Genomic DNA, 113,583 nt, shown 5'->3' with positions numbered 1-113,583 from the left:
CAATAGCAGTTTATAGCGGCTATGAAAGGCCATCAGCTTGTGACGCGACAGGCCGCTGCGCCACATCTCGTTGAATTCGTGCAGCGCGTAAACGCGGCCGATAAAGTTTTCGCGAATGGCATCATCGTGCAGGCGTCCATCCTCTTCCAGCGGTAACCACGGCATCTCTTTCTGCAGAAATGCGGTGAACATGCCGGTGCCCGCTTTACGATTGTTGTTGGTTTCGGGTTCATAAACGCGCACGCGCTCCAACCCACAGCTTGGCGATTTAGCACACAGAATGTAGCCGCACAGATGATGCAGCGATTTCACACGCTCTGCGGACCAGCGCTGCATCTTATCGGTAACTTCTTCGCCGCCATCCTTGCTGAAACAGAGATGAATATTGTCATCACTCTCTTTAACCAGACGCAAAGCCGGACGCGGTGTCGGTAAGCCAATTGCCATTTCAGGACAAATAGGTTCGAAGCGCACAAATGGCACGAGTTCATCAGTAGCGAACGTAAAACGTTTATGACCGCCATCGAATCGGACTTTATCCCCGAGCAAACAAGCGCTGATACCGACAGGAATTTTCTCGCTCATACTTGTACAACCTCTGAAATCTTGTAGAGGTTTTAAGTGTAGCTGAATTAGCGTGGGATAACAGTGGCAAGGTAAGCAAGGAGTGAAAATTATCAATAAAAAAACCCGGCGCTTCACGGGAAGTCGCCGGGTTAATGATGCGTAGAAATCGCTTACCAGTGAATTCCGGCAGCCGCTTCCGACTGCGCCAGCCATACCGGTTTAGTACTGGTTTTGCACCACATGCGATGCAGGTAACTGTACAAACGTGCACGATCTGAGCGGAATAACATGACTGGCAGCGCCAGCAAACCGATTGCTACCACCAGCACGCGGCGCAATACGATTTTATACAGTGGATATGCTCTATCCATTTTTTGGCCCCCTTGTGGTAAACGTTGCGTTGAAATGTGATCTGGTTCAGATATTACCCGTTATTGTGTAATTTTACTACTCATCCGACCACCTTATTTGTGCTTTTTTCAATCACTTTGCGCCGGGATGAAATTTAGTTACATAATTGTGAATTAAAGGTTCTTTGCGAGTTAATATCTTCGTGACGGACGGCGGGCCGCTTTATTGCTAAAGTGATACGTTAACTTTTTTGCCGCTGGAGGCAGCGTGACGACCATCTTGATAGTGGAAGATGAAAAAGAGATTCGCCGTTTCGTGCGCCTGGCGCTGGAGAGCGAGGGCCTGAAGATTGTGGAAGCTGAACAGCTGCAGCGCGGCCTGATTGAGGCGGCCACGCGTAAGCCCGATCTGGTCATCCTGGATCTTGGCTTGCCCGATGGCGATGGCAATGACTTTATCCGTGAAGTACGCCAGTGGAGCAGCATGCCGGTGATTGTGTTGTCGGCTCGCAGCGATGAGCAGGATAAAATTGATGCGCTGGACGCCGGTGCGGATGATTATCTGACCAAGCCATTCGGTATTGGTGAACTGCTGGCGCGCGTGCGCGTGGCGCTGCGTCGTCATCAAAGCAGCCAGCCTGAACCGATTGTGAAATTTGGTGAAGTGAGCGTCGATTTGGCAGCGCGCCGCGTGCTGCGCAATGAACAGGAAGTGCATCTGACGCCGACTGAATTCCGTCTGCTGAGCTTACTCCTGAATAATGCCGGCAAAGTGCTGACGCAACGTCAGTTGCTTAATCAGGTTTGGGGGCCAAATGCGGTGGAGCACAGCCACTACTTGCGCATCTATATGGGCCATTTGCGGCAGAAGCTGGAAGCCAATCCGACACAGCCAAGCCATTTGCTGACAGAAACCGGTATCGGCTACCGTTTTATGCCATAAAAAAAGGCCGCTAAGCGGCCTTTTCTCTTCACTGATCTAATCAGGCGTTTTTCAGCACTTCACTAACAATCTCAACCGCTTCTTTCTCAATTTGCTGACGATGTTCAGCACCAAGGAAGCTCTCGCAGTAAATTTTGTAAGCGTCTTCAGTACCCGACGGACGTGCGGCAAACCAGCCGTTCTCCGTCATCACTTTCAGACCACCGATTGACGCACCGTTACCCGGCGCGGCAGTCAGGCGTGCGGTGATCGGATCACCTGCCAGTGTATCAGCGCTCACCATTTCTGGTGACAGCTTAGACAGCGCCGCTTTCTGTGCCGAAGTCGCCGGTGCCTGCAGACGGTTATAACTTGGCGCACCAAAGCGCTCAGCCAGCTCGTCATAATGCTGCTGCGGGTTCTTGCCGGTTACCGCCGTAATTTCTGCGGCCAGCAGGCACAGAATGATGCCGTCTTTATCGGTTGACCAGGCTGAGCCATCGAAACGCAGGAAGGATGCGCCCGCGCTCTCTTCACCGCCGAAGCCAAAGCTGCCATCGAACAGACCATCAACGAACCATTTGAAACCAACCGGTACTTCCACCAGCTTACGGCCAATGTCGTTGACAACGCGGTCAATCATTGCGCTGGAAACCAGGGTTTTACCCACAGCAACGTCTTTGCCCCACTGTGGGCGATGCTGGAAGAGGTAGTTGATCGCTACCGCCAGATAGTGGTTCGGATTCATCAGACCCGCAGGCGTGACGATACCGTGACGGTCGTAATCGGGATCGTTACCAAAGGCCAGGTCGAATTTGTCTTTATACGCCAGCAAACCGGCCATCGCGCACTCTGATGAGCAGTCCATACGCACCACGCCATCTTTATCCAGATGCATGAAACGGAAAGTTTGATCGATCGCATCGTTAACGATGGTCAGATCAAGCTGGTAATGCTCAGCGATGCGCTGCCAGTAAGCAATGCCAGAACCGCCTAACGGATCCACGCCAATTTTCAGACCCGCTTTCTGGATGGAGGCGAAGTCAATCACCTGCGCCAGACCTTCAACGTACGGCTGGATCAGATCCTGCTCAACGATGTGACCGCTCGCCCATGCCTGATCCAGCGGCAGACGTTTCACGTCTTTCAGCTCGCCTTTGATCAGCTGGTTAGCGCGATCTTCTACCACTTTGGTAACGTTGGTATCAGCCGGGCCACCGTTTGGCGGATTGTATTTGATACCACCATCTTCCGGTGGGTTGTGTGAAGGCGTGATAACGATGCCGTCCGCCTGCGCGCCGCCGCGTTTGTTGTGCTCAAGAATGGCGTTAGAGATGGCAGGCGTCGGCGTATAACCGTTGTCCTGCTGCACAATCACGTCCACGCCGTTAGCGGCCAACACTTCCAGCACTGACAGAATTGCTGGCTCAGACAGCGCATGCGTGTCTTTACCGACGTAGCATGGACCGGTGATGCCGTTCTTTTTGCGCTCTTCAGCAATTGCCTGGGCGATCGCTAAAATGTGCTGTTCATTGAAGCTTTGGCGTCCCGCGCTGCCGCGGTGGCCTGAAGTGCCAAATTTCACCGCATGATCCGGATTCGCCACATCGGGCTTCAGGACGTAATACTGCGAGGTTAATTGTGCAACGTTAATCAAATCGCTCTGCTGGGCAGGCTGCCCAGCACGGGGGTGATTGGCCATTGGCGCTTCTCCCTGACGCTTCAGTTAAATGGTGCCGCGAACTTTCTCTGTCAGTTCCTGTGGGAACTGCATAGCCAGCATGATGTGTTCCACCATGCTGCATTTGCGACCTGTATTGGTATTCGTGATCACCCAGTACGGTGTGCCGGGAACGTGCTTAGGCTTGGTATGGGTGCCATTTTGCAGCAGCGTGTGCTCGTCGCCCGCAAAGTAGACGCGGGTACGGCCCTGCAGCGAGGCAGTAGCTTCAGCAAACGCAGCCGGATCAAGACGATAGAGCGTTGACAGTACCAACATAAAGCGGTTAACCGCCTTATTCTGCTCGGCATATTCATCGGAAAGCAGCAGTTCACGCACCGCACGAACGCGATCCTGAGGACGCGCTTCGCGGCTGGCAGATTGAGCTTCTTTCATTGATGCTCCAGCGGCAGGCGCAGCAGGTGCGCTCTGTCCGGCGGTAAACTTCAACATGCGGCGCAAAATATCTGAGGCGCTTTCACCAATGTGCTGCGTGTGGCTGGCAATATAACGGTAGAGTTCTTCGTCAACTTCAATCGTTTTCATCTTTTTCCGTACGATTCTGGCAAATGACAGAACCACGCATTATTGCAACGGCTTTAGCAAAATCCAGTCGTGCAAAATGTGAGCGGGTTCTAACATAAGGATTATAAAGTTAAATCCGTGGCAGCCGATAGCGTTGGCAACGTTTCCGGGCAAAAGTCGGAATATGCCCTAATGCCCACCGGCCTGACTGCTGGACAGGTGAATCCATGATAACCTAAGCCAAGGTCACAACCGTAAGAACTTTAGCCATGATTTTAAACGCCCGTCTGCAAACTGAACAATCTACCCCTGATGCCACGCCGATTCTGTTAATCCATGGTCTTTTTGGTAGCCTTGATAATCTTGGCGTGCTGGCGCGAGGTGTGCGCGATGCTCGTCCCACACTGCAGGTTGATGTGCGTAACCACGGCTTGTCCCCGCGAAGCGATGTGATGAACTATCACGCCATGGCACAGGACATTGTCGCAACGCTGGATGCGCACAACATCGATCGCGCTGGCGTGATCGGCCACTCAATGGGTGGCAAAATCGCCATGGCGCTCAGCGCGATTGCGCCAGAACGCATTGAAAAAATGGTGATGATCGATATCGCGCCCGTTGATTATCAGACACGCCGCCATGACGAAATTTTTGCCGCTATTCGTGCCGTCACCGCTGCGGGCGTCACGCGTCGCAGTGAAGCCGCTGAAGTGATGCGTCAGCATATTGCTGAGGATGGCGTGATCCAGTTTATCCTTAAGTCTTTCGCTGAAGGCGAATGGCGCTTTAACGTGCCCGTGCTGTGGGATAACTACAGCACCCTATCCGGCTGGGAGGAAATTCCTGCGTGGTCGCATCCGGCACTGTTTATCCGCGGCGGCGATTCGCCTTATCTGGATAATCAGCATCGCGAAGCCCTGCTGCGTCAGTTCCCGCAGGCGCATGCGCACGTGATCAACGGCGCCGGACATTGGGTGCATGCTGAGAAACCCGATGCGGTGTTACGCGCCGTTCGGCGTTTCTTTAACCTGTAAAAGCAAAAGCTTGCCGCTTGCGCTTTAGGATTGGCGTCAGGGAAGGCGCTGGAGTATGATGTCGCGCTAAAAATTTGCCACAGCGTGTTTTTCGCCGTGGTCGGGCCGATAATGTTTTAATCGCGCAGCGCCTTTCCGCCGTTCGCGCCCACTCAGTTTTACAAACCATGGCAAAAGAACAGACAGACCGCACTACGCTTGATCTCTTCGCAGACGAGCGGCGTCCTGGTCGCCCGAAAACTAGCCCGCTGACGCGTGATGAACAGTTACGCATCAACAAACGTAATCAGCTCAAGCGCGATAAAGTGCGTGGGCTGCGTCGTGTTGAGCTGAAGATGTCGAGCGAAGCGGTTGACGCGCTCAGCACGCTGGCCGATCAGCAAAATATCAGTCGCAGCGAATTGATTGAACAAATGCTGCTGGCACAGCTCAAACTGTCGTAACGCGCGAAGACCGCACGCTGGAACACAAAGTCACGGCTTTACACGTTCCGCACTTTTTACCGGTCTGCTATTATTCGCATAACTGTGCAGTCAACTGACTTACATTCACAATCAGGATTTAAGAGGTTACCTAACCCATGGCAATCGTAGGCATTTTCTTCGGCAGCGATACCGGCAACACTGAAAATATTGCAAAGATGATCCAGAAACAACTGGGTAAAGATGTCGCCGAAGTGCATGACATTGCTAAGAGCACCAAAGAAGATCTCGAGGCGTTCGACATCCTGCTGCTGGGCATTCCAACCTGGTATTACGGCGAAGCGCAGTGTGACTGGGATGATTTCTTCCCGACGCTGGAAGAGATTGACTTCAATGGCAAGCTGGTAGCGTTGTTTGGTTGTGGCGATCAGGAAGATTACGCTGAGTACTTCTGTGATGCGATGGGCACCATCCGTGACATCATCGAGCCGAACGGTGCGGTGATCGTCGGTCACTGGCCAACTGAAGGCTATCATTTTGAAGCATCAAAAGGCCTGGCCGATGATAAAAACTTCCTTGGTCTGGCTATCGACGAAGATCGTCAGCCGGAATTGACCAACGAACGTGTTGAGAAGTGGGTTAAGCAGATCTTTGACGAGCTGCAGCTGAAAGAGATTATTGAAGCCTGATTCCCTGCTCTGCCCGATGTGGGCGTAATCTCACATCGGGTAACGGAATTTCCTATAAAAATAATAGCTACGGTTTTTTAACTTTTCCCCGCAAATCTGTAGAATACCCGCAATGGTCATCCGCTTATTCCTCTGGCAGTAGAATGAGGCTGAGTGAAATGGAATCCAAAACCCAAGCGTCATGAAGACGTTAGTGACATTATCCTTACAGCCTTTGGTGATTAAGGACGTTGCTTTGGTTTTCATTTCACTGCTTGAGTTCTATAATGAGACGCAAATGAGAATGCGCGTTGACCTAAACATTCAAGGCCCCTGCGCCGCAAGTGACTAGCAAAGTAACAGGACAATATCCGCATGACTGACAACAACTCCGCATTGAAGAAGGCTGGCCTGAAAGTCACGCTACCCAGACTGAAAATTCTGGAAGTGCTTCAGGGACCTGGCCCCGAGTCCCATCACGTCAGTGCGGAAGATTTGTACAAGCGCCTGATTGATATGGGCGAAGAGATTGGCCTGGCGACGGTGTATCGCGTTCTTAACCAGTTTGACGACGCGGGCATCGTAACCCGTCATAACTTTGAAGGCGGTAAATCTGTCTTCGAACTGACTCAGCAGCATCACCATGATCACTTGATTTGCCTGGATTGTGGCAAAGTTATCGAATTCAGCGATGAATCAATTGAAACGCGTCAGCGTGAAATTGCCACTCGCCATGGCATCAAACTCAGCAACCACAGCCTGTACCTCTACGGTCACTGTGCGCTGGGAGACTGCCGCGAAGACGACTCGCTCCACGATAAGTAATTGAGTGTGCTATGCAGTATAAAAAAACCGGCGCTTGAGCCGGTTTTTTTATACCTGAAATCAGGCAACGAAAGTTTCTTGCAGGTAACGCCAGCGAGGAATGGTGGTGCTGCAATCCAGTACCGCCAGTGAAATGCGGCTCTGATTGGTACCGTTCATCATCTGTAATTCACGATACTGAATCGTCACTTCCTCGCTTTGCTGCGAAATGATGGCGTGCTCACTGGTCGCAATGCGCATACCTTCACGCTGTCCCTGCAGCTGGCGAAAAAGCACTTCCATTTCGTTGAGATCCAATCTTTTGCCTTGCGGCGTCACCATTTTAAATTCGGGATGAAAGTACGACAAAAACAGGTCAATACTGTCGTCGCTACCTTCTGCCTGATTGAAAATACGTTCGATAAGCTGATGTAAAACGACCACGCTATGCTTAGCTTCCTGAGCGAGACTTGTCATTTTTTTTCCTTAGATAACCCGCGGAGCAACGTCTGAGAGCGCATAGCCTACCTGAAAAAAAGTTTTTCACACTGGCAAATGGGTTAATTATTCTAAAGTCAGAATAGTCGCAAATGAGGAATTATAGGCTTGATGAGGCGGGCAGCATAAAAGGTTGTAGCTTGCCAAATAGAGATAATAAAAAAGGGCGATTGCTCGCCCTTACATGATCATATCGCGTGATGTCAAAAACGCTTAATCGCCGATCTTTGCCCAGGTATCACGCAAGCCAACGGTGCGGTTAAACACCAGTTTGGATGGCTGTGAATACACACTATCAGCACAGAAATAACCTTCGCGTTCAAACTGGTACGCTGCCATTGGCTCGGCTACACGTAGACCTGGCTCAACGAAGCCTTGTTTAGTCTCCAGTGAGTTCGGGTTAATGGTGGTGAGGAAATCCTCAGCCGCGCCCGGATTTGGCACACTGAACAGACGATCATACAGGCGGAATTCCGCTGGCAACGCGTGAATAGCAGAAACCCAATGGATGACGCCTTTCACTTTACGGCCATCAGCTGGATCTTTGCTCAGAGTATCAACGTCGCAGGTACAGTAGATGCAGGTGATATTACCTTCATCGTCCTTCGCCACACGTTCGGCACGGATCACGTAGGCATTACGCAGACGCACTTCTTTACCCAGCACCAGACGTTTATATTGCTTGTTGGCTTCTTCACGGAAGTCAGCGCGATCGATCCACACTTCACGGCTGAATGGCACTTCACGCGTGCCCATCTCCGGTTTGTTCGGATGATTCGGCATGCTGATGATCTCTTCATGACCTGCAGGCAGGTTCTCGATTACGACCTTCAGCGGATCCATTACAGCCATGGCACGTGGCGCGTTTTCATTGAGATCGTCACGAATGCACGATTCTAATGACGCCATCTCCACGATATTGTCCTGCTTGGTTACGCCGATGCGGCGGCAGAACTCACGGATAGAAGCGGCGCTGTAACCACGACGACGCAGACCGGAAACGGTCAGCATGCGCGGATCGTCCCAGCCTTCTACAACCTTCTCGCTTACCAACTGAGTCAGTTTACGCTTCGACATCACGGCGTATTCCAGATTCAGGCGCGAGAACTCATACTGACGCGGATGCACTGGGATAGTGATGTTATCCAGCACCCAATCGTACAAGCGACGGTTATCCTGGAACTCCAGCGTGCAGAGAGAATGCGTAATGCCTTCAATCGCATCCGAAATGCAATGCGTGAAGTCGTACATCGGATAGATGCACCACTTGCTGCCGGTCTGATGGTGATCGGCAAACTTAATGCGGTACAGCACCGGATCGCGCATCACGATAAAGCTGGACGCCATATCGATTTTGGCACGCAGACAAGCTTTGCCCTCTTCGAAACCGCCATCGCGCATCTTCTGGAACAGCGCTAAGTTTTCTTCCACGCTGCGATCGCGATACGGGCTGTTTTTGCCCGGCGCCGTCAGGGAACCGCGATACTCACGAATTTCATCCGCCGACAGTTCATCAACGTATGCCAGACCTTTGTTAATCAGCTCAACCGCATAGTTGAACAATTGGTCGAAGTAGTCTGAGGAGTAACGAATGTTGCCGCTCCACTCAAAGCCCAGCCATTGCACGTCACGCTTAATGGATTCGACAAACTCCAGATCTTCTTTTACCGGATTAGTGTCATCGAAACGCAGATTGCACTCACCTTGGTAGTCTTGTGCGATACCAAAGTTCAGGCAGATAGACTTCGCATGGCCAATATGCAGATAACCATTGGGCTCAGGCGGGAAACGGGTATGCACACTGCTGTGCTTACCGCTCGCCAAATCTTCGTCGATGATCTGACGAATAAAGTTCGTTGGGCGGGCTTCAGCCTCACTCATCTCAAAATCCTCAAAAACTATAACGGGTGATTTGTACCACGAAGTAACGGAGTATGATCCACAAAGCGCAGGAGGGAAACAACCGTTTGTTGGTCGTTTTAAAACAAAAAAGGCAGGAATCGCTTCCTGCCTTCTGGCTCAATCACAAGGACTTAGCCTTTAACCTCGTACAGCGGGGTTTGGCCTGCAACCACTGAACCGGTTGCCAGTAAATTCAGACCGGCAAAATCATCGCTATTGCTGACGACAACCGGACTGATCATCGAGCGTGCGTTGGCGTTGAGGAAATCCAGATCCATTTCCAGGATTGGCTGACCTGCCGTTACCGTTGCGCCCTCTTCGACCAGACGCGTGAAGCCTTTGCCTTCCAGCGCAACCGTATCCAGTCCCATGTGCACGACAATCTCGACACCGTTTTCCGCTTCAAGGCAGAACGCATGGTTAGTATTGAAGATCTTCACCACGGTTCCGGCCGTTGGCGCGACCACGGTTTTGCCGGTTGGCTTGATAGCCAGACCATCGCCGACGGCCTTGCTGGCGAACGCTTCGTCAGGCACATTTTCCAGCGCAACAATTTCACCGGTTACTGGCGCGAGCAGCGTAGCAATTACCGCTTTTTCGCTGTTCATTACGGCCTGCGGTTTAACTGCTGGAGCGGGTGCAGCCGTTGACGCAGCGGCAGATGCCGCAACCGGACCTTTGCTCAGGACGGTTTTCATTGCCGTTGCAATGCTTTCCGCTTGGGTACCCACGATAACCTGCACGCTCTGCTTGTTCAGACGAATCACGCCTGAAGCACCCAGACGTTTAGCCACACCTTCATTGACCTGCGCGGAATCTTTGACGTTCAGACGCAGACGAGTAATACAGGCATCAATGTTGGTCAGGTTTTCCGAACCACCAACTGCCGCAATATAACGACGCGCCAGAGATTCAGTTTGGCTTTCGCCGTTGCCGCTATGATCAACATTTACGTCATAACCATCGGTTTCGTCACCGGCAGAGAGTTCACGGCCCGGCGTCATCAGGTTAAATTTCTGAATGGTGAAGCGGAACACTGCATAGTAGATAACGAAGAATACCAAGCCTTGTGGGATCAGCATCCACCAGTGCACCGCCAACGGGTTACGTGTTGACAGCACCATATCTACCAGACCCGCACTGAAGCCGAAACCGGCAATCCACTGCATGCTCGCCGCGATGAACACGGATAGACCCGTCAATGCCGCATGAATGACATACAGCACCGGTGCCACGAACATAAAGGAGAATTCCAGCGGCTCGGTGATACCCGTAAAGAAGGCTGCAAATGCCGCGGCCAGCATGATACCGCCAACTTTGGCGCGGTTTTCAGGACGCGCGCAGTGGTAAATTGCCAGTGCTGCCCCCGGAAGACCAAACATCATGATTGGGAAGAAGCCCGCCTGATAACGACCCGTAATGCCCGGGATTCCTGTACCTTCTGCGATAGACTGCGCGCCACCCAGGAATTTAGGAATATCGTTGATACCCGCAACGTCGAACCAGAATACTGAGTTCAACGCGTGATGCAGGCCAACCGGGATTAGCAGACGGTTAAAGAAGGCGTAGACGCCAGCACCGATTGACCCCATTTTCTGGATGTGCTCACCAAAGCTCACCAGTCCGCCAAAAATGAGCGGCCAGACATACATCAGCACGAAGGCCACGACGATCATCAGGAAGGAGACAAGGATAGGCACCAGACGGCGGCCGCTGAAGAACGACAGCGCTTTTGGTAGCTCAACATGGCTGAAGCGGTTATAAACCTCAGCCGAGAGAATACCAACAAGGATACCGACGAACTGGTTATTGATTTTACCGAAGGCGGCAGGAACTTGCTCCACCGGTATTTTCTGAATCATCGCTACCGCTGCCGGTGAACAGAGCGTGGTCACCACCAGGAAGCCGACAAAACCGGTTAACGCTGCTGCACCGTCTTTATCTTTAGACATACCGTATGCCACACCAATGGCAAACAGCACAGACATGTTGTCGATGATCGCCGAACCGGATTTGATCAGCAGTGCTGCCAGCGCATTGCCTGCGCCCCAGCTATCTGGATCAATCCAATATCCGACACCCATCAAGATTGCCGCTGCCGGCAGAGTCGCTACCGGCACCATAAGCGCGCGGCCGACCTTTTGCAGATATCCTAGAATACTCACCTTATTCTCCCCCTATGAGACTGGCGTTTTGCCGTGGCGCAGGTTGATTTTATTATCCCGTCGCCCGGTACCTTGATGACACTTTTCACCACGAGGCGCAGTGTAAAGATAAATTAATTCGCCTCGCAAATTAAAACCACTACAACTGTGACTTTAATCACCAAAATGGTGGTTTGATAACGCGAAATGCTAGCCAGCACCACAAACTTATTTTATGATGAAAAATATCGAGGCGCACTTTTCCCGGATGGTTACGCTTAAACGCATTACGCTTAAAGGCAGAAAACTGTCAGAGAAACGGCAACTCCACATTTCCAATCTTAATTGAGGTGAAGACATGAGACTGATCCCTTTGGCCACACCGACCCAAGTGGGTAAATGGGCTGCACGCCACATTGTTAACCGCATTAATGCGTTTAAGCCTAGCGCAGAACGTCCCTTCGTGCTCGGCCTGCCAACCGGTGGAACACCGTTGGAAGCCTACAAGCACCTAATCGATATGCACAAAGCGGGCCAGGTTAGTTTCAAGCACGTTGTTACCTTCAACATGGATGAATATGTTGGCCTGCCTAAAGAGCATCCTGAAAGCTATCACAGCTTCATGTACCGTAACTTTTTCGATCACGTTGATATTCAACAGCAAAATATCAATCTGCTGAATGGCAATGCCGAAGACATTGACGCAGAATGTCGCCAATACGAAGAGAAGATCCGTGCTTACGGCAAAATTAACCTGTTTATGGGCGGCGTGGGTAACGATGGTCACATCGCCTTCAACGAACCGGCCTCCTCGCTCTCCTCACGTACCCGCATCAAAACCCTGACGCATGATACGCGCATGGCCAATTCCCGTTTCTTTAACGGTGATGTGGACCAGGTGCCAAAATATGCGCTGACTGTTGGTGTCGGTACACTACTGGATGCAGAAGAAGTGATGATTCTGGTTACCGGCCATCTGAAAGCGCAAGCGCTGCAAGCTGCTGTTGAAGGTAACGTCAACCACATGTGGACGATTAGCTGCCTGCAGTTGCATGCCAAATCTGTCGTGGTCTGTGACGAGCCAGCCACCATGGAATTGAAAGTGAAAACCGTAAAATATTTCCGCGAAATGGAAGCGGAAAATATGAAAGGTGTGTGAAAACACGATGTAATAAAACCTGCTGCTGTTATGCGGCAGGCTTAGCCGGGAGAGAGAAACGATGTACGCATTAGTGAACGGCCGGATTTTTACCGGTCATGAAATTCTGGATAATCATGCGATCGTGATTGCGGATGGCCTGATTGAACGCGTGTGCCCGCGTGATGCCCTGGACGCGGCAATTCCACAGCAGGACGTGGCTGGTGCGTATATCGCTCCTGGTTTTATTGATTTGCAGCTTAATGGCTGCGGTGGCGTGCAATTTAACGATGACATTAACGCGTTAAGCGTCGAGACGCTTGAGATCATGCAGCGTGCCAACGAAAAGTCAGGCTGCACCAGCTATTTGCCGACACTCATCACTAGCACAGATGCGCTGATGAAACGCGCCGTTGAAACGATGCGCGCCTTTCTGGCGAAGCATCAACATCAGGCGCTTGGCCTGCATCTTGAAGGCCCCTGGCTGAACAAAGCCAAGAAAGGCACGCACAACCCTGAACTGATTCGCCTGCCGGATGCCGAGCTGGTGGATTTCCTCTGCGCCAATGCCGACGTGATCACCAAAGTTACGCTGGCGCCTGAGAATGCGGGTAGCGAAGTCATTCGTAAGCTGCGTGATGCCGGAATTATCGTGTCAGCAGGCCACTCCAACGCGACCTATGAAGAAGCAAAAATGGGCTTCAGCGCGGGCGTGAGCTTTGCCACCCACCTCTATAATGCCATGCCGACCTTCGCCGGACGTGAGCCGGGTCTGATCGGTGCGCTGTTTGATTCGCCTGATGTATACTGCGGCATTATTGCGGATGGTTTACATGTCCATTACGCTAATGTGCGCAATGCAAAACGCATTAAAGGCGACAAACTGGTGTTAGTGACGGATGCCACAGCACCGGCGGGCGCGTCGATTGATCAATTCATTTTTGCAGGCAAAACAATATACTATCGCGATGGCCTGTGCGTTGACGAGAACGGTACGCTCAGCGGTTCTGCCTTAACCATGATTGAAGCGGTGCAGAATAGCGTTGAACACTGCGGTATCGCTCTCGATGAAGCGCTGCGTATGGCGACGCTCTATCCGGCGCAGGCGATGGGTGTGGAGAAACAGTTAGGAACGGTCGAAGCAGGAAAAGTCGCCAACCTGACTGTCTTTACCCGCGATTATCAAATCACTAAGACGTTTGTCAACGGAGACAACGTCCTCAGCGAGTAAGTATTGAATGACCACTGGCGGCCAGTCTCAAATAGGAAATGTCGATCTTGTTAAACAACTCAACAGTGCAGCCGTCTATCGGTTAATAGATCAACAAGGACCGATTTCGCGCATTCAGATTGCTGAACATAGCCAGCTTGCGCCCGCCAGTGTCACCAAAATTACCCGCCAGCTTATTGAGCGCGGCCTCATCAAAGAGGTGGAGCAACAAGCCTCCACCGGTGGGCGCCGCGCTATCTCGATTATTACTGAAACGCGTCATTTTCATACTATCGGCGTACGCCTGGGGCGTAATGACGCCACATTAACCTTATTTGATCTAAGCGGAAAATCGCTGGCGCAGGAAGATTATCCGCTGCCGGAGCGCACCCAGGAAACGCTGGAGAACGCGCTGTTCAATGCCATCAGCGCCTTTATGGCGGCGCATCAGCGTAAGATCCATGAACTGATTGCCATTGCGGTGATTCTGCCTGGTTTAGTCGATCCGATTAATGGCATCATCCGCTACATGCCCCATATCGCGGTGAGTCACTGGCCGCTGGTTTCCAGCTTAAAAAAACGCTTTAACGTGACCAGCTTTGTTGGACATGATATTCGCAGCCTGGCACTAGCCGAGCACTACTTCGGTGCAAGTCGCGATTGCGCAGACTCCATTCTGGTGCGTTTGCATCGTGGTACCGGCGCCGGAATCATCGCCAATGGCCATATCTTTCTCGGCAGCAACGGCAACGTTGGTGAGATCGGTCACATCCAGGTCGATCCGTTAGGTGAACGCTGCCACTGCGGTAACTTTGGCTGTCTGGAAACCATTGCGGCTAATAGTGCGATTGAAAATCGCGTACGTCATCTGCTTAATCAAGGCTATCCAAGCACCTTAACGCTGAATGATTGTCTGATGCCGCAGATTTGCCGCGCAGCTAATCACGGCGACGCGCTGGCGTGCGAAGTGATTGAACATGTCGGCCGCTATTTAGGTAAGGCTATCGCCATCGCCATCAACTTATTCAATCCACAAAAAGTGGTGTTGGCCGGTGAGATCACCGAAGCCGATAAAGTGCTGTTCCCTGCCATTGAAGGTTGCATCAATACGCAGGCGCTCGCTGCCTTCCGTAAAAACTTGCCGGTTGTGCGTTCCGAGCTCGATCATCGCTCGGCAATTGGCGCTTTTGCATTGGCAAAACGCGCTATGCTGAACGGTATTTTGCTGCAACATCTGCTGGAAGAGTAATCACCAGCCTGCTGTTTAGCAGGCCCGACCGGATGCAATCTATGACGATTAAAAGCGTAATCTGTGACATCGACGGCGTGTTGATGCACGACAATACCGCCGTTCCCGGCGCGAACGAATTTCTGCAGCGCATTCTGGCGAAGGATATGCCGTTGGTGGTGCTGACCAACTATCCTTCACAAACCGCTCTTGATCTGGCGAACCGCTTTGCCAACGCAGGCATTGAGGTTCCGGATTCGGTGTTTTACACCTCGGCGATGGCCACCGCCGATTTCCTGCGTCGTCAGGAAGGGAAAAAAGCCTATGTAATTGGCGAAGGTGCACTGATCCATGAGCTGTATAAAGCCGGCTTTACCATCACCGACGTTAACCCAGACTTTGTCATCGTCGGTGAAACACGCTCTTTCAATTGGGACATGATGCACAAAGCCGCCTTCTTTGTGGCCAATGGCGCACGTTTCATCGCCACCAACCCCGATACGCACGCGCGCGGTTTTGTCCCTGCCTGCGGTGCGCTATGCGCTGGCATTGAAACCATCTCCGGCCGTAAACCGTTTTACGTCGGCAAGCCAAGTCCGTACATCATGCGCGCTGCGCTAAACAAAATGCATGCGCATTCGGAAGAGACAGTGATCGTCGGTGATAACCTGCGTACTGACATTCTGGCGGGCTTCCAGGCGGGGCTGGAAACGATTCTGGTGCTGTCGGGGGTTTCAACGCTCAGTGATATCGATGCGATGCCTTTCCGCCCGGATTGGATTTATCCATCGGTCGCCGATATCGACCTGTTCTGACGCCAGCCATCACCTCTTCTTATAGCCCTGCACATGCAGGGCTTTTGTTTTTACTGTCGTTACCCATTTCTACGCCGCACTAATTATGCGCATAAAACGAACGACAACACCGATTCATTAGATGCCATCTAAAATACTCATCAATTAATTAGATAATATTCAATATTATTCGCTCCTCAACATTCTTTTTATCAAAGAATCGCAATTTTGCTTGCACCAACACCACCATTTAGCGCATTTTCTTATACATCACGCAGTCGAGGCTGCCGGACAAACGTAAAAATTACTTCGCCACAAGGTGAGATCAGGAGTCAGTTATGTGTTCAATTTTTGGTGTGCTGGATCTGAAAAGCGATCCTATTGAGCTGCGCAAGAAAGCGCTGGAATCTTCTCGTCTGATGCGTCACCGCGGCCCAGATTGGTCAGGTGTTTATGCGGATGATAAAGCCATTCTGGTGCATGAGCGTCTATCGATTGTTGACGTTAACAACGGCGCACAGCCGCTGTATAACGCTGACCACACCCACGTACTGGCTGTTAACGGCGAAATTTACAACCATCAGTCGCTGCGTGCTGAGCTGAGCGATCGTTATGCATTCCAGACCGGCTCTGACTGTGAAGTGATCCTCGCACTTTATCAGGAGAAAGGCGTCGATTTCCTCGATGAACTGCAAGGCATGTTCGCCTTCATCCTGTGGGACAGCGTGAAGCAACAATATCTGATTGGCCGCGACCATATCGGGATTATCCCGCTGTATATGGGTAACGACGAGCACGGCAACCTGTATGTCGCTTCCGAGATGAAAGCGCTGGTGCCGGTGTGCCGCAGCATCAAAGAGTTCCCACCGGGAAGTTACATGTCGAGCGCCGATGGTGAAATCCGTCGTTACTGGCAGCGTGACTGGATGGAGTTTTCTGCCGTTGAGCACAACACCACCGATGCCGCAGAGCTGAAACATGCGCTGGAAGAGTCAGTGAAAAGCCATCTGATGTCCGACGTACCTTACGGTGTGCTGCTGTCAGGCGGTCTCGATTCTTCAATCATCTCTGCCGTGACCAAACGCTTCGCTGCGAAACGCGTTGAAGATGCCGATAAGAGCGATGCATGGTGGCCGCAGCTGCACTCTTTCGCCGTTGGCCTGGAAGGTTCTCCAGACCTGAAAGCAGCGAAATCGGTAGCAGAACACCTTGGCACCGTGCACCACGAAATCCATTTTACCGTGCAGGAAGGTTTGGATGCGATTCGTGACGTGATTTATCACATTGAGACCTACGACGTGACCACCATTCGCGCTTCTACGCCGATGTATTTGATGTCGCGTAAGATTAAAGCGATGGGCATCAAAATGGTGTTATCCGGTGAAGGTGCGGATGAAGTCTTTGGCGGCTACCTCTATTTCCACAAAGCGCCAAATGCTAAAGAATTCCACGAAGAAAACGTGCGTAAATTGTTGGCCCTGCACATGTTTGACTGTGCTCGCGCCAACAAAGCGATGTCCGCCTGGGGCGTGGAAGCGCGTGTGCCGTTCCTCGATAAGAAATTCCTCGACGTGGCAATGCGCATCAACCCTGAAGACAAGCTGTGCGGCAGCAACGGCAAGATGGAAAAACACATCCTGCGCGAATGTTTCTCTTCTTATCTGCCAGAGAGCGTAGCGTGGCGCCAGAAAGAGCAGTTCTCTGACGGTGTAGGCTATAGCTGGATTGATACGTTGAAAGAAGTGGCGGCGAAACAAATTAGCGATCAACAGTTGTCTACTGCGCACTTCCGCTTCCCGTACAACACGCCAAACTCGAAAGAAGCGTATCTGTATCGTGAAATTTTTGAAGAATTGTTCCCGATTGCCAGCGCCGCAGAGTGTGTTCCTGGCGGTCCGTCGGTAGCCTGTTCTTCTGCAAAAGCGATTGAGTGGGATGAAGCATTCAAATCAATGGATGACCCTTCAGGCCGCGCCGTTGGCGTGCATCAGTCGGCGTATAAATAAGGTTTTTACTCAACAAGATAAGGGGCTCAATCGAGCCTCTTTTTGATGCAATAAGTCGTGTAACGTTTAAAATCTGCCGAATAAATCACCAGCCTGGTTACAAGCCAGACAAACAGGCGTTTTTAAGGCGAAATTCGACAAAAAAATTGTTGACGCTACAAGACTCAATACGCATAATGCGCCCCGCAACGCCGATGAAGGTTACGCGAAAAAGATGGCTACGTAGCTCAGCTGGTTAGAGCACATCACTCATAATGATGGGGTCACAGGTTCAAATCCCGTCGTAGCCACCATCTTTTGCGGGAGTGGCGAAATTGGTAGACGCACTAGATTTAGGTTCTAGCGCCGCAAGGTGTGCGAGTTCAAGTCTCGCCTCCCGCACCATTTCAGTCTTCGGCAGCCGGATGGGGTATCGCCAAGCGGTAAGGCACTGGTTTTTGATACCAGCATTCCCAGGTTCGAATCCTGGTACCCCAGCCAATCCGGAACATGTTGTGGATACAAAATCGACGAATGGGATATCGCCAAGCGGTAAGGCACCGGTTTTTGATACCGGCATTCCCTGGTTCGAATCCAGGTATCCCAGCCATCGTTAAAGGCAGTAAGCAGTACAAAGGCTACGTAGCTCAGCTGGTTAGAGCACATCACTCATAATGATGGGGTCACAGGTTCAAATCCCGTCGTAGCCACCAAATTATTGGGGTGTCGCCAAGCGGTAAGGCTCTGGTTTCTGATACCAGCATTCCGGGGTTCGAATCCCTGCACCCCAGCCATAAAAAGACAATTTGATAAACACCTATTGGGGTGTCGCCAAGCGGTAAGGCACTGGTTTCTGATACCAGCATTCCGGGGTTCGAATCCCTGCACCCCAGCCAAATTGCACAATAAAGCCCGCTTATGCGGGCTTTATTGTTTTCTGCTTATCGGCAAGTCAGGAGCGCATGAATGCGCCCCCGGCGTATCACAAACCTAATGCATAACGCAGCACCTTGCGCTTCAACGATCCGGCATTCTGCGCCGCAATCAGCGCCAGGTTACGTACCACGCGTAATGGCGGTAGTTTATTGCTAAACGCGAAGTAGAACAGATCCATCCCACCTTGCATGAGTAAGTTGTCTTTATAACGCTGGCGATGATAACGCTGCAGCACGGCATCCGACGACCAAAGCTCAGCCTGGCTTCGCGCCTCCACCAGCGTCGTGATCAAGGCGTCTACATCCCGATATCCCAGATTAACGCCCTGCCCGGCCAGCGGATTGATGGTGTGTGCCGCATCACCTACCAGCGCTAATCCCGGCATCACGTAACGCGTGGCATGACGTCGCACCAGCGGGAAAGAGGCGGCGGTTTTCACCTGAATACGCCCAACGCGTGACGGGAAATGCGCATAAATCTCTTTCTCCAGCTGCTGGAGCGGCAAACTTTGCAACTGACGGATGCGCGCTGGCGCGTCATACCACACCAGCGAAGCACGACGATCAAATAGCGGCAGAAACGCGCGCGGCCCTTTTGGTGTAAACTGCTGCCAGGTTGAATCGCCGGCATCCTGCTCACACTCCACGCTGATGAGCATGCAGGATTGCGCATAGTTCCAGCCATGCACGCCGATGCCCGCTAATTGACGCACACGCGAGTTGGCGCCATCTGCGCCCACCACTAAACGCGCATCCAGCGTTTGACCGTTATCGAGTTGCACATGCCAGCCGGCGTTATGCGGCTGCAACCCCTGCAAACTCGCCGGGCAAATCAGCTCGATGCCCTCTTCCTGCATTTTTTCCCACAGCGCACGTTGCAGCACGCTGTTTTCCACCATAAAGCCCAACTCAGGCAATCCCAGCGACGCCGCATCAAACGTCACATGCGCGTTTTGCCACTCCCAGGTTTCCAGCTGACGATAAGGCGCACAACGCATCGCCTGCACGCGCGGCCAGACCTCCAGTTGCTGTAGCAATGCCACCGACGAAGCGCCAATCGCGGAAATTCGCACATCCGGATCGCTACTGGCATCAAAGGCCGCGGGTTCCGCTCGTTCAATCACCGCTACGCGAAACTGTTGCTGTGCCAGCCCACACGCCAGCGCCGCGCCGACCATGCCACCGCCCACGATCACCACATCAAAATGTGAATCCTGCATCGACTCTAATCCTTCTTTTTGTCGTGAGACCTGACAGCATCACGTTGATAGCTAAAGTGTACCGGAAATTCGTCGTCTGATCAGATGTGCACTTCACCCTGCATACGTCGCGTGGCAGGAAGCCGATAAGTGCGCTTATTCCAGGCGCTTACAAAAGTAAGTTACTGGGATAAGCGGATGCAACGCACCTGCAGCGTGAAGTATGCAGGGTTAGCTGGTCACAGCAGCAGCGAGGCATTACAATACGCGCCCTGCACTTCGCTTTAATCAATGGCTAGTTCGATGACCAAAAAACTGCATATCAAAACCTGGGGCTGTCAGATGAACGAATACGATTCATCAAAAATGGCCGACCTGCTGAACAGTACGCACGGCTACACCCTCACCGAGGAAGCTGAAGAGGCGGACGTTCTGCTGCTCAACACTTGCTCTATTCGTGAAAAGGCGCAGGAGAAGGTTTTTGCTCTGTTAGGCCGTTGGAAAAAGCTGAAAGCAAACAACCCCGAACTCATCATCGGCGTCGGCGGCTGTGTCGCCTCGCAGGAAGGCGAGCGCCTGCGTCAACGCGCCAGTTACGTAGATATCGTCTTTGGCCCGCAGACCTTACATCGCCTGCCGGAGATGATTAACACCGTGCGCGTTAGTAAAAGCCCGGTTGTTGATATCAGCTTCCCGGAAATTGAGAAGTTTGACCGCCTGCCAGAACCGCGCGCCGATGGTCCAACGGCCTTTGTTTCCATCATGGAAGGCTGCAACAAATATTGTACTTTCTGCGTGGTGCCTTACACCCGCGGCGAGGAAGTCAGCCGCCCAAGCGATGATATTCTGCTGGAAATCGCCCAGCTTGCCGCTCAGGGCGTGCGGGAAGTCAATCTGCTGGGCCAGAATGTCAACGCCTATCGCGGTGCCACTTTTGATGGCGACGTCTGCACCTTTGCTGAATTGCTGCGCTTAGTTGCGGCAATTGACGGCATTGATCGTATTCGCTTCACCACCAGCCATCCGATCGAATTTACCGATGACATCATCGAGGTTTATCGCGATACGCCAGAGCTGGCGAGTTTCCTGCACCTGCCGGTACAGAGCGGCTCGGATCGCATTCTGACGCTGATGAAACGCGCTCACACCGCGCTGGAGTACAAAGCGATTATCCGCAAACTGAAAGCCGCGCGTCCGGATATTCAGCTGAGCTCCGATTTCATCATCGGTTTCCCCGGCGAAACGCAGCAGGATTTTGAGCAGACCATGAAGCTGGTTGGCGACGTGAATTTCGATGTCAGCTTCAGCTTTATCTACTCCATGCGACCAGGAACGCCCGCGGCCGATCTGCCAGACGATGTGTCAGAAGACGAGAAAAAACAGCGTCTTTTCATCCTGCAGGACCGCATCAATCAGCAGGTGATGGCATGGAGTCGCCGCATGCTGGGCACCACACAGCGTGTGCTGGTAGAAGGCATTTCGCGTAAGAATGTGATGGAGCTGACTGGCCGCACGGATAATAACCGCGTGGTCAATTTTGAAGCGCCAGTAGAAATGATCGGTAAGTTTGTTGATGTCGAAATTGTTGATGTGTATGCCAGTTCCCTGCGTGGCGTGCTGGTTCGCACCGAAGCGCAAATGGCGCTGCGTGTGGCCGAAAGCCCGGCGTCAGTGATTGCCCGTACCCGCAAAGAGAACGACATTGGCGTCGCTATGTTCCAGCCGTGAAACCTCGAACGTTGAGCGGCAGCGCACAAAGCGCTGTCGCCTGTTGCATCTTAAAGCCCTTGCTTTACACAAGTGCTGCCCAAATATCGTTTCTGAAGCTTGCGCCTCTGCGCAGCGCCATAAATAATTCCCTAAAGATGCTGAAACTTTTCCTTCAGCCTTCGGCACACCTTTTCAACTGGCCCTGAGTGACCTTAAGGATTCATTTGAATATCGAAACGCGTGAAATCGCCCTTGAACCGGCAGATAACCAACGACTGATGAGCTTGTGCGGTCCGATGGATGACAATGTGAAACAGTTGGAGCGCCGTTTGGGCATTGAAATCAAACGCCGCGATAACCAATTCACCCTGACTGGGCGCGCGCTGTGCGTAGACGCTGCCGTCAATATCCTACGCACGCTGTACGTTGATACCGCCCCCATGCGTGGTCAGATTAAAGATATCGAACCGGACCAGATCCACCTGGCGATCAAAGAGAGCCGCGTGCTGGAACAGAGCGCGGAGAGCGTGCCGGAATTCGGTAAAGCGGTGAACATCAAGACCAAGCGCGGCGTGATCAAACCGCGTACGCCTAATCAGGCGCAATACATCGCCAATATCTTCGCCCACGACATCACCTTTGGTATCGGCCCTGCCGGTACCGGTAAAACCTATCTGGCAGTGGCGGCCGCGGTTGATGCGCTGGAGCGTCAGGAGATTCGTCGTATCCTGCTGACACGTCCTGCGGTTGAAGCCGGTGAAAAACTCGGCTTCCTGCCCGGCGATCTCAGCCAGAAAGTCGATCCGTATCTGCGCCCACTGTACGACGCGCTGTTCGAAATGCTCGGTTTTGAGCGTGTAGAGAAGCTGATTGAGCGTAACGTGATAGAAGTGGCTCCGCTGGCCTACATGCGCGGACGTACGCTGAACGATGCTTTCGTGATCCTGGATGAGAGCCAGAACACCACCATCGAACAGATGAAGATGTTCCTGACGCGTATCGGCTTCAATTCGAAAGCGGTCATTACCGGTGATGTGACGCAGATTGACTTGCCGCGCAGCACCAAATCCGGCCTGCGCCACGCCATTGAAGTGCTGGCAGAAGTCGATGAAATCAGCTTTAACTTTTTCCACAGCGAAGACGTGGTACGTCATCCGGTTGTCGCACGCATCGTGAATGCCTATGAGGCCTGGGAGACCGCCGACCAGAAACGCCGCGATCAACAGGCAGAAGAGCGCAAACGCGAAGCTATCGCGGCTCAGCTTGCCAGCCAAACCAGTACGCAGGAGCGTTCATGAGCCCGGTGATTCTTGATCTACAGCTGGCCTGCGCCGATGAAAACCATCTGCCCGCGGAACATGAGTTTCAACGCTGGCTTGAAGCGGCAGTCACGCCATTTCAACCCGAAAGCGAAGTGACGATCCGCCTGGTGGATGAAGCGGAGAGTAATGAGCTTAATCTGACTTATCGCGGTAAAGATAAGCCGACTAACGTGCTGTCATTCCCGTTTGAAGCACCGCCGGGAATTGAACTGCCGTTGCTTGGCGATCTGATTATTTGCCGTCAGGTTGTCGAGCAAGAGGCTGCTGAACAAGGCAAAACTGTCGAAGCCCACTGGGCGCATATGGTGGTGCACGGAACGCTGCATCTGCTGGGTTACGATCATATCGAAGATGAAGAAGCCGAAGAGATGGAGGCGCTGGAGACCGAGATAATGCTTGCTCTTGGTTATCCTGATCCGTACATTTCGGAGAAAGAAGACGCCTGAGCCGCTGGTTCAGGTTATTGCGCTGCTGGCGTGGATGCTGGCAGCCCCAATCCCTCATTAGAGAGAACTAAATAAAAACGCCATGAGCGACGACCATTCTCAAAACAGCGACGCACCCAGTAGTAAAAAGGGATTTTTCTCCCTGTTAATCAACCAACTGTTTCACGGTGAACCAAAAAACCGTGATGAACTGCTGGGGTTAATCCGCGATTCTGAGCAGAAAGAGCTGATCGACCAGGATACCCGCGACATGCTCGAAGGGGTGCTGGATATTGCCGACCAGCGCGTGCGCGACATTATGATCCCACGCTCGCAAATGATCACCCTGAAACGCAACCAAACTCTGGAAGAGTGCCTTGCGGTGATTATTGAATCTGCGCATTCACGCTTCCCGGTGATCAGCGAAGACAAAGACCATGTTGAAGGTATTTTGATGGCCAAGGACCTGCTGCCGTTTATGACCAGCGCGTCTGAGCCGTTTAGCATGGAAAAAGTGCTGCGTACCGCCGTGGTGGTGCCTGAAAGCAAGCGCGTAGACCGTATGCTGAAGGAGTTCCGCTCGCAGCGTTATCACATGGCGATTGTCATTGATGAATTTGGCGGCGTCTCCGGACTGGTGACCATTGAAGATATCCTTGAGCTGATTGTCGGCGAAATTGAAGATGAGTATGACGATGAAGAAGATCGTGATATCCGCCAGCTCAATCGTTACACCTATACCATGCGCGCCCTGACGCAAATTGAAGATTTCAATGAGGTCTTTGGCACCGATTTCAGTGATGATGAAGTCGATACCATTGGCGGATTGGTCATGCAGGGCTTCGGCCACCTTCCCGCTCGCGGCGAAAGTATTGTCATTGATGGCTATCAATTCAAAGTCGCCATGGCTGACAGCCGCCGTATCATCCAGGTGCATGTAAAAATTCCGGAAGACTCACCACAACCGCAACTGGAAGACGAATAACTTTATGGCTTTAGCCTCTCTTTACTCGCAGCAGCGGGTTCGCCTGCTGCTGGCGTTAATTTCGGGTGCCGTTGGCACCCTTTCCTTTTCTCCCTACGATTTCTGGCCCGCGGCGTTAGTTTCGCTGTTTGGTCTGCAACTGTTGCTGCTGGAACGCCGTCCTGCCCAGGCAGCAGCCATCGGCTTCGTCTGGGGCTTGGGCCTATTTGGTAGCGGCATTAACTGGGTTTACGTCAGCATCGCCACCTTTGGCGGTATGCCCGGCCCGGTTAATATCTTCCTGGTGATTCTGCTGGCGGCTTATCTGTCACTCTATCCGCTGCTGTTCGCCAGCCTGCTTAACCGCTTCTGGCCACGCGCTTCGCTGTGGCGTTTAGCGCTGGCGGCACCTGCCTTGTGGCAAATAAGCGAATTCCTGCGCGGTTGGGTTCTGACCGGATTTCCGTGGCTGCAGTTTGGCTACAGCCAGATTGACGGTCCGCTAAAAGGTTTAGCGCCGTTAGCCGGTGTGGAAACCATCACCTTCCTGCTAATGGTGATCGCCGGATTGCTGGCGCATGCGTTGCATTATCGTAGCGTGAAAAGTTTAATCGCCGCCGCGTTACTGCTATTGCTGCCGTGGCCGCTGCGCATGCTGCAGTGGTATCAGCCGCTGCCGCAACGCAGCGTCGATATTGCGATGGTGCAAGGCAACATCCCACAGTCGATGAAGTGGGATCCGCAGCAGTTGCTGAATACGCTGCGCGTTTACACCTCTTACAGCCAGCCTTTTATCGGCAAGGCACCGATTATTATCTGGCCCGAATCGGCCATTACCGATTTAGAGAGTAACCAGCAGCCGTTCCTGCGAGCGCTGGATGCTGAACTGCGCGCGCGCGGCAGTTCGCTGATTACCGGCATCGTGGATTCTCGCGTGGAAGGTGATAATCGCTATCACGACTACAACTCCGTGATTGTGCTGGGCGGCGAACAGCCTTACAGCTATCAAAGCCAGAACCGCTATCAGAAAAATCATCTGGTGCCATTTGGTGAATTTGTACCGCTGGAAGAGCTGCTGCGTCCGCTGGCGCCGTTCTTTGATTTGCCGATGTCCTCCTTCAGCCGTGGCGCCTATATACAGCCGCAGCTGAAAGTGTCGGGATATAACCTGACCAGCGCTATCTGCTATGAGATCGTGCTGGGTGAACAAGTACGCGCTAATTTCAGGCCCGATACCAACTTCCTGCTGACCGTCTCCAACGATGCCTGGTTCGGTCATTCTATTGGGCCATGGCAGCATTTCCAGATGGCACGCATGCGCGCGCTGGAGCTGGGACGTCCGTTGCTGCGCTCCACCAATAACGGTGTTACCGCGGTAGTGAATGCCAACGGCGAGGTGGAGAAAGCGTTGCCACAGTTCACCCGTGATGTGCTGGAAGCCAAAGTGACGCCGACTCAAGGTGAAACACCGTACGCCAAAGCGGGCATCTGGCCGGTTTGGCTTCTGACACTGATGGGCATTGTTGTGGCCATTCTGCGTCGCCGCCACTGATTCAGGATGCAACTCTGACAGGCGAAGTGCACACTTCGCCTTTTTAATGCGCTGTTTTCTCCCCCTTCTACTCTGCATTCCCCGATTCTCTGCTGGCTTTTCACACTTATTCATCGTACTGGCACGATCATTGCTATTTATTTCAGTGATTTTCGTAAACATCGGCTTTTGTCAGCGTAATGCAACCTTTACGCACTAATTTAAGGCAATGCTGCGCACTGCATTAGCGCATAGGTCGATTTTTGCCTTTTATTGGTGCGGAGCGGCTCGCAAAAAAGAAACTTTTTTGTTTCATTGCGTTAACAATTCGCTATGTTAATCACTATCCTGCGCGCAGTTGCGCTATGGGATAACTAAAAAAGCAGCACGAAATACACACAACATCACAATCTGCGCAGTTTATGTTCTGCGCGACATCCATACGAAGGAGTTGGAACATGCAGATACGCAAAGTGGCATTATCTCTTTTGCTGCTGGGAGCAGCAGCGGGAGCGGCCCAGGCGGAAGATTTCACCGGTACCCTGAAAAAAATCAATGATAGCGGCGTAATCGTCGTTGGGCATCGTGAATCATCAGTTCCCTTTTCTTACTATGACAACCAACAAAAAGTGGTTGGCTATTCACAGGATTATTCAAACGCCATCATTGCCGCCATTAAGGCCAAACTGAATAAGCCCGATTTGCAGATCAAAATGCTGCCAATCACCTCGCAGAACCGTATTCCACTGTTGCAGAACGGGACGTACGATTTTGAGTGCGGTTCGACCACCAACAACCTGGAGCGTCAGAAACAAGCGGCATTCTCTGACACCGTGTTCATCATTGGTACGCGTCTGCTGGTGAAAAAAGGCGGTGACATCAAAGATTTCGCTGATCTCAAGGGTAAAACCGTTGTTGTCACTTCCGGGACCACCTCTGAAGTTCTGCTGCACAAGCTGAATGATGACAAGAAAATGGATATGCGCATCATCAGCGCGAAAGACCATGGCGATTCTTTCCGCACGCTGGAAACCGGTCGTGCTGTGGCCTTCATGATGGATGACGCGCTGCTGGCGGGTGAACGTGCGAAAGCCAAGAAACCTGACAACTGGGACATCGTGGGTACGCCACAATCGAAAGAAGCTTACGGCTGCATGTTGCGCAATCAGGATCCACAGTTCAAACAGCTGATGGATGAAACCATTGCCAAGGCGCAGACCTCTGGCGAAGCGTCAAAATGGTTTGAAACCTGGTTCAAACAACCGATTCCACCAAAGAATCTGAACCTGAACTTCGAACTCTCTAGTGATATGCAGGCCCTGTTCAAAGCACCGAACGATAAAGCACTCTGAATTAACAACGACAACAAGGGCAGTCCTGCTGCCCTCTCGATTGCTGAACATGCGGTGCGGACAGACAGACTGTAACAGGCCGTTCCCCTGAAGCAGGACGTAAGACACCGCTCAACAATCTTATGGGTAGCCTCGCTACCCTTTTTTTACCGGAGCTCGTTATGGGTATCGATTGGAACTGGGGCATTTTTCTTGAACAGGCCCCGTTCGGCAATACGACTTACCTCGGCTGGCTGTGGTCCGGTTTTCAGGTCACCATTGCGGTGTCCTGCTGCGCCTGGATTATCGCCTTCCTGGTAGGTTCCTTCTTTGGCATTCTGCGTACCGTGCCCAACCGACTGCTGTCGACGATTGGCACCTGTTACGTGGAGCTGTTTCGTAACATCCCGCTGATTGTGCAGTTCTTCTTCTGGTATCTGGTAGCGCCTGAACTGGTCGGAGAAAACCTCGGCATGTGGTTTAAAGCGGAACTGGATCCCAACATCCAATTCTTCGTTTCATCTACGATTTGCCTTGGCTTGTTCACCGCAGCACGCGTGTGTGAGCAAGTGCGCGCGGCGATTCAGTCGCTGCCAAGCGGTCAAAAAAATGCCGGCTTAGCGATGGGCCTGACGCTGCCGCAAACGTATCGCTATGTGCTGCTGCCGAATGCCTATCGCGTGATTGTGCCGCCGATGACCTCGGAAATGCTTAACCTGGTGAAGAACTCGGCGATCGCCTCAACCATCGGCCTGGTGGATATGGCAGCGCAGGCCGGCAAGCTGCTGGATTACTCCGCGCACGCCTATGAATCCTTTACCGCCATCACTCTGGCGTACGTCGGCATTAACCTGGTGATCATGCTGATTATGAGTCTGGTAGAACGCAAAATTCGCCTGCCTGGCAATATGGGAGGCAAATAATGTACGAGTTTGACTGGAGTTCGATCGTTCCCAGCCTGCCTTACTTGTGGAATGGTTTGATCATTACCTTCAAGATCACCGCGATTGCCGTGGTGTTTGGCATTATCTGGGGCACGATTTTGGCGGTGATGCGCTTGTCGCCAATTGCACCGGTGCGCTGGTTTGCCAAGCTGTACGTCAACCTGTTCCGCTCCGTACCGCTGGTGATGGTGCTGCTGTGGTTCTATTTGGTGGTGCCCGCATTCCTGCAACAGGTGCTGGGCTTATCGCCTAAATCGGATATCCGCCTGATTTCCGCCATGGTGGCATTTGCGCTATTTGAGGCTGCGTACTATTCGGAAATCATCCGTGCAGGTATTCAGAGCATCTCACGCGGGCAATCCAATGCCGCGCTGGCGCTCGGCATGACGCACTGGCAATCGATGAAACTGATCGTGCTGCCGCAGGCGTTCCGCGCCATGGTGCCGCTGCTGCTGACGCAGGGCATCGTGCTGTTCCAGGATACCTCGCTGGTGTATGTACTGAGCCTGGCCGATTTCTTCCGTACCGCTTCAACCATTGGTGAGCGCGACGGAACCCAGGTTGAAATGATTTTGTTTGCTGGTCTGGTCTACTTCGTGATCAGCCTGAGCGCTTCGCTGTTGGTTACCTATCTGAAAAGAAAGAGGACGGTTTAAATGATTAGCCTGAAAAATGTTTCAAAGTGGTATGGGCACTTTCAGGTGCTGACCGACTGCTCCACAGAAGTGAAAAAAGGTGAAGTAGTAGTGGTCTGCGGTCCGTCTGGCTCAGGTAAATCAACGCTGATTAAAACCGTGAACGGTCTGGAGCCGATTCAAAAGGGCAGCATTCAGGTGACCGGCACCGAAGTGAACAACAAAAAAACCAACCTCGCCCAACTGCGTAGCAAAGTAGGCATGGTGTTCCAGCACTTCGAGTTATTCCCGCATCTCAGCATCATCGAGAACCTGACGCTGGCGCAGGTCAAAGTACTGAAACGTGATAAAGCGGCCTCGCGTGAGAAAGCGCAGAGCCTGCTGAAACGCGTTGGGCTGACTGCGCACGCGGATAAATTCCCGGGTCAGCTTTCCGGTGGTCAGCAGCAGCGCGTGGCGATCGCGCGTGCGTTGTGCATGGATCCGGTTGCGATGCTGTTTGATGAGCCGACATCGGCGCTCGATCCTGAAATGATCAACGAAGTGTTGGACGTGATGGTGGAGCTGGCGAATGAAGGCATGACCATGATGGTGGTGACGCATGAAATGGGCTTTGCGCGCAAAGTCGCCAACCGCGTGATCTTTATGGATGAAGGGAAAATTATCGAAGACACCAATAAGGATGACTTCTTCAACAATCCGCAATCCGATCGTGCGAAAGACTTCCTGGCGAAAATTTTGCACTGATAAGCGCAACAAATTGCGCCGCTACGGCATATACGCGTGTCCGTAGCGGCGCGATTCATCGCGCGGGTTGATTCATTCATCAATCAGGGTTCAAACGGCTGGCGCTGAAACTGATCGTGCCCACACTCCGGGCAGCGCGTTAAGCTCTCCGGCGTATAAATTGCCCGCGTGAAGCCGCACTTCTCACACACCAAATTGCCCAATCCCACCACTTCACCGCTCTGGTAAACGCCGTGATGGCGTAAATCCTGAAACACTTCGCGCCACTCCAACTGACTTTTATCAGTAATATCCGCCAGTTCCTTCCACAGGCTTTCGCGAATCACGCGTAAAAACACGGAATCGCCGACCACATCGGACGACTCCTGATAGCTCAGCGCAAATTCGTGCAAATCACGTCGCACGGCGCGCATCACCTCATTCACCTCGGCGGGCGAAAGCGTTTTTTTCGCCAGCAAACTTTGCCGGGCCTCGGCGACCAGCGCATCGACATCGCGCTCACCGTGATCCAATCGCTGGGATAATGCTTCAATCGTTGCACGGTATTCCTGCGCCACGTTATTCATTTTATTCTCCTTTCCGCTGCGGATACTGCTGTTAAGTTTAGCGGTTTTGTCACAATTGCATGGGCAGCCACCGCAGAAATCACAAAAGGGTGAAAGCGGTGGCGCATTCGGCAGAAATCCGGTCAGCGAGGGCGTGAAAAGTTGTTGAGGCGCAGCCTTATGGGTATGCTATGCGGATCTAAAAGTATGCTTAGCGATTTTCACAAAGGACCACAGGCAGCCATGCAAGAGCAATACCGCCCGGAAGAGATAGAATCCCGCGTCCAACAGCACTGGGACGAAAACGAAACCTTTAAAGTGACCGAGCAGGAAGGCAAAGAGAAATATTACTGCCTTTCGATGCTGCCCTATCCTTCTGGCCGCCTGCACATGGGTCACGTGCGTAACTACACCATCGGCGATGTGATTGCACGCTATCAGCGTATGCTTGGCAAAAACGTACTGCAGCCGATCGGCTGGGATGCGTTTGGTCTGCCAGCAGAAGGCGCAGCGGTGAAAAACAACACGGCACCTGCGCCGTGGACGTACGACAACATTGCCTACATGAAGAACCAGCTGAAATTGCTGGGCTTTGGCTACGACTGGAGCCGCGAACTGGCGACCTGCCAGCCAGAATACTATCGCTGGGAACAGTGGTTCTTTACCAAGCTGTATGAAAAAGACATGGTCTATAAAAAGACCTCTGCGGTGAACTGGTGCCCGAACGATCAGACCGTGCTGGCCAACGAACAGGTTATCGATGGCTGCTGCTGGCGCTGCGACACCAAAGTTGAGCGCAAAGAGATTCCACAGTGGTTTGTCAAAATCACCGCCTATGCGGAAGAGCTGCTCAACGATCTTGATAAGCTGGAAGATTGGCCTGAGCAGGTCAAAACCATGCAGCGCAACTGGATTGGCCGTTCTGAAGGCGTGGAAATCACTTTTGACGTGTCCAACAGCGCCGAAAAGCTGACCGTTTACACTACCCGTCCGGACACCTTTATGGGTGCGACCTATGTGGCGGTAGCCGCAGGTCATCCGCTGGCACAGCAAGCTGCTGCCACCAATCCCGCGCTGGCTGCGTTTATTGACGAATGTCGCACCACCAAAGTTGCCGAAGCTGACATGGCGACGATGGAGAAGAAAGGCGTGGCTACCGGCCTGTTCGCTATCCATCCGCTGACGGGTGAAGAGATTCCGGTGTGGGTGGCTAACTTCGTCCTGATGGAATACGGCACCGGCGCGGTGATGGCCGTTCCAGGCCACGATCAGCGTGACTGGGAGTTTGCCACCAAGTACAACCTGAACATCAAGCCAGTGATCCTGAATCTCGACGGTTCAGAACCGGATCTGAGTGCCGCTGCGATGACCGAAAAGGGCGCGCTGTTCAACTCGGGCGAATACAACGGTCTGGATCATCAAGCAGGCTTCAACGCCATCGCCGACGCGCTCGCTGCGAAAGGCGTGGGCGTGCGTAAAGTGAATTATCGTCTGCGCGATTGGGGCGTTTCCCGTCAACGCTACTGGGGAGCACCAATCCCGATGGTGACGCTGGAAGATGGCACCGTAATGCCAACGCCAGAAGATCAATTGCCGGTGATCCTGCCAGAAGACGTGGTGATGGATGGTATCACCAGCCCAATTAAAGCCGATCCTGAGTGGGCCAAAACCACAGTTAACGGCCAGCCTGCGCTGCGTGAAACCGATACATTTGACACCTTTATGGAATCATCCTGGTATTACGCGCGTTACACCTGTGCGAATTACCACGAAGGTATGTTGGATCCGGCGGCAGCGAACTACTGGCTGCCAGTCGATCAGTATGTTGGCGGCATCGAACACGCCATCATGCACCTGATGTACTTCCGCTTCTATCACAAACTGCTGCGTGATGCCGGTCTGGTAAATTCAGATGAACCTGCCAAACGCCTGCTGTGTCAGGGTATGGTACTGGCTGATGCGTTCTACTACCTTGGCGTGAACGGCGAGCGCAACTGGGTTTCTCCGGTTGACGTGACCGTTGAGCGCGATGAGAAAGGCCGCATTGTTAAAGCCACCGACACCGAAGGTCGTGAGGTGGTTTACGCTGGCATGAGCAAAATGTCGAAGTCGAAAAATAACGGCATCGATCCACAGCTGATGGTTGAGCGTTACGGCGCAGATACCGTGCGTTTGTTCATGATGTTTGCCTCTCCAGCAGAGATGACGCTGGAGTGGCAGGAATCTGGCGTTGAAGGTGCCAACCGCTTCCTGAAGCGCGTATGGAAACTGGCTTACGAACATATTGCGAAAGGCGCCACCGTGGAGCTGGACGTCAATAGCCTGAATGACGATCAGAAAGCGCTGCGTCGCGATCTGCACAAGACCATCGCCAAAGTGGCCGATGATGTTGGCCGTCGTCAGACATTCAACACCGCCATCGCCGCCATCATGGAACTGATGAACAAACTGATCCGTGCCCCGCAGGAGAGCGATCAAGATCGCGCGCTGCTGCAGGAAGCGCTGGTCGCAGTAACGCGTCTACTCTATCCGTTCACCCCGCACGCCAGCTATGTGCTGTGGCAAGCGCTGGGCGGCGAAGGCAGCATTGACGAAGCCAGCTGGCCGGTAGCCGATGAAGCGGCCATGGTGGAAGATTCGCTGCTGGTCGTGGTGCAGGTGAATGGCAAAGTGCGCGGCAAGATTACCGTTGCGCCGGATGCGACACAGGAGCAGGTGCAGGCGCGTGCTGCGCAGGAGCATTTGGTGGCGAAATATCTGGATGGCGTCACCATTCGTAAAGTGATTTATGTCCCTGGCAAACTGCTTAACCTGGTCGTAGGTTAAGTTCAGGAGGAACTGTGCGACAACTGATTATCAGGCTGTTTGTCCTGCTTGCGGTAATGATTACCGCCGGCTGTGGTTTTCACCCGCGCGGCACCACATCGGTGCCGAGCGAAATGAAAACACTTATCGTCCAGAGCGGCGATCCTTATGGCCCGCTGTCGCGCGTAGTGCGCCAGCAGCTGCGCATCAACAATGTGAACGTCATTGAAGACAGCAAAGCGGCCAGCGCCAAATATCCAACGCTGCGCTTGGGTGCTGAAGCCCAGGGACGTGATACCGCTTCGGTGTTTATTAGCGGAACCACCGCAGAGTACTCGCTGGTGATGACGGTAACCGCACAGGTGCTGCTGCCGGGGAAAGGTATCTACCCGATCAGCACCACCGTGTATCGCTCCTTCTTCGACAACCCGAATGCCGCACTGGCAAAGGATGCCGAGCAGGATATGATCGTGCAAGAGATGCGTCAGCGCGCGGCTGAGCAGTTAGTCCGTAAACTGCTGACCGTGCACGCCGCGCAGGAAAGCAACAAAGATACCTTGCCGCAGCCTGAGACGATTGCACCGGGAGAGAACTCACCGGAAGTGTCTTCTTCGTCAGCCACCAGTCTGCAATGATCAGGATTTATCCTGAACAACTGAGCGCGCAGCTTCGAGAGGGGCTGCGCGCCTGTTATTTTCTCACCGGTAACGAACCTCTGCTGATTCAGGAAAGCGCGGATGCTATCCGTGCAACCGCCACAGCACAGGGATTTGAAGAGCATTTCAGCATCACCATCGATGCGCAAACGGATTGGGATGCGATTTTCGTCAGCTGCCAATCGCTCAGCCTGTTTACTCAACGCCAAACCCTGACGCTACAGCTCCCAGAAAGCGGCCCAAACGCCGCTATCGCCGAGCAGTTAGTAAAACTGGCTACGCTGTTGCACAGCGACATTCTGCTGGTGCTGCGCATGGCGAAACTGACCAAAGCGCAGGAGAACAGCGCCTGGTTTAAAGCATTGAGCGCGCAGGCGGTGCTGGTACCGTGTCAGACGCCCGAGCAGGCGCAACTGCCGCGCTGGGTGATCAGCCGCGCCAAAGCAATGAAGCTGAGTGTGGATGATGCGGCGATACAGCTGCTTTGCTACTGCTACGAAGGTAATCTGCTGGCACTGTCGCAGGCGCTGGAACGCTTATCGCTGTTGTGGCCAGATGGAAAATTGACGCTGCCGCGCGTCGAAGCCGCCGTCAATGATGCCGCGCACTTTACCCCGTTCCACTGGGTCGATGCGCTGCTGGCGGGAAAAAGTAAACGCGCCCTGCACATCCTGCATCAGCTGGAGAAAGAGGACAGCGAAGCGGTGATTCTGCTGCGCACGCTGCAACGCGATTTGCTCACGCTGCTGCATTTGCAACGTAATCAGGCGAAACAAGCGCTGCGCACGCTGATGGATCAACAACGTATCTGGCAAAATCGTCGTGCCCTGTTTACCGAAGCGCTGCAGCGCCTTGATGCACAGCGCTTACAGCGTGCGGTGCATTTGTTGGCAGAGCTGGAGCTCAGCATGAAGCAGGATTACGGACAAAATCTGTGGCCGCAGTTGGAAACGCTGTCGCTACTCCTGTGTCACCGCGATTTCCCACTGAGCTTTACCGATGTCTAAACTTTACGCCCTGTTTGGCGGCACCTTCGATCCGATTCACTACGGCCACTTGCGCCCGGTAGAAGCGCTGGCACAGCAGGTGGGTTTGAAAAAGGTCACGCTGCTGCCAAACAATGTGCCGCCGCACCGTCCGCAGCCGGAAGCGAGCGCGCAGCAGCGCGTTGAGATGCTGCGCTGTGCCATCGCCGATCGCCCGCTATTTGATATTGATACGCGCGAACTGGAGCGTGAAACGCCTTCCTGGACCGTCGCCACGCTGGAAGCGTTGCGTGTGGAACGGGGAGCAGAACAGCCCCTCGCGTTTATCATTGGTCAGGATTCTCTGCTAACGTTAGCCAAATGGCATCGCTGGCAGGATCTGCTGTCGCTATGCCATTTACTGGTATGTAAGCGTCCAGGTTATGCAACGCAGATGGAAACCCCAGAGATGCAGCAGTGGCTTGAGGCTCATCTTGCCGATCATGTCCAGCAGTTACATCACTCGCCTGCGGGATACATCTGGCTGGCGGATACGCCGCTACTCGACATCTCCGCCACGGAAATTCGTCAGCGTCGCCATAACGGCGCCTCTTGCGCGGACTTACTGCCTGAAACGGTTATCGGCTATATCGATAGCGTTGGCTTATATCGCAGCTAAAGGCAGCATGCTATACTGCGCCGCTTCATTTTCGGCTACCTTTCTCGAATCGCTAGCCCGTCCATAATCACCTGTTTTTAAGGGGAACCTTTTGCAAGGTAAAGCACTCCAAGAGTTCGTTGTTGATAAGATTGATGATCTCAAAGGCCAGGACATCATTGCGATTGATGTTCAGGGCAAATCCAGCATCACCGATTGCATGATTATTTGCACCGGCACGTCTACACGTCACGTCGCCTCTATCGCCGATCACGTGGTACAGGAATCGCGCGCTGCGGGCCTGAAGCCGCTCGGCGTTGACAGTAAAACGGCCTCCGATTGGGTGGTTGTTGACCTGGGTGACGTGATTGTGCACGTAATGGAAGCAGAGAGCCGCCAGCTGTACGAGCTGGAAAAACTCTGGAGTTAAACCGTGAAACTGCAGCTTGTAGCCGTCGGCACCAAAATGCCCGACTGGGTTCAGACCGGTTTCATGGAGTATCTGCGCCGCTTCCCGAAGGATATGCCTTTTGAACTGATCGAAGTGACTGCCGGTAAACGTGGCAAAAACGCCGACATCAAACGCATTCTGGAAAAAGAAGGTGAAGCGATGCTGGCCGCCGTGGGCAAAGGCAATCGCATTGTTACGCTGGATATTCCCGGACAGCCGTGGGAAACCCCACAGCTGGCGCAGCAACTTGAACGCTGGAAACTGGATGGCCGCGATGTCAGCCTGTTAATTGGTGGTCCGGAAGGACTGGCACCTGCGTGCAAAGCGGCTGCTGAACAAAGCTGGTCACTTTCAGCACTCACGTTGCCACATCCGCTGGTGCGAGTGCTGGTAGCGGAAAGTCTGTATCGTGCGTGGAGCATCACCACGAATCATCCTTATCATCGTGAATAAACGCCTGACAACCCCCAGACAATAGATGTAGCGGATGAAATTACAGAGCAACGCCTTTCGCGATTACACAGCCGAACAGAAACTCTTTGTCCGCCGAGCGTTGGTGGCCTTTGTCGTCATTCTGCTGCTCTCCAGCGTACTGGTGGTCAATATGTACCACCTGCAAATCCTGCGCTTTGACGACTACAGCACCCGTTCCAATGAAAACCGCATTAAGCTGGTCCCCGTCGCGCCCAGCCGCGGCATTATTTTTGATCGCAATGGCGTGCCGCTGGCGCTCAACCGCACCATCTATCAAGCTGAACTGATGCCGGAGAAGGTCGAGAACCTGAAGCAGACATTACAGGCGCTGCGCCCGGTTCTGGATCTGACTGACGACGATATCGATGCGTTTGAAAAAGAACGCAAACGCTCGCGCCGCTTTACCTCTATTCCAGTAAAAATCGGTTTGAACGAGGTACAGGTAGCGCGTTTCGCCGTTAATCAATACCGTTTTCCGGGCGTAGAAGTGAAAGGTTATCAGCGCCGTTACTATCCATACGGTCAGACGCTAACGCATGTTGTGGGTTATGTTTCCAAAATTAACGATCGCGACGTCACGCGCCTCGATCAGGAAGGGAAATGGCCGAACTATGCCGCCACGCACGACATCGGTAAGCTGGGCATCGAAAATTTCTATGAAGATGTCCTGCACGGCAAAACCGGCTATGAAGAAGTTGAAGTCAACAACCGTGGCCGCGTGATCCGTCAACTGCATGAACAATCGCCGCAGGCCGGACGTGACATCTATCTGACGGTTGACCTCAAGCTACAGCAATATATCGAAACCCTGCTGACCGGCAGCCGCGCGGCAGTGGTGGTCAGTGACCCGCGAACGGGCGAAATTCTCGCGCTGGTATCAACACCCAGCTACGATCCAAACCTGTTTGTCGACGGTATCACCAGCAAAGATTACAAAGCGCTGTTAAGCGACGAAAACCGCCCGCTGTATAACCGTGCGCTGCAAGCCTCCTATCCACCGGCTTCCACCGTTAAACCTTACGTGGCCGTGTCGGCACTGAGCGCAGGCGTGATCAACCGCAATACCAGCCTGTTCGATCCCGGCTGGTGGCAGCTACCCGGCTCAGAAAAGCGCTATCGTGACTGGAAAAAATGGGGCCACGGTCGTCTGAACGTGACGAAATCACTGGAAGAGTCGGCGGATACCTTTTTCTATCAGGTCGCCTATGACATGGGCATTGATCGCCTCTCTGAGTGGATGACCAAGTTTGGTTACGGTCATCGCACCGGCATCGACCTGCCGCAGGAGAGCGCCGGTAACATGCCAACGCGTGAATGGAAGCAGAAGCGCTTTAAGAAGCCGTGGTATCAGGGTGACACCATTCCCGTGGGCATCGGTCAGGGCTACTGGACCGCGACGCCAATACAGATGAACAAAGCGATGATGATTCTGATTAACGACGGCGTGATCAAAGTGCCACACCTGCTGCGCGCCACGCGTGAAGGCCAAACAATGGTGCCGTATCGCCAGGTGCCGGATGCGCCGATTGGCGACATTCACTCAGGCTATTGGGAAATTGCCAAAGATGGTATGTATGGCGTCGCCAACCGCGCCAATGGTACCGCGCATAAAAGCTTTGCCGATGCGCCGTATAAAATCGCGGCAAAATCGGGTACGGCGCAGGTCTTTGGCCTTAAAGAGAATGAGACCTATAACGCGCACAAAATTGCTGAACGTCTGCGTGACCATAAATTAATGACCGCCTACGCACCGTATGATAAGCCGCGCGTGGCCGTCACCATGATTCTGGAAAACGGCGGCGCGGGGCCAGCTGTGGGTACCGTGATGCGCCAGATTCTCGACCACATAATGTTAGGCGACAATAATACCGTGTTGCCCGAAGCGACACCGACGCCGCCCGGCTACGAAGGTGAATAAAGATGTCCATGAACGATAGTCCGCAGAAAAGAACCATCTGGACACGCATCCATATCGACCCACTGTTTATGCTGCTCATTCTCAGCCTGCTGGCATATAGCGCCATCGTGATTTGGAGCGCCAGCGGACAGGATCCCGGCATGACCGAGCGTAAGTTTGGTCAAATCGCCATGGGCATCGTCATCATGCTGGTGCTGGCGCAGGTCCCGCCGCGCGTCTATGAAAGCTGGGCACCTTATCTCTATATTGTCTGCGTGATATTGCTGATTGCGGTGGACGCGTTTGGGCATATCAGTAAAGGCGCACAGCGCTGGCTCGATCTTGGTTTTGTGCGTTTCCAGCCTTCAGAAATTGCAAAAATAGCCGTACCGCTGATGGTGGCACGCTTTATTAACCGCGATGTTTGTCCGCCAACACTGAAAAACACCGGTATCGCGTTGATTCTGATTTTCATGCCGACGCTGCTGGTGGCGGCACAGCCTGATCTCGGCACCTCGATTCTGATCGCAGCATCCGGTCTGTTTGTGCTGTTCTTATCCGGTATGAGCTGGAAGCTAATTGGTATTGCAGTATTGCTGGTCGCGGCATTTATTCCGATTTTGTGGTTCTTCCTGATGCACGATTATCAGCGCGACCGCGTCATGATGTTGCTGGACCCGGAAAGCGATCCGCTGGGTGCCGGCTATCACATCATTCAGTCGAAGATTGCCATCGGCTCCGGCGGCCTGCGCGGCAAAGGGTGGTTACATGGCACGCAATCACAGTTGGAGTTTCTGCCGGAGCGCCACACCGACTTTATTTTTGCCGTGTTAGCGGAAGAACTCGGTCTGGTTGGCGTGTTGTTATTGCTGGTACTCTATTTGCTGCTGATTATGCGTGGCCTGATTATCGCCGCGCGAGCGCAAACCACCTTTGGTCGCGTGATGGCGGGCGGTTTGATGCTGATTTTATTCGTTTATGTTTTCGTTAACATTGGCATGGTAAGTGGTATCTTACCGGTGGTTGGCGTACCGCTGCCGCTGGTGAGCTACGGCGGATCGGCACTGATTGTGTTAATGGCTGGATTTGGCATCGTGATGTCGATCCATACTCATCGAAAAATGTTATCTAAAAGCGTTTAAGAGGCTGCACATGCGTAAGGACTGGCTTGGGGTTGCACTGGCATCATTGGTACTGGCTGCCTGTTCCACACCGGAACCGCAGAATAATACTGCGCCGCCGCAACCGGCCTATAACGGCCCGGTAGTGGAAATTCCTGGCGTGGAACCCCGCTATGAACCGATCAACCCTGCCACCAGCCAGGATTACAGCGTCAACGGTAAAAGCTACCGCGTGATAAAAGATCCTTCAAACTACAGCGAAGTGGGACTGGCAACTTGGTACGGTGACGAAGCGCAGGGTAATCGCACTGCTATCGGTGAATCTTACGATCCGGAAGGTATGACCGCCGCGCATCCTACGCTGCCGCTGCCAAGTTACGTGCGCGTCACTAACCTCGCTAACGGTCGCCAAATTGTGGTGCGCGTCAACGATCGTGGTCCTTACACGCCGGGCCGCATTATTGACCTGTCGCGTGCGGCAGGCGATCGCCTGAATATCTCCAACAATACCCGCGTGCGCGTTGACTACATCAAAGTGGCGCCAGATGGCTCACTTTCTGGTCCCGGCACCATTGGTACAACCGTCGCCAAGCAGAGCTATGCCCTGCCCGCCCGTCCAGACCTTGGCGGCGGTATGGTTATGATGGGCGGCAGTGCCAATGCCACACCCGCACCGCCTCCACAGGATGTCCGCGCCGTCGATAACAGCACCTTGCAAAGCAATGGCAGCATGGGTGCGCCAGTACAGAGCAGTGGTTTTCTTGGCGCGCCGCAGCCATTAGCCAATGGCGTGCTGGAAGGCAACGAACCGGTTGCCGCGTCAGCACCAACTACCTCTTCAGCGCCAGCGCCAGCAGCAACTGCTACGCCAACCACCAGCCAGAATGCCCATCCCGGCAGCGGTTATGTGGTGCAGGTGGGTGCCATTAACGATCCAGTGCGCGCACGTCAGCTGGCGGAAAATCTCGGTAAACGCTTTGGCGTACCGGGTGCCGTTGAAGCCAATGGCAACGTCTATCGCATCCAGTTAGGTGGCTATAAAAGCCGCGCCGAGGCCGCCGCATTACAGCAGCGCCTAAACACGGAAGCGCAAATGAGCTCATTTATTACCACTGCCCGTCCATCGATGTAACGGACAGTGACATTTCCTGCTGAAACTGATTTGCAAAGCAAGATGTCGCCCGATCGGGCGTTTGCTATAGTTAGGCACTTTTTTCACTCTAAACCCACGGATGTTGTAGTCCTGAACATGAATACGCTGAAACCTTCTCGTTTTCTGAAACGCCTGACAGTGGGATCACTGGTCGCCCTTTCTCTCAGCCATGTCGCTTTTGCGGACGATATTAATCTTAAGACTATGATTCCGGGCGTACCGGACATTGATGCTGAAGCTTATGTGCTGATCGACTATAACTCCGGCAAAGTGCTGGCCGAAAAGAATGCTGACGCACGTCGCGATCCGGCAAGTCTGACCAAAATGATGACCAGCTACGTAATTGGTCAAGCGGTCAAAGCAGGCAAAATCCATAACGATGATATCGTGACCGTGGGTAAAGATGCCTGGGCAACCGGTAATCCGGTATTCAAAGGTTCATCACTGATGTTCCTGAAGCCAGGCGATCGTGTACCGGTTTCTCAGCTGACGCGCGGAATCGTGCTGCAATCAGGTAACGACGCCTGCGTGGCGATGGCGGATTATGTGGCGGGCAGTCAGGACGCGTTCGTTAACCTGATGAATAACTATGTTGGCGCACTGGGTCTGAAAAATACCCACTTCCAGACCGTACACGGCCTGGATGCGGAAGGCCAATATAGCTCGCCGCGCGATATGGCCTTGATCGGCCAAGCGTTGATCCGTGATGTACCGGATGAGTACGCGGTGTATCGCGAAAAAGATTTCACCTTTAACAATATCCGTCAGACCAACCGTAACGGTTTGCTGTGGGATACCAGCCTAAACGTTGATGGCATCAAAACGGGTCACACGGATGCAGCGGGCTACAACCTGGTCGCCTCCGCAACTGAAGGCCAGATGCGTTTGATCTCAGCCGTAATGGGCGGTCGTACCTATAAGGGCCGTGAAACTGAGAGCAAGAAACTGCTGACGTGGGGCTTCCGTTTCTTTGAAACCGTGGCACCGCTGAAAGCCGGCAAAGAGTTTGCTTCTGAGCCAGTGTGGTTCGGCGATAGCGATCGCGTGCAGTTGGGTGTAGAAAAAGATGCCTATCTGACCATTCCTCGTGGCCGTATGAAAGACCTGAAAGCCAGCTATGTGTTAAACAACACGGAACTGCACGCACCGCTGCAGAAAAATCAGGTGGTTGGCAGCATCAACTTCCAGCTTGATGGCAAAACTGTTGAACAGCGTCCGCTGGTGGTGCTGAACGAAGTGAAAGAAGGTGGTTTCTTTGGCCGCATTATCGATTACATCAAACTGATGTTCCACCACTGGTTCGGCTAAGGCGCGCTTGAAAAAACGCCAATTTGCCCCCAAATAAGCTACTATCTTTGCTCCCGCCACGGCGGGAGCCTGTTTTTTTAAGCACCGGAGCCAAAATATGAAAACCAAGTTGAATGAACTGCTCGAATTCCCGACCCCCTTCACCTACAAAGTGATGGGTTTGGCGCAACCGGAGCTGGTTGATCAAGTGGTTGAAGTGGTGCAGCGCCACGCGCCAGGCGATTACAAACCGGATGTGAAGCCAAGCAGCAAAGGCAATTATCACTCTGTTTCTATTACCATCATCGCCACCCACATTGAGCAGGTTGAAACCCTGTATGAAGAGTTGGGCAACATCGAAATCGTGCGTATGGTGCTGTAATGCTGGCGCTGGCAAAGTCCGCTTTGCCAGCGTTATACTCTGCCTTCCACTCTCTACCGGAACGTCGCTTTGTCAGCTAATACGCTTCTTGTTCGTCAACTCGGCCAGCGCGATTGGCAACCCATCTCCGATGCTATGCATCAATTTACCGATCAGCGCGACAGCAACACGGCCGATGAAATCTGGCTGGTTGAACATCATCCTGTTTTTACCCAAGGTCAGGCGGGCAAAGCCGAACATTTGCTGATGCCGGGCGATATCCCGGTAGTACAAAGCGATCGCGGCGGCCAGGTAACCTATCACGGCCCGGGCCAGCAGGTGATGTATGTGCTGATTGACGTCAAACGCCGCAAGATGGGTGTGCGCGAGTTGGTCACCGCACTGGAAGAAACGGTCATCGCGACGCTGGCAGACTATGATATCAACGCGCGCGCGCGACCGGATGCGCCAGGCGTGTATGTGGGCGATGACAAGATTTGTTCGCTGGGGCTGCGCATCCGTAAAGGCTGTTCGTTTCACGGCCTGGCGCTGAATGTAGCGATGGATTTAGCGCCTTTCCTGCGTATCAATCCCTGCGGTTATGCCGGCATGCAGATGACACAGCTGAGCCAGTTCCAGCCGGGCGTCACGCTTGCCGACGTGCAGCCGCGTCTGGTGCAGCATTTCGCCCGTTTAAGCGGATTTACCCAACTGGAATGGCAACGTGATGCCGCGGCCCGACCTTGACTGTACGTGCGTATTTACAAAATTGTAACTTTTGCGCCGGCTAATCGGCTGCTTATGGGCAGACGAGATGATATAATTTTTGCCATATTTTCAAAAAAAGTTGAAAGCCTGGTTCTCAGTTTGAGTGAGGAAGCTTTCAAATCGCAATCCCGACCGGAACCTGCAGATTTATGAGTAAACCAATTCAGATGGAACGTGGCGTCAAGTATCGCGATGCCGACAAGATGGCGCTAATCCCGGTGAAAACCGTAGTGGTAGAGCGTGAACAAATTCTGCGTAAGCCGGAATGGATGAAGATCAAACTGCCTGCGGACTCCAGTCGTATTCAGGGCATCAAAGCCGCGATGCGTAAAAACGGTCTGCACTCGGTGTGCGAAGAGGCCTCCTGTCCTAACCTCGCAGAATGTTTTAACCACGGTACCGCGACCTTTATGATCCTCGGCGCAATCTGTACGCGTCGCTGCCCATTCTGCGACGTGGCGCATGGTCGTCCGAATATGCCTGACGCAAACGAACCGCTGAAACTGGCACAAACCATCGCCGATATGGCGCTGCGTTATGTGGTCATCACCTCTGTGGATCGTGATGATTTGCGTGATGGTGGTGCTCAGCACTTTGCTGACTGCATCAGCGCGATTCGCGAGAAAAGCCCCACGATCAAAATTGAAACTCTGGTGCCTGATTTCCGTGGTCGTATGGATCGCGCGCTGGAGATTCTCACCGCAACGCCGCCGGATGTGTTTAACCACAATCTGGAAAACGTGCCGCGTGTGTATCGTCAGGTTCGTCCGGGCGCCAACTATGATTGGTCACTGAAGCTGCTGGAGCGGTTCAAAGAAGCGCATCCGGATATTCCGACCAAATCAGGCTTGATGGTAGGTCTGGGCGAAACCAATGCTGAGATCATCGAAGTAATGCGCGATCTGCGTCGTCACGGCGTCACCATGTTGACGCTGGGGCAATATTTGCAGCCGAGCCGCCACCACTTGCCGGTGCAGCGCTATGTGAGCCCAGCAGAGTTTGACGAGATGAAAGAAGAAGCCATGGCGATGGGCTTTACTCATGCTGCCTGCGGCCCGTTTGTGCGCTCGTCTTATCATGCTGATATGCAAGCTAAAGGCCTGGAAGTTAAGTAATGACCTCCCACGATTGCGCTCCTGATAGGGCGCAATCGTAAAAAACCCCCTTAAAAGTCTTAATCCCTGTCTGAAATCTGTCGCTTTAACCGCTGAGGCCATAAGAGCCTATTTCTCTTTTCTCAGTGTCATTTTTTGAAGGTCAGATAATGCAGACATCCTTTCATGAACAAGGGCTCGAATTTTCCCGAGTACCGGATGTATCACTTTCATCCTCAGATGTGCGACGTTATAGCGCATCAGGAGAGAGTCTGGATGCGCTTAAAGCACGCACCACGCCCATGGACATCACCAATCCCTATACGTCATCTCATGCCTCTTGTGCGAATGCATTTATTGCCACCGCTATCAGTATTGAGCATCGCTTCGATGAAATACATCTGCAACTGCCGGTTGCCGTAAAGCCGTCCATTGCGACTATTCCCATGGTTACGGTTCAGAGCGAAAAAATTGAGGTACAAACGTCTGCGCAGGGCATTCTGGATACCGTGCAACCCGCAATACAGCAATTACCCGAACCTGAATGGAACTTCGGTCTGCTGCAGGCCACTTTCAGTTCGCCATCACCACAGTTTTCGCTGCCCTATACCAGCCAGCAATCGGCAGACGTGGACGTAATCACTTTGCCTCAGCAAAGCAGCAGCGAAACTCATTTACAGACGCAGTTCAAACCAGAGAGCGTCGCGGCAAATGAAGTCATCATTCGCGGTCAGTATCAGCAAGAAAATGATGCCGTGACATTCAGCGGTGAGGCACCTGCTGGCACCCTTTTGCATTTCTATCTTGATGATGTGCTGATTGGCAGCACTGAGATCGATGACGCAGGCTATTGGCAATTTGATCTGCCCGCACAGCTTCCGGAAATTCAGCATACCTTCAGTGCAGTACCGATTAGCCCACAAGGTGTAATGGGCAGTAAAACCGATTTCCCTTTTATCATCGAAGCTAAAATTGGCGAGATTATTTTGCCCGCTGATGACAGCGAAAGTGACAAGATGGATTTGGCTTTTATCGAACGAGTCACTCAGGAGGAAGAACCGCTTGTCACGTTATTGCCACAAGTGTTGATTGACCAGATGCCCGATATCAGAGCGTTTCTGCATGGATTGGGCGTGATGGAGCCAATGCATAAGGTTGCGATTTTTGATATGGATGAGTTGGAAATGGCCAGCGCTATGTGGCATTAAGCTACAAAAACAAAAACCAGACTGGCAACAGCCTGGTTTTTTATTAACGTAATAAATATTTACACTTATTGACGTTCGGCGCAGAGCTTACTCTTTGTGGTTGACACGTTCAGCAGGCACTTCTTCAGCGCTGCTTTTAGATGCGCCGGATTCATCATCTTTCATGGCTTTTTTGAAGCCTTTGATTGCGGAACCCAGATCGCCACCCAGTGAACGTAACTTATTGGTGCCAAAAAGCAGTACGATGAGCGCACCGATGATCAGCAGTTTGGCAATACTGATACCTTCCATAATTTACCTTTCAACCAATGTGAAAAACGGACCTGACTATTAACGCGCAGTTTATAGACGGTCTCAACTGCAATCTGTAACAGAGTGAGACCGCCCACTTAAATAAAGCGGCTGAGAAACGCCTGCGTACGCGGATGCTGCGGGTTACCAATCACCTGCTCCGGACTGCCCTGCTCCACCACTACGCCACCATCCATAAACACCACGCGATCGGCAGCCTCACGCGCAAAACCAATTTCATGGGTCACCACAATCATGGTCAGACCTTGATCGGCTAGCGTACGCATGGTAGACAGCACTTCACCGACTAACTCAGGATCGAGCGCTGAAGTCGGCTCATCGAAGAGCATCAACGCCGGTTTGATCGCTAGCGCACGCGCAATTGCCACACGCTGCTGCTGACCACCCGAAAGATGACGCGGCCAGGCATCGGCTTTGTCACTCAATCCAACGGTCGCCAGTAGTTCATTTGCATGCTTTAGCGCGTCCTGCCGCGAAAACTTGTGCACGCCAATCGGTGCTTCGATGATGTTTTGCAATACCGTCATATGCGGATAAAGGTTGAACTGCTGAAACACCATGCCAATTTTCTGGCGCTGATGAGCAATTTTACGCGCCGATAAACGATGTAAAATACCGCGTTTCAGTTCGTATCCGATCTGATCGTCGCCCACCATAATCGAACCGGCATTCATATCTTCCAGATGGTTAATGCAACGTAAAAAGGTGGATTTACCCGAACCCGATGGTCCCAGGATCACCACCACTTCACCGGGAAACACATCGAGATCGATGCCTTTCAGCACTTCATTATCGCCATAACTCTTCTGCACATTACGTGCACGCACCAACGGCTGAACGTCACTCATATATCCTCCTTCAGACGGTGCGCGGCGACTGGCGCGGCTTCGGTCGCGGCAACACGACGTTTATTCACCACCGTGCGGGTGGTACCACGCGCGTAGTAACGCTCGATTGCCGACTGGCCGACGTTGAGAATCGAGGTGATAAACAGATACCAAATCACTGCGACCATCAGCATTGGAATAATTTCGAAGGTGCGGTTATAAACCGCCTGCACCGAGTACAACAGATCGCCCATAGCAATCACACTCACCAGCGACGTCGCTTTGATCATGCTGATCAGCTGGTTGCCCGTTGGCGGGATAATCGAACGCATCGCCTGCGGAATGATTACGCGGCGCAGCGCACGACTGCGGCTCATGCCAAATGCCTGGGTGGTTTCGACCTGGCCGTTATCCACAGACAGCAGCCCGGCGCGGATGATCTCAGCCATGTAGGCTGCTTCATTGAGCGCCAATCCGGCAATCGCAGCGGTAAGCGGCGTGATCAGATCGTTGGTGTTCCAGCTGGCAAAAGTGATTTCCGTCCATGGCAGAGCGATCGAAATGGTTGGGAACAGCGTCGACATGTTGTACCAAAAGATCAGCTGCACCAGCAGCGGCGTACCACGGAAAAACCAGATGTAGAGCGATGACAAGCCACTCAGCAATTTGTTTTCCGAAAGACGCCAGACGCCCAGCAGCAGCCCGAGCAACGTGCCGAGAATCATCGACACCACCGTCAAGCCGAGCGTGACCTGCAGGCCTTTCATCACCGAAGCTTCGGTAAACCACTGCAGCACCACGTTCCATTCGAAATTGGGGTTGGTCGCCACCAACCAGAGAAAGTTCGCGGCGATAACCAGCACCACAATCCATGAGATCCAGCGCCCATAAGTGGGCGCACTGCGGGCAAAAGCTACATCGCGCTGCTGCACGTCGGCCTTATCCCTGGCTCGCGAATTGTTGGTGACCGGACTCATTTTGCTGCCCCTTGCGCCAGGTTACGTCCCGGCTGCTGCAATACGTTACCGTCTAATTTCCACTTCTTCATAATTGCCGCATAGGTGCCGTTGCTAAACAACTCTTTGTAAGCATCCAGTACCACATTGCCCAGTTCGGATCCTTTCGGTACTACGGTGCCCTGGAAAATGTCGCCAAAGCCGTTTTTCTTGCCTTTGCCTGACAGTTCCAGCTGACCATTGGCCTGTTCGATAAAGTAAGTCAGCGGTGCCTGTGAGGAGAAGAAGGCATCGGACCGTTTGGAACGCACGGCAAGAATCGATGACGGCTGATCGGTAAACGATTGCACCACCACCGCCGGTTTGCCCGCAGCGACACAAGCATCAGACTGCTTGCGAATCACCTGTTCTGCCGAACCGGCCGCCATCACCGCAATGCGCTTACCGCAGGTATCTTCCAGTCCATTAATCTTCGATGGATTGCCTTTCTGCACGCCAAACACCACGAACTCCTGCACGAAGTCGATAAAATCAACCTTCTGCTGACGGTCCGGATAATCGCCTATTGGCCCAATCGCCATCTGGTAGCGACCAGAGTTAATGCCAGTGAGCACGCCCGACAAACCGCTGACGGTGGCATGCTCAATCTTCACGCCCAGCAGCTGCGCCAGCGCTTCAGTCAGATCGGCAGAAGCGCCGTCCATGGAGTGCGGACCATTGACGATCTCATACGGAGGAAAGGATCCGTTATTTACCGAGATCATTTTCCCGCTGCTTTTGATTTCTGCAGGCAGACGATCGTGCAGTGCCTGATCCACTTTTTGCGTTGGAATAGCGTCAGCTGCCTGAGCGAAACAGGCCGTCAGGCCCAATGAAAGCGCGATAGCGGTAGCAATAGTTTTCATCAGTCAGATTCCCCAGCGATCAACGTGGTTTGAGTTCAGGACGAGCAAAACAGCGATTTTCCAGCACCGGCAATACGCTGCGTGCGTAGGCGATGCGCTGCGGATCGAGATCGGCAAACACCAGCGCGGCCGACTCCGGCGCTTTGGCAATCGCTACGCCCAACGGATCGATCACCAGACTGTTGCCAATATTGCGCGGACCACACTCACCCACCGCCACCATGTAACAGGTGTTTTCCAGCGCGCGCGCGGTAGTCAGCAATTCCCAGTGCATCTCTTTTAGCGGACCTTTCACCCATGCAGCCGGCAGCACCAGCACATCGGCGCCATCCAGTACTAAGCGGCGCGCCAGTTCCGGGAAGCGTACGTCGTAGCACGTCATCAACCCCACTTTCATGCCCGCAACGTCCACCAGCGGTGGAATCTCGCGGCCTGGATTAACGCGCTGCGACTCTTGCATAGCGAAAGCGTCATACAGGTGCAGTTTCACGTACTCTGCGATGATTGCGCCGTTACGAATAGCAATCAGCACGTTGAGCGCCTTCTGCCCTTCTGTCGGTACATGCACGCTCATCATGGTGGTTAAGTTATTGCCTTTGCTGACAGCCAGCAGCTGCGTGACGAAAGGACCATCAAGCGGCTGCGCCGCTTTCAATACCAGATCCGGATCGGCGATATCTCGCGCCAGCACGCCTTCAGGCAGCACCAGCAGATCCGCGCCACCCGCAAGCGCCTGATTCATCAGTCCGATGCAGATATCGGTGTTTTCCTGCCATTCGCGGCTGACGGCAAATTGGCCCATTGCAACTTTCATCATTATTCTCCTTGCGCCGCAGCCGGGAAAATCGCTTCCGGCGTCAGCAATGTTTTGGTTAGGCCTTGCTGGAACAGCTCATTCGCAAAGTCGGCAATCATCTTTTTGTTAACGGAAAATCCGTTCTGATTCCAGTTAGCGGGCAATTCCTGCGCGGTGCGCCGCAAATCGTCCAGCAGCCACGGCGTGGTGTCGGCGTATTTTTCACGTTTCTTCATCCACAACTGGTACGAACGATCGATAATGTCGCTCAGCGCCTGGGGCAGCCACGGATGTGCCTCGGCTAACGCGGGCTTGATCGCCAGTAAGTGAATGCCCGGCACATATCCGACGCGATTAAAGTAGTCGCGCTCGGCTCCGGCAAAATCCACCTGCAGTTGGCGCAGACCCGAATCGGCCAGGAAGAAACCTTCCGGCATAAAGGGGGTAAAGACAGCATCCAGCTCGCCGGCTTTCAGCAGTTCGATCAGCGGACGTTCGCCAGGCACGGGTTCAATACGGCCCGGACGACCAAAGCCGGCCAGACGATCGACAATCGGGTGATCTTCGGTTAAGCGGCCGGCAAACCAGTAAGCATCATCAATCTCAACGCCCGCTTCACGCAGCACGGTACGCGTCCAGGTATTGCCAGAATCCTGCCAGCCGGTAACACCGATCTTTTTGCCTTTCAGTTGCGCAGGCGTGGTTATTGGGCTGTCAGCGCGAGTAATGATGCAGCGCTGGCGGAAACCACGCATCAGAAAGTGTGGCAGGCCCAAGAGCGAACTGTCACCTTTTGCCCGAGCCTGAGCAAAGCGGCTGAACGACACTTCACCCGCATCGTATCTCTCGCTGGTGGCGAGGTTATCCACCAATGTGCCAACGCGATCGATCTCCAGCGTAAAACCTTCCGGCTTGATATCGCCAAGCGCCAGCGGTGTGAAGTAATCCCAGTCACGTACCGCTAGTCTGATGGTTATCATAGTTTTGCCTTCCCCGTCTGTTCTGCCAGCCCTGCGGCTGTGATTATTTATGCAGCAAATAGTGCTTGAATTTGAGTCTAAAACGCGAATACTAATCTGAACAATCTATTATTTGTTACTGAACAAAGGATTTTCTTATGACGCAAAGTGTGGATTTGGATTGGCTGAGTCAGAAAATCACCGATGCTTCGGTGAAAGGCATCACGCATGCGGCATCAACACTGATTCGCGAAGGACAGATCGCGGTGGGCATGCAAATGCCTGCGGTGCGCGAGTTGGCAGAGCGGCTGGGTGTCAGTCCCGCAACCGTTTCAGCTGCCTGGGCCCAGTTAAAGAAGCAAAAAGTGCTGGCTGGAAAAGGCCGCAGCGGCGTCTGGGTGAGCGGCAACAGCGTTATGCCGCGTCCCATTCGTTTCGATAAGATCGGTAATTACGGTGAGAATGTTCAGGCATCATTGGCGATGGCCTCGCCCGATCCAGCACTGTTGCCAGATTTGCGTCAGGCGATGGTGGCAGGCATTGCATCGCCCCAGCTGAATAGCTATCAACGGGAGGCGATTTCACCGCAATTGCAGGATGCCGTGACACCGCGCTGGCCCTATCCTGCCGAAGCCTGGCTGGCAACCGATGGTGGATTTGATGCCATGAACCTCATCGTACAAACGTTGCTGTCACCGGGCGATCGCGTGGTAATCGAAGATCCTACTGCTACACGATTATTGGATATTTTAGACAACATTGGCGCAGAAATTCTGCCGCTGCCCTGTGATGAGCAAGGGCCGATCCCTTCGGCGCTGGCTACGCTAATGCAAAAGTCTCCAGCGATGTTTATCTATCAACCGCGCACCCATTCGGCGACGGGACACAGCGTAAGCCAGCGGCGCAGTGCAGAGTTAGCGTTAGTACTGGCGAACAGCAGCATCATTATTGTTGAGGACGATGGCATTGGTGATCTTTCGCGCTGGCCGGTGTGGAGTCTTGGCTTCCACTATCCGGAACGTGTGCTGCATGTGCACTCGTTTTCCAAAGCCTATGGTCCGGATTTGCGCCTGGCGGTGTTATCCGGCACCGCAGAAATGGTGAAACGCCTGCAAGCGTGGCGCAACTTTGGCGTGAGCTGGACCAGCCGTATTTTGCAGGATGCCGTGGCGTGGATGCTCAACGACGCAAACACTCAGCAGCGCATTCAGCAGGCCAAGGCAACCTATGCGCAGCGTCGTCAACAACTGCTGGCAGCGCTGGCGAAACGCGGCTTGGTGCTGGAGGAACGCGATGGATTAAGCGTCTGGATTCCGGTGGAATCCGAGCAGTACGCGATGATCACCCTGGCCGCGCGAGGTATCGCCGTGTTACCCGGTGAACGCTGCAGTATTAACAGCCGGCAATTCATTCGCGTCAGTGCGGCGCTGCTGCCCTTCGCACAGCTCGACAGCATCGCTGATGCCATTGTGATTGCCAGCGGACGCGAGCTTAATGTTAACCCAGAGCTTTAATGTGGTAGCGTGGTGACTCCACATAGCCTTCACGCGCATAGAACTGGTTGGCTTTAAGGCGTGATGAGTGGCAGTGCACTTCCATACGATCGCAACCGCGTGAACGCGCCAACTGCTCGGCGTGGGTCAATAATTGCTGTCCACTGCCTTTACTACGCTCACCTTCGGCAATGCAGAAATAGCTGATGCGGGCAAAATCGCCGGCTAATGCCAGTTGCGGAATAAAGTGTAATGACAGAAAACCCAGCACCTGGCTGCCGTGTTCCGCCACCAACACTATCTCGTCTGGATGATCGCAAAGCTGCGCCAAACGCCTATCGATAAACCCTTCCGTGGCGCTATAACCTAACTCGGTTAACAACGCACTCAACGCAAAACTGTCTTTTGCCTGTGCCTGACGTATGTTCATCCTGCCTCCTCTTTTTTCCCTGAGCAGTTATATAGCGTTGCCGGACAAAAATCTGCAAGTAAGCATTGTTGTGGCTATGTTACGGGACTTATCTGTGAGATGTGCCGCAGAATCTGCCTTGTCATGCAAATGTCATGGCGCCTTAAGGCTGGCTTAATCTGGCGTGGTCATGCTGAAGGAAATGGACCTATGAGGCATGTGTAATGAAAAATGTGATACCGCGTTCGTTCGATGAGCTGATGGCATTGAGCCTAACAACGTGCGTCGTTGTCGCCTGGATGATTATCTGGTGGCATGCTTAAAAAATGGATAAAAAAAACCCGCCAGAAGGCGGGTTTTCAGAATTCGAACTGTTAAATTACAGTGCGATAACGTTAGCAGCTGATGGGCCTTTAGCACCGTCAGTGATTTCGAACTCAACGCGTTGACCTTCAGCCAGAGTTTTGAAACCGTTGCTGTTGATTGCAGAGAAGTGTACGAATACATCTTTGCTGCCATCTTCTGGAGTAATGAAACCGAAGCCTTTCGACTCATTAAACCACTTTACGTTACCTTTGATCTTAGACATCTATATTACCTTTACATGAAAAAAGGACACTAAACTGTGTCGACGTCTAGTACAGCAATTGCGGTGACATTTGTCCAGTGCGATTTGATGAAAAAGTGATAAATATTGATTTTTTGCATGTCGATCACACTTTCTGCGCTCTGCAAAAGCTTAAAACTCAAACCTCAGCCAGGCAAAATAGACATTGCCGTTATTGTAGGTCCCGGGAATGTAAGTCATTTGGAAAGTGGCTGGACCATATCCAATTGATGCTAAAGGCAAAATAAGGGGAACGGGAATATATCGCCAGTTATCTCTGGCCGTCACACCCGCCGTGTAACCCGCCCCCAAATGAAAATTCTGATCGCTCAGCGGTCGCCAGGTTGCTTCCCAACCGTACCCGCCAATCGGCTCCCATTTGTTGAACGAGTCTTTGAACGCCATGACATACAGGCCATGCCAATTCCCTTTTTCATCCCAGCGCGAAACACCTGCACCTGCGCCCCACGGGCGTTCGTTGTACTTATCGATGTGTTCATCGTCATAAGTCCAGCGGTTGTGCCAGGTGATTGCCGGCAGATAAAAATCATAATTCTGCGGCTGCGACCAGGTTTGCGACACGTTGTCACTAAAGGTGTTCCAGCCCGATTTGATGGCTTGTGATGCTGTTTCCGCTGATGCTGAAAAAGAGACCGATGAGGTCAAAATGCAGCCCATTAAAGCTGCAGAAAAGTGGCGATTCACAACAATATTTCCCGTTAAGTCATTCAAGAGCAACAATGCGTAAAAAAGCGGTTTTCACGCTCCCGCACAAAGGCATATCCCACGCTATTGCTTAAAAAGTGTATTGAAAAAACAGGCTAATCTCTCCAGGCCTATTCTTGGTTCAGATACGATCAAGTGATGAATTTTACCTCAGTCATAAGGTAAAAATCGAAATGGCAGGTAAACGAATCGATTGGGTCTGTTGATGTACAAAAAATGCAAACATGCTGTGATGATAACTTAAGGCAATAATATATCATTCAGTGACTTAGCATCAATTATTCACATGGGGAATAAATTAACGAAATTTATCAATTGAACTCGCCAGGCGAATAAGATAAATCTCGACGCTCCAGGACGGAGAACGGAAGGAAGTAACATGACTATTCGTTGTAGCCGCTGCGGTTGCACTAAATTTTTTTATACCTTTTTGGACTGCGAAAAGGTCGATTTTCCAAACCATCATGGCGCCTGCTGCGCGAAATGTTACAAGCCGCTAAATCTGCGCGATCTCATTCAGCCCATCGAGTCATTTGAAGACAGCGAAAAATCCTATGCTGAATGAAAAAATTCAGGCACCCGTAGGTGCCTGTGCTTGTCAGAAAATCAGTTTAAAGACGCCTGTTAATGTCAGTAATCCAACGATGAAGATGATGGCGATGACCCACAGAATTATTTTCATTGTTCGCTCCTTCAAGTATGAAAAATAACGTGTCTGCTATCCAGTATAGATGATCATTCTGCTTTCGCTGGATGCTGCGAGGAGGGTCACGCCCATTGGCTGTCGTTTCGCTTGCCGCAAATTTATTTCTGCGAGACAGGTCGCAGCGATCGATTCTCCTTCTCCCTGCTGCCGTACTCTGAGCCGGTTCACAGTCTAAACTTATACCGCCTGAAGAGGCCTCAATTGTTATCAATGCCTACGTAACAAGGAGATTCTTATGAGCACGATTAATACCAGCATGGGGCGTTACAGCCTTAAGGCAAAGGATTACGGCAACCACATCAGCGGCAGTATCGCTATCAACGATGAGGGGGGTACGCAACTCACCATGCAGGAGTTTGAAGAGCATTATCTTGACGATGTCGTCAACAATGTCATTTACCCGATCACGGGCGGGAACCGTGAAATTACTCGCGCACTGCGCGATCAAATGCTAAAGGCGGGCTTTGAGCAGCCGCACTGAGTTTTTGGGCCACAGCGTGTGGCCCTTTACTTCTTATCGCTGACTTGCGGTCATGACTGTTTTCGTCGCAGGATGGATGATTGATAATGATAAGGAGATTGACCGCGTGAGTACTCTGCATCTGATTCCCCCTTCCCCTCTTCATCAGTTTGTTCAATCCATCTGGCTCCATGCAGGCAGTAGCGCTGAAGAAGCGCGCCTGGTCGCCGATCATTTGGTAGCCGCTAATCTGGCTGGCCATGATTCGCACGGTGTTGGCATGATTCCAGGCTATGTGAATTCGCTGGCACAGGGTTTTCTGCAACTTAACCAACACACAACCCTTGAGAAAGACGCCGGTGCGGTGCTGACGCTGCACGGTCACAATGGCTTTGGTCAGGTGGCTGCCTTTGAGGCGATGCAGCTGGGCATTGAGCGCGCAGCCAAGTTAGGCATTGCAGCGGTAGGTTTACACCACTCGCACCACATTGGTCGCATCGGCCATTGGGCGGAACAGTGCGCAGCCGCCGGTTTTGTCTCGTTCCACTTCGTTAACGTTATGGGCGATCCGATGGTGGCGCCCTTTAACGGAAGCGATCGTCGTTTCGGCACCAATCCCTTCTGCGCCATTTTCCCGCGCCGCAATGCGAAACCGCTACTGCTCGATTTCGCCACCAGCGGCATCGCCTTTGGTAAAACGCGGGTGGCGTGGAACAAAGAGCAACAGGTCGCGCCGGGATATCTGATTGATCATCAGGGCCAGCCCACCACCGAGCCGGGCGTGATGCATCAGGCCCCGTATGGTTCACTGATGCCATTCGGTTTGCATAAAGGCTATGCGCTAGCGACCCTGTGCGAAATTCTTGGTGGTGCGCTGTCGGGCGGACGCACCACACATGATGAAACGCTGGTTACCAGCCCGGATGCCATTTTCAACTGCATGACCACCATCATCGTTAATCCGGATGCGTTTGATGCGCCAGCGATGCAGGAAGAAGCTGAGTCATTCCTTCAATGGGTGAAACAGTCGCCGCAAAGTGGCGATTCACCGATTCAGGTGCCCGGTGAGTGGGAAGAGCACAACCGAGTGGCACGCACACGCGACGGCATTCCACTGGATAGCAATAGCTGGGAGCAAATCTGTGACGCGGCGTTGCAGGTCGGTATGCCGCAAGAGGAACTCGCAGCGTTCCGCGCCTTAACGCAGTAAACCGCAAGCGGCTGAGGCACAATGCCTCAGCCTTGATGCTTAGATAACGTTGGCGAGCAGCAAGCATCCCACCAAACCGCATACTGAAATAATAGTTTCCAGCGCGGACCACGAACGGAAGGTTTCGCCGATAGTCAGGTTGAAATACTCTTTAAACAACCAGAAACCCGGATCGTTAACGTGGGAGAAAATCACGCTGCCGGAACCCACCGCAATCACCATCAGTTCCGGACTGGCACCGCTGGTGACGATCAACGGTGCAACAATCCCCCCGGCCGTAATCGCCGCCACGGTGGCGGATCCCAGCGCAATACGCAGTACAGCAGCAATTGACCACGCCATGAAAATCGGCGAGAGATTGGTTTCATGCATCATGTTGGCGATGTATTTATCAACGCCGCTGTCCACCAGCACCTGTTTGAATGCCCCGCCGCCGCCAATGATTAACAGCATCATAGCGATGATCTTGATCGAATCGGTGATGGTGCCCATCACGTCATCCATGCTGCGTCCACGGTTCAGTCCGAAAGTGAAAATAGCAATTAGCACAGCAATTAAGGTTGCCATAATCGGATCGCCAAAGAATTCCGCATACGGCAGCAGCACGTGACCTTTCGGCAGCAGCATTTCCGCTACCGCGCGCAACGCCATCAATACCACCGGCACCAATGCCGTCCAAACGCTGACGCCAAAGCCTGGCATCTCAGCTTCGGTAAAGGTTTTTGGGTTCCATAATCCTTCTGGGATGGGCTTATCGATACCTTTCAGGAAGCGCGCATAAACCGGACCGGCGAGGATAACGGTTGGAATCCCCAGTAGCGTACCGTACAGCAACGTTTTACCCATGTCGGCGTTGAACAAGGTGGCAATCGCCGTAGGACCCGGATGCGGAGGCAGGAAACCGTGCGTGACGGAGAGCGCTGCCGCCATCGGCACGCCCACGTACAGTAGCGGCACGCGCGCAGAGGCGGCGATACTGAACACCAGCGGCAACATCAGTACAAAGCCCACTTCATAAAACAGTGCAAAGCCCACGGTGAAGCCGGTCAGCACCAGCGCCCACTGAATATGCTTCTCGCCAAATTTGGCGATCAGTGTGGTAGCAATACGTTGCGCCCCGCCGCAATCCGCCAGCAATTTACCCAGCATCGCGCCGAAGCCCATGATCAGCGCGAGACTGCCTAATGTGCCGCCCACACCGGTTTTAATCGAGATGATAACTTTATTGACCGGCATGCCCTGCATCACGCCCACGGCCAGTGCCACCAGAATCAGCGCAATAAATCCGTTCAGTTTGAAACGGATCATCAGTAACAGCAGTAATGCTACGCCAATCGCCACATAGAGTAATGGCATAATTTTTCTCCACTTTTGCGCTCGGTAAGTTACCGGCAGCGGTTTATTTTGGTTATCCCAGAGGACATGAGAATCAACAGCGTTCGCCGCAGGAAAGCATCCTGCTGAGCAATGTTACGGGTATCATGTTAAGGGTAACATTGCGCATAAAGCACCTGCCGCCGCGGCGGAATTTCTGTTTTGCGAAGGTGATCAACTTTTTGCCGGTGGGTTATCAGAATGTTTGCAGCGGGAGTGTCACGGCTTTTGGTTACACTTAAGTCTTTACGCCAAACAAGAAGGACATGCAGGTGAGTGAGAATCTGATCGAGTTGTACAGTAATCAACAAACCCTGTTTGGTCGCGGCAGCATTGACCAGTTGATACCGCTGCTGGCGGGCAATACCCAGCCGACGCTGTTATTTTGCGGGCGCTCTTTTCTTAACGGTCCAGCCTGGGCACGGCTTGGCGCTGCACTCAACGATCAGATTATTGGTTATGAGATCGTCAGCCATGAAGCGTCCCCGGATGAGATTGATGGCTGGGTGCGGCGCTGGCGCGGCCACATTGATCGTGTGGTGGCAATTGGCGGCGGCAGCGTGCTGGATGCCGCCAAAGCCTTCAGTGCCATGATGCAGCATCCGCTCAACACTGCACGCTATCTGGAGAAAGTCGGTGATACGCCAGTGCAAGCGGTAACCTTGCCGCTGATCGCCATTCCCACCACGGCAGGCACTGGCAGCGAAGCCACACAGAACGCGGTGGTGACCGATCAACAACACATTCAGGTCAAAGCGTCGCTGCGCCATCAGGTCTTTGTGCCACAGGTCGCAATTCTCGATCCCGACCTGTTGAAAGGTGCGCCAGATAGCGTGTTGGCCACCTGCGCCATCGATGCCTTCACTCACCTCTTCGAAGCCTATCTGTCACGTAAAGGCAATCTGTTCACTCAGCAAACTGCGCTCAATGGGTTGCAACTGTTCTTCAAAGCCTGGCCGGACTTGAACCAAAATGATGAGCGTGGTGATGCCGCGCGTGAAGCGATGATGATGGCATCCTGGTTAGGTGGCGTGTGTCTGAGCAGTGCCGGATTAGGGGTGATTCACGGCATTGCCGGTGAACTTGGCGCGATCAAGCCATTCCATCACGGTGAAGTCTGCGGACGCTTACTGTTCCCGTTCCTCGAGCTACTGGCCGAAACCGAGCATGCTGAACAGCAACGCTTGATGGCGCAGCTTGGTCAACAGCTGCTGCCGGACGATCCCGCGCCGCCGGCATTGGCGTTAAAAGCCTGGATCCAGCAGCAGGCGATCGTGCCCTTTTGGTTGGATGGCCCAACATTGTCAGCCACCGATGTTGACTGGATTGTATCGCGCGCCAACAGCAAAAACGGTTGGGTCAGCTACGATGCACCCACGTTGACGGAGATGATCGCCGCCGCCTGGCGCATCGTTTAAGTGATAACGGGCAGCTAACGCTGCCCGACAATTTACTGCTCGGCCACTTTAAACATGGCTATCTCTTGCGCCAGCTGCGCCGCTTCATCACGCAGCGCTTGGGTGTTCTCGGCGGTTTGCGTCACCAGCATCAGGTTTTGCTGAATGCCTCGCTCCATCTGCGATACCGCTAGCGTCACTTCGGCAATACCTTTGCTCTGCTCGTCACCGGCCACGCGCATTTCACTCACCACCTGCTTCACTTTATGTACGTCAGTGACCAGCTGGGAAAGCTGCTGTCCCGCGCCTTCCACTAATTTACTGCCGGCCAGTACGTTGCTGTCGGAATCGGTAATCAGCGTCTTGATCTCCTGCGCCGCGGTGGCACTGCGCTGGGCTAACGCACGCACTTCAGACGCCACCACCGCAAAACCACGCCCTTGCTCACCGGCGCGTGCCGCTTCTACCGCCGCATTCAATGCGAGAATGTTAGTTTGAAACGCGATGCTGTCGATTACGGTCAAAATCTCTGCAACACGCCGCGAAGAGGATTGGATGGCGCCCATGGTGCTCACCACTTCGCCCATCATTTCGCTGCTGCTGCGAGCAATCTGTGCGGTCTGTTCGGCCGCCGCATCGGCCAACCGGGTATTTTCGGCGTTCTGTTGCACGGTAGCATTGAGCTGCTCCATCGCCGCGGCACTTTGTTCCAGTGCTGCGGCCTGCTCGGCAATTTTCTCCGACAGCGCGGTATTACTGTGTGCCAGGCCTGATGCGTTAGCCGCTACCGTTACACCACTGCTCTGCACGCGGGTAATGACGCCGGCGATCTTATCGACAAAACTATTAAACGCACCGGCGATATCTGCCAGCTCATCGCGTCCACTTTTGGTCAGGCGGCGCGTTAAATCACCATCGCCATTGGCAATCTCATCCAACGCAGCATGCGTGGCTTTCAGGCGTTGCCCAATGCGTTGGGTAAATGTCCAGGTTAATAGCAGCAGCACGATCATCGCCGGAATTAAGTAGGTGAAGATGTCACGCATCAGGGTATGAGCCAGGCCGCTGACCGCGCGCTCTGGCGTCACAAGGCCAATCACCCAACCGGTGCCGGGCATGCGGAACAGCGTGACCTGCGCACTGTCATGCAAGTAATCGTCAGCGAAATCCGACAGTTGCAATACATCGCCATCGCCTTTCAACTGGCCGATACGAGCGGCGAGTGGAGCCAGCCAGCTGGATTTTCCCGCCAGGCTGCTTAAGGTGGTAAGCGATTTAAGGTCCTGACCCGGGTAATAAAGCAGATTGCCTGCGCTATCAAGCGCAAAGGCATAACCGCCGGTCACCTGCCCTTTCTGCTGCATTAAGCCCGCAAGATTATCCAGTTGCACATCCAGCGTCGCGACACCGGCAAAACGCTCGCCCACCGTGTACGGCACGCTACAGGTCACCATTTTCACACCAGACACCGGATCCTGATAAACCTCAGACCAGCCACAGCGATCGCGTGCTCCATTGCGCACCGCGCTGTACCAACTTTCCTGTTGATAGCCGTTGCCCGCAGGCAGGTTGTAGTCATCGGAATAGGCCAGCGAGCCATCACTCTGCCGTGCCCAGAAGAAGCTGCGACGCTGCACACCGGCGCTAAAGGCATCGGGTTCCGGCCACACGCCGCCGCCCGCAATGGTTTTATTGCCGCTGCTGTTGATGATTTGCGGGAAACTTTGCTGCCACAGCGTGGCATCGTGCGGCAAGACTTCGGCGAGGCGCGCCATGCTGACGGCTTCGCCTTCAATACGCATCAGCTGCTGATTTAATTGGCTGACCAGATTGCTACCGGCCTGCTCAATCAGCGTATGGCTGGCTTCAATGACGCGCGGTTGACCGCGCAACAAGAGAACGGAGAACACCACTGCGGTTGTGACGCACAGTAATAGCAGGCCACCCAACGTCATGCGGGTAGCCAAACGGGTTGGCAACATAATTTATCCTTTCTAACCGACTGCATTCACGATTGAGATAAGAAGTGCCGCTCAGCGGCGAATTGTGCGTTCCGTCACAATCGAATATCGGCAGAGCAAAGAATAAATTCAGCTAAAAATGACGATCAGATGACAAACGGTGGTTTACCGGCCAGCATCTGCTCAATCACCTGTAGCACGCCCTCTTCGTTATTACTCGGCGCTTCAAAGCGTGCCGCGTCTTTGACTTTCTGCGGTGCATTTGCCATAGCAAAGCTAAAGCCAGACTGCTGCAGCATTTCGAGATCGTTGCCGCCATCGCCAAACACCAAAGTTTCACTGCGATCGATGCCCCAGCGTTTACCCAGCAGATCGAGGCCGTGACCTTTATGGTTGCCCGGCACAATCAAATCGACTGAACCGTGGCCGCTGGATGTGGCGGCCGCCGCGCCATGATGCAGACGCTCAATGTCCGCCATCAGCGGCTCCACGTAATCATCGGACAAATTCAGCGCGAACTTGAACAGCTTATCGCCCGCCACTTCATCCAGGCTGCGAATGGCCTTCAGGCGATGGCAATAGTGACGCATTTTCACCAGCCACTTCTCATCAAGACCTTCGAAGTAATACGCGCTGTCGCGTCCGCAGAGGATGTAGCGCAGTTCAGGATAATTACCGTTGTGCAGCGTATCCAGCACCGCATCAATATCCTGACGTGAGAACTCGCCGCAGAATAACTCTTCATCACGATCAATGATCCACGCGCCGTTTTCAGCCACGAAGGCAATTTCACTGGCGATATCAGGGAAGAAAGATTTGAGTTGGTAATATTGATTGCCGCTGGCTACCACAAACTTGATGTCGCGCTGCTTCATTTCCTGGTAGCACGCGTTAAAACGCGCGCGATTGTACTGTTTTTTGTCGTCGAGAAAGGTGCCGTCTTTATCCACCGCCACCATTTTTACCACGGTCATCATCACTCCTTAACGTATTGAAAGGAAAAACGGGTCGTATAGAGAATAACCTGGTGAGCGGATAAAACGGAGAAAAACACGGATGGCCGTGGCCATCCGCAGAGGGAATTAGTTGAACGCGCCGTTGAGCAGAATTGCGGTGATGATACCGGTTGCGGCGGCCACCAGCACGTAATTACCGTCGATATAAGCCCAGTGCTCACCGCGCGGTGGCGCATACAGACCACGATCGCGCCAGTCATCTACACGATAGTGCGGGCCACGAAACTCCGGCGGTGCCGGATAGCCGCGACGGAAGTCATGTCCGCCCCAGGCGAAGCGATCGCCGCCACGATGTCCTTCCGGCATACGATGATCAGCATAACGGTCATGACGATCCGGGCCAGGTCCACGATCGTGATCGTTGCCGCGGTCGTGATCGTTGCCGCGATTCGGTCCGCGGTCGCCGCCACGATCCGGGCCACGTCCGTGGTCCTGGTGCTGGTCGCCGCCGTGCGACTGCCAGCGCTGGTCACCTGGGCCATCTGCCCGGGAAACGCTTGAAAACAGTGTGCTGCATGCAATAAGTGACGCAATAAGACTTAACGTTGTTTTTTTCATGGTGTTGCCTCCAATGATAACGGCAGTTGCTGTGCCGTTGAACACTACTATTGATTAGATGGAGACAAAAAAGCATTTCCAAAACTCTTAAAAAACGGATACTTACAAGAAATTACGTCAAATTATCACTTTCTTAACGATTGTGTATTTTCTGACATTAACGGAATCGAAGAGACGCATCAGTGTTTATTACGGATAGACCGGGGAAATATAAAGAAAAAACCCGATCGCAAGGATCGGGAGGATAATTGAATTTCCGTAAATTGCATAAACGGGTAAACCCTGCAAAAGTGAGGGTAAAACTGAAGCACACAACGCCACATCACTAGCATTGCCGGTAAACAATACCATTTAAATGTGAGAAACTCTTTTGAAAAGCACTATTTTTCAGAAAAATACGCAAAAATCACGGAGACTAAAAATAACATTTTGCGAAACAATGTTTCATTATAAATAAGGTCTGTGCTCTGACCAGAACAACCTTTCGATAAAAAAAGATGCCAGAAACAAGACTCAATGCAAGTCAGAAAACCAAATAAAAACCCGTTAAATCATAATTATAGCATATGAACTCATTTCAAAAACCCTTTTCCGCGACCAGAGTTCAGTGTTATTCATCAATCTCCTAATCATTAATACGATAATATCGCCCCATCATCACATTAATACATGACAGTGATTAATATCGCGCTCAATATTACATCTGTTGCGGAACACTTTAATACTGCGACCTTATCGTCGAGTTATTTAAGGAAAACGTTTACATGGAAAAAATATTAGTCAGTGCCTGCCTGATGGGATATGCAGTGCGATATAACGCCAGCGATAAAGCGCTGATCTCAGACACCTTAGCGCGCTGGCGCAGCGAGCAGCGTCTGGTTATCCACTGCCCTGAACTGGCAGCTGGCTTAAACACTCCACGCTTATCCGCTGAAATTCACGGCGGCAGTGCAGAACAGGTGTTAACGGGCGCAGCGCGCATCGTGGAATCAGATGGCAGAGATGTCACCCAGCATTACGTGCTGGCAGCGTGGTTGGCACTGCGTGCGGCGCAAGAAGCGGGTTGTCGCTTTGCCCTGCTTACTGATGGCAGCCCGACCTGCGGCAGCCAACGCATCTATGACGGCAGTTTTAGCGGCCAGCAACAGCCCGGTCAGGGCGTCGCAGCAGCACTGCTGCGCCAGCACGGCATTGACGTATTTTCCGAATCGCAGCTTACCGTGCTGATTCAGCGTGTCACTGTCGCAGATAAATGTCGTGTCGTGGATGCCGGATGACGTGCTAATGCTGCGGCAGGACGAATTGGTCGACGCACCAGTTCCCCGCTGCAATTTGGGCAACATTGCGCCAAAAGGCCTTCCGCACACGCCACACAAAAAGTGCATTCAAACGAACAGATACGCGCATCCAGTGACTCCGGCGGTAAGTCTTTATCACAACATTCGCAGTTAGGACGTAATTCCAGCATGATTTCCTCCGGTTCATTTCAGCCACCATCATTACTGTAATCACGCCTGTCTTCCAGCCAGTTAACAGACATCAGGCGGACAGAATGGGACATCTTAGGTCTGCTCACTTCAGGGGCTTAAGCGAACCATCTTTGCTAAAAACATTACATTCCCCGTCAGGCGTTCTATAGTTCACTCGCCCTATCTACTGACGAGACTATGTAATGCGTATTAAAGGACTTAATTTAGGCTTCTTTATCGTTATTTTGGCGATCGTCACGTTCGCCTTTTTTGATGTGCTGACACCGTATTTTTCTGCCATTTTCTGGGCCGCAATTCTGGCAGTGATTTTCCATCCATTGAAGTCACTGTTGCGCAGCAAAATGGGGGATCGTAACGGCCTGGCTTCATTCGCCACGCTGCTGATTATCTGCTTGATTGTCTTCACGCCCTTGGCGCTGATCACCTCTTCGATGGTGGTCGAAGTCAACACGGTATACACCAAACTGCAGAACAACTCGGCGCAATTCCCGGTGGTGTTCGCCGAACTGCTGCAGCATCTGCCTTCCTGGGCACGTAACTATCTCGCTGAAAACAATCTGAACAACGCGCAAGAGATACAGCAAAAGCTTTCCGGTTTTGCACTTAAAGGCGGCCAGTACATGGCGGGCAGCGTGTTCCTGATCGGCAAAGGTACGTTCACCTTTACCGTTGGTTTTGGCGTGATGCTCTATCTGCTGTTCTTCCTGTTGAAAGATGGTGCCTGGCTGGTGAATTTGATGCTGGAAGCGCTGCCACTCTCAACCTACGTGAAACATCACCTGATGATGAAGTTCGCTGCGGTATCGCGCGCCACAGTGAAAGGCACTGTGGTAGTTGCGGTGGTGCAAGGTGTGCTTGGCGGCTTCGCCTTCTGGATCACTGGCATTGATGGCAGCCTGCTGTGGGGCACCTTGATGGCATTCCTGTCGCTGATTCCGGCGGTGGGCTCCGCGATTGTTTGGGTACCCGCGACCATCTTCTTCTTCGCTACCAGCGCCATCTGGAAAGCACTGTTCCTGATTGGCTTCTTCGTGGTGGTGGTGGGTTTGGTGGATAATATCCTGCGTCCGCTGCTGGTCGGTAAAGACACCAAAATGCCTGACTACCTGATCCTGATCTCCACGCTGGGTGGCATGGAAGTGTATGGCATTAACGGCTTCGTCATTGGTCCGCTGATCGCCGCGCTGTTTATTGCCTGCTGGAACCTGCTCTCCGGTCGTGATAACCGTGAGAACTCAGAAGAGATCGACGAAGAGTTTATCGAAGAGGGTAAAACCCGCGAAGAAGAGGGTAAAATTCGCGAGTAAGCGCTTCAAACGGCTACCGTTTATCGGTAGCCGCATTCACGCAGGAGAATATCGGCCAGCCATTTGCTATCATCGTGGCCATTGATTACGGCTTGCGACAAAAGAGAACAACATGTCCATGGAATCCTCCTTAGCGCGTGAAAATCAGGTTCTGTCCGTGTTTGATTTTGACGGCACGTTGACCATTCACGATAGCTTTATCCCCTTTCTGCGCTTCAGTTTTAGCAAACGTGCTTTTGCGCGCAGACTCGCCAGGCTGGCGGTACCCACGCTGCACTGCATGCGAAAAAAGCTGACGCGCGATGAGCTGAAAGAGGTGCTGATTAAGACCTTTTTAACCGGCGTTGAGGAGAAATGGGTCCGTGAGCAGGCAAAACTGTTCTGCGCGGCGAACTGGAATAAGCTGATGCGCCCTGCCGGGCTGTTGGCGGTTGCCGCGGAAGTGAACTCCAGCGCGGAAGTGACCATCTGTTCCGCTTCGCCCGCGATGGTGTTAGAACCTTTCGCTGAGCGTCTGGGTATCAATCTCATCGGCACCCAATTAGAAGTGATTGACGGCATTCTGACCGGAAAGATAACCGGTCATAACTGCCGCTGCGGGCAAAAAGTCAAGCGACTGGAAAGCGTTTACGGCCCGCTGCATAACTATCACCTGCGTGCCTGGGGCGATACGCGCGGTGATTTTGAATTACTGGCCGCCGCGCAAGATCCGCACTGGCGTCATTTCCATCCAACGTGGAAAAAACGCCGCGTGCCGATGGAAAAACTGCGCATGCTGCGCCTCGATCCCTAGCCGCACTTTTCCGTATTGGCGCTGGTTATCACCCAACAAGTGCGCATAAATGCGCATCCTACGAAAACCCCGCCGAATAACCGTAGGGGCGCCATTCATGGCGACCCTGCAGGCGCTACAGCGATGATGACTCAGTCATACGCATTATTGCTGCAGCGTGGGTGTTGAGGCGACATCCCAGCCCGCTGAGCGAGTGAGGGATTCCAGGGCGAGCCGCAGGGATGCGGCGAGAGGCGGCGCTGAGCAGGAGCAAATCGCCGCCGGTCCGTCAGGAATCGTGAGCGAGTGAGTGAGTGAGTGAAGGAACCGCGTAGCGGCGGGCTGGGCTGGCGCAGGGCCGGGGAGTGAAGAGGGCGTGGCCAGACGCCCTCTTCTCGGTCGCCGCACGGCATAACTCTAACTGCCCCAGCCTATGGCGAACGAAAGACGCTCATTGCTTAACTGATCGGGATTACACCATTCATGGTGATTGATTCACATCCGTCCTTTAGATAGTAAAAAGCCCCGGACCAGCCGGGGCTTTGATAACCTTGTTTTAAATCAGACGCTCACGCCATGCTGCGATGCCAGCGCGGCCAAGCCGCCCGCGAAGCCCTGACCAACAGCTTTGAACTTCCACTCGGCACCGTTGCGATACAACTCACCGAACACCATCGCGGTTTCGGTAGACGCATCTTCAGACAGGTCAAAACGGGCGATTTCTGCGCCGTTATCATTGTTAAAGATACGCATAAAGCTGTTGCTCACCATGCCGAAGTTCTGCTTACGCGCTTCTGCATCGTAAATGGTGACCGCGAAGACCAGCTTCTTCACATCTGCTGGCACTTTAGACAGGGTGATTTTCACCTGCTCATCATCGCCATCGCCCGCACCGGTGCGGTTATCGCCCTGATGCTCAACGGAACCACACGCGCTCAACTTATTGTTGAAGAAGATAAATCCAGTGTCGCTCAGCACTTTACCGTCGTCACCGACCATAAACACTGAGGCATCGAGGTCAAAGTCCTGACCATCTGTTACACGTGCATCCCAACCCAGACCCGCCATGGCAACATTCATGGTTGGTGCTTCTTTAGTCAGGGAAACGTTACCGCCTTTTACCAGAGAAACTGCCATTTTAAAGCTCCTGCTTTTAATTGGATGATGCGGGCAACGTGAAGTTGCCCGTGAGAGTTATGTCAGCGATTAAGACGCGTTAATGCCGTACTGGGCGCATACCGAGGCCAAACCACCGGCATAACCCTGGCCGACTGCGCGGAATTTCCACTCGGCACCGTTACGGTACAGCTCGCCAAACAGCATGGCGGTTTCGGTGGAGGCATCTTCGGTCAAATCGTAACGCGCCACTTCACTGCGGTCGTCATCGTTTACCAGGCGGATAAACGCGCCGGAAACCTGGCCAAAACTCTGACGACGGGTCTGCGCATCATGGATGGTGACTACAAACACGATTTTGTCGACATCAGCCGGGATCAAATCCAGTTTGATTTTCAGCGATTCATCATCGCCATCGCCTGCACCGGTACGGTTGTCACCGGTGTGGGAAACAGAACCGTCGGAAGAGACCAGGTTGTTATAGAAAATAAAGTCAGCATCGCCGCGGACTTTGCCGCTAGCGGACAGCAAGAACGCTGACGCATCAAGGTCAAAGTCCTGACCATCGGTGGAACGTGCATCCCAGCCAAGGCCAACGAGGACGTTTTTCATGGTTGGTGCCGCTTTGCTAAGCGAAACGTTACCGCCTTTAGAAAGAGAAACGCTCATTGTAATTACCTCTTGGTTAATAATTTTTCAGACTCATTGCTGGCAGAAGATCAACTCTCTTCTTTTTCCTCGGGTTTACCGGGGAACATCACGCTGAGCACAATACCGACCGCTAACACGCCGAGTACCACAAACAGGCTGGCGCTAGCCGAGATGCTGTAGCCGTGATGCCAGATATGATCGGTAGCATTCAGACCCAGTTTCACCGCGATGAAGAACAGCAGCACGATAACGGCTTTCTCCAGGTGAACCAGATACTGCTTCAATGCTTCGAGTACAAAGTACAGGGTACGCAAGCCAAGAATGGCGAACATCATGGCGCTGTAAACAATCAGCGGTTCACGACTCACCGCGATAATCGCCGGCACGGAGTCGAAGGCGAACATCACATCAGAGAGTTCAACCACCGCCACACACAGCATCAACGGCGTGGCATACAGCGCGGCTTTCTTAGCGCGACCGACTGTCACATCTTTGTTTTCTGGCTTCTGCAGCTCTTCATCGACTTCCTTCTGATTCAGCAGGAAGGCGTTGCCACGCATTTTTGGCCAGATCGGGAAGAAACGCTTCACGCCGCGATAGGCAAGGTGCTGCGAGTAATCTTCGATCTCGTCGCTGTCATCGCCGCTTTTCAGCATCATTACCGCTGTCCACGCAACAATCAGCGCAAACACGATTTCGACGTATGGACCGAGACTCAGCAAGCCGGTACCGATCGCCACGAAGATGCCCCTGAAGACAATGGCACCGATGATGCCCCAATAAAGCACGCGGTGACGGTAGCGGTCTGGAACGGCGAACCACGAGAAGATCGCCATCATCACGAACAGGTTATCGACGGAAAGCACTTTCTCCAGTGCGTAACCGGTCACGAACAGGCTGGCAACTTCAGCGCCGTGATGGATATAGAGGAAGCCGGCGAAACCCATCGCCACAGCCACCCAAAACACCGACCATAACGCCGCGCTTTTCAGCGAAATCGGCTTGTCGCCGCGGTGCATGAACAGGTCGATAAAAATAGCTCCCACTGAAAGCGCGATGAAAACCGCGACGGTTTCAGCGGGAAAGCCAATATGTGTAGATTCCATGTTTAACCCTTAAAGGACGAAAACTTAAAGCCCAAATATTGCTGGATCGAAGCCCAAAGCCACGGCGATTTCACGCACTGCTTTCTGCTCGTCAGCATCAAAATCACCGTCACTTTTACCGACAGCAATACCTACGCGGACCGCCAACTGTGCGGCTTCCGGCTGATCTTTTAACGCCAGGATGTACTTCATGGTTTCGCCCTTGCCGATTTCCAGATCGAAATCGAAGCTGCTCACCAGCTTGTTGAAGAAATCAATCACTTCCGTGGTATCAAAAACTTTCAATTCCTCGGAAGCGCGCAGAAAACCGATCATCTTCTGCTTCTCTTCCGCGCTCACACCGCCGTCTGCAACCGCAATGCGTGCGCAAACAGCCACTGTACCTTGCATGAATTTCTTATTTTTAAAGCGGCTAACTTGTTTGGTCAGCTCGTCGCGGCCCGAGTTAAACGCCCCTTTAACCTTGTTGAAAAAGCTCATAGTAAATCCTCTGTCTGTAATTATTTGGAACCGGCTCGCCAGTTGAATCCCCAACCGAAAGCTTTATCCATATCGGAATGCCCGTTAAAGAATTGATTGATACGCTCGACGCGGATACTGCCGTTCTCATTGACCAGACGAGCAATCGCACACATGTTGCGGCGGTTCTCGCCTTCCGTCATACGCGTTTCAATCGGTGGCTGGTCTGGGATGTGCAGCGTCACTACGCCATCCGTTTTGTCCCAGCTGGCCGCGCCTTGATAGATGAAGGCGAAAATCAGCACTTCACGAATCTGACTCCACTCGCGACCGTTGATATGCAGCCATTCACCATCGCTCACTTCGCCGGTACGATCGTCGCCCTGCAAGTGTACGAAAGGTTTGGCATGCATGGCGCCAAAGTTGCCGCCCAGTGCCTGGATCACGCCGCGCGAACCGTCCTGCAGCTCAACGAAGGCGCCGAGATCGAGATCCACGCCTTTGTTGCCGCCGAAGAATGAACGCAACCCGCCACCACCGCTGTTCGTCTCACGATGCCAGTTGAGGTTGATGCGGATTTCACCGAAGTTATCGCGCTTGGTCAGGCTGATCGCCGGTTTCTCTTTGGTGAGAGAAACTTTGCTCAGATTGATTTTTGCCGGCGCGGGCGTCGGAGTTGGCGCCGGAGCCGCCTGCGGCGCTGGCGCAGGTATTGGTGCGGGCGCGGGGTCAGCCACATCGACACCAAAATGTTCCGCCAGCGGCTGCAAGCCGCCGTTGAAACCCTGTGCAATAAAACGGAATTTCCAGTCATTATTGCGACGGTAAAGTTCGCCGAGGATCAACGCCGCTTCCTGACGTCCCACCAGCTCCACGCTGCCATTCAGCAGCACTTCACCGCCCTGCTCCACCTGAATTGCCAGGCGTTGCAAACCCGACACGTTGCGGCCGCCGTCACAGGTGACGGTGAAGGCCACTTTCTGCACGTCAGGGCGCAAGCGGTTGAGATCGACAGAAAAGGCGGCATTGTGCCCTTCGCTTTTCAGGCTGATGGTGCGGTCGTCATTATCCGGCTGACCGTAGAACACCATATCGGCATCGCCGTTCACTTTGCCGCTGGCGAACAGACGAAAAGCAGAAGCATCCACGGCTGCGCCAGAAAGCACGCGCACCGTTAGCAGATTAGCGGGAACGGGAGCATTGCTCCCCGGCGTCATATTCATTAGCGCACCACTGCGGCAACGATGTCATTTTGCATCGCGTCGATGGTACGGCCAGCACTCGCGCGGCCGTGCGCCGTAAAGTCCCACAGACCGCCGTTGCGGTGCAGTGAAGCAATCACGATGCCGGTATGGCTGCCTTGCTCAGTCAGCTGATAGCGCGCCAGTTCTTTGCCATTTTGATCAACAACGCGGCAGAAGGCATTTTCCACTTCGTTAAAGGTTTGGCCCTGGAAGCTGTTCACGGTGAATGCGAGATACTCAACATTGGCCGGCAGACGAGACAGCTCGACGTTGATCACTTCATCATCGCCATCGCCTTCGCCAGTGCGGTTATCGCCGCTGTGTTTCACCGAACCACATTTGGAGGTTAATGCGCGGAACCAGATGGTATCAATGGCATTACCGGATTGGTCCAGTAATACGCAGCTGGCATCGAGATCGATGGAATCGCTGCCGCCACCAAAAAGCTTGCCCATGAAGCCTTTCTTTTTAATTGGATCCCAGCCTAAGCCGAAATGTAATTTATTCAGCGAAGCGGTTTGTTTGCTGAGTGAGACCGTCTGATTCTTGCTTAATGAAACCATGTCATAATTCCTTCAAACAGGTTTGAAAAGGGTTTTATATTTGCTTCAAATTCCATGAGGACAAAATCATATCATGATGATATTGATGAGCGGCATTAATTTTCACAGCAATTTCATGAAACAAAATAAATCGTTTTACAAGAACAACTTAAACAGATCACCGCAGTTCAACCCATGCACTAAACATGACAATTCTTTACATTAAAATTCATAAAGTTACGTTAGGGTAAAAAATCATATTATGATTGACTCCTTTCGAGCGTATAAATAAACTCGCAAGCCATAACCCACCGGCAAGCCTCCAGCGGAAATAATTAGAAATGTCTCACAAAATTTGGCTAATGGAAGGTTTATCCTCCCAGCGCGATATAATTAATGGCATTAAATTCACAGCTAAAAAACACAACTACAACGTGTCTATTTATGCCTCCCATCGCCATCAACGTAATGAAATACTTTCTCTGGCCGATCATGCATTAATAGAACCTAACGATATCAATCAGCGCCTCGAATTTATTCTTTCAACCGTAGAAAAACATGCCATTCAGGCGATTCATACCGGCCGCCATGCCCATTGGTTTGAAACCCATCGCGCGGCAATTGAAGCCAGCGGTGCGCGCTTAACCACTGGCGCACGCGATGTCGCCATGCTGGATCTGGCCGATGACAAAGTCGCTTTCGCCCACCATATGAAAAGCCTGAATTTGCCGGTGGTGCCTTCACTGCGCGTGGATTCGCCCGTACAGTTACGCGAGCTGATTGCCAGCCAGCCGTTTGGCGATCTACCGCTGTGCGTAAAACCGGTTACCGGTATTTATGGCATGGGATTCTGGCAGTTTGATGAAAGCGTCTCGCCGATGGCGGTATTTACCCATCCAGACGCGCGCCGGGTGCAAGCAAAATATTACTTACAGGCGCTGGAAGCCGCCGACAGCATGGAGCCGCTGGTCCTGATGCCGTGGCTGCCGGGACCGGAATATTCCGTTGATATGCTGGCGGAAAACGGCAAGGTGCTAGCCGCTATAGCGCGCCGCAAAGAAGGCGCATTGCAGTATCTGGAGAACAGCGGTGAGGCCTTTGAGCTGGCGCAAGCCTGTGCTGAAGCCATGGGCGCGGATGGATTGATCAACGTGCAGACGCGCAATGATGCCAGCGGCAAACCGTTATTACTGGAGATCAATATGCGCCCTTCCGGCGGCATTGGTTACACCCGCTTCAGCGGCGTAAATCTTCCCGGCTTGTTTGCGCTACGCCAGCTAGGCTTGATCAGTTACCCGCAGGCGATCGACGAATCTCGCAGCGCCTTCACGCCCGCCACCGTCCGCGCGCTGAGCGACGTGGTTGCTTACAACCCCGTCCTGTCCAACCAGCTTCAATGAGGAATTATTCATGACCACACTTTGGAGCAGGACGCTTTCATGCGGCACGCTGAGCGTCACGCCAACTGGCGGCATCAGCGCTATCGACGATCTGTTTGAGATCGCCGAGCGCCGCAACCCCAAGCGCGCTTTTCTCTTCGTCAGTAAAGTACTGGGCCGCCATATTCCGGTCGCGCCGGAAAAAATGCGCGCCGTTTATCGCCAGCTCGCCGAACAGTTTCCGCCTATCGCTGACGGCCCGGTGCTGTTTATCGGCATGGCCGAAACCGCTGTTGGCCTGGGCGCGGGCGTATTTGATGAAGTGCGCCAGCGCGTGAGCGAAGCGGTGTATCTCACTTCGACGCGCCATCCACAGCAAGCGGATTTGCTGTGCGAGTTTAAAGAGAATCACAGCCACGCTACCGATCATCTGATCTATCTGCCCGAGGATGCGCAGCTGCGCCAGCGCGTGCTGAATGCGCGCACGCTGGTGATGATTGATGACGAAGCCACCACCGGCAACACCTTTATTAATCTGCTCGAGGCACTCCGTAATGATGGCGGACTCAGCCACATCGAACAGGTTGTCGCCGTCACGCTGACTGACTGGAGCGGCGATGCCTTAGCCGCACGCTGCCCGGTGCCACTGCGCAGCATTTCGCTGGTACAAGGTGATTGGCATTGGCAACAGGATCCCGACGCCGCGCTGCCGCCGATGCCCGCCGTCGCACTTAACGATGCCGCCACCGTGCCAATAACCGGTAAACAGAGCTGGGGCCGACTCGGCATGGCAGCGCCGGCTGGCGATCTTGGCCGCACCCTTCAGGCACAGCCGGGTGAGAAAATCCTCGTGCTCGGCAGCAGTGAATTTGTCTGGGAACCCTTCTTGCTGGCCGAACGCCTGGCGGCACAAGGTGCGCAGGTGAAATACAGTTCCACCACGCGCTCACCGATCGCCAGCGGCTTTGCCATCGAATCCGCCATCGCCTTCGGCGATAACTACGGCCTCGGCATCGCCAACTTCGTTTATAACGTGGCGCATCAGCAGTTTGACCGCATTGTGTTGTGCATTGAAACGCCCGTCGACAGCGTTGATCCGCTGTTAACCACGGCATTGGCTAAGGTTGCGCCACAGGTGGAAGTGATCAGCTATGAATAAACCGGTAATTTTTTCCGACCTCGACGACACGCTATTTCAGACGCGCCGCAAAATGGTGGACGAGCTAGATCTGCAGCCGTTCCGCACCGGCGCGCTCGATCTCAGCCTGCAGCCGCGCAGCTTTATGACCGAAGAGCAGTCAATGCTCGTCGACTGGATGATTGAGCAGGCCGATTTGATCCCGGTCACCGCGCGTGGCACCGAAGAGATCGCCCGCGTGCAGATCCCTTTTCGATCCTGGGCGGTGACGACGCATGGCGCGGTAATCCTCAACCCGCAAGGTGAGGAAGATGCCGAATGGCGCGCGCACATGCTGGAAAAATTGACGCCCTACGGCCCGGCGCTGCTCTCCATGCAGCAGGCGATTACCGACCTGATGGCAGAGCGCGACATCAACGGCTGGGCGCGCATCAACTATGAATATGGCGTGACGCCGATTTATCTGGTGATGAAGCATCGCGACAGCACGCGCCTCGAGGAGCTTTACGCCATCGCCGATGAAATTGAGCAACGTTTCCCCACCGCGGGCTATTACATCCATCGCAACAGCAACAACGTCGCCTGGCTGCCGAATGTGGTGGAAAAAGGCTTAGCCGTCAGCTTCCTGCTGGAAAAACTGCGTAATGAGCGCGGCGTCTTCCCGGTGATTGGCCTCGGTGACAGCCTCAGCGATCACCGTTTTATGAAGCTGTGCAGCTGGTACGGCATTCCGCGTCAGAGTCAGTTTGCCGAGCGCATCAACCAATCCCTATTCGGAGAACAATAAGATGGTGAATAACCTGCCTTTCTCTGGATCGTACCAACCCGGCGACGTCGAATTTCTACTGAAACCGGTCGAGATCGACATGACGCCGGTTGAGCAAAAAGAGCAGCTGATCCAATCCGGCGCGCGTCACTACTCTGAGATGCTGAGCCAGGAACCGGAACCGACGCGCTGGCATCTCGAGCTGTTTTCGCGCGCGCTGGATCAGGGCGCGGGACGCCTGGCGAAAGAAGTCACCAGGTTGGCGCGAACGCTGGCGCAGCAGTTTGCCGACACGCCAATTGTGCTGGCCAGCCTGGTGCGCGCGGGCGTGCCGCTTGGCGTGATGCTGCAACAGGCGCTGCGCGCGATGGGCCGCGAATCTTACCATTACGGCATCAGCATCATCCGCGATCGTGGCATTGATAGCGCGGCGCTGGAGATCATCGAAGCGCGCCACGGCACCGCAGGCATTGTGTTCGTCGATGGCTGGACCGGCAAAGGCGCCATCACCGGCGAGCTGATCCGCAGCCTCGAACAGCGTCCCGGTTATCCGGCGCAACCGCGTCTGGTGGTGCTGGCCGATCCTTGCGGTCGGGCGTGGCTTTCGGCCAGCGATGATGACTGGCTGATCCCGTTTGGCATTATGGGCGCGCCGGTATCGGGCTTGATCTCGCGCTCGTTGTGGTCTGAAGAAAGTTTGCACGGCTGCGTGCAGTGCGACCATCTGGCGCAATACGATTGCAGCCAGCAATTGGTGGACACCGTCGCGGAATACGCGCGCTCGCTGGATATCAGCGCCCTACCCGCTTGTCAGCAGGATCCACAACGTCAGCAAGCACTAGTCGCAAAAAGTGAAGCGGTAATCGCCATGCTGGCGGCGCGTTATCAGGTGAACAGCATTAACCGTATCAAGCCAGGTATCGCTGAAGCCACGCGCGCCGTACTGCGTCGCGTGCCGGATCAGGTGCTGGTGCGTTCGGTGGACGATCCCGACGTGGCGCTGCTGGTCTATCTGGCCCAACAAAAAGGGCTAACCATCACAGAAGCGGGAGCCGATCTTGGGCAATACCGCGCCGTGACGATAATCAAAAAGGTGCTGTGATGAACGACCGTCTCTCTCCGTGGCGTTTGGGCGCAACGCTGTATATGCCGGCGGTGCGCAGCGATATCGTTGATGCCATTTTGCACCATAAAATCAGCGGCCTGCGCTCGCTGGTGATCTGCCTGGAAGATGCAGTCAGTGATGCGGATTTGCCGCAGGCGTTGCACAATCTCCAGCAAATCCTGCAGGAGCTGAATGCCGAACAGCGTGCCAATGGCAATGCGCAGTGGCCGCTGGTGTTTATTCGTCCGCGCAACAGCGAGATGGGCGCGTGGCTGGTGAAAAACCTCAACCTCAGCGCGATCGATGGCTTTGTGCTGCCGAAATTCACCGCTGATTCTCTGCCGGTGTGGTGGCACATGCTTGAACCGAGCCATCTGTGCATGATGCCGACGCTGGAAACTGAAGAGGTGTTTGACGTAGTGGCGATGCGCGAGCTGGCCCTTACGCTGCAAAACCACCCTTGCCGCCAGCGCGTGATCGCCCTGCGCATCGGCGGTAATGATTTGATGAACGTGCTGTCGCTGCGCCGTTCGCGTCAATTCACGCTGTATGACAGCCCAATGGGTTACACCATTAAAATGCTGGTGGCGGTGTTCGCTTCGCGGGATTTTGCGCTGACCGCGCCGGTATGTGAACACATCGACGATCAGCAGATTATGGATCAGGAACTGGCACTGGATATCGCGCACGGTTTGGTGGGCAAAACCGCTATTCACCCAAGCCAGATCGGCAAGATTCAGGACATGTTGATGGTTTCGGCCAGCGATCAGGCAGATGCCTTCCGCATCCTCAACTCCAGCCAGGCGGTATTTAAATCGCAGGGTGCAATGTGCGAACCGGCGACTCATCGCCGCTGGGCCGCCGCGATACTGGCGCGCGCGCAGGAATATGGCATCGCGCCGGATACCCGCTCCGACGGCGCATTGATGCTGGTGACCTAAATGACAAACCTCGTAGGGTGAGCATTCATGCCCACCGCGTTACCGCGGCGCACCATGTTAAAACGGTGCCAGTTATGAGAAGAGATGCGATTTCACCAAACCGCACACTCCGTAGCGGCGCGATTAATCGCGCGCCTTTGACCTTTAAACGGTGCAAAAGCTATGCACGGTTTTCGTAAGGTGGGCATTCATGCCCACCGCGTCACCACCGAACCACAAACCAGATGCAAGAATTTTCGTAACCTATTTACCTGACATTTAAATACCCTCTGATACTGTCGCAAACCGTTTGCCAGGAGGGCGATACAGACCATTGATCACTAACGCAGGCTTTAATCGACCATGCAACTCAGTACCCGACAGACACGCGTATTTATGCTTGCCTCACTGCTCAGCAGCGGCAAACCGGTCGCATCCAGCCGCATTTTAGCCTCGCTCGACTGCTCCGAACCCACGCTAACGCGCGCACTAAAGGAACTGCGTGAATCCTGGTCAGCGGAAATCAAATACAGCCGCCTCACCCACTGCTATCAACTCACCGCACCTGGCAAGCTGGATAAGAAAAGCCTGCGCCATATTAATGAAGCACTCAAGCTCAACGCCGAACGGCAACAGAGCGAAACCGTTAGCCGGGTATTTCTGGATAAAGAGAAGAAGAAAGCGGTGTCACTGTCATTACGCATGTCTGTTTTGAGGAAAATCGACCAGGTGGTGCGATTAAGTGAAACGACAAGGAGTGATGCGGTGGAAATGCTGGTGGAGAGCGGGCTGGATGAGTTGATTGCGCGGTTGCGGGAGGTAAAAAAGTAAGCGTGAAGTTAATAACATCCAAAAAAGAAATTAATACATGCTAATAAATAGGCGCATTGACGTTGGTTAAAAATATTATTGAGAACATAAAACTGTAAAACTCATTAAAGCCAAAATAATATAACCCTTCCCTGTAATTATTAACGCCTCCATAAAACGCCATACATTCGCGCATACACATTACACGCTAAATAAATACAGCCTCAATAACTACGTCAGGCTGTAGCCCTACGGTTTCGTGACATCGTATGCTGCGAACATAACCCCATGCGCCCTTGCCAGAACGCCACTATTTCGTGGTTAGCGCTTCTAATTGAAAATCTAATTAAATCAAAGAATATAAGTAATCATCACCCGTAAAAGGATGACGTTAACGTTACTTTTAACAGGTTTGGTAAAACCAGCTCATAAATAGAACCGCATTCCAAAATTTGAAATGCAAGCTTGATCAACTATCACTCCATGTAATATCTTCATCACCACTGAAGTTTAAACATTGTTTAAAAGTTTCGCAGTCCAGCATTTTAACTGCTCTCATAATAAACATTGCCAATACACCCGATTTAATTTGTTATCGGATTAAGGGATTAATATTACTCAGTAGTTACCAGGATGGTGCTCATGACGTCTTCAGATCACAATATTACAGTCAATACTCTTGACTCACTGATGCAGGAAACCTGGCTGCTGTCTCTCGCCATACGAAACGGACAAACCATCACGATTGATGATGTGCTCTATCAGCGCTGTTTCACCCTAATTCAGCAGGTTCAGGATAAGCTCAACATCGCGGGTGTCACCCACGCTCTCCGCGAAGAAATCATATTTGCGCATAGCGTATTTCTCGACGAATTGATCATGACGATCCCGGGTGCAGACATTTCCGTCTGGTGGAAACGCACGCCTTTACAAGGTTATTTTCTCGGCCACCTGAATGGCGGCGAGATTTTCTACGCACGCATCTGGAAGCTGCTGCACGAACCCGCGCCTGCGGAAGCCATCGTGGCCTGTTATTACCGCATGTTGCGATTTGGCTATTGTGGAAAGTATCTGAATGAAGATAACGATGAGCGTATAACGCTGATGCAGAAGCTAAAATTACTATTACCTGAGGAGGATGAATCCCCCAACAAATCGGTTTTTATTCAGCGCCCCTCCCTTGAAACATCTTTCTGGCAACGCTCTCCCTGGCTTATTCGTAGCGGTGTGATGGTTACCGTTATCATTGCCACATTCATCATGAACGGTTATCTGCAATATCTGACTGGCAAAGGGTAAACGCCAGACCAATACACATTTCAGGAAGGAATCTGTTAATGGGCAGAAAGGATTTTGTTCTCCAGAGTGGAAATACGCCGGTATACAACCATTATCAGCTCAGCATCCCTGCGCTGAAGAATCAGCACCCGGATATTCAGCTGTCGGTGCTGCGTTTCAGCGGTGAGGAGGCGTTAAATACGCCCTGGCGCTACACGATTGAGATAACCAGTGCCACCCGCGATATTCCGGCAGATATTTTCATTAACAGCACGGCTCAGTTGCTGTTTTATCCCGACGGTCAACCCTGGCAAACGGTAGAGCCGCGCATTCTACGCGGCGTGATTACTGCTTTTCAGCAGTGTGAATCTTCCGCTGATGAAACGCGATATGTCGTGGTTCTGGAATCTCGCCTCGCACTGCTTAGAACGAGCCTGACGTATGGCGTTTATCAACACAAAAGCGTGCCGGGTGTGGTCGAAGACATTCTCAAACACTGGGCATTCTCTTCACTTGATTATCACTTCCTGTTGAGCACTCAGTATCCGGTACGCGATTTCTACATCTCTTACGCGGAAAGCGATCTTGCATTTATTGAGCGCCACCTCGCACATATTGGCGTGTTTTATTACTTCATCTGGGATGACGAAAATCACCGTGATGTGCTGGTGCTGGGTGATAGCTCGCAGGCCTACGCCACAGAAATGCGCATTGCATGTCGTCATCCGTCAGGCCTGTTTGATGGTGGTCAGGAGTCACTGTGGAAAATATCCGTCAACCATCAGTCAGTAGCAGCAAGCACAAAACTCAATGATGAGTATTACCGCCATGCGCAGAATGACATGCAGGCCGAGGTTGAAACCGATCCCGATATACCGGCACTGACGGGAACGCTTTACCGCTACGGAGAGAACTATCAGGAACAAGGCAAAGAGTATCAGGCACTGCCGGAACAGGGACAGTGGTTTGCCCGGCGTCGCCAGGAACGTCTGATCACCGAGCAAATCGTCTTTGACGGCATGACCAATGCCATAGACGTCCGGCCGGGCATGGTGCTCTCACCTCAGGGTAAAGCGTGGCCATACGCGCCGGATGGTCTGCTGGTGGTTTCAACTTCTTCAACCCGAATTTCGCGCAATACGGCCTACATGATCTGCTTTACCGCCGTACCGGTGCGCTCTCGCACGAGTTATCGCCCGCCGTTGAAAGCCAGGCCGCACATTGCGGGAACACTGCTGGCTCGTGTAACCAGCCCGGTCGATAATGCGCAGTATGCCGAACTTGATGAATATGGCCGATATCGGGTGCGATTCCAGTTCGATCTGAATGCGTCATGGCAATCCGGTTTTGAAAGTGTGCCAGTGCGGTTAGCGAAGCCCTATGCTGGGAATGTCTACGGCTGGCACTTCCCGCTGATAGCCGGAACGCAGGTCATGATTGCCTTTACCAACGGCGATCCGGACAGACCCTATATCCTCTGCTCAATGCACGACTCGCGCCATGAAGACCCTGTTAATCTTTATAATTATCAACGTAATGTATTAAGAACACCGGCAAACAACAAACTCAGATTTGAGGACCGTCGGGGTTATGAGCATGTCAAACTCTCGACAGAGTATGGCGGTAAGAGCCAGCTGTCGCTCGGTCATATCGTTGATAATGCCCGCAATAAGCGGGGTGAAGGTTTTGAACTGCGTACGGACAGCACGGGTACGCTGCGAGCGGGTAAAGGTCTGTTCCTTTCTGCAGATGCGCAAAGCAGCGCAACGGGTCAGGTGCTGGAGATGGCTTCGGCGGTAAGCCTTATCAAAGATGCGCTCAACCAGATTAGTGACTGGCAAACCCTCACGCAGTCACACCACAATCTCCAGCCAGATGCTACCCATCTCAAGGCTTATCTGACCGCAGTCGATCAACTGAAATCCCCGGCAATGCTGCTAAGCGCACCGGAAGGCATCGGTGCGGTTAGTCCCAAAAGTATCCTGCTTAACTCAGGCACTACTCTGCATCTGCAAAGCCAGAAAGAAACCAGTATTGCCAGTGGTAAACGTATCCAGCTTAACGCACGCCAGGCGATTTCTTTGCTATCTCAGCAGGAGGGAATCCGCATGGTGTCAGGCAAAGGACCACTGACGGTGGAATCCCACGCTGACACGCTGGGCCTGACGGCGATGAAAGATATCAGCGTGCAGACCGTTCAGGGTGAACTGCGGTTGACCGCGAAAAATGGCATCGTGCTGGGCTGCGGTGGCGCAACCATCAGGATCACGCCGCAGGGTGATATCCAGATCCATTCACCGGGTAAAACCAGTATCCGTGGCGTTCATGCCTGGAATTCTCCCACCAGCGAAGAAACTCACTTGCCAGAGCTGCCTAAATCGGTGTGCAAAGCGTGCCTGAAAAAAGCGCAGGAAGCGGCGCTGGCTTTTGCGCCGAGGGGCTAGCGATGACAAAAAAAGACAACGGTAAAACATGGCTGCAACAGGCTACTGCCCTTTGCAGAACAGCCGGACAGGATTATATCGATGTGCTGGTGGATCAAGCCGGTACCGGGCAGCCGCTGCAGCAAGCGCTGAACCAGATAACCCCGCCATTACGCTGGTTCGCGCTATTCGAAGGCACGCCGGAAGCCGCAACGGCAGAGTATTCGCCGCTGGTCATGCGACTGCACTGGAGCGCCAGCAGCCACCAGCGTTGGCTGGAACAGCTAGTGGAGCACTTCTCCGGCACGCCGCGCCTGACATTACTGTTATCGCCGCTGGCGTTCGATCTGCTCAGTAGCCATCTCCAGGCACTTTCTCAGGTTCACTGGGAAGAGCAAACCGGCTTACTGCGTTACTACGACAACCGCGTGTTTCCCTCTTTGCTGGAACACGTCCTGACCCCGAAACAGCAGGCAGCGTTCACCGATATCGCGCTGTTCTGGAGCTGGCGAGATCGGGATGACGAGGTGGTGTGGAAAACCGGTACATGGCATCCGGAGCGACAGCTTGCTGATGATCCCGAGATGAATCGCATTAGTGATGCACAGGTTGAGCTGATGGGATGTATCAGCGATGCCGAGGCGCTGATGAAAGAGCGGGCAACTTTGGTTCCTTCACGTGAGGAACACTTTGCACAATGCTTGGTAATAGCTATCAGAGCAAGCCGGGCAGGATATATAGGCAATCTTATGGACTATAAGGAATAAATTAAATGAAAAAATGGACATTTAGCACGTTGAGCAAGCAGTTAATCTGCGCAATTTTGTTTCTGCAGCTAGTTGGATGCGGGACATTGTTGCGCGGCGATAGTCATGAGAAGGTCTATCGCGGAGTTGATACTGATATACGCAATACTACTAATGCATTCATGTGGTTATTTAGCGCTGGAATCTTACCAATTTTCTCAGTTATTTCTATGCCCTTTGATGCAGTGATCGATACACTTTTGTTGCCTGTCGATCTAGCCATGAGCGATTCGCCTAAAGTTTATAAACAACCCTCGACAAATTACGTCCCTTTTTTTGCCGTCAATATGACGGGTCAACCAGACGTTGATTATACTATTCGAAAAAAAAGCACTGGAGAAATACTTACTCAATCCCGAAGTAGAATTATTCCTCAGGCTGGTAGCGCATCGGGAAAACTTGATAAAGCATCCCTGATGATAAAGGATAATCCATCTATTCCCCCAGAATCTGTGACGATTAGCTGGGATGTTGGAACAAGGCTTCTACAAACAGAGTCGACGGATAGCAGTAACATCACTGAATCATATACTCCCGATGACTCTCTACTTAAAGCCGTAAGTGTCATCGCAATATTTTTGCCTTGCAATCGTGTCATGCTAGTTAATTATGATTCTGACTTTTACAACTACGATTTCATTCATAAACAAGCCATACAAGATGTTCTCCAGCAATTACAGTCATTTTCCGAGCGTTCTCAGTGTTCTGCATCAGGGAAAATAACGCTAATGATGAAAGGAGTGTGGCAATGAAAAAGAAAACATCCGATTGGTTGAAGAACAGATTAATTTTTATCGTTGCTTCAATACTTTCAGGTTGCTCGCAGGCAAGCGGTGATGATGGCTATACCGCTGGAAACCTGAGCGGTATCAACCACATGGCTGACAGTGGTGTTAATTGGTTTTCGGTCAATGGATATGGCGGGAGGCTGACTGGTAACACATGCTGCATCATGCTGCCTGAAAAATGGACTCCTGAACTTAAAGCTCGGATTAAATGGGAAGTTGACCCTAATCCTAATGTAATTTTGCCTCCATTAGGGACTGATGAGTTCCGTAAAGCATATGAACAGCATAGAACAAAATATCAGAAACATAGCGCCATAATTAATATTCCACAATATGGCAAGGAGCGCTGTGGATTAACAGTGCACTTCCTGCCCTGCAATCAAGTGAAGGTAACAACAGTTTGTTCCGGATATGGCACTGAAAACTACCCAATCAGGGAACCGCTTAATATGGAGGAGCCAGCAGCATGTCCAGCAAATTAAGGATAAATAAATCAATCATCGGATTTTCATGGCTGGCTTTATTTACTCTTTCCGGTTGCTCGCAGGCAAGCGGTGATGATGGCTATACCGCTGGAGACTTGAGCGGTATCAACCATATGGCTGACAGTGGTGTTAATTGGTTTTCGGTTAATGGTTATGGCGGGGCGATGACTGGTAACACATGCTGCATCATGCTGCCTGAAAAATGGACACCTGAATTGAAAGCTCGGATTCAATGGGAAGTTGATCCCAATCCAAATGAAACTATACCCATGAAGAAAAAGGGATTTGGATATGAAGAGGAAGCTTATGCTCAGCATGCAGCCAAATATCAGCTACATAAAATCATCGTGAAAATTCCACATTACGGCAAAGAGCGCTGCGGCTTAACTGTGCATTTCCTGGCTTGTAATCAGGTGAAAGTGACAACAGCATGCTCTGGATACGGTACATCGGGCTACCCGATTAAAGAGCCCCTTAACATGAAGGAGCCTGCGACATGTCCCGTGAAATGAATTTAGCGCTGCCTTGTTTTGCACCACCTCTATTCCCTGACAGTGGTCGCCTGCCGCTTAGCGAAGCGCAGGTTAATGCCAATTATAAAAAACAGATTCGCGAAGAAAATGATTATCGAGCCAGCCTGGCCGAAGAATCAGGTAAGAAAGGCATCATTCCATGCTGCCGAAGTCTCCATATAAGTCTGTTTTTTGATGGTACGGGTAATAATGAAGGGAACGATACTCATGTAGCAAAACCGCCTCATCCAACCAATATCGCTAAATTATTTCATGCTACATATGCCAAAACAGCAGAACCCGATGGATATTTCGCCTATTACATTCCAGGTGTTGGCACACCCTTCCCTAAAATTGGCGAAATGGATTACAGCAATGATGGTCTGGCTTTCGCCGCTGGCGGAGAGGATCGAATTAATTGGGCGTTGCTGAGATTAGTCAATGCCTTGACTTATGCTGTCACCAAAGGAGCCAAACGCCTTGATGATGACGTTGCGAAAGGAATGCTGCCCAGCATGCAAGCTCGCGGAGCTTTATCAGGGGAAGTGAACCGACGTAATGCGATCAACCCCTTGTTAAAGGCGTTGGAAAGTCAGGCAGCGCAAATCCAGCAGCCCCATCTTCTGGGCATTAAGTTGTTTATCTACGGTTTTTCTCGCGGAGCTGCCGAAGCGCGCACTTTTGTGAACTGGTTAGCCCGGTTGCCCGACCCTAATTTAAAAAACGATCATCTGAAATTCGCTGGTTTACCCATCAGTATTGAGTTTCTAGGATTACTGGATACGGTGGCGTCTGTTGGGGCAGCTCACATGATGCCGGGTGCTGCAGGTCATATGGGCTGGGCGGACAACAGTCAGCAATTGCCTGATGAACGTAAATTCCCAGGAATGATTAAGTGTTGTCGGCATTTTGTTGCAGCACACGAACAGCGCTTATGTTTCCCTCTTGACTCCGTTCGTCGCCCTGATGGCAGTTACCCATCCAACACTCAGGAGGTCATTTATCCTGGAATGCACTCAGATGTTGGTGGTGGTTATCCTCCTGGAGATCAAGGGAAATCATGTAAGGGTACTGGCGAATTATTATCGCAAATTGTTCTTCACGATTTGTATGCAACGGCTTTCGATGCAGGTGCCCCCTTAGCGTTACCTTCCGAATTCACCACACCATTAATCGAAGATATTTCGCCTTCCAGAGTAATGCTACCTTCGAGCGTCAGAGAATTTACTGTAGATGAACGATTGATTAAACGCTTCAACATCTGGCGTCAAACCCTGCTCAACACCACCCTGCAAGGCAGCGAAGAGGCAGGAGATAAATCAGAAGGTTATCGCGCCTATCTACTTTCTCAGACACTTGAAAGCGCACTAATCGATCAGATTGGCTGGATCACCGCGTGGCGCATTGGCCGCTACGCTCACGGCAGCATGCTTCCTCAGGGCGATAAGTTTGCCAACAGTTTCTTTAACAAAGCACCCCAGCTAACTCCTGAAAGACTTAAAAAAGAAGCGGAAGACCATAAAGCAGCGGTAAAAGAGCTTAACTTACGACGAGCAGAGGCCAAAAAGAACCGCTTGCCACTGGACGAAAGTTTACAGGGCAAACCCGATTTAGACCCCACCAATGCACAATATCAACTACGCGAAGCGGCTCGTGAATTTCAGCATGATTATAAAGAGTGGGGCCGAGATATTAATGGAAACTGGTGGGATAAAACCAAACAGATTGCATTGGATGTAATACCGAAACATGCCGTATTTCTGATCAACGGTGATGATGAAAAAGCGGAATACGAGCAGATGAAAGCCAATGGCGATCGTCGTTATCCGCAATTGTTTATCGACAAGCTGGGCACCGGCATTCGTACTCAACCGCGTGCTGAGTTGCTGGCCCTCTTTGACGAACAAATTCACGATTCCCGCGCCTGGTTTATGCAAAGCGCGCTGGCTGGACGTGAACCCTGGGGCGGATATTTCCGCTATCGCATGATTTACTGCGGCAACCAGACCAATAAAAACCTTCGCCTGATTTCCGTCGAAGGCAAAGTTATCAACGCCGCGCCAACATCCAACAATGTCATCTATTTTATCGAACCCAAAACGGCGTATAACAGCGCCACTTATAAAGTAAAGGATATGGCAACCGGCGCGATTCAGACGCTGAATCCGCCGGCAGCCACCACGAAGCCAGGGGCCGCTGTAGCCCTTGCCCGCTCTGATGTTGTGAACTCACAACATCAGACCATGATGACTTCTGCCATCGATATGCTGAAATCATCAGGAGCGAAAGTAGTATGACGCTCAAAAAATTGGTGCGCGTTGGCGATACGCTCAAACCCTACGGCGGCGAAGTGCTCAGCGGCAGTTTCGATGCCTTCGGCAAGCCAGTGGCCTGCGTCAACGATAAAGCGAAATGTAATGAACACGGCATGACCACCATCATGCAGGGAGCGCCTAACAGCACCGTAAACGGTAAGCCCGTGGCGCTGGATGGCCACCGGTGCGCCTGCGGTTGCACGTTGGTCAGCTCACTGCCAGATATGGATATCTGCGGATGAATCAACCCCCAGTCTATGTTGACTATGTCGCCGCTAACCCTGCCCGCTGGCGGCGCTGGTGGGTGGCGCTGCCCGTACTGCTGTTTATCACAGCCATGACCACCATCCTGCTGTGGCCGGAAGGGAAAACAACCCGCTCGCCGCTATTCTGGTTCTGGACACTGGTGCTGCCGCTGCTGTGCTGGCTGCTGGCGGTGGCCTTGCGCTGGCTCACATGGCTGCAAGGCGCTGATAACAGCCGGACGCACGGTGCTGAAATATCGCTGGCGCTGGATGCATGGTGGCGTAATCGTAGCCAGTCATTACCGGTTGAAACCGTACTGCTGGTGACGCCCGCCGGGGATGACGTTGCCGAGCATCTGGCGCTATTGTCGCAACCGCCGGACGCCCCGCAGCCGGGTATCAATGCTGAAGGTTACGCCGTGCTGCGCTGTCCGCTGGTGCTGAACGGCACACGCAATCGCTCTGCGATGCTGGCGGCTTATCTCGCTAACCAATTAACGGCACATCTTCATCAGTCCGCTGAAACCCGCCCTATCACACACTTCTGCTGGCTCGGCGATGATGAAACCCGGGCCGCCTTTAATGAAACGCTGCTGGCTGAAGGCATCGTTCTGCCCGAAGAAATTCTCCGGCTTACATCACGGACTGGCGCTGACACCGTCATCGATCTTATCGCAGAAACTCACCCTGCCCTGCTGCTGTGCGCCGGGAGTGGCGAAGGCGTGCCTGCTTACGACCAGATCACCGGAGAAGCCGCCTTTGCCTGGCTCTGCTCACCGCGAGGCTCGGCACTGCTGCACCGTTCAGAGTGTTGGCAGCAAGTACCCGGTGAAACGGCTGCGCAGACCGTGTCGCAACTGTCCTGTTACGCCGGGCTAGCTGATGTGCCGGATCGGGTCATTGCAGCGGATGTTCCAGCGATGGAAGCGCTGCTGGATGGCGGTTGGTCTGGTCTCGATCATGTACTGACTCCGTGGCTTGGCAACGCCGGGCAAATCACTCCTTTTACATTACGGTCGCTGGCGCTGCTCTCTGCGCTCAACGGTCAGTCCTGCGGCTGGATCGCCTCAGATAGGGAATCTCGATATATTACAGGAGTTTGTGTCCCCCGTGGAAACCTCACGCACTAACCCACGATATTCACTGTTCAGGCTGATTTGTGGCTATCTGGCCGCCATTACCCTACTGGTACTGATCGGCGCCGGACTGTATTACTTTGCAGGCAGCAGCCTTGATCTGCCTGATGCTCTGCCGCATCAGATTGCCTTCTGGTCACTGATCGTCTGGCTGACGCTAGTATGGTTCTGCCCGCTGTTTATCCTCGCCTGGCGGTGGCTGGTACGGCTGCATGCACGCGAGGTAACCGGTGCAACGGGAACGCAGAAACCGCGGCCAGCAGAGAATCAGATGGTGCAGGACATTATCAGCCAGATGCGTTTTCAATACCGCTGGCGCTGGCGCAGGCGAGTACGCATTCTGCTAGTAGTCGGAGATGAACCTCTGGTCGAACAGTGCATTCCCGGGTTGACGACTCAGTACTGGCTGGAAGGGCATAATACGTTGCTACTGTGGCAGGGTAGCGCTCAGGCGGATCCGCAGCCCGCGCAGCTTCGGGCGCTGCGTAAAATCCGCCGCCAGCTGGCTGATGCGGTGGTCTGGGTGGTCAATGCAGAAACAGAAATGACGCAGAATCTGCTGGATACTACGGCCCGCCAGATGCAAAAACGCTACAGCCTGATGGGCCAGGATATCCCGCTGTGGCTGTGGGAACGCCATGCGCGGCCGCTATCAACATCTCCCGAGCAAGCCATAGGATTTATTATTGCCCCCGATGAGGGTGCAGATGATTATCGTCAGTCGCTTGAGGAGCTTGAGCACCAGTTGAGCAAGCGAGGTATGCAACAAACCGACCTTAATCGCCAGCACAGTTTTCTGCTGGAGCTGGCGCACACACTGCGCAGCGGCGGCACCGCGCGGCTGACAAAAACATTGTCGCAACTCTCTGAAGGCGCACGGGCGCTGCCGCTGGCGGGACTGGTGCTTTGCCCAGCGATCACCAGCGGCAGTGCATCACTGGTTCATGCCTGGCAGCCGGGAAAAACCTGGCTGGATTGGCTGGCGCTGCGCTGGCGTAAACCGGTGGCCAACAGCGCCTCATGGCAAAAATCGTTGCTGATGGTCTGCTCCTGCTTGCTGGCTGCGTGGATGGCGTGCCTGGTATTTTCATCTATTGCCAACCTTCGCCTGCTGCAGGCAGATCAACATCTTGCGGCTAGCGCAACGGATACCCGCCAGCCGCTGCATCAGCAGCTGTTCGCACTGCGAGAATTGCAGAAAGAGATCGAGCGTCTGCAGCACCGTAAGCTGTACGGAGTGCCCTGGTATATGCGTTTTGGCCTCAGTCAGAACGATGCGTTACTGCATTTCCTGTGGCAACAGTGGCAACAGGTCGCCATGCCACTATTGCGAGACGCCTCCGCTCAGCGCCTTACCACCCTGATGATCAACTGGCGTAACCTGCCGCCAGACAGTCCGCGGCGAGCAGATGACGCCAAAAAAATGTATGACCTGCTCAAGGCTTACCTGATGCTGGCGCATCCCGACAAATCTGACCCGGCATTTTTCAGTACCACGGTGATGACAATCTGGCAGCAGCGCAGCGGCATGGAGGACACCAGCTGGCAAAACGGTGGCGGCGACATGCTGGCCTTTATGATGACCAATCTGCCGGCACATCCCGCGTGGCGGCTGAAACCGGATTTGCGACTGGTAAGCAGTGTGCGCTCAGCCCTGATGCGCCAGATTGGCGCCAGCAATGCTGAAGCCAATCGCTACCAGCAGTTGCTTGAGCAAGTATCCCGCGACTATGCAGACATGACGTTAAGCGAGATGGTCAGCGGCACCGACAGCCGCATGCTGTTCAACACCGATAAAACCGTACCCGGCGTCTTCACCCGTAAAGCGTGGGAAGAGGACATTCAGCCCGCGATTGAGAAAGCGGCAAAGGTGCGCCGGGACGAGATCGATTGGGTACTGAGCGACGGCAAACCGGCCAGTAATAATGATGTCTCTCCGGAAACACTTAAGACGCGGCTGACCGATCGCTACTTCTCCGATTACGCTGGCGCCTGGCTGAAATTCCTTAACAGCCTGCAATGGCAGCGCGCTGAAAGCCTATCGGAATCGATTGAACAGCTCACCCTACTGGCAGATGTACGTCAATCACCGTTGATTGCGCTGCTGAACACGCTAAATATTCAGGGCCGCACCGGCCAAACCGGCGGCGATCTCACCGATTCGTTAGTGAGCTCAGCAAAGCACCTACTCAGTAGCGATAAAGCAAAAGGGATTACTCAGCCACAGGGTCCGCTGGATGCCACTTTTGGGCCGCTACTGTCGCTAACCGATAGTGGCGCGGCGACAACAGAGAACCTCAGTCTACAAACGTTTCTGACCCGCATTACCCGCGTGCGTCTGCGTCTGCAGCAGGTGACCAACGCCCCGGACCCGCAGGCCATGATGCAGTCGCTGGCGCTGACGGTTTTTCAGGGCAAAGCGGTCGATTTAACCGACACCCGCGATTACGGCAGCCTGATTTCAGCCAGTCTCGGTCAGGAGTGGAGCGGATTGGGTCAGGCGGTGTTTGTGGAGCCGATGGTACAGGCTTGGGAGCAGGTGCTGAGCCCAACTGCAGAGAGCATCAACCACCAGTGGCAGAACGACATCGTTACTCCCTGGAATGAAGCGTTCGCCGACCGCTATCCGTTTGCGAATCGACAAAGCGACGTCTCCTTGCCACATCTGGCGCAGTTTATGCGTACCGATACCGGACGCATTGCGCAGTTTGTTAACCGCCGTTTAGGTGGCCTGCTGCGTCTTGAGGGAGATCGTTGGGTGCCGGATGCCATGCACAGTCAGGGACTGAAATTTGATCCCGCTTTTCTCAACGCGCTGAACAAGCTGGCGCGTATCGCCAATGTCGCTTTTGTCCAGGGAGATGTGGCGCTGCATTTCCAGATGATGGCAAAACCTTCGCGTGAGATGGTGGAGTCTGTGCTGACGGTGGATCGCCAGAAGCTGGAATATTTTAACCAGCCAGAGAGTTGGCAAACCCTGAACTGGCCTGACAACCGCTGGCAGCCACAAACGACGCTCACCTGGCGCAGCGCCAAAGCGGGAACCCGCATTTATGCCGATCATCCGGGAAGCTGGGGCCTGATTCGCCTGCTGGATAACGCCCGGATTACCGGGTTGGGCGGCAATATTTACCGGGTGGTGTGGCCAACGCCGGATGGACTGGCGCTCAACTATCAAATTCGCACGGAGCTGGGTAACGGCCCGCTGGCGCTGCTCGATCTGCGTGGCTTCTTGTTGCCGACACGCCTCTTTGTTTCAGCCACGCCAGATGACGCCGCTTATCAGGGAGATGAACCATGACCAGCCGTTTCTTAATCATGCTGCCGCTCTGTTTTGCGACAATCCTGCTGGGCAGTTGTGGTGCCTGGCAAAAAACCAAACAGGGAACGGCGAGTGTGGCAAAAGCCGTGTTTTATCGTCAGGTGGACACCTTGCATCTGACTTTCAGCGCCCGCGCCGCGATCAATCTGGATGATGCTCACCACGCCATGCCACTGCGTTTAGGTATTTTCCAGCTCAGCGAACGTCAGACTTTCGATTACACCGAATACCACGCCCTGCTCACCCAGCCAGACATTGTGCTGAAAGAGAGCCTAATCGCGCAGCGACAACTCAGCGTAATGCCAGGGCAAAGCATCAGTCTGGCTATGCCGATGGAGAAACAGGCGCAGTTCGTGGCGATAGTTGGCCTGTTCCGCCAGCCCGACAGAGAGCGTGGTACATGGAAGCGGGTATTAAGCCGCGATGATCTTGATCCGGATACACCGCGCATCATTGAGATTCTTAATAACACGCTGGTCTCGTTGCCGGAGCAGCCATGAACGATCACGACTTTCTTAAGTATTTCGACAGTGAAATGCGCTATCTGAAATCGGCGGCGCAAGAGTTTGCTGAACAGCATCCGCAGGCTGCACGTCGCCTCGGCATGGAGGGTGGCTCGCTGAAGATGGATGAGTCTGTAGAGCAGCTCTTCCAGGGATTTTCGCTGCTGATGGCGCAGATGCGCCGCAAGATTGATGATGATATCCCGGAACTGACCGAGCCACTGCTTAGCCATCTGCTGCCTGTGGTAAACCGCACGCTGCCATCGATGGCGATCGTTGAACTCACGCCAGATATGATCGTCCAGGTACGTGATGCGGTGCTGCCTGAAGGCACTGCGCTGCTGACCCGCCCGATGGATATTACCGGCCTGCGCTGCCCCTATCGCACCACCGATGCGCTTAAGTTGCATCCGCTGACGCTGAGCGAGATAACGGCGCCCTTCCATCCCGATGGGCACCAGATGATCTGCCTGCGGTTTGCTCTCAGTTCCCAGGCGGATCCGAGCCAGATCGATCTCAGCGAAATCCCGTTCTATATCCACGGGGATCGTCCGGTGCAGTCGCTGATGTATCAGGTTCTGAGCAACCATATTGAACGGATCACTGTTCGCCTGCCGCAGAGTGATAACGGCGATCCACAACCCTTTACTGGCGATATTCGCGCCCGCTGGCAGCAGCACTGGCGCTCGGTGTGGCCTGAAAGCGACAGCCCAGCCTTGTGCGGCGAAGTGCGTCCGCTGCTGGAGTATTTCAGTTTCCCCGCACGCTATGCGTTCTTTACCCTTTCCGGGCTTAACACGCTGCCCTTTAGTGAAAGCTGCCGGGAGGCGATGCTCGAAATCCATTTGAGACAGCCGCTTCCGCGCGACATTTCGCTGCCGCAAGATGTACTGCGCATTCACTGCGTTCCGGTTATCAACCTGTTCTCTCTCAACGCAGAGCCGCTGAAAGTGCAGCCTGCAGTGCTGGATTATCGCCTGCGGCCGCACCGGCTTGGCGATCAGCATACGGAGATTTACAGCGTGGATGCGGTGGCCGCCAGTGAAAAGCTGGATAAGCGGCGTTATGTGCCGTATCGACACTTCCGGCAAAAAGGCGGCATGCTGCAACACAAAGCGGCATGGCCGGAGCGTTATTTCCACACGCGTATCTGGCGTGGCGTCAGCGGTCTTTATGAAACCCTGCTGATGCTGGGCGGCACCGCCAGCGAAGCTGACCGAGCTCAGGAAGATGCCACGCTGTTTATGAACATCACCTGCACCAACGGCAATTATCCCCGTATGGCGCTGGAGAAAGCGGTATTTGATGGCAGCGCAGTGATCGGCAACCTGGCTGTGCGGTGCAAAACACGACAGCCCCCTTCCATGCCGTATTATCCGCCAACCACGCAACTTTATCAGTGGCACCTGATATCGCTGCTGCATCCCCGCGCCCTGAGCCAGATGATAAGCGATGCCGAAAACCTGCGGGCCGTAATCTCGCTATTTAACTGGAGCGACGAGGAGAACAACCGCCGACGCATCAGCGGTATCCGTCACGTTAGCGGGCATCAGGACTATAACGCCTCGTATCACTGGCACGGCGTGCGTATCCGCATGCTGCTGGATGAGACAATGTTTAGCGGCACGGGCGATGCGCGATTGTTCTGCGAACTGCTGGAGCAGTTTCTGACGCAATACGCCAGCGTCATCCGCTTTACCCAGCTGACAGTGCTACTGACCGCCTCTGGCACCGAATGGGCCTGGCCGGAGCGGCGCATAAACAGGGTATTGATGTGACAGACGAATACAAAAATAACCGTTCACCTCTGCCGTCGTTCTGGCTGGACGCCAACGGCGATGATCAGACGGCGCGGTTTAACTTTTACCGCTTCTGCCATCTACTGGAACAGACAACCCATAGCCGCCTGGGCACGGGCCGCATGCCGGAAAGCGATGCGGTGCGCTTTCGCCCCAACCCACATCTGGGCTTTCCCTCCGGCGAGCTTAAGCGCACCGAAACCGACGCCGATAATCCTGATGCGCCGCCCACCGTCAGAACACATTTCCTTGGCTTGTACGGCGTGGATTCGCCGCTGCCTACGAGTATGATTGATGATATTAATCAGGCCCGTGACGGCGCCGACGCAATGGCCGCGTTTCTGGATATCTTCAATCACCGGTTGATGACACAGTTTTATCGCATCTGGCGTAAATACAGTTATCCGGCCAATTTTGAGCCGGGCGGCAACGATGCCATTTCACAGAGCCTGATGGCGCTGGCGGGTATTACCCATAACCGCGAGCTGCCATCTTCGCGCTTACTGGCGATACTGCAACCGCTGCTGCACCCGACGCACACCGCTGAAGGTATTGCAGCAGTGATTCGCAGCCAGGCACCCAACACGAAAGTTGAGGTTTTCGCACATCATACGGTGAGGATGACGGTGGCGAAAAGCGCACGGCTTACACTGCGTGGCGGTTTGTCACTTGATCAGCAACTGGTGCTGGGGGATGAGATTTGTGTGACTGGTTATTGTTCGCGGGTTGAGCTTTCGACGGATGATGCCGATGAAGCTAAAGGCTGGATGCCCGATGGGCAACTCAGGCAGGATGTGATGGCGCTGCTGCGGACATATTTGGGGTGCGATTATGATCTGCGGTTCTGGCTTTCGATTCCCACACGATTGCTGCCAATGCCGCGGCTGGGCGATGCCGGGTTATTCAACGGATACAATATGATGCTAGGGCTGAGGGAGGATAATCTGAGTGCGATGCCGGAAACGGTGCGCATCAAAGTGGGAAAGCTGCGAGAAAGTAATGTTAAATAACATAAATATCGAGAGTGAATAAATGGAAGAAATAAACTCAGCAATAAATATCTCAACTTTAATAAGCACCGAGTCTCTTAAATTATCTCAAGGTGTACTTGTCCCAGGGTTAATAAAAGCGGCATTACCCTTTATAAAAAGGCTGGCAGGCATTCATTATGCTGAAAAGGCCACTATCACTAAAAAAAGAGCAAAAGCACTTGCCAGCATTTCTAATCTATATGCAAAAAATATAAACTAAGCCACTGAGGATGCTGTTAAGGCACTTTATGATGTAATAGGAATGCAGTATTCGGTAAAAAAAAACGAACTACTCTTAACATTTCTCAGAGATCGAAATATCAGTTATTAGGACCGAGACTTTCAAGGATTTATTAAAACCCCTTGCATCAAGAATATTCATAATGACTCATTTAACAGCTACAACAAACGATACAGAAAGCTAAGGGTTTTTCAAGCCGCATTCATCACTATCGTTTCTATGATCCTTCTCATTGCTCTATTTATATTTGCAGAAATAGCTAAAACCTCATCTGGAACCGAACAAGTGTTTTTCATTGCACTCGCTATGTCCGCCTATTTTTTAAATGTATTTTGGATCCTTTTCATGATGAGTCAATTTGAAAAGTTCAGAAGAGCGAGAATTTTTATAGAACATTTTCTCCATGGCTGCAACAAAAATTGCGTGAGGAAGCTGATATTCAGATAGAACAACAACAGAAGCTGAACTGGCGGAAGAGATATTTGCGCACAGACACGCAAATGCTACATCACTTTTATGATTAATGGTCTGACCTGCTCCCCGTTGATTAATACACCGCGATGTTAGTAATGTCTTCATAAGTCACATGAGGACATCCCAATGAAGAAACGATTTTCCGACGAACAGATCATCAGTATTCTCCGCGAGCTCGAAGCCGGGATTTCGGCCCGTGAACTCTGCCGCAAGCATGGTATTTCAGACACTACCTTCTACACCTGGCGCAAGAAGTTTGGCGGCATGGAAGTCCCCGAAGTGAAGCGGCTCAAGTCACTTGAAGAGGAGAACGCCCGCCTCAGGAAACTGCTCGCTGAAGCCATGCTGGATAAGGAGGCGCTTCAGGTGGCTCTGGGCCGAAAGTTCTGACAACAGACCAGAAGCGGGAAGCCGTGGAAGTCATGTGTGAGACAACGGGTCTGTCGCAACGCCGTGACTGCAGGCTGGCTGGTCTGTCCCTTTCAACCTGCCGTTATTCGGCTCAGCGTCCGACTGCTGACGCGCAACTATCTCTGCGTATCACAGAGCTGGCACTTGAACGTCTCGATTTGGTTATCGGCGCATCTGGCAGTTATTGCGCCGAGAGAGCCTTCACGTCAACCACAAGCGGGTTTACCGCATCTATCACCTTAACGGTCTCCATGTAAAACGCAGGCGACGCCGTAAGGGTCTGCCGACTGAGCGGCTTCCGCTTCTTCGCCCGGATGCGCCGAACCTGACATGGTCGATGGATTTTGTCATGGATGCACTTGCCAGCGGCCGCCGGATTAAGTGCCTTACCTGCGTGGATGATTTCACGAAGGAGTGTCTGACGATAACCGCCGCTTTCGGTATTTCAGGCGTTCAGGTCGCGCGTATTTTGGACGGCATCGCGCTGTTTCGTGGCTATCCGGCAACGATAAGAACCGATCAGAGCCCGGAATTTACCTGCCGTGTGCTCGATCAGTGGGCTTTTGAGCATGGCGTAGAACTGCGACTTATCCAGCAGGGTAAGCCAACACAGAACGGATTTATTGAGAGTTTTAACGGACGCTTTCGGGATGAATGCCTGAATGAGCACTGGTTCAGCGATATTCTTCATGCCCGGAAAATCATTAATGACTGGCGGCAGGACTATAACGAGTCCAGACCTCATTCATCGCTGAATTACCAGACGCCGTTTGAATTTGCAGCATGCTGGCGAAACGGGAAACATGAAGAAAAACCAACCGACATTACTAAATGAAGGGTGTATCTAATACTGGGGGCAGGTCACGGTAATGATGGGTAAATACTGGATTTCAGGCACAAAAAAAGACGTCCGTTGACGTCTAATAATGTTCCGATGGTGCGAAGGCTAGACTAAAATAACAATCACAACCATTTGAATAAAATGAAAAATTACAAAAATCAATATTGAGATGGCCACCATATTGACCTCATTAACGATTTCGAATTGCAAATCTACTACGCATTGGAATTTTTCAATGATGAAAGTAAACATAACCCTCATGAAAACTAAGAAATCCTTAGTAACGTTCATTGTGAAAAATGAGAAATTAAAAGGGTTTGGAAGGGTGAAAAAGTATGCTTGGAAAAAGACTGAAAAGCGCGCGATTAAGAGCTAATTTAACTCAGGAACAACTGGGAATCCTTGCCGGAATTGATGAAGGCTCCGCTAGCGCACGCATGAATCAATACGAAAAAGAAAAGCATGCTCCTGACTTTCATTTGTCATTAAAAATGGCTGACGTGCTGAATGTTCCAGTATCCTATCTTTATACCCCCGAAGAAAAACTTGCCAATATAATTTTATTAGTTCACACCTTAGATTCATGCGAGCAAGAATTACTATTGGATAACCTTTTAAATGGAAAAAATTAAGCATGGAAAAAATTGAAGTAGTTGAGAAAGTAAAAGAATGTACAATATGGTGGATAGCAGAAAGACAGTCTAAATTAAGAAAGTTGATGACAGAAACTATGTCAATAAACCCTTTCATGACACCATTCATATTTGACTATCATTCTTTAGAAAACTTCGATGAACTAGTGGAAGCCATTATCGCCAAACATTTAATGACTGGTCACGACACTGGCTTTGGTAAGCTTATCGATGAAAAAATATTACCACGCGTATTTGGCGCTTACAAACTTGACAAATCATATAGAGCGCAAAACGAACCATTTATACACTCCTGCTTCGATGAAATAGATCATATTATACCAAGACAAAACGGAAAAATAGAATTACTATCTCTTAAAGCGGGGAGATGGACTATACAATTAACAATGGCAGTTCAATTAAATAAGTCTTTTAATGAAATTTTAAATAACTATCCTGAGATATCGGACAATATTGTTGTGGGTGTATTCTATGGCAATGATAAAGGATTAACAGATAAATACCGTATACTTCGTGGGATAAATACTGGTGCCAATCATGACGTCATTGATATAAGAGAAAAAGTACATGTGTATGCTGGTAAAAACTTCTGGTCATGGTTAAATAATGGCCAAGAAGATACTCAGCATTGGGTTCTTCAGGGAATAGAAGAAGCAGTAAACGCTGCCAATATCAAGGAAAATAATAAAGAGCTAATTGAAGAATTTAAAAATCATGTTGCGAAAAAATATAATGAGCAGGTTTTAAAAGAAGATGGGAGTGCTGATTGGCACAAGCTACTGCGCATGATAAACGAATAGACCAAAGTTGGCCCACCCGGGCCAACCTTATGATTTTAAAAAAGTTCTTCCTGAACAACCTCATCTTCTGCGGCATAATATGAAACATCACCATTAAATACCCGACCATTTTTAAAAAAGCTTCTCGTTCTAACATGTGGTCGGATATGGCTCTCTCTGTATGAAGGCTTGGCAATTTTTTCACAATCCCCAGATTCTATTTTGTTTAATATTTCCATTGCTACTTCACCAGCAATTTTACCGAGCCTAACAGGTACGGCGTTACCGATTTGTCTAAACTTTTCAGTCGTAGTCCCCTGGAAATACCAATCCTTTGGGAACTCCTGAATTGCTGCGGCTTCGCCTACAGAGATAGCACGAAGCTCAGTGGGATGACACATGCTTGTTCCAGCATGATTGGGCATCGTCACAACTGTTGGCGAAGGGAACTGAAAAGACAGTTTTCGCCAATAAGCGCTCCGCCCTCCTTTCAGATACCAGCTTTTCCCCATGGATTCTTTTTGGATTTCCTCAGGCATACTCCGCCAGTTACCTCCGGGGGGGACTAAAGACAAGTATTTCAATTTTCTTGGGGAAAAATCCATAACCTCAGGATAAGGATCATTGAAGTTGCTTCCTGGACCGATAACATCGCCTAGAGTTTTAAATGGAGGTAGATTATCTTCAACCCTATTACTAAACTTGGGCTCCGGAAAAACAGCTTCTATACCATAACGATTACCAATAATTATAACCCTTTCGCGGACCTGAGGAGCCCCATAATTAGCGCAATTAACAACAAAGCAATTTACATGATATCCAAGCTCATTAAATTCTTGTGCAACTCTTTTAACTAGCGATCCCTTTTCGAAATAACTTTTATCAACACTCCCTTCAAGTTCCTTTTTTTTAGCTGAAGGCACGAGAGACATTGACAGTAATCCTCTTACGTTTTCCATAATGAAAACCTTAGGGTTAAGCTCTTTTACAATTCTTATATACTCAAATATTAATTGCCCTCGAGCATCTTCAATTCCCAAACGGTTTCCAAAAACGCTAAACGCCTGACACGGTGGACCGCCAGCAACCAAGTCAACTTCTTGTTCTTCTTTAAGGCCGGACAATTCTCTTAATTGGCTACTAGAGCAATTTACTATACTGCCATTAAAAACGGCTAATTCTGGTTTATTTTTATTAATAGTCTTAACAGCCGCCTTGTCCTGCTCCACACAAACTATAGCTTCAAACCCTGCTTGTTCGATTCCTATATCCAATCCCATTGCGCCACTAAATAGCGAAACAAATTTTTTACCAGACAAAATAATCACCTATCTATCTACATGGCCTTAAGAGCGTTATTGTAAAGCACTAGACTGTTTTCACAATTCACTCATATCACAAAGTTACTAAGATACTGATATGAAGAGAAAATAATTTTTAGGCGTTTACCTTGTCAGCGCGCAATGCTATCCCCGCCACGCCGGTGAGAACGGCGCATGGCTGGTGATGGAGGCGAAAACGCTGCGCCGGGAAATCGCCGCGCTGTTTCAGAAGGTGTGCGCACCATTCTCAGCCGCCGGTATCGGCAGCGTGCTGGACACGCTCAAGCTGATGGTACCGCAGATGGGTGAACCGTCCCGCCGCCTGATTGGTTTCCGTAACGGCATTTATGACACCACGACAGGTACTTTCAGCCCGCACCGCCGCGAGCACTGGCTGCGCAACGTCAACAGCGTGGACTACACCGCCCCGCGGCCGGGTGAAAACCTCGCAGACCACGCCCCGGCATTCTGGCGCTGGTTAACGCGGGCTGCCGGGCATAATCACGACAAGCAGCAACGCATCCTCGCTGCGTTATTTATGGTGCTGGCAAACCGCTACGACTGGCAGATTTTTCTTGAGGTCACCTGCCCCGGCGGCAGCGGTAAAAGTGTGATGGCCTCGATAGCCACTCTGCTGGCCGGAAAAGACAACACCACGTCCGCCACTATCGATACGCTGGAATCATCGCGCGAACGCGCCAACGTGGTGGGTTTCTCGCTGATTATCTTGCCTGACCGGGAGAAATGGAGCGGCGACGCGGTGGCAATCGACCCGAAATATCGCGATGCCTATTCAACGCACATCCCGTCGGTCATTCTGGCGGTGAACAACAACCCGATGCGCTTCAGCGACCGACGCGGCGACGTGTCACGTCGCCGGGTTATACGTACCGCGAATGGTGTTCTTGTCCACATGCGCCAACTGCAACTCGATCCATGCCGTGTTATAGCCCTGCTCATGCAAAATGGTACTCATCGTGTGTCGGAATCCATGCCCTGTCGCTTTCCCATGATACACAATCCGCTTGAACACCTGATTGATGCTCGCCTCGCTCATTGGCTTTGCAGCATCATTCCTTCTTGGAAATACAAGTGAATAACGCCCTGTCACAGCCTGTATTTCTCTCAGAGCCCCAACGACTTGAGTAGAAAGAGGAACAATGTGTGGCCGCCGCATCTTCATGCGCTCCTTCGGCACTTCCAAAACCCCTTTGCCCAGATCAAACTCACTCCACTCAGCCAACCTCAGCTCAATGATTCTAACTCCAGTCTGCATCAGAATACGCGTAGCAAGCCGTGTAATCGGACTACCGCTGTAATTCTCCAATGCCTGTAAAAACGCTGGCAACTCATCAGATAGGAAATGAGGAAAGTGTTGAGGTTTTGGCGTCGCCAATGCACTGGCAAGATCTGCAACGGGATTGATTTCCGCCCGCCCCGTCACGATGGTATAGGTAAATACCTGCTTACAGGCTTGCCGAATTTTACGCAGCTTATCCAATACTCCACGCTTTTCTAACTTACGCAGCGTCGTCAGCATCTCTAGCGGTTTAATTTCAGCGATGGGACGTTTGCCAAGATCCGGGAAAATGTCATTCTCCAACGCTTCCATCAGATCATCGGCATACCCCTTAGACCATCCCGGACGCTTGTACTCATGCCATTCAAGAGCAAGCGCTTTGAAGTTATTCTCAATCGCAATCTTACGAGTTTGCTTATCAACTTTCTTCTGCTCGCTCGGATCGATGCCGTTGGCAATCTTCCGCTTAGCTTCGTCACGACGTTGTCTGGCTTCGGAAAGCGAGATCTCAGGATAAACACCTAGCGCCAACGTTTTCTGTTTGCCATCGAAGCGATACTGAAGCCGCCAGTATTTAGAACCGTTCGGATGCACCATCAAATGCATCCCTTCTCCATCGGTAATTTTAAAAGCCTTTTCGGTAGACTTCGCACTTCTGACTTTTACATCTGTTAGCGCCATTGGCTGCTCTACATCACTGGAAGTTAGTACAAAAAGTCATTGACGGGGTTGTACCAACGCATATACCAACAAAGATTATTTGAAGTGGGTTTATGTCGATAAACTCAGGTTGAATTTGAATGCCTGATATAGCGCTAATTTACTGAATTTTAGGCATAAAAAAAGACGCCATTTGACGTCTCTTTCTTTGAATTTTTTTGGTACGCCCTACAGGATTCGAACCTGTGACCTACGGCTTAGAAGGCCGGTGCTCTATCCAACTGAGCTAAGGGCGCATAGTGATTGGGTCGGATTATACGTCCAGCGGCTCGCGCGTCAACGTTTTTGCCCTTCCACAGCAGCGGAGTGCTGCCAGATTAACCAAAACCCCTTAATGCCGCTTGCGCCACTCGCTCATCGACACCAGATTGCCGCCCTGCTCCGTTTCGCCTTCCAGCTCAATCCCTTGCTGGGTGAAGTGCGCATTGTACTGGTCGCGCAGCGCGTGCAGTTCCTGACTGTCCGGCTCCAGCTGGCGCAGAAATCCCAACGCCAGCAACAATTGCTGCCGCGATATCAACGCTGGAAACCCCGCGCGGCCCAAAATGCCATGCCAGCGCTGCATATTTTCGTCGCTGCCATCGACAATCAGCACCTGCCAAATCAGCAGCACCGCCGCACCGTTGTGCAGATGTGTGTCGTTGTCGCCCGCAATGTAGTCGGTAAACTCTTTTGCCGCCTCTTTGCCCATCAGCGACAACATCGATTCGATATGCACCGGCGGCAGCTGCAACCGTTTATTGAGCGCCTGCACCGCATGACGCGAGCTGGCCGTCAGCAGCTGAAAACCGACCACGAACACCACCGCCAGCGTGGCGAGAATTAACCAAATCATCACGTCATCCATCTCATTCACTGCCGGGCATCATAAGCGCTAACGCGGGCTGGCGCCACGGCGAAAAATCGGGAAAGCGGCGTAGAGGGCGAATCTCTACCTGACAGCCGCACGCGCTTCTGACAGAATAGGCGCCATCCCCGATTTAACCCTCTACAGATGGATTTCCTCTCTGATGGCAGCAAAAATTATTGACGGTAAAACGATTGCGCAGCAGGTGCGCCTTGAGGTTGCCGAAAAAGTACAGCAGCGTCTGGCGGCTGGTAAACGTGCGCCCGGTTTGGCAGTGGTGCTGGTGGGTGAAAACCCGGCTTCGCAGATCTATGTCGCCAGCAAACGTCGTGCTTGTGATGAAGTGGACTTCATCTCCCGCTCCTACGATCTGCCGGCCACCACCAGCGAAGCAGAGCTGCTGGAGCTGATTGATAAGCTGAATAACGACAACGAGATCGATGGCATTCTGGTGCAGCTGCCGCTGCCAGCCGGCATCGATAACGTCAAGGTGCTGGAGCGCATCGTGCCGGACAAAGACGTGGATGGCTTCCATCCGTACAACGTTGGTCGTCTGTGCCAACGCGCGCCGAAGCTGCGTCCGTGTACGCCGCGCGGCATCGTCACTTTGCTGGAGCGCTACAATATTGATACTTACGGCCTGAACGCCGTAGTGGTTGGCGCATCGAATATCGTAGGCCGTCCGATGAGCATGGAGCTGCTGCTCGCCGGTTGCACCACCACCGTCACGCACCGTTTCACCAAAGATTTGCGTCATCACGTTGAGCACGCCGATCTGCTGGTGGTGGCGGTCGGCAAACCGGGCTTTATTCCGGGCGACTGGATCAAGCCGGGCGCGGTGGTAATTGATGTCGGTATCAACCGTCTCGAAAGCGGTAAAGTTGTCGGTGATGTGGAGTTCGACGCGGCATCTGAGCGCGCCTCGTACATCACGCCCGTTCCAGGCGGCGTCGGTCCAATGACGGTTGCCACACTGATCCAAAACACGCTGACCGCGTGCGAAGAATTTCACGACATTGAGGAGGCATAATGGCCAGTTTTTCTCTCGGTAAACATGCCCACGTTGATTTGTGTGACCTGCTTAAGCTCGAAGGTTGGGTGCAAAGCGGTGCGCAGGCGAAAGCGGTGATTGCAGAAGGCGAAGTGCGCGTCGATGGCGCAGTGGAAACGCGTAAGCGCTGCAAGATTGTTGAAGGCCAGAAAGTTGAGTTTGCGGGTTTCAAGATTACGGTTGTTGCGTAATTAGGTGGTGGTCGCCATGAATGGCGCCATCACGTTAGGTGCAGTCATTGATAGGGTCGCCAGGAATGGCGACCTTACATAACCCGCGTTTCCCCTTCAATTTGCTCCAGCTCGATATGGTTCACCGCCGTATGTTCGGCAATCAGCGTCGCCAGTTTCGGTGAATGGCTGGTGATCCACAGCTGACTGAACTGGCTGGCTTCGGCGATCAGGCGCGCCAGCGCCGGCAGCAGATCTTCATGCAGGCTGTTTTCCGGTTCATTCAGCGCCATAAACGCCGGTGGACGCGGGCTAAGTAGCGCCACTACCAGGCAAAGAAAACGCAGCGTGCCATCCGAGAACTCAGCGCTCTCCAGCGGCCGCAAAATCCCGCGCCGCGACATCAGCATCTGAAAACGCCCGTTCTGTACATCCACATGAAATTCCGTATCCGGAAAAGCCTCGTCCATCACCTGAAACAGCAACTCGTGATGACCGCGCTCGACGATGGTGGCCCACGCCGCCGCCAGATTGCTGCCATCGTGGCTCAGCACCGGCGCGCGCACGCCAATCTGCGGCACACGGATCGGCGAACCGGGCCACACGGCAAACTCATGATAAAAGCGCCACTGACGCAGCCGTTCGCGCACCTGCGAAAGCTCAGGATAGAGGTGCGGTTCGCCCAGTTGCCCAAACAGCGACTCTTCCGGATGCAGCACCGCCGGATAGCTCACGCGCTCGCCATCGACGTTATGCAGGAAAGCGGTTTGATTGGTGCGTTGCAGGATGCAGGAAGAAGGCCGTCGCCGCTGACCGCTCATCCACAAGCGTTCCTCTTTCACCAGCGGATCGAGGTTGAACATGCTGGTGGCTAACGGCTCAGGAAAACCAACATCGAGCTGATAATCCATGTCGTCCATTACCACTGCCAATGAAAGGCGTTTGGGATCGTGGCGACGATCGCCGCGCCGCAAGCCGCCCGCCCACATCGCTTTCTGAATGCCGCCCTCTTCGGCCAGCGCCAGCGCTAAACGTCCGCTGGCGGCTTCGTGCAGCAGTCGCACCGCTTTATACAGGTTGGATTTGCCGCAGCCGTTGGGGCCGCTCACTACGTTAAGCTGTTGCAGCGGCAGCGTGAGATCCCGCACCGAGCGGAAGCCGTGAATCTGAATCTGTTCAATCGCCATAATAAAAAAGGGCGATTTCTCGCCCTCTCCGGTTATTTGCGTCGCCAGCTGGAACCTTGTGGCCCATCCTCAACGATCACGCCTAATTCGTTGAGCTTATCGCGCGCCACATCCGCCTGCGCCCAATCTTTAGCTGCACGCGCGTCGGAACGGGCTTTCACCCAATGCTCAATTTCCGCCACTTCGTCGTCATTGACCTGCGCCCCGCTCTGCAGGAACAGCTCAGGATCCTGCTGCAGAATGCCGAGTACGTTGGCAATCTGGCGCAGTTTTGCTGCCAGCGCATCAGCCGCCGCTTTGTCTTCGGTTTTCAGGCGATTCACTTCACGCGCCATATCGAACAACACCGAATAGGCTTCCGGCGTGTTGAAGTCGTCATCCATCGCGGTGCGGAAACGCGCTTCAAACGCTTCGCCACCCGCCGCCGTCGCATTGGCATCGGTGTGACGCAGCGCGGTGTACAAGCGCTCCAGCGCCGCACGCGCCTGATTAAGGTTATCTTCGCCGTAATTGAGCTGGCTGCGATAGTGACCCGACATCAGGAAGTAACGCACGGTTTCGGCATCGTAATGCTGCAATACATCGCGCACGGTGAAGAAGTTATCCAGCGATTTCGACATCTTCTCGCGATCAACCATCACCATGCCGGAGTGCATCCAGTAATTTACATACGGACCATCGTGCGCACAGGTGGATTGCGCCACTTCGTTTTCATGGTGCGGGAACATCAGATCCGAGCCGCCGCCGTGAATGTCAAAATGGGTGCCGAGCTGTTTGCAGTTCATCGCCGAACACTCGATGTGCCAGCCTGGACGGCCGTTGCCCCACGGCGAATTCCACGCCGGTTCGTCCGCTTTGGACATCTTCCACAGCACAAAGTCCATTGGATTGCGCTTCACGTCCGCCACTTCGACGCGCGCACCGGCTTGCAGCTGTTCCAGATCCTGGCGCGACAGCACGCCGTAAGCTTTGTCGCTCAGCACGTCGAACATTACGTCGCCGTTGTCAGCGACGTAAGCGTGATTACGTTCAATCAGCGTGCCAACCAGCTCGATGATCTCATCGATATGACGCGTGGCGCGCGGCTCCAGATCCGGCGGCAGAATGCCGAGTGCAGCGAAATCGGTGTGCATCTCGGCGATCATGCGGTTGGTCAGCGTTTCGATGCTTTCACCGTTTTGATTGGCACGTTTGATGATTTTGTCATCGATATCGGTGATGTTACGCACATACTTCAGCTGATAGCCCACGTAACGCAAGTAACGCGCCACCACGTCGAATGCCACAAAAGTACGCCCATGGCCGATATGACAGAGGTCGTAAACCGTGATACCACACACGTACATACCGATTTCACCGGCATGGATGGGTTTGAATTCCTCTTTCTGTCGACTCAGGGTGTTATAAATCTTTAGCATTGAACGGTTCCGTTTGTTTTACGTGTGCGGGATTCGAACGTTAAAAAAGTCAGTTAAGTGCATCGCGGTCGCCATGAATGGCGCCCCTACAGCGTACCGGTGCGATTTTGTAGGGTCGCCATTCATGGCGACCAAAACTACATTGCCCAACTGCACGGCATCAAGCCGGTTATTGTGCCGTATTTTTCTCAGTTGTGCATCGCTCGGTTGCCAACTGCCGTGCGGTTACTGACGCGTTATTGGAAATTGTGATATAAGAAGCGTCTACAAAAATGCCTCGCCGCCTTGCAGGCGCGGCAATTGATACTGACGACAAACCTGATAGGAAGAAAATAATGGTCACTTTCCAGACGAACCATGGCGATATCGTAATTAAAACCTTCGATGACAAAGCGCCGGCTACCGTGAAGAACTTCCTGGAATACTGTGCGGAAGGTTTTTACGATAACACTATCTTCCATCGCGTAATCAACGGTTTCATGGTTCAGGGCGGTGGTTTTGAGCCGGGCATGAAGCAGAAAGACACCAAAGCCGATATCCGTAACGAAGCCAACAACGGCCTGAAAAACACCAAGGGCACGCTGGCGATGGCGCGTACGCAGGCGCCTCACTCGGCGACTGCGCAGTTCTTCATCAACGTAGCAGACAACGACTTCCTGAACTTCCGTGACGAAAGCCTGCAAGGCTGGGGTTACTGCGTGTTCGCAGAAGTGGTTGAAGGCATGGACGTGGTGGAGAAAATCAAAGCGGTGAAAACCGGCCGTAGCGGCATGCATCAGGACGTTCCGGTTGAAGATGTTGTCATCCAGAAAGTGACTGTTAGCGAGTAATGTCGCGCACGCTGTTTATCGCAGATCTGCATCTGTGCACTGAAGAACCGGCAATTACTGCCGGTTTTCTGCATTTTTTGCAGGGTGAAGCGCGCGCGTGTGATGCGCTTTACATCCTCGGCGATCTGTTTGAAGCCTGGATTGGCGATGACGATCCGAATCCGCTGCATCAGCACATTGCTGCCGCGCTCAAGGCGCTGCCGGTGCCGACATTCTTCATTCACGGTAACCGTGACTTCCTGCTCGGCCAGCGCTTTGCGCGGGCTTCAGGCATGACGCTGCTTCCGGAAGAAAAGGTGCTCGATCTTTACGGCCATCGCGTGTTGATCATGCACGGCGATACCTTGTGCACCGACGATGAAGGCTATCAGCGTTTTCGCGCCAAAGTGCATCAGCGCTGGTTGCAGCGGCTGTTCCTCGCGTTGCCGCTGCGTCTGCGCATGCGCATTGCCGCGCGCATGCGTAATGGCAGCAAGCAGGCCAATCAGCACAAGTCGGTCAGCATCATGGACGTCAATCAGCCAGCGGTGGAAGCCGCGATGACGCGTCAACAGACGCCGATTCTGGTTCACGGCCATACGCATCGTCCCGCCATTCATCACTTTGCGTTGCACGGCAAAAATGCGCAGCGCGCGGTGCTGGGCGCCTGGCATGAAAACGGTTCGATGATTCAGCTCGATGCCAGCGGCGTAAGCCTGATCGAATTTCCCTTCTGACATCCGGGCGTAAATGCCCGTTTTCCGCCTACGCAACCGTTTTCCTTGCTGCCATCTCATGCTATTCTCTGTGCCCTTCTTCGCCTGCCCGCCCGGCCAGGTTCGTTTGCATATTCACAGGAGTTGACCGCATGTCATCCAACGCCACCCCGGCCCGTATCGCCATTGTCATGGGTTCCAAAAGTGACTGGGCTACCATGCAGTTCGCCGAGGAAATTCTTAACAGCCTGGATGTGCCCTTCCACGTTGAAGTGGTCTCAGCTCACCGTACGCCCGACAAACTGTTTAGCTTCGCGGAAACCGCCGCCGACAACGGTTTTCAGGTGATCATCGCCGGTGCCGGCGGTGCTGCCCATTTGCCGGGCATGCTGGCCGCGAAAACGCTGGTGCCGGTGCTGGGCGTGCCGGTGCAAAGCGCGGCGCTGAGCGGCGTCGATAGCCTCTACTCCATCGTGCAAATGCCACGTGGGATTCCAGTTGGTACGCTGGCGATTGGTAAAGCCGGTGCCGCCAACGCCGCCCTGCTGGCGGCGCAGATTCTGGCGATTCACGACAGTGCGCTTTCGGCGCGTATCGCTAACTGGCGTCAAACCCAGACTGACGAAGTGCTGAACAACCCGGATCCGCGGGAGGATGCATGAAGCCGGTTTGCGTATTAGGAAACGGTCAGTTAGGCCGCATGCTGCGCCAGGCGGGTGAACCGCTCGGCATCGCGGTCTATCCGGTGGGTTTGGATGCGGAACCTTCTGCGCTGCCAATCGCCGCAAGCGTGATCACCGCAGAAATTGAGCGCTGGCCGGAAACCGCGTTAACGCGCGAACTGGCGAGCCATCCGGCGTTTGTGAATCGCGATATTTTCCCGCGTCTGGCCGATCGCCTGACGCAAAAACAGCTGCTGGATCAGTTAAACCTCGCCACCGCGCCGTGGCAGTTGCTGGCCGATAAAGCCGAGTGGCCGCAGGTATTCAGCACGCTGGGCGAGCTGGCGATTGTGAAGCGTCGTACCGGCGGCTATGACGGCCGCGGTCAGTGGCGTTTGCGTGCCAATGAAACCGACGCGCTGCCGGACGAGTGCTACGGCGAATGCATCGTTGAGCAAGGTATTAACTTCAGCGGCGAAGTGTCGCTGGTGGGTGCGCGCGGACACGATGGCAGCACGGTGTTTTATCCGCTGACGCACAACCTGCATCAGGACGGCATTCTGCGCACCAGCGTGGCCTTCCCGCAGGCCGATGCCGCGCAACAGCAGCAGGCGGAAGCGATGCTCAGCGCCATCATGCATGAGCTGAATTACGTCGGCGTGATGGCGATGGAGTGTTTCATTACGCCAGAAGGTTTGCTGATCAACGAACTGGCCCCGCGCGTGCACAACAGCGGCCACTGGACGCAGAATGGCGCGTCCATTAGCCAGTTTGAGCTGCATCTGCGTGCGATTTTGGGTCTGGCGCTGCCGCAACCGGTGGTGTTTGCGCCGTCGGTGATGGTGAATTTGATTGGCACCGATGTGAATCTGGCGTGGCTGCAACAGCCGCTGGTGCATCTGCATTGGTACGATAAAGAGGTGCGCGCGGGCCGCAAAGTTGGGCATCTTAATCTGACCGATAGCGATCATGCGCGTTTGGCAGAAGCCCTAAATGCGCTGGTGCCGCTGCTGCCGTCAGAGTATGCGAGTGGGATTGCGTGGGCGGTGGAGAAGTTCTGAGTTATCAGGTCGCCATAAATGGCGACCCTACGGCCCAGATTTTGTAGGGTGCGCATTTATGCGCACTTTGTTACGCCACCATCTTCATCGCCACATGGCTCCAGCGATTGAGATGCGTAATCTGGAAACCATGCGCCTCAAACAGCGCATTGAGCGACGCTTCCGAATAAATCGTGATGTGCCCATTGCGTGGCGCGATATACCAATCATTCATTCCCAAATGGCTCACTTCATCCGTGGTGCCTGTGCTGAAGAAAAACACCCCGCCCTTTTTCAAAAAGCCTGACACTTCCCCCAGCGTTTTATGCGGATCGGGTGTGTGCTCAAGCACTTCAAAGCTGGTGATAAATTCATATGAATTAGCTGCAGGATAGTCGCCGGGCACAAACGGATCCCACGCCACCATATCAATCCCCACCTCCTGCATTAAGCGCGCCAGCGTGCCGGTGCCACCGCCGTAATCCAGCATCTTTTTGCCATGAAATTTTTTAAATAAAGCCAAAATCAAATCACGGTTTTTGCCTGGTCGCTCGAACTCATAATTAGGATCAAACTGAGCATAGCCTTCGTTATACACATGCTGCGCATAATCTTCTGGCGTCCAGTCATCAAACGCGTGGGTATACACCAAACCGCAACGTTGGCACTGGTGGTAATAAATCGGCACGCCGGTTAAAGGGAACACGTAGCGACTGGCATTTTGCGCATAACAGGCGGTATTAAAATCGGTGACGCCATACAGTGTGGCTTCGCCCTGGCAAACTTTACAACAGCCGATTTCAACCACGGATTTGACGACAAGTGGAGATGACATTTTTAGCCTTAAATAAGTCTGGTCTGCTTTTGTGAGTCGACACAGCCAGACCAGAACTTAAATTTAAGACAAAATCGTTCTTCCTATCCGGCACTGAAGCTTCTGAACAGCGCCTTCTGTTTCAATAAGCGAATGCCCAGCCAGCCGCCGCACAGCGACAGCAGCAGCGCTCCCCCGACCGGCAGCGCAATCCACAATGTCCAGTCTGGTTGCCACGGGAAATCGAAGATCTTACGCTGTAAGCCCCACAGCGCCGCTTCTGCCCCCAGAGCCGCGGCAATGCCGGACACCACGCCTAGCAGCGCAAATTCGCACCACAGCGTGCCGCGCAGCAGGCGCTTACTGGCACCCAATGTGCGATAGACCACCAACTCCTGGCGACGCTGACGCATACCAACCTGAATCTGCGCCAGCAACAGCAGCACACCACAGATCGTCACCAGCACCACCATGACTTCCAGCGCCTGACTCACCTGCGTCAGTACCTGGCCGATCTGCCGCATCATGCTGCCGATATCCAACAGGCTCAGCGTTGGGAAGGCGCGATTGAGTTGCGCCAGCAGCGCCGGATTGCTCTCCATGCGGAAGCTGGTCAGCCAGGTTTGTGGCTGTTGATCAAGCGCGCCCGGCGGAAAGATAAAGAAGAAGTTCGGCCGCAGACTTTCCCAATCCACCTTGCGTAAGCTGGTGATTTTGGCGCTGAATTGCTGGGTATCACCGCTGAACGTTAAGCTATCACCGAGCTTCACACCGAGACGATCCGCCAGCTCCACTTCCATAGAGACTTCGCCGGGTTTTGGCGGCCAGCTGCCGGAAATCAACGGATTGTGATCCGGACGCTCTGCCTGCCACGTCAGATTGAGTTCGCGGTTCAGCGCGTTATCCAGCGTCGGATCGGCCTCTTTGCCGTTGAGCTCGGTCAGACGCGCGCGCACTATCGGGTAGAACGTTTCCGGCTTGAGCTGATGCCCGGTCAGGAAATCACTGACTTGCGGCACCTGCTCTTGGGTGATGTTCAACAGGAAATAGTTCGGGCTATCCGGCGGTAATTGCTGTTGCCAGCGATCGAGCAGATCGCCGCGCATTACCAGCAGCAACGCCAGCAGCATGAATGACAGCGAAAATGCCGCCAGCTGGCTGAGCGTCATCGCCGGTTGCCGCAATAGACGGTTGATCGCCAGGCGCAGTGCCAGATTGCGCACCACCAGCTTACGTAACAGCAGCAGCGTGCCCCAGCCCAACAAGGCCAGCAGCAGCGCCAACATCACCACACCCGCCAGCAGCGCCCAGAGCATTTTGCTGCCGCCCATCAGCAGCGCCAGCAGCCCCATCACCACCAGCGCCATCGCGGGCAGATAGAATCGCAGCGGCCAGACGTTCGCTACCGCATCCCGGCGCAATACGCGCAGCGGTTGCGTCGCCATCAGCAGGCGATACGGACGTAAACCCACCAGCAGCGAAATCACAAACATCGCGCCAATCGCCCACAGCCACGGCCAGAAACTCGCCGCAGGCAGCGCACCCGGCAGCACCGGTTTCAGCATCAGCAGCAGAATCACTTCAATCCCCTGCCCTAACGCGCTGCCCACTACCGCCGCCAGCAGCAGCACCGCCAGCCACTGGCCGATGATCAGCCGCTGCAGCGCCTTACGCGTTGCGCCCAGCGTTTTCAGCACCGCCACCAAGTCGTAGCGACTGCGGCAGTAATGGCTCATTGCCACCGCCACCGCGGCAATCGCCAGCATCAGGGTCAGCAAAGCCGAAAGCAGCAAAAATTGCTGCGCACGCTGCATTGAGCGGCCCAGCGCATCTTCCGAATTATCGACGCTGATCCAACGCTGATCGGCTTTCAGCTGCGGCTCGATCCAGCTGTCATAGCGCGCCAGCGGTGCCGGTTCGCCGGAGAATTTATAGCGCCAGCTCAGGCGACTGCCGGGCTGCACCGCGCCGGTTTTCTCTACGTCAGCCAGATTCATCAGCAGACGCGGCGCAGTCTGGAACGGATTGAAGCCACCATCCGGCTCCTGAATCACTTCACCGGCAATGCGCAGCGTGGTATCGCCGACATCCACGCTATCGCCCACTTTCAGATTCAGCAGTGCCAGCAAACGTGGCGCGGCCAACACCGTGCCCGCTTGTGGGCGTAAGCCTGGCGGATTGGTTTGCAGCGTACCGAACATCGGATAGGCATCATCCACGGCTTTTACGTCCGCCAGCTGCGGCGTCTCTTGTGCGAAGGTCATGGTCATAAAGTGCAGTTGGCTGCTGACCGACAGACCTTCATCACGCGCTTTGTTCAGCCACGCGTCTGGCGCAGGCGACGCGGTACGCAGCGTGCGATCGCCGGCCATAAAATCGCGGGTCTGCTGGCTTAAGCCTTTTTCCATGCGATCGCTGATCGATCCCAGCGCCAGCACGCAGGCCACCGCCAGCGTCAGTGCCAGCCAGACAATCAGCAGCGAGGGCGAACGCCACTCGCGCCAGAACCAGCGCCAAATCATGACTCCTCCCACAACTTGCCATTGCGCAGCCGTAAGCGACGATCGCAGCGCGCCGCCAGTTGTTCATCGTGCGTCACCAGAATCAGCGTGGTGGCAAAATCGCGATTGAGGGAGAACAGCAGATCGGCGATACGATCGCCGGTTTTGCGATCGAGATTGCCGGTGGGTTCGTCGGCAAACAGCAGGCCGGGACGGCCGCTAAAGGCACGCGCCAGCGCCACACGCTGCTGCTCGCCGCCGGAGAGTTGCGCAGGCAGATGGTGCAGACGATCTTTCAGGCCTAGCACCGTCAGCAGCTCCACCGCCTGGCCGCGACTTTCGCGATCGCTGTCGCCACGCAACAGCGCCGGCAGCTGCACGTTTTCCAGCGCATTCAACGTCGGCACCAGCATAAAAGATTGAAATACAAAGCCGACTTCGCGCGCGCGCAGCGCCGCACGCTGCTCCTCGTTCATGCTGTGCAGCGGCTGGCCGAGCAGATGCACTTCGCCGCTGCTGCCATCGTCCAGTCCGGCCAGAATGCCCAGCAGCGTAGATTTGCCGGAGCCCGACTCACCAATCAAGGCAATGGTCTCCGCTGGTTTGACAACCAGCTCAACTCCGGTAAGGATGGTCAGCTGATGCTCTCCCTGACCGACGGACTTAGTAAGATGATGAACTACAACAATGTTTTCCGCTGGCATTATCCCTTCCTGTTGTTATTGCTTCTGCTGGTGTCGCGACTCGCCGCCGCCGATACCTTGCTGGTGTTGGGCGACAGCCTGAGCGCCGGGTATCGCATGTCGGCTACGGCGGCGTGGCCAAGTTTGCTGAATAAAGAGTGGCAACAGCAGCCCAAAGTCGTCAACGCCAGCATTAGCGGTGATACCGCAGGGCAAGGGCTGGCGCGTTTACCGAGCCTATTAAAACAGCATCAGCCCCGCTGGGTGTTAATCGAATTGGGCGGTAACGATGGCCTGCGCGGTTTCCCACCGCAGAATATCGCCGAGGATTTGACCAAAGTGATCGACGAAGTGAAAGCCGCTAAGGCGCAGCCGCTGCTGATGCAGATTCGTCTGCCCGCCAATTATGGACGTCGTTATACGGAGGCATTTAGCGCTATCTATCCGCGCCTGGCACAGCAGTACGACATTCCTCTGGTGCCCTTCTTTATGGAGCAGGTCTATCTGAAGCCGGAGTGGATGCAGCAGGATGGAATTCACCCCAATCCGGATGCGCAGCCGTTTATCGCTAACCTGATGGCGACCGAACTGGCTCCGCTAGTAAAGCATGATTAATGCAGGCGTGTGATTTTTAACGGGTAAAGAAATGCAAAAAACGATTCTCATCACCGGCTGCTCCAGCGGCATTGGTTTAGTCGCCGCTAACCATCTTTTGTCACGCGGCTATCGCGTGCTGGCCGCCTGCCGTCGTGCGGATGATGTGGCGCGTATGGAAGCGCTGGGCTTTATTGGCGTGCAGCTGGATCTGGATGATGCTGCCAGCGTCGATGCCGCCGCCGATCGCGTGCTAGAACTGACCAATCATCGCCTGCACGCATTATTTAACAACGGCGGTTTTGGTCAATATGGGCCGCTCAGCAGCGTCTCACGTCAGCAGTTAGAGAAGCAGTTTTCCACCAACCTGTTTGGTACCCATCAACTGACCATGCGCCTGCTGCCCGCACTGCAAGCCAGCGGCAACGGACGCATTGTGAATACCAGCTCGGTGCTGGGCCTGATCTCCACGCCGGGTCGCGGCGCGTATGCCGCCAGCAAATGGGCACTGGAAGCCTGGAGCGATGCGCTGCGTCTCGAAGTGCGCGATTCCGGTGTGCGCGTCAGCCTGATTGAACCGGGCCCCATCAGCTCCCGTTTCACCGATAATGTGCATCAGGGCGAGCAGGATAAACCGGTGCGCAATCCCGGCATCGCCGCGCGCTTTACTCTGCCGCCGGAAGCCATTCTGCCGAAACTGCGCCACGCGTTAGAGAGCAAACATCCGCGCCTGCGTTATCCGGTGACACTGGTAGCCTGGGCGATGAGCCTGCTAAAACGCCTGCTGCCAGGTTGGATACTGGATCGCATTTTGCGCAGCAACTAAGCTGCAACACAGAATCAAACTTGAACCGGGGCAGCTTGCCCCCATATCCTCAACACACTTTCTGACAAGAGACGTATTCATGTCACACGCTTTGATTATCGACATCAACGAATCCAACCTGCAGCAGACCTTAGAACAGTCGATGCAGTTGCCGGTGCTGTTTTATTTCTGGTCCGAACGCAGTCAGCATTGTCAGGAATTGACGCCCGTGCTGGAGCGCCTGACGCAGGAGTATGCCGGTCAGTTTATTTTGGCGAAGCTGGATTGCGATAAAGAGCAGATGGTGGCATCGCAGTTTGGCCTGCGC

Annotated in this window: 109 protein-coding genes, 8 tRNA genes and 3 pseudogenes (2 of these 120 running past the window's edge); 81 read left to right on the top strand and 39 right to left on the bottom strand. The window is 53.1% G+C overall.

The window, feature by feature from the left end; translation table 11 throughout:
- Both AC6I8K_RS05545 and AC6I8K_RS05540 read right to left on the bottom strand, forming a co-directional pair.
- Window positions 1–585 carry the 5' portion of a YbgA family protein gene (locus AC6I8K_RS05545; RefSeq protein ID WP_064740575.1) on the bottom strand. It extends 372 nt beyond the left edge of the window, so only the first 585 of its 957 coding nucleotides appear in the window; the start codon lies at window positions 583–585; its stop codon lies beyond the left edge, outside the window.
- A 152-nt stretch (window positions 586–737) separates the two neighbouring features.
- Window positions 738–938, bottom strand: coding sequence for a YbfA family protein (locus AC6I8K_RS05540; protein ID WP_008107019.1), 201 nt, complete (start codon window positions 936–938; stop codon window positions 738–740).
- A gap of 247 nt (window positions 939–1,185) precedes the next feature.
- Here AC6I8K_RS05540 and kdpE point away from each other — a divergent pair, with 247 nt between their 5' ends.
- Window positions 1,186–1,860, top strand: a complete 675-nt coding sequence (kdpE, locus tag AC6I8K_RS05535) for a two-component system response regulator KdpE (RefSeq protein ID WP_064740574.1) — start codon at window positions 1,186–1,188, stop codon at window positions 1,858–1,860.
- Between the two features lie 40 nt (window positions 1,861–1,900).
- On the opposite strand, the gene pgm is transcribed toward kdpE, so the two are convergent.
- Window positions 1,901–3,541, bottom strand: coding sequence for a phosphoglucomutase (alpha-D-glucose-1,6-bisphosphate-dependent) (gene pgm / locus AC6I8K_RS05530; protein ID WP_497826353.1), 1,641 nt, complete (start codon window positions 3,539–3,541; stop codon window positions 1,901–1,903).
- A 24-nt stretch (window positions 3,542–3,565) separates the two neighbouring features.
- Complete coding sequence (seqA, locus tag AC6I8K_RS05525; protein ID WP_497826352.1) at window positions 3,566–4,105, bottom strand: replication initiation negative regulator SeqA; 540 nt, start codon at window positions 4,103–4,105, stop codon at window positions 3,566–3,568.
- Between the two features lie 248 nt (window positions 4,106–4,353).
- Here seqA and ybfF point away from each other — a divergent pair, with 248 nt between their 5' ends.
- The 4 genes from ybfF (at window position 4,354) to fur (ending at window position 7,033) form a co-directional block, all read left to right on the top strand.
- Window positions 4,354–5,118, top strand: coding sequence for an esterase (gene ybfF / locus AC6I8K_RS05520; protein ID WP_497826351.1), 765 nt, complete (start codon window positions 4,354–4,356; stop codon window positions 5,116–5,118).
- 167 nt (window positions 5,119–5,285) lie between these two features.
- On the top strand, window positions 5,286–5,561 hold the full coding sequence (ybfE, locus tag AC6I8K_RS05515) for a LexA regulated protein (RefSeq protein ID WP_007890670.1): 276 nt from the start codon (window positions 5,286–5,288) through the stop codon (window positions 5,559–5,561).
- A 137-nt stretch (window positions 5,562–5,698) separates the two neighbouring features.
- On the top strand, window positions 5,699–6,229 hold the full coding sequence (fldA, locus tag AC6I8K_RS05510) for a flavodoxin FldA (RefSeq protein ID WP_110865727.1): 531 nt from the start codon (window positions 5,699–5,701) through the stop codon (window positions 6,227–6,229).
- Between the two features lie 354 nt (window positions 6,230–6,583).
- Window positions 6,584–7,033 (top strand): ferric iron uptake transcriptional regulator, encoded by a 450-nt coding sequence (gene fur, locus AC6I8K_RS05505; protein WP_064740568.1) that lies wholly within the window; start codon window positions 6,584–6,586, stop codon window positions 7,031–7,033.
- Window positions 7,034–7,093: 60 nt separating this feature from the next.
- On the opposite strand, the gene AC6I8K_RS05500 is transcribed toward fur, so the two are convergent.
- The 3 genes from AC6I8K_RS05500 to nagE form a co-directional block, all read right to left on the bottom strand.
- Window positions 7,094–7,489, bottom strand: a complete 396-nt coding sequence (locus AC6I8K_RS05500; RefSeq protein WP_483817002.1) for a hypothetical protein — start codon at window positions 7,487–7,489, stop codon at window positions 7,094–7,096.
- 234 nt (window positions 7,490–7,723) lie between these two features.
- Window positions 7,724–9,391 carry a glutamine--tRNA ligase gene (glnS, locus tag AC6I8K_RS05495; protein WP_483817001.1) on the bottom strand — a complete coding sequence of 556 codons (1,668 nt, stop codon included), beginning with the start codon at window positions 9,389–9,391 and terminating at the stop codon, window positions 7,724–7,726.
- Window positions 9,392–9,543: 152 nt separating this feature from the next.
- Complete coding sequence (gene nagE, locus AC6I8K_RS05490; RefSeq protein ID WP_483817864.1) at window positions 9,544–11,571, bottom strand: N-acetylglucosamine-specific PTS transporter subunit IIBC; 2,028 nt, start codon at window positions 11,569–11,571, stop codon at window positions 9,544–9,546.
- A gap of 343 nt (window positions 11,572–11,914) precedes the next feature.
- Here nagE and nagB point away from each other — a divergent pair, with 343 nt between their 5' ends.
- The 12 genes from nagB (at window position 11,915) to AC6I8K_RS05430 (ending at window position 18,807) form a co-directional block, all read left to right on the top strand.
- A complete protein-coding gene (nagB, locus tag AC6I8K_RS05485) occupies window positions 11,915–12,715 on the top strand; it encodes a glucosamine-6-phosphate deaminase (protein ID WP_064740565.1) in 801 nt (266 codons plus the stop codon).
- Between the two features lie 61 nt (window positions 12,716–12,776).
- Window positions 12,777–13,925 carry an N-acetylglucosamine-6-phosphate deacetylase gene (gene nagA, locus AC6I8K_RS05480; RefSeq protein ID WP_064740564.1) on the top strand — a complete coding sequence of 383 codons (1,149 nt, stop codon included), beginning with the start codon at window positions 12,777–12,779 and terminating at the stop codon, window positions 13,923–13,925.
- A 7-nt stretch (window positions 13,926–13,932) separates the two neighbouring features.
- A complete protein-coding gene (nagC, locus tag AC6I8K_RS05475) occupies window positions 13,933–15,153 on the top strand; it encodes a DNA-binding transcriptional regulator NagC (RefSeq protein WP_483817000.1) in 1,221 nt (406 codons plus the stop codon).
- Between the two features lie 41 nt (window positions 15,154–15,194).
- Entirely contained in the window at window positions 15,195–15,947 is a 753-nt protein-coding gene (locus AC6I8K_RS05470) for an HAD-IIA family hydrolase (protein ID WP_064740562.1), read from the top strand.
- Window positions 15,948–16,264: 317 nt separating this feature from the next.
- Window positions 16,265–17,932 carry an asparagine synthase B gene (gene asnB / locus AC6I8K_RS05465; RefSeq protein ID WP_483816999.1) on the top strand — a complete coding sequence of 556 codons (1,668 nt, stop codon included), beginning with the start codon at window positions 16,265–16,267 and terminating at the stop codon, window positions 17,930–17,932.
- Window positions 17,933–18,148: 216 nt separating this feature from the next.
- A tRNA-Met gene (locus tag AC6I8K_RS05460) sits at window positions 18,149–18,225 on the top strand.
- Window positions 18,226–18,231: 6 nt separating this feature from the next.
- Window positions 18,232–18,316, top strand: a tRNA-Leu gene (locus AC6I8K_RS05455).
- A gap of 21 nt (window positions 18,317–18,337) precedes the next feature.
- Window positions 18,338–18,412, top strand: a tRNA-Gln gene (locus AC6I8K_RS05450).
- 34 nt (window positions 18,413–18,446) lie between these two features.
- A tRNA-Gln gene (locus AC6I8K_RS05445) sits at window positions 18,447–18,521 on the top strand.
- Window positions 18,522–18,547: 26 nt separating this feature from the next.
- Window positions 18,548–18,624 (top strand) — tRNA-Met (locus AC6I8K_RS05440).
- Window positions 18,625–18,630: 6 nt separating this feature from the next.
- Window positions 18,631–18,705 (top strand) — tRNA-Gln (locus AC6I8K_RS05435).
- 27 nt (window positions 18,706–18,732) lie between these two features.
- Window positions 18,733–18,807, top strand: a tRNA-Gln gene (locus AC6I8K_RS05430).
- An 86-nt stretch (window positions 18,808–18,893) separates the two neighbouring features.
- Here the strand turns inward: AC6I8K_RS05430 and ubiF are convergent.
- Complete coding sequence (ubiF, locus tag AC6I8K_RS05425; RefSeq protein WP_497826350.1) at window positions 18,894–20,066, bottom strand: 3-demethoxyubiquinol 3-hydroxylase; 1,173 nt, start codon at window positions 20,064–20,066, stop codon at window positions 18,894–18,896.
- Between the two features lie 282 nt (window positions 20,067–20,348).
- Between ubiF and miaB the strand changes: the two genes are divergently transcribed.
- The 9 genes from miaB (at window position 20,349) to AC6I8K_RS05380 (ending at window position 29,654) form a co-directional block, all read left to right on the top strand.
- Window positions 20,349–21,773, top strand: a complete 1,425-nt coding sequence (miaB, locus tag AC6I8K_RS05420) for a tRNA (N6-isopentenyl adenosine(37)-C2)-methylthiotransferase MiaB (RefSeq protein ID WP_497826349.1) — start codon at window positions 20,349–20,351, stop codon at window positions 21,771–21,773.
- 206 nt (window positions 21,774–21,979) lie between these two features.
- The gene (locus AC6I8K_RS05415; RefSeq protein WP_064740558.1) at window positions 21,980–23,053 is read left to right on the top strand and encodes a PhoH family protein; all 1,074 of its coding nucleotides are present in this window, start codon (window positions 21,980–21,982) and stop codon (window positions 23,051–23,053) included.
- Window positions 23,050–23,523 carry an rRNA maturation RNase YbeY gene (ybeY, locus tag AC6I8K_RS05410; protein ID WP_497826348.1) on the top strand — a complete coding sequence of 158 codons (474 nt, stop codon included), beginning with the start codon at window positions 23,050–23,052 and terminating at the stop codon, window positions 23,521–23,523. Before AC6I8K_RS05415 ends, ybeY begins: the two co-directional genes overlap by 4 nt.
- A gap of 82 nt (window positions 23,524–23,605) precedes the next feature.
- Entirely contained in the window at window positions 23,606–24,487 is an 882-nt protein-coding gene (gene corC, locus AC6I8K_RS05405) for a CNNM family magnesium/cobalt transport protein CorC (protein WP_064740556.1), read from the top strand.
- Window positions 24,488–24,491: 4 nt separating this feature from the next.
- A complete protein-coding gene (gene lnt / locus AC6I8K_RS05400) occupies window positions 24,492–26,018 on the top strand; it encodes an apolipoprotein N-acyltransferase (RefSeq protein ID WP_497826347.1) in 1,527 nt (508 codons plus the stop codon).
- A 437-nt stretch (window positions 26,019–26,455) separates the two neighbouring features.
- Window positions 26,456–27,349, top strand: a complete 894-nt coding sequence (locus tag AC6I8K_RS05395; RefSeq protein WP_064740554.1) for a glutamate/aspartate ABC transporter substrate-binding protein — start codon at window positions 26,456–26,458, stop codon at window positions 27,347–27,349.
- Window positions 27,350–27,510: 161 nt separating this feature from the next.
- A complete protein-coding gene (locus AC6I8K_RS05390; RefSeq protein ID WP_064740553.1) occupies window positions 27,511–28,251 on the top strand; it encodes an amino acid ABC transporter permease in 741 nt (246 codons plus the stop codon).
- A complete protein-coding gene (gene gltK, locus AC6I8K_RS05385; RefSeq protein ID WP_007890689.1) occupies window positions 28,251–28,928 on the top strand; it encodes a glutamate/aspartate ABC transporter permease GltK in 678 nt (225 codons plus the stop codon). The genes AC6I8K_RS05390 and gltK overlap by 1 nt, the downstream gene beginning before the upstream one ends.
- Complete coding sequence (locus AC6I8K_RS05380; protein ID WP_061717389.1) at window positions 28,929–29,654, top strand: amino acid ABC transporter ATP-binding protein; 726 nt, start codon at window positions 28,929–28,931, stop codon at window positions 29,652–29,654.
- An 83-nt stretch (window positions 29,655–29,737) separates the two neighbouring features.
- On the opposite strand, the gene AC6I8K_RS05375 is transcribed toward AC6I8K_RS05380, so the two are convergent.
- Window positions 29,738–30,220 (bottom strand): zinc ribbon-containing protein, encoded by a 483-nt coding sequence (locus tag AC6I8K_RS05375; RefSeq protein ID WP_007890691.1) that lies wholly within the window; start codon window positions 30,218–30,220, stop codon window positions 29,738–29,740.
- A 222-nt stretch (window positions 30,221–30,442) separates the two neighbouring features.
- Between AC6I8K_RS05375 and leuS the strand changes: the two genes are divergently transcribed.
- From leuS to AC6I8K_RS05305, 14 genes are all read left to right on the top strand, one after another.
- Complete coding sequence (gene leuS / locus AC6I8K_RS05370; protein ID WP_483816993.1) at window positions 30,443–33,025, top strand: leucine--tRNA ligase; 2,583 nt, start codon at window positions 30,443–30,445, stop codon at window positions 33,023–33,025.
- A 14-nt stretch (window positions 33,026–33,039) separates the two neighbouring features.
- Window positions 33,040–33,639, top strand: a complete 600-nt coding sequence (lptE, locus tag AC6I8K_RS05365; RefSeq protein ID WP_064740551.1) for an LPS assembly lipoprotein LptE — start codon at window positions 33,040–33,042, stop codon at window positions 33,637–33,639.
- Window positions 33,636–34,667, top strand: coding sequence for a DNA polymerase III subunit delta (gene holA / locus AC6I8K_RS05360; RefSeq protein WP_483816992.1), 1,032 nt, complete (start codon window positions 33,636–33,638; stop codon window positions 34,665–34,667). The genes lptE and holA overlap by 4 nt, the downstream gene beginning before the upstream one ends.
- The gene (gene nadD / locus AC6I8K_RS05355) at window positions 34,660–35,304 is read left to right on the top strand and encodes a nicotinate-nucleotide adenylyltransferase (protein WP_483816991.1); all 645 of its coding nucleotides are present in this window, start codon (window positions 34,660–34,662) and stop codon (window positions 35,302–35,304) included. Before holA ends, nadD begins: the two co-directional genes overlap by 8 nt.
- 91 nt (window positions 35,305–35,395) lie before the next feature.
- A complete protein-coding gene (gene rsfS, locus AC6I8K_RS05350) occupies window positions 35,396–35,713 on the top strand; it encodes a ribosome silencing factor (protein WP_064740548.1) in 318 nt (105 codons plus the stop codon).
- Between the two features lie 3 nt (window positions 35,714–35,716).
- The gene (gene rlmH, locus AC6I8K_RS05345) at window positions 35,717–36,187 is read left to right on the top strand and encodes a 23S rRNA (pseudouridine(1915)-N(3))-methyltransferase RlmH (protein ID WP_008103678.1); all 471 of its coding nucleotides are present in this window, start codon (window positions 35,717–35,719) and stop codon (window positions 36,185–36,187) included.
- 34 nt (window positions 36,188–36,221) lie between these two features.
- On the top strand, window positions 36,222–38,126 hold the full coding sequence (mrdA, locus tag AC6I8K_RS05340; RefSeq protein WP_064740547.1) for a peptidoglycan DD-transpeptidase MrdA: 1,905 nt from the start codon (window positions 36,222–36,224) through the stop codon (window positions 38,124–38,126).
- Between the two features lie 8 nt (window positions 38,127–38,134).
- A complete protein-coding gene (mrdB, locus tag AC6I8K_RS05335; RefSeq protein WP_064741197.1) occupies window positions 38,135–39,247 on the top strand; it encodes a peptidoglycan glycosyltransferase MrdB in 1,113 nt (370 codons plus the stop codon).
- A gap of 10 nt (window positions 39,248–39,257) precedes the next feature.
- Entirely contained in the window at window positions 39,258–40,358 is a 1,101-nt protein-coding gene (gene rlpA / locus AC6I8K_RS05330; protein ID WP_483816990.1) for an endolytic peptidoglycan transglycosylase RlpA, read from the top strand.
- Window positions 40,359–40,475: 117 nt separating this feature from the next.
- Window positions 40,476–41,687 carry a D-alanyl-D-alanine carboxypeptidase DacA gene (dacA, locus tag AC6I8K_RS05325; protein WP_064740545.1) on the top strand — a complete coding sequence of 404 codons (1,212 nt, stop codon included), beginning with the start codon at window positions 40,476–40,478 and terminating at the stop codon, window positions 41,685–41,687.
- Window positions 41,688–41,784: 97 nt separating this feature from the next.
- On the top strand, window positions 41,785–42,048 hold the full coding sequence (gene ybeD, locus AC6I8K_RS05320) for a DUF493 family protein YbeD (protein ID WP_008103691.1): 264 nt from the start codon (window positions 41,785–41,787) through the stop codon (window positions 42,046–42,048).
- A 69-nt stretch (window positions 42,049–42,117) separates the two neighbouring features.
- Window positions 42,118–42,774: a lipoyl(octanoyl) transferase LipB gene (gene lipB / locus AC6I8K_RS05315; protein WP_483816989.1), complete on the top strand. Its 657-nt coding sequence runs from the start codon at window positions 42,118–42,120 to the stop codon at window positions 42,772–42,774.
- A gap of 170 nt (window positions 42,775–42,944) precedes the next feature.
- Window positions 42,945–43,910, top strand: coding sequence for a lipoyl synthase (gene lipA / locus AC6I8K_RS05310; protein ID WP_064740543.1), 966 nt, complete (start codon window positions 42,945–42,947; stop codon window positions 43,908–43,910).
- 125 nt (window positions 43,911–44,035) lie between these two features.
- Complete coding sequence (locus tag AC6I8K_RS05305; protein WP_497826346.1) at window positions 44,036–45,097, top strand: hypothetical protein; 1,062 nt, start codon at window positions 44,036–44,038, stop codon at window positions 45,095–45,097.
- 87 nt (window positions 45,098–45,184) lie between these two features.
- Here AC6I8K_RS05305 and tatE read toward each other — a convergent pair whose 3' ends face one another.
- The 6 genes from tatE to AC6I8K_RS05275 form a co-directional block, all read right to left on the bottom strand.
- Complete coding sequence (gene tatE, locus AC6I8K_RS05300; protein WP_497826345.1) at window positions 45,185–45,388, bottom strand: twin-arginine translocase subunit TatE; 204 nt, start codon at window positions 45,386–45,388, stop codon at window positions 45,185–45,187.
- A 98-nt stretch (window positions 45,389–45,486) separates the two neighbouring features.
- Complete coding sequence (locus AC6I8K_RS05295; protein WP_064740540.1) at window positions 45,487–46,257, bottom strand: amino acid ABC transporter ATP-binding protein; 771 nt, start codon at window positions 46,255–46,257, stop codon at window positions 45,487–45,489.
- Window positions 46,254–47,213, bottom strand: coding sequence for an amino acid ABC transporter permease (locus tag AC6I8K_RS05290; RefSeq protein WP_483816987.1), 960 nt, complete (start codon window positions 47,211–47,213; stop codon window positions 46,254–46,256). Before AC6I8K_RS05290 ends, AC6I8K_RS05295 begins: the two co-directional genes overlap by 4 nt.
- A complete protein-coding gene (locus tag AC6I8K_RS05285) occupies window positions 47,210–48,097 on the bottom strand; it encodes an ABC transporter substrate-binding protein (protein ID WP_483816986.1) in 888 nt (295 codons plus the stop codon). The genes AC6I8K_RS05290 and AC6I8K_RS05285 overlap by 4 nt, the downstream gene beginning before the upstream one ends.
- Before the next feature lie 19 nt (window positions 48,098–48,116).
- The gene (locus AC6I8K_RS05280; protein WP_064740537.1) at window positions 48,117–48,911 is read right to left on the bottom strand and encodes a deaminated glutathione amidase; all 795 of its coding nucleotides are present in this window, start codon (window positions 48,909–48,911) and stop codon (window positions 48,117–48,119) included.
- A gap of 2 nt (window positions 48,912–48,913) precedes the next feature.
- Window positions 48,914–49,873, bottom strand: coding sequence for an ABC transporter substrate-binding protein (locus tag AC6I8K_RS05275; RefSeq protein ID WP_497826344.1), 960 nt, complete (start codon window positions 49,871–49,873; stop codon window positions 48,914–48,916).
- 137 nt (window positions 49,874–50,010) lie between these two features.
- On the opposite strand from AC6I8K_RS05275, the gene AC6I8K_RS05270 reads away from it, so the two are divergent.
- Window positions 50,011–51,366, top strand: a complete 1,356-nt coding sequence (locus tag AC6I8K_RS05270; protein WP_483816984.1) for an aminotransferase-like domain-containing protein — start codon at window positions 50,011–50,013, stop codon at window positions 51,364–51,366.
- Here AC6I8K_RS05270 and AC6I8K_RS05265 read toward each other — a convergent pair.
- The 3 genes from AC6I8K_RS05265 to pagP form a co-directional block, all read right to left on the bottom strand.
- Window positions 51,350–51,775 (bottom strand): GNAT family N-acetyltransferase, encoded by a 426-nt coding sequence (locus tag AC6I8K_RS05265; protein ID WP_483816983.1) that lies wholly within the window; start codon window positions 51,773–51,775, stop codon window positions 51,350–51,352. The genes AC6I8K_RS05270 and AC6I8K_RS05265 overlap by 17 nt on opposite strands.
- Window positions 51,776–52,133: 358 nt before the next feature.
- Complete coding sequence (gene cspE / locus AC6I8K_RS05260) at window positions 52,134–52,343, bottom strand: transcription antiterminator/RNA stability regulator CspE (RefSeq protein WP_007890714.1); 210 nt, start codon at window positions 52,341–52,343, stop codon at window positions 52,134–52,136.
- 150 nt (window positions 52,344–52,493) lie between these two features.
- Entirely contained in the window at window positions 52,494–53,039 is a 546-nt protein-coding gene (gene pagP, locus AC6I8K_RS05255; protein WP_483817863.1) for a lipid IV(A) palmitoyltransferase PagP, read from the bottom strand.
- 427 nt (window positions 53,040–53,466) lie between these two features.
- Here pagP and AC6I8K_RS05250 point away from each other — a divergent pair, with 427 nt between their 5' ends.
- A complete protein-coding gene (locus tag AC6I8K_RS05250; RefSeq protein ID WP_497826343.1) occupies window positions 53,467–53,652 on the top strand; it encodes a hypothetical protein in 186 nt (61 codons plus the stop codon).
- Window positions 53,653–53,685: 33 nt separating this feature from the next.
- Here the strand turns inward: AC6I8K_RS05250 and AC6I8K_RS05245 are convergent, their stop codons facing one another.
- The gene (locus AC6I8K_RS05245; protein ID WP_085982494.1) at window positions 53,686–53,769 is read right to left on the bottom strand and encodes a small membrane protein YohP; all 84 of its coding nucleotides are present in this window, start codon (window positions 53,767–53,769) and stop codon (window positions 53,686–53,688) included.
- 259 nt (window positions 53,770–54,028) lie between these two features.
- Here AC6I8K_RS05245 and AC6I8K_RS05240 point away from each other — a divergent pair, with 259 nt between their 5' ends.
- Together AC6I8K_RS05240 and AC6I8K_RS05235 are read left to right on the top strand one after the other, a co-directional pair.
- Window positions 54,029–54,274: a hypothetical protein gene (locus AC6I8K_RS05240; protein WP_064740531.1), complete on the top strand. Its 246-nt coding sequence runs from the start codon at window positions 54,029–54,031 to the stop codon at window positions 54,272–54,274.
- Between the two features lie 106 nt (window positions 54,275–54,380).
- A complete protein-coding gene (locus AC6I8K_RS05235) occupies window positions 54,381–55,463 on the top strand; it encodes a malate/lactate/ureidoglycolate dehydrogenase (RefSeq protein ID WP_497826342.1) in 1,083 nt (360 codons plus the stop codon).
- Between the two features lie 39 nt (window positions 55,464–55,502).
- Here the strand turns inward: AC6I8K_RS05235 and gntT are convergent, their stop codons facing one another.
- A complete protein-coding gene (gene gntT / locus AC6I8K_RS05230; RefSeq protein ID WP_064740530.1) occupies window positions 55,503–56,819 on the bottom strand; it encodes a gluconate transporter in 1,317 nt (438 codons plus the stop codon).
- Between the two features lie 284 nt (window positions 56,820–57,103).
- Here gntT and AC6I8K_RS05225 point away from each other — a divergent pair, with 284 nt between their 5' ends.
- The gene (locus tag AC6I8K_RS05225; RefSeq protein WP_497826341.1) at window positions 57,104–58,255 is read left to right on the top strand and encodes an iron-containing alcohol dehydrogenase; all 1,152 of its coding nucleotides are present in this window, start codon (window positions 57,104–57,106) and stop codon (window positions 58,253–58,255) included.
- Window positions 58,256–58,287: 32 nt separating this feature from the next.
- On the opposite strand, the gene AC6I8K_RS05220 is transcribed toward AC6I8K_RS05225, so the two are convergent.
- The 3 genes from AC6I8K_RS05220 to AC6I8K_RS05210 form a co-directional block, all read right to left on the bottom strand.
- Window positions 58,288–60,216: a methyl-accepting chemotaxis protein gene (locus AC6I8K_RS05220; RefSeq protein WP_497826340.1), complete on the bottom strand. Its 1,929-nt coding sequence runs from the start codon at window positions 60,214–60,216 to the stop codon at window positions 58,288–58,290.
- 125 nt (window positions 60,217–60,341) lie between these two features.
- Entirely contained in the window at window positions 60,342–61,169 is an 828-nt protein-coding gene (locus AC6I8K_RS05215; RefSeq protein WP_497827221.1) for a Cof-type HAD-IIB family hydrolase, read from the bottom strand.
- Window positions 61,170–61,277: 108 nt separating this feature from the next.
- Complete coding sequence (locus AC6I8K_RS05210; protein ID WP_483816980.1) at window positions 61,278–61,769, bottom strand: RcnB family protein; 492 nt, start codon at window positions 61,767–61,769, stop codon at window positions 61,278–61,280.
- A gap of 764 nt (window positions 61,770–62,533) precedes the next feature.
- On the opposite strand from AC6I8K_RS05210, the gene AC6I8K_RS05205 reads away from it, so the two are divergent.
- Window positions 62,534–63,046, top strand: coding sequence for a 2-thiouracil desulfurase family protein (locus AC6I8K_RS05205; RefSeq protein ID WP_497826339.1), 513 nt, complete (start codon window positions 62,534–62,536; stop codon window positions 63,044–63,046).
- Here the strand turns inward: AC6I8K_RS05205 and AC6I8K_RS05200 are convergent.
- A complete protein-coding gene (locus AC6I8K_RS05200) occupies window positions 62,998–63,237 on the bottom strand; it encodes a DUF1272 domain-containing protein (protein ID WP_497826338.1) in 240 nt (79 codons plus the stop codon). The two genes, AC6I8K_RS05205 and AC6I8K_RS05200, sit on opposite strands and share 49 nt — an antisense overlap.
- Before the next feature lie 204 nt (window positions 63,238–63,441).
- On the opposite strand from AC6I8K_RS05200, the gene AC6I8K_RS05195 reads away from it, so the two are divergent.
- Window positions 63,442–64,566 carry an AI-2E family transporter gene (locus tag AC6I8K_RS05195; RefSeq protein ID WP_483816977.1) on the top strand — a complete coding sequence of 375 codons (1,125 nt, stop codon included), beginning with the start codon at window positions 63,442–63,444 and terminating at the stop codon, window positions 64,564–64,566.
- 112 nt (window positions 64,567–64,678) lie between these two features.
- Window positions 64,679–65,359 carry an HAD family hydrolase gene (locus AC6I8K_RS05190; protein ID WP_064740518.1) on the top strand — a complete coding sequence of 227 codons (681 nt, stop codon included), beginning with the start codon at window positions 64,679–64,681 and terminating at the stop codon, window positions 65,357–65,359.
- Between the two features lie 540 nt (window positions 65,360–65,899).
- Here AC6I8K_RS05190 and AC6I8K_RS05185 read toward each other — a convergent pair.
- The 6 genes from AC6I8K_RS05185 to AC6I8K_RS05160 form a co-directional block, all read right to left on the bottom strand.
- Complete coding sequence (locus tag AC6I8K_RS05185) at window positions 65,900–66,475, bottom strand: TerD family protein (RefSeq protein ID WP_064740516.1); 576 nt, start codon at window positions 66,473–66,475, stop codon at window positions 65,900–65,902.
- Between the two features lie 69 nt (window positions 66,476–66,544).
- Complete coding sequence (locus AC6I8K_RS05180; RefSeq protein WP_008103744.1) at window positions 66,545–67,123, bottom strand: TerD family protein; 579 nt, start codon at window positions 67,121–67,123, stop codon at window positions 66,545–66,547.
- 50 nt (window positions 67,124–67,173) lie between these two features.
- Window positions 67,174–68,211 (bottom strand): TerC/Alx family metal homeostasis membrane protein, encoded by a 1,038-nt coding sequence (locus tag AC6I8K_RS05175; RefSeq protein ID WP_064740515.1) that lies wholly within the window; start codon window positions 68,209–68,211, stop codon window positions 67,174–67,176.
- Window positions 68,212–68,235: 24 nt separating this feature from the next.
- The gene (locus tag AC6I8K_RS05170; protein WP_064740514.1) at window positions 68,236–68,691 is read right to left on the bottom strand and encodes a tellurite resistance TerB family protein; all 456 of its coding nucleotides are present in this window, start codon (window positions 68,689–68,691) and stop codon (window positions 68,236–68,238) included.
- Between the two features lie 20 nt (window positions 68,692–68,711).
- Window positions 68,712–69,893, bottom strand: coding sequence for a TerD family protein (locus tag AC6I8K_RS05165; protein ID WP_483816976.1), 1,182 nt, complete (start codon window positions 69,891–69,893; stop codon window positions 68,712–68,714).
- A complete protein-coding gene (locus AC6I8K_RS05160; protein ID WP_497826337.1) occupies window positions 69,893–70,477 on the bottom strand; it encodes a TerD family protein in 585 nt (194 codons plus the stop codon). Before AC6I8K_RS05160 ends, AC6I8K_RS05165 begins: the two co-directional genes overlap by 1 nt.
- A 320-nt stretch (window positions 70,478–70,797) precedes the next feature.
- Here AC6I8K_RS05160 and AC6I8K_RS05155 point away from each other — a divergent pair, with 320 nt between their 5' ends.
- From AC6I8K_RS05155 to AC6I8K_RS05045, 23 genes and pseudogenes are all read left to right on the top strand, one after another.
- Window positions 70,798–71,856, top strand: a complete 1,059-nt coding sequence (locus AC6I8K_RS05155; protein WP_497826336.1) for an ATP-grasp domain-containing protein — start codon at window positions 70,798–70,800, stop codon at window positions 71,854–71,856.
- A 10-nt stretch (window positions 71,857–71,866) separates the two neighbouring features.
- Window positions 71,867–72,994 carry a phosphoribosyltransferase domain-containing protein gene (locus tag AC6I8K_RS05150; RefSeq protein ID WP_483816974.1) on the top strand — a complete coding sequence of 376 codons (1,128 nt, stop codon included), beginning with the start codon at window positions 71,867–71,869 and terminating at the stop codon, window positions 72,992–72,994.
- Window positions 72,987–73,760, top strand: coding sequence for an HAD family hydrolase (locus tag AC6I8K_RS05145; RefSeq protein ID WP_497826335.1), 774 nt, complete (start codon window positions 72,987–72,989; stop codon window positions 73,758–73,760). The genes AC6I8K_RS05150 and AC6I8K_RS05145 overlap by 8 nt, the downstream gene beginning before the upstream one ends.
- Window position 73,761: 1 nt before the next feature.
- Complete coding sequence (locus AC6I8K_RS05140) at window positions 73,762–74,841, top strand: cysteine protease StiP family protein (protein ID WP_497826334.1); 1,080 nt, start codon at window positions 73,762–73,764, stop codon at window positions 74,839–74,841.
- Window positions 74,841–75,785: an HpcH/HpaI aldolase/citrate lyase family protein gene (locus tag AC6I8K_RS05135; protein WP_064740507.1), complete on the top strand. Its 945-nt coding sequence runs from the start codon at window positions 74,841–74,843 to the stop codon at window positions 75,783–75,785. The genes AC6I8K_RS05140 and AC6I8K_RS05135 overlap by 1 nt, the downstream gene beginning before the upstream one ends.
- A gap of 342 nt (window positions 75,786–76,127) precedes the next feature.
- Window positions 76,128–76,595, top strand: a complete 468-nt coding sequence (locus AC6I8K_RS05130; RefSeq protein WP_483816970.1) for a tellurium resistance protein TerW — start codon at window positions 76,128–76,130, stop codon at window positions 76,593–76,595.
- Window positions 76,596–77,216: 621 nt separating this feature from the next.
- The gene (gene tssL, locus AC6I8K_RS05125; RefSeq protein WP_497826333.1) at window positions 77,217–77,873 is read left to right on the top strand and encodes a type VI secretion system protein TssL, short form; all 657 of its coding nucleotides are present in this window, start codon (window positions 77,217–77,219) and stop codon (window positions 77,871–77,873) included.
- Window positions 77,874–77,911: 38 nt separating this feature from the next.
- Complete coding sequence (locus tag AC6I8K_RS05120; protein ID WP_497826332.1) at window positions 77,912–80,296, top strand: type VI secretion system Vgr family protein; 2,385 nt, start codon at window positions 77,912–77,914, stop codon at window positions 80,294–80,296.
- Between the two features lie 2 nt (window positions 80,297–80,298).
- Complete coding sequence (gene tla1, locus AC6I8K_RS05115; RefSeq protein WP_497826331.1) at window positions 80,299–81,042, top strand: toxin Tle1 chaperone Tla1; 744 nt, start codon at window positions 80,299–80,301, stop codon at window positions 81,040–81,042.
- Window positions 81,043–81,047: 5 nt separating this feature from the next.
- Window positions 81,048–81,833: a YceK/YidQ family lipoprotein gene (locus AC6I8K_RS05110; RefSeq protein WP_497826330.1), complete on the top strand. Its 786-nt coding sequence runs from the start codon at window positions 81,048–81,050 to the stop codon at window positions 81,831–81,833.
- Window positions 81,830–82,351 carry a Tli1a family immunity protein gene (tli1a, locus tag AC6I8K_RS05105; protein WP_497826329.1) on the top strand — a complete coding sequence of 174 codons (522 nt, stop codon included), beginning with the start codon at window positions 81,830–81,832 and terminating at the stop codon, window positions 82,349–82,351. Before AC6I8K_RS05110 ends, tli1a (AC6I8K_RS05105) begins: the two co-directional genes overlap by 4 nt.
- Window positions 82,336–82,866, top strand: a complete 531-nt coding sequence (gene tli1a, locus AC6I8K_RS05100; protein WP_497826328.1) for a Tli1a family immunity protein — start codon at window positions 82,336–82,338, stop codon at window positions 82,864–82,866. The genes tli1a (AC6I8K_RS05105) and tli1a (AC6I8K_RS05100) overlap by 16 nt, the downstream gene beginning before the upstream one ends.
- Complete coding sequence (locus tag AC6I8K_RS05095) at window positions 82,851–85,163, top strand: T6SS phospholipase effector Tle1-like catalytic domain-containing protein (RefSeq protein ID WP_497826327.1); 2,313 nt, start codon at window positions 82,851–82,853, stop codon at window positions 85,161–85,163. The genes tli1a (AC6I8K_RS05100) and AC6I8K_RS05095 overlap by 16 nt, the downstream gene beginning before the upstream one ends.
- Window positions 85,160–85,423, top strand: a complete 264-nt coding sequence (locus AC6I8K_RS05090; protein ID WP_497826326.1) for a PAAR domain-containing protein — start codon at window positions 85,160–85,162, stop codon at window positions 85,421–85,423. Before AC6I8K_RS05095 ends, AC6I8K_RS05090 begins: the two co-directional genes overlap by 4 nt.
- A complete protein-coding gene (locus AC6I8K_RS05085; RefSeq protein ID WP_497826325.1) occupies window positions 85,420–86,556 on the top strand; it encodes a KPHS_23130 family T6SS system protein in 1,137 nt (378 codons plus the stop codon). Before AC6I8K_RS05090 ends, AC6I8K_RS05085 begins: the two co-directional genes overlap by 4 nt.
- The gene (locus AC6I8K_RS05080; RefSeq protein ID WP_497826324.1) at window positions 86,537–89,863 is read left to right on the top strand and encodes an ImcF-related family protein; all 3,327 of its coding nucleotides are present in this window, start codon (window positions 86,537–86,539) and stop codon (window positions 89,861–89,863) included. The genes AC6I8K_RS05085 and AC6I8K_RS05080 overlap by 20 nt, the downstream gene beginning before the upstream one ends.
- Window positions 89,860–90,384 (top strand): type VI secretion system lipoprotein TssJ, encoded by a 525-nt coding sequence (gene tssJ / locus AC6I8K_RS05075; RefSeq protein ID WP_497826323.1) that lies wholly within the window; start codon window positions 89,860–89,862, stop codon window positions 90,382–90,384. Before AC6I8K_RS05080 ends, tssJ begins: the two co-directional genes overlap by 4 nt.
- Entirely contained in the window at window positions 90,381–92,165 is a 1,785-nt protein-coding gene (tssF, locus tag AC6I8K_RS05070) for a type VI secretion system baseplate subunit TssF (protein WP_497826322.1), read from the top strand. The genes tssJ and tssF overlap by 4 nt, the downstream gene beginning before the upstream one ends.
- A complete protein-coding gene (tssG, locus tag AC6I8K_RS05065) occupies window positions 92,162–93,196 on the top strand; it encodes a type VI secretion system baseplate subunit TssG (RefSeq protein WP_497826321.1) in 1,035 nt (344 codons plus the stop codon). Before tssF ends, tssG begins: the two co-directional genes overlap by 4 nt.
- A gap of 22 nt (window positions 93,197–93,218) precedes the next feature.
- A complete protein-coding gene (locus tag AC6I8K_RS05060; RefSeq protein ID WP_497826320.1) occupies window positions 93,219–93,437 on the top strand; it encodes a hypothetical protein in 219 nt (72 codons plus the stop codon).
- 621 nt (window positions 93,438–94,058) lie between these two features.
- Window positions 94,059–95,178: pseudogene (locus AC6I8K_RS05055) on the top strand (IS3 family transposase).
- 341 nt (window positions 95,179–95,519) lie between these two features.
- Complete coding sequence (locus AC6I8K_RS05050) at window positions 95,520–95,816, top strand: helix-turn-helix transcriptional regulator (protein WP_497826319.1); 297 nt, start codon at window positions 95,520–95,522, stop codon at window positions 95,814–95,816.
- Between the two features lie 86 nt (window positions 95,817–95,902).
- Window positions 95,903–96,637 (top strand): PDDEXK family nuclease, encoded by a 735-nt coding sequence (locus AC6I8K_RS05045; protein ID WP_497827220.1) that lies wholly within the window; start codon window positions 95,903–95,905, stop codon window positions 96,635–96,637.
- A gap of 35 nt (window positions 96,638–96,672) precedes the next feature.
- Here AC6I8K_RS05045 and AC6I8K_RS05040 read toward each other — a convergent pair whose 3' ends face one another.
- Window positions 96,673–97,944: a DNA cytosine methyltransferase gene (locus AC6I8K_RS05040; RefSeq protein WP_497826318.1), complete on the bottom strand. Its 1,272-nt coding sequence runs from the start codon at window positions 97,942–97,944 to the stop codon at window positions 96,673–96,675.
- Between the two features lie 157 nt (window positions 97,945–98,101).
- On the opposite strand from AC6I8K_RS05040, the pseudogene AC6I8K_RS05035 reads away from it, so the two are divergent.
- Window positions 98,102–98,830 (top strand): annotated as a pseudogene (locus tag AC6I8K_RS05035) (DNA primase); the annotation flags it as partial.
- Here AC6I8K_RS05035 and AC6I8K_RS05030 read toward each other — a convergent pair.
- The 3 genes and pseudogenes from AC6I8K_RS05030 to AC6I8K_RS05020 all read right to left on the bottom strand — a co-directional run.
- Window positions 98,813–99,919: pseudogene (locus AC6I8K_RS05030) on the bottom strand (tyrosine-type recombinase/integrase); the annotation flags it as partial. The pseudogenes AC6I8K_RS05035 and AC6I8K_RS05030 sit on opposite strands and share 18 nt — an antisense overlap.
- Window positions 99,920–100,117: 198 nt before the next feature.
- Window positions 100,118–100,194: transfer RNA gene (locus AC6I8K_RS05025), tRNA-Arg, on the bottom strand.
- A 95-nt stretch (window positions 100,195–100,289) separates the two neighbouring features.
- Window positions 100,290–100,793, bottom strand: coding sequence for a DUF1198 family protein (locus AC6I8K_RS05020; protein WP_497826317.1), 504 nt, complete (start codon window positions 100,791–100,793; stop codon window positions 100,290–100,292).
- Window positions 100,794–100,968: 175 nt separating this feature from the next.
- Between AC6I8K_RS05020 and folD the strand changes: the two genes are divergently transcribed.
- Together folD and ybcJ are read left to right on the top strand one after the other, a co-directional pair.
- Window positions 100,969–101,835 (top strand): bifunctional methylenetetrahydrofolate dehydrogenase/methenyltetrahydrofolate cyclohydrolase FolD, encoded by an 867-nt coding sequence (gene folD / locus AC6I8K_RS05015; RefSeq protein WP_497826316.1) that lies wholly within the window; start codon window positions 100,969–100,971, stop codon window positions 101,833–101,835.
- Window positions 101,835–102,047, top strand: coding sequence for a ribosome-associated protein YbcJ (gene ybcJ, locus AC6I8K_RS05010; protein WP_007890771.1), 213 nt, complete (start codon window positions 101,835–101,837; stop codon window positions 102,045–102,047). The genes folD and ybcJ overlap by 1 nt, the downstream gene beginning before the upstream one ends.
- Window positions 102,048–102,121: 74 nt before the next feature.
- Here the strand turns inward: ybcJ and AC6I8K_RS05005 are convergent, their stop codons facing one another.
- Both AC6I8K_RS05005 and cysS read right to left on the bottom strand, forming a co-directional pair.
- Window positions 102,122–103,213, bottom strand: coding sequence for an AAA family ATPase (locus tag AC6I8K_RS05005; RefSeq protein ID WP_497826315.1), 1,092 nt, complete (start codon window positions 103,211–103,213; stop codon window positions 102,122–102,124).
- A 32-nt stretch (window positions 103,214–103,245) separates the two neighbouring features.
- Window positions 103,246–104,631 carry a cysteine--tRNA ligase gene (gene cysS, locus AC6I8K_RS05000; protein ID WP_497826314.1) on the bottom strand — a complete coding sequence of 462 codons (1,386 nt, stop codon included), beginning with the start codon at window positions 104,629–104,631 and terminating at the stop codon, window positions 103,246–103,248.
- Between the two features lie 335 nt (window positions 104,632–104,966).
- On the opposite strand from cysS, the gene ppiB reads away from it, so the two are divergent.
- From ppiB to purK, 4 genes are all read left to right on the top strand, one after another.
- A complete protein-coding gene (gene ppiB / locus AC6I8K_RS04995; RefSeq protein ID WP_049850842.1) occupies window positions 104,967–105,461 on the top strand; it encodes a peptidylprolyl isomerase B in 495 nt (164 codons plus the stop codon).
- Window positions 105,461–106,177 (top strand): UDP-2,3-diacylglucosamine diphosphatase, encoded by a 717-nt coding sequence (locus AC6I8K_RS04990; RefSeq protein WP_497826313.1) that lies wholly within the window; start codon window positions 105,461–105,463, stop codon window positions 106,175–106,177. Before ppiB ends, AC6I8K_RS04990 begins: the two co-directional genes overlap by 1 nt.
- A gap of 131 nt (window positions 106,178–106,308) precedes the next feature.
- Window positions 106,309–106,818, top strand: a complete 510-nt coding sequence (purE, locus tag AC6I8K_RS04985) for a 5-(carboxyamino)imidazole ribonucleotide mutase (protein ID WP_007890776.1) — start codon at window positions 106,309–106,311, stop codon at window positions 106,816–106,818.
- Window positions 106,815–107,879: a 5-(carboxyamino)imidazole ribonucleotide synthase gene (purK, locus tag AC6I8K_RS04980; RefSeq protein WP_483816944.1), complete on the top strand. Its 1,065-nt coding sequence runs from the start codon at window positions 106,815–106,817 to the stop codon at window positions 107,877–107,879. Before purE ends, purK begins: the two co-directional genes overlap by 4 nt.
- A gap of 70 nt (window positions 107,880–107,949) precedes the next feature.
- On the opposite strand, the gene AC6I8K_RS04975 is transcribed toward purK, so the two are convergent.
- The 3 genes from AC6I8K_RS04975 to ybbA form a co-directional block, all read right to left on the bottom strand.
- On the bottom strand, window positions 107,950–108,693 hold the full coding sequence (locus tag AC6I8K_RS04975) for a class I SAM-dependent methyltransferase (RefSeq protein WP_483816943.1): 744 nt from the start codon (window positions 108,691–108,693) through the stop codon (window positions 107,950–107,952).
- An 83-nt stretch (window positions 108,694–108,776) separates the two neighbouring features.
- Window positions 108,777–111,194, bottom strand: a complete 2,418-nt coding sequence (gene ybbP, locus AC6I8K_RS04970; RefSeq protein ID WP_497826312.1) for a putative ABC transporter permease subunit YbbP — start codon at window positions 111,192–111,194, stop codon at window positions 108,777–108,779.
- Complete coding sequence (gene ybbA / locus AC6I8K_RS04965) at window positions 111,191–111,877, bottom strand: putative ABC transporter ATP-binding protein YbbA (RefSeq protein ID WP_497826311.1); 687 nt, start codon at window positions 111,875–111,877, stop codon at window positions 111,191–111,193. The genes ybbP and ybbA overlap by 4 nt, the downstream gene beginning before the upstream one ends.
- Here ybbA and tesA point away from each other — a divergent pair.
- From tesA to AC6I8K_RS04950, 3 genes are all read left to right on the top strand, one after another.
- Window positions 111,845–112,471, top strand: coding sequence for a multifunctional acyl-CoA thioesterase I/protease I/lysophospholipase L1 (gene tesA / locus AC6I8K_RS04960; protein ID WP_497826310.1), 627 nt, complete (start codon window positions 111,845–111,847; stop codon window positions 112,469–112,471). The genes ybbA and tesA overlap by 33 nt on opposite strands.
- 31 nt (window positions 112,472–112,502) lie before the next feature.
- On the top strand, window positions 112,503–113,276 hold the full coding sequence (locus AC6I8K_RS04955) for an SDR family oxidoreductase (protein WP_497826309.1): 774 nt from the start codon (window positions 112,503–112,505) through the stop codon (window positions 113,274–113,276).
- Window positions 113,277–113,355: 79 nt separating this feature from the next.
- Window positions 113,356–113,583: the beginning of a co-chaperone YbbN gene (locus tag AC6I8K_RS04950; protein ID WP_064740494.1), read on the top strand. 627 nt of this gene lie beyond the right edge of the window; the window shows 228 of its 855 coding nt (coding positions 1–228); it begins with the start codon at window positions 113,356–113,358; its stop codon lies off the right edge, out of view.

The organism is Pantoea sp. X-Soil-ISGK-421 (genome assembly GCF_059730785.1).
The sequence above is the reverse complement of the archived record's forward strand: the minus strand, read 5'-3'. Positions and strand labels throughout refer to the sequence as shown.

What these genes read in the sequence shown, in the direction of transcription:
- AC6I8K_RS05540 (WP_008107019.1), bottom strand. Translation starts at nt 938, where the DNA reads ATGGATAGAGCATATCCACTGTATAAAATCGTATTGCGCCGCGTGCTG.
- pgm (WP_497826353.1), bottom strand. Translation starts at nt 3,541, where the DNA reads ATGGCCAATCACCCCCGTGCTGGGCAGCCTGCCCAGCAGAGCGATTTG.
- seqA (WP_497826352.1), bottom strand. Translation starts at nt 4,105, where the DNA reads ATGAAAACGATTGAAGTTGACGAAGAACTCTACCGTTATATTGCCAGC.
- ybfF (WP_497826351.1), top strand. Translation starts at nt 4,354, where the DNA reads ATGATTTTAAACGCCCGTCTGCAAACTGAACAATCTACCCCTGATGCC.
- ybfE (WP_007890670.1), top strand. Translation starts at nt 5,286, where the DNA reads ATGGCAAAAGAACAGACAGACCGCACTACGCTTGATCTCTTCGCAGAC.
- fldA (WP_110865727.1), top strand. Translation starts at nt 5,699, where the DNA reads ATGGCAATCGTAGGCATTTTCTTCGGCAGCGATACCGGCAACACTGAA.
- fur (WP_064740568.1), top strand. Translation starts at nt 6,584, where the DNA reads ATGACTGACAACAACTCCGCATTGAAGAAGGCTGGCCTGAAAGTCACG.
- AC6I8K_RS05500 (WP_483817002.1), bottom strand. Translation starts at nt 7,489, where the DNA reads ATGACAAGTCTCGCTCAGGAAGCTAAGCATAGCGTGGTCGTTTTACAT.
- glnS (WP_483817001.1), bottom strand. Translation starts at nt 9,391, where the DNA reads ATGAGTGAGGCTGAAGCCCGCCCAACGAACTTTATTCGTCAGATCATC.
- nagB (WP_064740565.1), top strand. Translation starts at nt 11,915, where the DNA reads ATGAGACTGATCCCTTTGGCCACACCGACCCAAGTGGGTAAATGGGCT.
- nagA (WP_064740564.1), top strand. Translation starts at nt 12,777, where the DNA reads ATGTACGCATTAGTGAACGGCCGGATTTTTACCGGTCATGAAATTCTG.
- nagC (WP_483817000.1), top strand. Translation starts at nt 13,933, where the DNA reads ATGACCACTGGCGGCCAGTCTCAAATAGGAAATGTCGATCTTGTTAAA.
- AC6I8K_RS05470 (WP_064740562.1), top strand. Translation starts at nt 15,195, where the DNA reads ATGACGATTAAAAGCGTAATCTGTGACATCGACGGCGTGTTGATGCAC.
- asnB (WP_483816999.1), top strand. Translation starts at nt 16,265, where the DNA reads ATGTGTTCAATTTTTGGTGTGCTGGATCTGAAAAGCGATCCTATTGAG.
- ubiF (WP_497826350.1), bottom strand. Translation starts at nt 20,066, where the DNA reads ATGCAGGATTCACATTTTGATGTGGTGATCGTGGGCGGTGGCATGGTC.
- miaB (WP_497826349.1), top strand. Translation starts at nt 20,349, where the DNA reads ATGACCAAAAAACTGCATATCAAAACCTGGGGCTGTCAGATGAACGAA.
- ybeY (WP_497826348.1), top strand. Translation starts at nt 23,050, where the DNA reads ATGAGCCCGGTGATTCTTGATCTACAGCTGGCCTGCGCCGATGAAAAC.
- corC (WP_064740556.1), top strand. Translation starts at nt 23,606, where the DNA reads ATGAGCGACGACCATTCTCAAAACAGCGACGCACCCAGTAGTAAAAAG.
- lnt (WP_497826347.1), top strand. Translation starts at nt 24,492, where the DNA reads ATGGCTTTAGCCTCTCTTTACTCGCAGCAGCGGGTTCGCCTGCTGCTG.
- AC6I8K_RS05395 (WP_064740554.1), top strand. Translation starts at nt 26,456, where the DNA reads ATGCAGATACGCAAAGTGGCATTATCTCTTTTGCTGCTGGGAGCAGCA.
- AC6I8K_RS05390 (WP_064740553.1), top strand. Translation starts at nt 27,511, where the DNA reads ATGGGTATCGATTGGAACTGGGGCATTTTTCTTGAACAGGCCCCGTTC.
- gltK (WP_007890689.1), top strand. Translation starts at nt 28,251, where the DNA reads ATGTACGAGTTTGACTGGAGTTCGATCGTTCCCAGCCTGCCTTACTTG.
- AC6I8K_RS05380 (WP_061717389.1), top strand. Translation starts at nt 28,929, where the DNA reads ATGATTAGCCTGAAAAATGTTTCAAAGTGGTATGGGCACTTTCAGGTG.
- AC6I8K_RS05375 (WP_007890691.1), bottom strand. Translation starts at nt 30,220, where the DNA reads ATGAATAACGTGGCGCAGGAATACCGTGCAACGATTGAAGCATTATCC.
- leuS (WP_483816993.1), top strand. Translation starts at nt 30,443, where the DNA reads ATGCAAGAGCAATACCGCCCGGAAGAGATAGAATCCCGCGTCCAACAG.
- holA (WP_483816992.1), top strand. Translation starts at nt 33,636, where the DNA reads ATGATCAGGATTTATCCTGAACAACTGAGCGCGCAGCTTCGAGAGGGG.
- nadD (WP_483816991.1), top strand. Translation starts at nt 34,660, where the DNA reads ATGTCTAAACTTTACGCCCTGTTTGGCGGCACCTTCGATCCGATTCAC.
- mrdA (WP_064740547.1), top strand. Translation starts at nt 36,222, where the DNA reads ATGAAATTACAGAGCAACGCCTTTCGCGATTACACAGCCGAACAGAAA.
- mrdB (WP_064741197.1), top strand. Translation starts at nt 38,135, where the DNA reads ATGAACGATAGTCCGCAGAAAAGAACCATCTGGACACGCATCCATATC.
- rlpA (WP_483816990.1), top strand. Translation starts at nt 39,258, where the DNA reads ATGCGTAAGGACTGGCTTGGGGTTGCACTGGCATCATTGGTACTGGCT.
- dacA (WP_064740545.1), top strand. Translation starts at nt 40,476, where the DNA reads ATGAATACGCTGAAACCTTCTCGTTTTCTGAAACGCCTGACAGTGGGA.
- ybeD (WP_008103691.1), top strand. Translation starts at nt 41,785, where the DNA reads ATGAAAACCAAGTTGAATGAACTGCTCGAATTCCCGACCCCCTTCACC.
- lipA (WP_064740543.1), top strand. Translation starts at nt 42,945, where the DNA reads ATGAGTAAACCAATTCAGATGGAACGTGGCGTCAAGTATCGCGATGCC.
- tatE (WP_497826345.1), bottom strand. Translation starts at nt 45,388, where the DNA reads ATGGAAGGTATCAGTATTGCCAAACTGCTGATCATCGGTGCGCTCATC.
- AC6I8K_RS05295 (WP_064740540.1), bottom strand. Translation starts at nt 46,257, where the DNA reads ATGAGTGACGTTCAGCCGTTGGTGCGTGCACGTAATGTGCAGAAGAGT.
- AC6I8K_RS05290 (WP_483816987.1), bottom strand. Translation starts at nt 47,213, where the DNA reads ATGAGTCCGGTCACCAACAATTCGCGAGCCAGGGATAAGGCCGACGTG.
- AC6I8K_RS05285 (WP_483816986.1), bottom strand. Translation starts at nt 48,097, where the DNA reads ATGAAAACTATTGCTACCGCTATCGCGCTTTCATTGGGCCTGACGGCC.
- AC6I8K_RS05280 (WP_064740537.1), bottom strand. Translation starts at nt 48,911, where the DNA reads ATGAAAGTTGCAATGGGCCAATTTGCCGTCAGCCGCGAATGGCAGGAA.
- AC6I8K_RS05275 (WP_497826344.1), bottom strand. Translation starts at nt 49,873, where the DNA reads ATGATAACCATCAGACTAGCGGTACGTGACTGGGATTACTTCACACCG.
- AC6I8K_RS05270 (WP_483816984.1), top strand. Translation starts at nt 50,011, where the DNA reads ATGACGCAAAGTGTGGATTTGGATTGGCTGAGTCAGAAAATCACCGAT.
- AC6I8K_RS05265 (WP_483816983.1), bottom strand. Translation starts at nt 51,775, where the DNA reads ATGAACATACGTCAGGCACAGGCAAAAGACAGTTTTGCGTTGAGTGCG.
- cspE (WP_007890714.1), bottom strand. Translation starts at nt 52,343, where the DNA reads ATGTCTAAGATCAAAGGTAACGTAAAGTGGTTTAATGAGTCGAAAGGC.
- pagP (WP_483817863.1), bottom strand. Translation starts at nt 53,039, where the DNA reads ATGGGCTGCATTTTGACCTCATCGGTCTCTTTTTCAGCATCAGCGGAA.
- AC6I8K_RS05250 (WP_497826343.1), top strand. Translation starts at nt 53,467, where the DNA reads ATGACTATTCGTTGTAGCCGCTGCGGTTGCACTAAATTTTTTTATACC.
- AC6I8K_RS05245 (WP_085982494.1), bottom strand. Translation starts at nt 53,769, where the DNA reads ATGAAAATAATTCTGTGGGTCATCGCCATCATCTTCATCGTTGGATTA.
- AC6I8K_RS05240 (WP_064740531.1), top strand. Translation starts at nt 54,029, where the DNA reads ATGAGCACGATTAATACCAGCATGGGGCGTTACAGCCTTAAGGCAAAG.
- gntT (WP_064740530.1), bottom strand. Translation starts at nt 56,819, where the DNA reads ATGCCATTACTCTATGTGGCGATTGGCGTAGCATTACTGCTGTTACTG.
- AC6I8K_RS05225 (WP_497826341.1), top strand. Translation starts at nt 57,104, where the DNA reads ATGCAGGTGAGTGAGAATCTGATCGAGTTGTACAGTAATCAACAAACC.
- AC6I8K_RS05220 (WP_497826340.1), bottom strand. Translation starts at nt 60,216, where the DNA reads ATGTTGCCAACCCGTTTGGCTACCCGCATGACGTTGGGTGGCCTGCTA.
- AC6I8K_RS05215 (WP_497827221.1), bottom strand. Translation starts at nt 61,169, where the DNA reads ATGACCGTGGTAAAAATGGTGGCGGTGGATAAAGACGGCACCTTTCTC.
- AC6I8K_RS05210 (WP_483816980.1), bottom strand. Translation starts at nt 61,769, where the DNA reads ATGAAAAAAACAACGTTAAGTCTTATTGCGTCACTTATTGCATGCAGC.
- AC6I8K_RS05205 (WP_497826339.1), top strand. Translation starts at nt 62,534, where the DNA reads ATGGAAAAAATATTAGTCAGTGCCTGCCTGATGGGATATGCAGTGCGA.
- AC6I8K_RS05200 (WP_497826338.1), bottom strand. Translation starts at nt 63,237, where the DNA reads ATGCTGGAATTACGTCCTAACTGCGAATGTTGTGATAAAGACTTACCG.
- AC6I8K_RS05195 (WP_483816977.1), top strand. Translation starts at nt 63,442, where the DNA reads ATGCGTATTAAAGGACTTAATTTAGGCTTCTTTATCGTTATTTTGGCG.
- AC6I8K_RS05190 (WP_064740518.1), top strand. Translation starts at nt 64,679, where the DNA reads ATGTCCATGGAATCCTCCTTAGCGCGTGAAAATCAGGTTCTGTCCGTG.
- AC6I8K_RS05185 (WP_064740516.1), bottom strand. Translation starts at nt 66,475, where the DNA reads ATGGCAGTTTCTCTGGTAAAAGGCGGTAACGTTTCCCTGACTAAAGAA.
- AC6I8K_RS05180 (WP_008103744.1), bottom strand. Translation starts at nt 67,123, where the DNA reads ATGAGCGTTTCTCTTTCTAAAGGCGGTAACGTTTCGCTTAGCAAAGCG.
- AC6I8K_RS05175 (WP_064740515.1), bottom strand. Translation starts at nt 68,211, where the DNA reads ATGGAATCTACACATATTGGCTTTCCCGCTGAAACCGTCGCGGTTTTC.
- AC6I8K_RS05170 (WP_064740514.1), bottom strand. Translation starts at nt 68,691, where the DNA reads ATGAGCTTTTTCAACAAGGTTAAAGGGGCGTTTAACTCGGGCCGCGAC.
- AC6I8K_RS05165 (WP_483816976.1), bottom strand. Translation starts at nt 69,893, where the DNA reads ATGAATATGACGCCGGGGAGCAATGCTCCCGTTCCCGCTAATCTGCTA.
- AC6I8K_RS05160 (WP_497826337.1), bottom strand. Translation starts at nt 70,477, where the DNA reads ATGGTTTCATTAAGCAAGAATCAGACGGTCTCACTCAGCAAACAAACC.
- AC6I8K_RS05155 (WP_497826336.1), top strand. Translation starts at nt 70,798, where the DNA reads ATGTCTCACAAAATTTGGCTAATGGAAGGTTTATCCTCCCAGCGCGAT.
- AC6I8K_RS05150 (WP_483816974.1), top strand. Translation starts at nt 71,867, where the DNA reads ATGACCACACTTTGGAGCAGGACGCTTTCATGCGGCACGCTGAGCGTC.
- AC6I8K_RS05145 (WP_497826335.1), top strand. Translation starts at nt 72,987, where the DNA reads ATGAATAAACCGGTAATTTTTTCCGACCTCGACGACACGCTATTTCAG.
- AC6I8K_RS05140 (WP_497826334.1), top strand. Translation starts at nt 73,762, where the DNA reads ATGGTGAATAACCTGCCTTTCTCTGGATCGTACCAACCCGGCGACGTC.
- AC6I8K_RS05135 (WP_064740507.1), top strand. Translation starts at nt 74,841, where the DNA reads ATGAACGACCGTCTCTCTCCGTGGCGTTTGGGCGCAACGCTGTATATG.
- AC6I8K_RS05130 (WP_483816970.1), top strand. Translation starts at nt 76,128, where the DNA reads ATGCAACTCAGTACCCGACAGACACGCGTATTTATGCTTGCCTCACTG.
- tssL (WP_497826333.1), top strand. Translation starts at nt 77,217, where the DNA reads ATGACGTCTTCAGATCACAATATTACAGTCAATACTCTTGACTCACTG.
- AC6I8K_RS05120 (WP_497826332.1), top strand. Translation starts at nt 77,912, where the DNA reads ATGGGCAGAAAGGATTTTGTTCTCCAGAGTGGAAATACGCCGGTATAC.
- tla1 (WP_497826331.1), top strand. Translation starts at nt 80,299, where the DNA reads ATGACAAAAAAAGACAACGGTAAAACATGGCTGCAACAGGCTACTGCC.
- AC6I8K_RS05110 (WP_497826330.1), top strand. Translation starts at nt 81,048, where the DNA reads ATGAAAAAATGGACATTTAGCACGTTGAGCAAGCAGTTAATCTGCGCA.
- tli1a (WP_497826329.1), top strand. Translation starts at nt 81,830, where the DNA reads ATGAAAAAGAAAACATCCGATTGGTTGAAGAACAGATTAATTTTTATC.
- tli1a (WP_497826328.1), top strand. Translation starts at nt 82,336, where the DNA reads ATGTCCAGCAAATTAAGGATAAATAAATCAATCATCGGATTTTCATGG.
- AC6I8K_RS05095 (WP_497826327.1), top strand. Translation starts at nt 82,851, where the DNA reads ATGTCCCGTGAAATGAATTTAGCGCTGCCTTGTTTTGCACCACCTCTA.
- AC6I8K_RS05090 (WP_497826326.1), top strand. Translation starts at nt 85,160, where the DNA reads ATGACGCTCAAAAAATTGGTGCGCGTTGGCGATACGCTCAAACCCTAC.
- AC6I8K_RS05085 (WP_497826325.1), top strand. Translation starts at nt 85,420, where the DNA reads ATGAATCAACCCCCAGTCTATGTTGACTATGTCGCCGCTAACCCTGCC.
- tssJ (WP_497826323.1), top strand. Translation starts at nt 89,860, where the DNA reads ATGACCAGCCGTTTCTTAATCATGCTGCCGCTCTGTTTTGCGACAATC.
- tssF (WP_497826322.1), top strand. Translation starts at nt 90,381, where the DNA reads ATGAACGATCACGACTTTCTTAAGTATTTCGACAGTGAAATGCGCTAT.
- AC6I8K_RS05060 (WP_497826320.1), top strand. Translation starts at nt 93,219, where the DNA reads ATGGAAGAAATAAACTCAGCAATAAATATCTCAACTTTAATAAGCACC.
- AC6I8K_RS05050 (WP_497826319.1), top strand. Translation starts at nt 95,520, where the DNA reads ATGCTTGGAAAAAGACTGAAAAGCGCGCGATTAAGAGCTAATTTAACT.
- AC6I8K_RS05045 (WP_497827220.1), top strand. Translation starts at nt 95,903, where the DNA reads ATGACAGAAACTATGTCAATAAACCCTTTCATGACACCATTCATATTT.
- AC6I8K_RS05020 (WP_497826317.1), bottom strand. Translation starts at nt 100,793, where the DNA reads ATGATTTGGTTAATTCTCGCCACGCTGGCGGTGGTGTTCGTGGTCGGT.
- folD (WP_497826316.1), top strand. Translation starts at nt 100,969, where the DNA reads ATGGCAGCAAAAATTATTGACGGTAAAACGATTGCGCAGCAGGTGCGC.
- ybcJ (WP_007890771.1), top strand. Translation starts at nt 101,835, where the DNA reads ATGGCCAGTTTTTCTCTCGGTAAACATGCCCACGTTGATTTGTGTGAC.
- AC6I8K_RS05005 (WP_497826315.1), bottom strand. Translation starts at nt 103,213, where the DNA reads ATGGCGATTGAACAGATTCAGATTCACGGCTTCCGCTCGGTGCGGGAT.
- cysS (WP_497826314.1), bottom strand. Translation starts at nt 104,631, where the DNA reads ATGCTAAAGATTTATAACACCCTGAGTCGACAGAAAGAGGAATTCAAA.
- ppiB (WP_049850842.1), top strand. Translation starts at nt 104,967, where the DNA reads ATGGTCACTTTCCAGACGAACCATGGCGATATCGTAATTAAAACCTTC.
- AC6I8K_RS04990 (WP_497826313.1), top strand. Translation starts at nt 105,461, where the DNA reads ATGTCGCGCACGCTGTTTATCGCAGATCTGCATCTGTGCACTGAAGAA.
- purE (WP_007890776.1), top strand. Translation starts at nt 106,309, where the DNA reads ATGTCATCCAACGCCACCCCGGCCCGTATCGCCATTGTCATGGGTTCC.
- purK (WP_483816944.1), top strand. Translation starts at nt 106,815, where the DNA reads ATGAAGCCGGTTTGCGTATTAGGAAACGGTCAGTTAGGCCGCATGCTG.
- AC6I8K_RS04975 (WP_483816943.1), bottom strand. Translation starts at nt 108,693, where the DNA reads ATGTCATCTCCACTTGTCGTCAAATCCGTGGTTGAAATCGGCTGTTGT.
- ybbP (WP_497826312.1), bottom strand. Translation starts at nt 111,194, where the DNA reads ATGATTTGGCGCTGGTTCTGGCGCGAGTGGCGTTCGCCCTCGCTGCTG.
- tesA (WP_497826310.1), top strand. Translation starts at nt 111,845, where the DNA reads ATGATGAACTACAACAATGTTTTCCGCTGGCATTATCCCTTCCTGTTG.
- ybbA (WP_497826311.1), bottom strand. Translation starts at nt 111,877, where the DNA reads ATGCCAGCGGAAAACATTGTTGTAGTTCATCATCTTACTAAGTCCGTC.
- AC6I8K_RS04955 (WP_497826309.1), top strand. Translation starts at nt 112,503, where the DNA reads ATGCAAAAAACGATTCTCATCACCGGCTGCTCCAGCGGCATTGGTTTA.